103 protein-coding genes and 1 pseudogene (1 of these 104 cut by a window edge) are annotated in these 113,787 nt (G+C 71.2%); 34 read left to right on the top strand and 70 right to left on the bottom strand.

Going from position 1 to position 113,787, the window contains the following annotated elements; genetic code table 11:
* The 3 genes from ACZ7OY_RS26075 to sigE form a co-directional block, all read right to left on the bottom strand.
* Nucleotides 1-458, bottom strand: partial view of a S1C family serine protease gene (locus ACZ7OY_RS26075; RefSeq protein ID WP_471913604.1) — the 5' portion only. The gene continues 1,687 nt to the left of window position 1, outside the view; 458 of the gene's 2,145 nt are visible here — the first part of the coding sequence; it begins with the start codon at nt 456-458; its stop codon lies off the left edge, out of view.
* Nucleotides 459-612: 154 nt separating this feature from the next.
* Nucleotides 613-1,593: an anti-sigma factor family protein gene (locus tag ACZ7OY_RS26070; protein ID WP_471913603.1), complete on the bottom strand. Its 981-nt coding sequence runs from the start codon at nt 1,591-1,593 to the stop codon at nt 613-615.
* The gene (sigE, locus tag ACZ7OY_RS26065; protein ID WP_351606865.1) at nt 1,590-2,291 is read right to left on the bottom strand and encodes an RNA polymerase sigma factor SigE; all 702 of its coding nucleotides are present in this window, start codon (nt 2,289-2,291) and stop codon (nt 1,590-1,592) included. Before sigE ends, ACZ7OY_RS26070 begins: the two co-directional genes overlap by 4 nt.
* Before the next feature lie 295 nt (nt 2,292-2,586).
* Here sigE and ACZ7OY_RS26060 point away from each other — a divergent pair, with 295 nt between their 5' ends.
* Nucleotides 2,587-3,237, top strand: coding sequence for an O-methyltransferase (locus ACZ7OY_RS26060; RefSeq protein WP_351606868.1), 651 nt, complete (start codon nt 2,587-2,589; stop codon nt 3,235-3,237).
* A gap of 163 nt (nt 3,238-3,400) precedes the next feature.
* Here the strand turns inward: ACZ7OY_RS26060 and ACZ7OY_RS26055 are convergent, their stop codons facing one another.
* A complete protein-coding gene (locus ACZ7OY_RS26055) occupies nt 3,401-3,568 on the bottom strand; it encodes a DUF3117 domain-containing protein (protein WP_351606872.1) in 168 nt (55 codons plus the stop codon).
* A 381-nt stretch (nt 3,569-3,949) separates the two neighbouring features.
* Here ACZ7OY_RS26055 and chcB point away from each other — a divergent pair, with 381 nt between their 5' ends.
* Complete coding sequence (gene chcB / locus ACZ7OY_RS26050; RefSeq protein ID WP_471913602.1) at nt 3,950-4,753, top strand: 2-cyclohexenylcarbonyl CoA isomerase; 804 nt, start codon at nt 3,950-3,952, stop codon at nt 4,751-4,753.
* Between the two features lie 234 nt (nt 4,754-4,987).
* Here chcB and ACZ7OY_RS26045 read toward each other — a convergent pair whose 3' ends face one another.
* On the bottom strand, nt 4,988-5,566 hold the full coding sequence (locus ACZ7OY_RS26045; RefSeq protein ID WP_471913601.1) for a DNA-3-methyladenine glycosylase I: 579 nt from the start codon (nt 5,564-5,566) through the stop codon (nt 4,988-4,990).
* A complete protein-coding gene (locus ACZ7OY_RS26040; protein ID WP_471913749.1) occupies nt 5,563-5,910 on the bottom strand; it encodes a DivIVA domain-containing protein in 348 nt (115 codons plus the stop codon). The genes ACZ7OY_RS26045 and ACZ7OY_RS26040 overlap by 4 nt, the downstream gene beginning before the upstream one ends.
* 131 nt (nt 5,911-6,041) lie before the next feature.
* Between ACZ7OY_RS26040 and folP the strand changes: the two genes are divergently transcribed.
* On the top strand, nt 6,042-6,902 hold the full coding sequence (folP, locus tag ACZ7OY_RS26035; RefSeq protein WP_471913600.1) for a dihydropteroate synthase: 861 nt from the start codon (nt 6,042-6,044) through the stop codon (nt 6,900-6,902).
* Between the two features lie 172 nt (nt 6,903-7,074).
* On the opposite strand, the gene ACZ7OY_RS26030 is transcribed toward folP, so the two are convergent.
* Together ACZ7OY_RS26030 and dapE are read right to left on the bottom strand one after the other, a co-directional pair.
* Nucleotides 7,075-7,836 carry an LOG family protein gene (locus ACZ7OY_RS26030; protein WP_351606884.1) on the bottom strand — a complete coding sequence of 254 codons (762 nt, stop codon included), beginning with the start codon at nt 7,834-7,836 and terminating at the stop codon, nt 7,075-7,077.
* Between the two features lie 137 nt (nt 7,837-7,973).
* Nucleotides 7,974-9,053: a succinyl-diaminopimelate desuccinylase gene (gene dapE, locus ACZ7OY_RS26025; protein WP_471913599.1), complete on the bottom strand. Its 1,080-nt coding sequence runs from the start codon at nt 9,051-9,053 to the stop codon at nt 7,974-7,976.
* 84 nt (nt 9,054-9,137) lie between these two features.
* On the opposite strand from dapE, the gene ACZ7OY_RS26020 reads away from it, so the two are divergent.
* Both ACZ7OY_RS26020 and ACZ7OY_RS26015 read left to right on the top strand, forming a co-directional pair.
* A complete protein-coding gene (locus ACZ7OY_RS26020; protein WP_471913598.1) occupies nt 9,138-10,154 on the top strand; it encodes a VldE C-terminal domain-containing protein in 1,017 nt (338 codons plus the stop codon).
* 356 nt (nt 10,155-10,510) lie between these two features.
* A complete protein-coding gene (locus ACZ7OY_RS26015; RefSeq protein ID WP_471913597.1) occupies nt 10,511-10,948 on the top strand; it encodes an ATP-binding protein in 438 nt (145 codons plus the stop codon).
* Nucleotides 10,949-11,056: 108 nt separating this feature from the next.
* On the opposite strand, the gene ACZ7OY_RS26010 is transcribed toward ACZ7OY_RS26015, so the two are convergent.
* The gene (locus tag ACZ7OY_RS26010; RefSeq protein WP_471913596.1) at nt 11,057-12,154 is read right to left on the bottom strand and encodes a bifunctional succinyldiaminopimelate transaminase/glutamate-prephenate aminotransferase; all 1,098 of its coding nucleotides are present in this window, start codon (nt 12,152-12,154) and stop codon (nt 11,057-11,059) included.
* 133 nt (nt 12,155-12,287) lie between these two features.
* A complete protein-coding gene (gene fdxA, locus ACZ7OY_RS26005; protein ID WP_007495984.1) occupies nt 12,288-12,608 on the bottom strand; it encodes a ferredoxin in 321 nt (106 codons plus the stop codon).
* A 141-nt stretch (nt 12,609-12,749) separates the two neighbouring features.
* Here fdxA and ACZ7OY_RS26000 point away from each other — a divergent pair, with 141 nt between their 5' ends.
* Nucleotides 12,750-13,814, top strand: coding sequence for a GNAT family N-acetyltransferase (locus ACZ7OY_RS26000; protein ID WP_471913595.1), 1,065 nt, complete (start codon nt 12,750-12,752; stop codon nt 13,812-13,814).
* A gap of 17 nt (nt 13,815-13,831) precedes the next feature.
* A complete protein-coding gene (locus tag ACZ7OY_RS25995) occupies nt 13,832-14,683 on the top strand; it encodes a transglutaminase-like and tetratricopeptide repeat-containing protein (protein WP_471913594.1) in 852 nt (283 codons plus the stop codon).
* A 62-nt stretch (nt 14,684-14,745) separates the two neighbouring features.
* Here the strand turns inward: ACZ7OY_RS25995 and ACZ7OY_RS25990 are convergent, their stop codons facing one another.
* The 8 genes from ACZ7OY_RS25990 to ACZ7OY_RS25955 form a co-directional block, all read right to left on the bottom strand.
* Nucleotides 14,746-15,360: a response regulator transcription factor gene (locus ACZ7OY_RS25990; RefSeq protein WP_351618393.1), complete on the bottom strand. Its 615-nt coding sequence runs from the start codon at nt 15,358-15,360 to the stop codon at nt 14,746-14,748.
* Nucleotides 15,357-16,547, bottom strand: coding sequence for a sensor histidine kinase (locus tag ACZ7OY_RS25985; protein ID WP_471913593.1), 1,191 nt, complete (start codon nt 16,545-16,547; stop codon nt 15,357-15,359). Before ACZ7OY_RS25985 ends, ACZ7OY_RS25990 begins: the two co-directional genes overlap by 4 nt.
* Nucleotides 16,544-17,284 carry an ABC transporter permease gene (locus ACZ7OY_RS25980; protein ID WP_471913592.1) on the bottom strand — a complete coding sequence of 247 codons (741 nt, stop codon included), beginning with the start codon at nt 17,282-17,284 and terminating at the stop codon, nt 16,544-16,546. Before ACZ7OY_RS25980 ends, ACZ7OY_RS25985 begins: the two co-directional genes overlap by 4 nt.
* The gene (locus tag ACZ7OY_RS25975) at nt 17,281-18,207 is read right to left on the bottom strand and encodes an ABC transporter ATP-binding protein (RefSeq protein ID WP_471913591.1); all 927 of its coding nucleotides are present in this window, start codon (nt 18,205-18,207) and stop codon (nt 17,281-17,283) included. The genes ACZ7OY_RS25980 and ACZ7OY_RS25975 overlap by 4 nt, the downstream gene beginning before the upstream one ends.
* 129 nt (nt 18,208-18,336) lie before the next feature.
* Entirely contained in the window at nt 18,337-20,670 is a 2,334-nt protein-coding gene (locus ACZ7OY_RS25970) for a peptidoglycan binding domain-containing protein (protein ID WP_471913590.1), read from the bottom strand.
* A 192-nt stretch (nt 20,671-20,862) separates the two neighbouring features.
* On the bottom strand, nt 20,863-21,273 hold the full coding sequence (locus ACZ7OY_RS25965; RefSeq protein WP_471913589.1) for a DUF6113 family protein: 411 nt from the start codon (nt 21,271-21,273) through the stop codon (nt 20,863-20,865).
* On the bottom strand, nt 21,270-22,133 hold the full coding sequence (mshB, locus tag ACZ7OY_RS25960; protein ID WP_471913588.1) for an N-acetyl-1-D-myo-inositol-2-amino-2-deoxy-alpha-D-glucopyranoside deacetylase: 864 nt from the start codon (nt 22,131-22,133) through the stop codon (nt 21,270-21,272). Before mshB ends, ACZ7OY_RS25965 begins: the two co-directional genes overlap by 4 nt.
* 737 nt (nt 22,134-22,870) lie before the next feature.
* Nucleotides 22,871-23,065 (bottom strand): hypothetical protein, encoded by a 195-nt coding sequence (locus tag ACZ7OY_RS25955; protein ID WP_162468695.1) that lies wholly within the window; start codon nt 23,063-23,065, stop codon nt 22,871-22,873.
* Between the two features lie 173 nt (nt 23,066-23,238).
* On the opposite strand from ACZ7OY_RS25955, the gene ACZ7OY_RS25950 reads away from it, so the two are divergent.
* The gene (locus ACZ7OY_RS25950) at nt 23,239-25,356 is read left to right on the top strand and encodes a S9 family peptidase (protein ID WP_471913587.1); all 2,118 of its coding nucleotides are present in this window, start codon (nt 23,239-23,241) and stop codon (nt 25,354-25,356) included.
* A gap of 243 nt (nt 25,357-25,599) precedes the next feature.
* Here the strand turns inward: ACZ7OY_RS25950 and ACZ7OY_RS25945 are convergent, their stop codons facing one another.
* The 12 genes from ACZ7OY_RS25945 to ACZ7OY_RS25890 form a co-directional block, all read right to left on the bottom strand.
* Nucleotides 25,600-26,661 (bottom strand): ABC transporter ATP-binding protein, encoded by a 1,062-nt coding sequence (locus ACZ7OY_RS25945; protein WP_471913586.1) that lies wholly within the window; start codon nt 26,659-26,661, stop codon nt 25,600-25,602.
* Entirely contained in the window at nt 26,654-27,667 is a 1,014-nt protein-coding gene (locus ACZ7OY_RS25940) for an ABC transporter ATP-binding protein (protein WP_471913585.1), read from the bottom strand. The genes ACZ7OY_RS25945 and ACZ7OY_RS25940 overlap by 8 nt, the downstream gene beginning before the upstream one ends.
* 7 nt (nt 27,668-27,674) lie before the next feature.
* Entirely contained in the window at nt 27,675-28,661 is a 987-nt protein-coding gene (locus ACZ7OY_RS25935; RefSeq protein WP_471913584.1) for an ABC transporter permease, read from the bottom strand.
* Nucleotides 28,654-29,577: an ABC transporter permease gene (locus ACZ7OY_RS25930; protein ID WP_450661605.1), complete on the bottom strand. Its 924-nt coding sequence runs from the start codon at nt 29,575-29,577 to the stop codon at nt 28,654-28,656. The genes ACZ7OY_RS25935 and ACZ7OY_RS25930 overlap by 8 nt, the downstream gene beginning before the upstream one ends.
* Nucleotides 29,578-29,583: 6 nt before the next feature.
* Nucleotides 29,584-31,218 (bottom strand): peptide ABC transporter substrate-binding protein, encoded by a 1,635-nt coding sequence (locus tag ACZ7OY_RS25925; protein ID WP_471913583.1) that lies wholly within the window; start codon nt 31,216-31,218, stop codon nt 29,584-29,586.
* 215 nt (nt 31,219-31,433) lie between these two features.
* A complete protein-coding gene (locus ACZ7OY_RS25920; RefSeq protein WP_471913582.1) occupies nt 31,434-32,555 on the bottom strand; it encodes an ABC transporter ATP-binding protein in 1,122 nt (373 codons plus the stop codon).
* Nucleotides 32,556-32,568: 13 nt separating this feature from the next.
* Nucleotides 32,569-33,630, bottom strand: a complete 1,062-nt coding sequence (locus tag ACZ7OY_RS25915; protein ID WP_471913581.1) for an ABC transporter ATP-binding protein — start codon at nt 33,628-33,630, stop codon at nt 32,569-32,571.
* 15 nt (nt 33,631-33,645) lie between these two features.
* Nucleotides 33,646-34,623, bottom strand: a complete 978-nt coding sequence (locus ACZ7OY_RS25910; RefSeq protein WP_471913580.1) for an ABC transporter permease — start codon at nt 34,621-34,623, stop codon at nt 33,646-33,648.
* 98 nt (nt 34,624-34,721) lie between these two features.
* Nucleotides 34,722-36,527, bottom strand: a complete 1,806-nt coding sequence (locus ACZ7OY_RS25905) for an ABC transporter substrate-binding protein (RefSeq protein WP_471913579.1) — start codon at nt 36,525-36,527, stop codon at nt 34,722-34,724.
* 102 nt (nt 36,528-36,629) lie between these two features.
* Nucleotides 36,630-37,652, bottom strand: a complete 1,023-nt coding sequence (locus ACZ7OY_RS25900) for an ABC transporter permease (RefSeq protein ID WP_471913578.1) — start codon at nt 37,650-37,652, stop codon at nt 36,630-36,632.
* A 528-nt stretch (nt 37,653-38,180) separates the two neighbouring features.
* Nucleotides 38,181-40,088: a translational GTPase TypA gene (typA, locus tag ACZ7OY_RS25895; RefSeq protein WP_471913577.1), complete on the bottom strand. Its 1,908-nt coding sequence runs from the start codon at nt 40,086-40,088 to the stop codon at nt 38,181-38,183.
* Between the two features lie 241 nt (nt 40,089-40,329).
* On the bottom strand, nt 40,330-42,588 hold the full coding sequence (locus ACZ7OY_RS25890; RefSeq protein WP_471913576.1) for an ABC transporter family substrate-binding protein: 2,259 nt from the start codon (nt 42,586-42,588) through the stop codon (nt 40,330-40,332).
* A 343-nt stretch (nt 42,589-42,931) separates the two neighbouring features.
* Between ACZ7OY_RS25890 and ACZ7OY_RS25885 the strand changes: the two genes are divergently transcribed.
* The 4 genes from ACZ7OY_RS25885 (at nt 42,932) to ACZ7OY_RS25870 (ending at nt 46,898) form a co-directional block, all read left to right on the top strand.
* On the top strand, nt 42,932-43,219 hold the full coding sequence (locus ACZ7OY_RS25885; protein WP_351604375.1) for a hypothetical protein: 288 nt from the start codon (nt 42,932-42,934) through the stop codon (nt 43,217-43,219).
* An 89-nt stretch (nt 43,220-43,308) separates the two neighbouring features.
* The gene (locus tag ACZ7OY_RS25880; protein ID WP_152892983.1) at nt 43,309-44,130 is read left to right on the top strand and encodes a hypothetical protein; all 822 of its coding nucleotides are present in this window, start codon (nt 43,309-43,311) and stop codon (nt 44,128-44,130) included.
* Between the two features lie 51 nt (nt 44,131-44,181).
* Nucleotides 44,182-46,128: a fumarate reductase/succinate dehydrogenase flavoprotein subunit gene (locus tag ACZ7OY_RS25875; protein ID WP_471913575.1), complete on the top strand. Its 1,947-nt coding sequence runs from the start codon at nt 44,182-44,184 to the stop codon at nt 46,126-46,128.
* Nucleotides 46,125-46,898, top strand: coding sequence for a succinate dehydrogenase/fumarate reductase iron-sulfur subunit (locus ACZ7OY_RS25870; RefSeq protein ID WP_471913574.1), 774 nt, complete (start codon nt 46,125-46,127; stop codon nt 46,896-46,898). The genes ACZ7OY_RS25875 and ACZ7OY_RS25870 overlap by 4 nt, the downstream gene beginning before the upstream one ends.
* Here ACZ7OY_RS25870 and ACZ7OY_RS25865 read toward each other — a convergent pair.
* Together ACZ7OY_RS25865 and ACZ7OY_RS25860 are read right to left on the bottom strand one after the other, a co-directional pair.
* Nucleotides 46,876-47,190, bottom strand: coding sequence for a hypothetical protein (locus ACZ7OY_RS25865; protein ID WP_471913573.1), 315 nt, complete (start codon nt 47,188-47,190; stop codon nt 46,876-46,878). The two genes, ACZ7OY_RS25870 and ACZ7OY_RS25865, sit on opposite strands and share 23 nt — an antisense overlap.
* Before the next feature lie 42 nt (nt 47,191-47,232).
* Nucleotides 47,233-48,684: a glycoside hydrolase family 18 protein gene (locus ACZ7OY_RS25860; RefSeq protein WP_471913572.1), complete on the bottom strand. Its 1,452-nt coding sequence runs from the start codon at nt 48,682-48,684 to the stop codon at nt 47,233-47,235.
* 211 nt (nt 48,685-48,895) lie between these two features.
* On the opposite strand from ACZ7OY_RS25860, the gene ACZ7OY_RS25855 reads away from it, so the two are divergent.
* Nucleotides 48,896-50,518 carry a hypothetical protein gene (locus tag ACZ7OY_RS25855; RefSeq protein ID WP_471913571.1) on the top strand — a complete coding sequence of 541 codons (1,623 nt, stop codon included), beginning with the start codon at nt 48,896-48,898 and terminating at the stop codon, nt 50,516-50,518.
* A 241-nt stretch (nt 50,519-50,759) separates the two neighbouring features.
* On the opposite strand, the gene ACZ7OY_RS25850 is transcribed toward ACZ7OY_RS25855, so the two are convergent.
* The 8 genes from ACZ7OY_RS25850 to ychF form a co-directional block, all read right to left on the bottom strand.
* Nucleotides 50,760-53,372: a SpoIIE family protein phosphatase gene (locus ACZ7OY_RS25850; RefSeq protein ID WP_471913570.1), complete on the bottom strand. Its 2,613-nt coding sequence runs from the start codon at nt 53,370-53,372 to the stop codon at nt 50,760-50,762.
* 300 nt (nt 53,373-53,672) lie between these two features.
* Entirely contained in the window at nt 53,673-54,131 is a 459-nt protein-coding gene (locus ACZ7OY_RS25845) for an ATP-binding protein (protein ID WP_471913569.1), read from the bottom strand.
* A 66-nt stretch (nt 54,132-54,197) separates the two neighbouring features.
* Nucleotides 54,198-54,608, bottom strand: a complete 411-nt coding sequence (locus tag ACZ7OY_RS25840) for a (deoxy)nucleoside triphosphate pyrophosphohydrolase (RefSeq protein ID WP_471913568.1) — start codon at nt 54,606-54,608, stop codon at nt 54,198-54,200.
* Nucleotides 54,609-54,643: 35 nt separating this feature from the next.
* The gene (locus ACZ7OY_RS25835; RefSeq protein WP_152892976.1) at nt 54,644-54,838 is read right to left on the bottom strand and encodes an SPOR domain-containing protein; all 195 of its coding nucleotides are present in this window, start codon (nt 54,836-54,838) and stop codon (nt 54,644-54,646) included.
* 298 nt (nt 54,839-55,136) lie between these two features.
* Nucleotides 55,137-55,889, bottom strand: a complete 753-nt coding sequence (locus ACZ7OY_RS25830) for a GntR family transcriptional regulator (RefSeq protein ID WP_471913567.1) — start codon at nt 55,887-55,889, stop codon at nt 55,137-55,139.
* 147 nt (nt 55,890-56,036) lie between these two features.
* Complete coding sequence (locus ACZ7OY_RS25825; RefSeq protein WP_471913566.1) at nt 56,037-57,257, bottom strand: DUF4190 domain-containing protein; 1,221 nt, start codon at nt 57,255-57,257, stop codon at nt 56,037-56,039.
* 655 nt (nt 57,258-57,912) lie between these two features.
* Nucleotides 57,913-59,331 (bottom strand): ATP-binding protein, encoded by a 1,419-nt coding sequence (locus tag ACZ7OY_RS25820; RefSeq protein WP_471913565.1) that lies wholly within the window; start codon nt 59,329-59,331, stop codon nt 57,913-57,915.
* Nucleotides 59,332-59,625: 294 nt separating this feature from the next.
* A complete protein-coding gene (gene ychF, locus ACZ7OY_RS25815) occupies nt 59,626-60,714 on the bottom strand; it encodes a redox-regulated ATPase YchF (RefSeq protein ID WP_471913564.1) in 1,089 nt (362 codons plus the stop codon).
* Between the two features lie 393 nt (nt 60,715-61,107).
* Between ychF and ACZ7OY_RS25810 the strand changes: the two genes are divergently transcribed.
* Entirely contained in the window at nt 61,108-61,557 is a 450-nt protein-coding gene (locus ACZ7OY_RS25810) for a DUF6542 domain-containing protein (protein ID WP_471913563.1), read from the top strand.
* A 543-nt stretch (nt 61,558-62,100) separates the two neighbouring features.
* On the opposite strand, the gene ACZ7OY_RS25805 is transcribed toward ACZ7OY_RS25810, so the two are convergent.
* Nucleotides 62,101-63,879 (bottom strand): trypsin-like serine protease, encoded by a 1,779-nt coding sequence (locus ACZ7OY_RS25805; RefSeq protein ID WP_471913562.1) that lies wholly within the window; start codon nt 63,877-63,879, stop codon nt 62,101-62,103.
* A gap of 426 nt (nt 63,880-64,305) precedes the next feature.
* On the opposite strand from ACZ7OY_RS25805, the pseudogene ACZ7OY_RS25800 reads away from it, so the two are divergent.
* A pseudogene (locus ACZ7OY_RS25800) lies at nt 64,306-64,413 on the top strand (IS5/IS1182 family transposase); the annotation flags it as partial.
* 15 nt (nt 64,414-64,428) lie between these two features.
* Here ACZ7OY_RS25800 and ppgK read toward each other — a convergent pair.
* On the bottom strand, nt 64,429-65,175 hold the full coding sequence (gene ppgK / locus ACZ7OY_RS25795) for a polyphosphate--glucose phosphotransferase (protein WP_471913561.1): 747 nt from the start codon (nt 65,173-65,175) through the stop codon (nt 64,429-64,431).
* Between the two features lie 29 nt (nt 65,176-65,204).
* Nucleotides 65,205-66,230, bottom strand: a complete 1,026-nt coding sequence (locus ACZ7OY_RS25790; protein WP_471913560.1) for a 4-hydroxy-3-methylbut-2-enyl diphosphate reductase — start codon at nt 66,228-66,230, stop codon at nt 65,205-65,207.
* Nucleotides 66,231-66,410: 180 nt separating this feature from the next.
* Between ACZ7OY_RS25790 and xseA the strand changes: the two genes are divergently transcribed.
* From xseA to ACZ7OY_RS25775, 3 genes are all read left to right on the top strand, one after another.
* Nucleotides 66,411-67,625: an exodeoxyribonuclease VII large subunit gene (xseA, locus tag ACZ7OY_RS25785; protein ID WP_471913559.1), complete on the top strand. Its 1,215-nt coding sequence runs from the start codon at nt 66,411-66,413 to the stop codon at nt 67,623-67,625.
* A 4-nt stretch (nt 67,626-67,629) separates the two neighbouring features.
* Nucleotides 67,630-67,866 (top strand): exodeoxyribonuclease VII small subunit, encoded by a 237-nt coding sequence (locus ACZ7OY_RS25780; RefSeq protein ID WP_351604337.1) that lies wholly within the window; start codon nt 67,630-67,632, stop codon nt 67,864-67,866.
* 197 nt (nt 67,867-68,063) lie between these two features.
* Nucleotides 68,064-68,654 (top strand): malonic semialdehyde reductase, encoded by a 591-nt coding sequence (locus ACZ7OY_RS25775; protein ID WP_471913558.1) that lies wholly within the window; start codon nt 68,064-68,066, stop codon nt 68,652-68,654.
* 107 nt (nt 68,655-68,761) lie between these two features.
* On the opposite strand, the gene ACZ7OY_RS25770 is transcribed toward ACZ7OY_RS25775, so the two are convergent.
* Both ACZ7OY_RS25770 and ACZ7OY_RS25765 read right to left on the bottom strand, forming a co-directional pair.
* Complete coding sequence (locus tag ACZ7OY_RS25770) at nt 68,762-70,030, bottom strand: IS30 family transposase (protein WP_471913557.1); 1,269 nt, start codon at nt 70,028-70,030, stop codon at nt 68,762-68,764.
* 149 nt (nt 70,031-70,179) lie between these two features.
* Entirely contained in the window at nt 70,180-70,704 is a 525-nt protein-coding gene (locus tag ACZ7OY_RS25765) for a DUF4245 domain-containing protein (protein WP_471913556.1), read from the bottom strand.
* Between the two features lie 126 nt (nt 70,705-70,830).
* On the opposite strand from ACZ7OY_RS25765, the gene glpX reads away from it, so the two are divergent.
* Complete coding sequence (gene glpX / locus ACZ7OY_RS25760) at nt 70,831-71,865, top strand: class II fructose-bisphosphatase (protein WP_471913555.1); 1,035 nt, start codon at nt 70,831-70,833, stop codon at nt 71,863-71,865.
* A 247-nt stretch (nt 71,866-72,112) separates the two neighbouring features.
* Here the strand turns inward: glpX and ACZ7OY_RS25755 are convergent, their stop codons facing one another.
* Both ACZ7OY_RS25755 and ACZ7OY_RS25750 read right to left on the bottom strand, forming a co-directional pair.
* A complete protein-coding gene (locus ACZ7OY_RS25755; RefSeq protein WP_162469284.1) occupies nt 72,113-72,487 on the bottom strand; it encodes a WhiB family transcriptional regulator in 375 nt (124 codons plus the stop codon).
* A gap of 176 nt (nt 72,488-72,663) precedes the next feature.
* Nucleotides 72,664-73,365 (bottom strand): DUF1707 SHOCT-like domain-containing protein, encoded by a 702-nt coding sequence (locus tag ACZ7OY_RS25750; RefSeq protein WP_471913554.1) that lies wholly within the window; start codon nt 73,363-73,365, stop codon nt 72,664-72,666.
* 144 nt (nt 73,366-73,509) lie between these two features.
* Here ACZ7OY_RS25750 and ACZ7OY_RS25745 point away from each other — a divergent pair, with 144 nt between their 5' ends.
* From ACZ7OY_RS25745 to ACZ7OY_RS25730, 4 genes are all read left to right on the top strand, one after another.
* Nucleotides 73,510-75,177 (top strand): fumarate hydratase, encoded by a 1,668-nt coding sequence (locus ACZ7OY_RS25745; RefSeq protein WP_471913553.1) that lies wholly within the window; start codon nt 73,510-73,512, stop codon nt 75,175-75,177.
* A 218-nt stretch (nt 75,178-75,395) separates the two neighbouring features.
* Nucleotides 75,396-76,781: a class II fumarate hydratase gene (locus ACZ7OY_RS25740; protein WP_471913552.1), complete on the top strand. Its 1,386-nt coding sequence runs from the start codon at nt 75,396-75,398 to the stop codon at nt 76,779-76,781.
* Between the two features lie 83 nt (nt 76,782-76,864).
* Nucleotides 76,865-77,557, top strand: a complete 693-nt coding sequence (fomD, locus tag ACZ7OY_RS25735) for a cytidylyl-2-hydroxypropylphosphonate hydrolase (protein WP_471913551.1) — start codon at nt 76,865-76,867, stop codon at nt 77,555-77,557.
* A 349-nt stretch (nt 77,558-77,906) separates the two neighbouring features.
* A complete protein-coding gene (locus ACZ7OY_RS25730) occupies nt 77,907-80,024 on the top strand; it encodes a SpoIIE family protein phosphatase (RefSeq protein WP_471913550.1) in 2,118 nt (705 codons plus the stop codon).
* A gap of 77 nt (nt 80,025-80,101) precedes the next feature.
* Here the strand turns inward: ACZ7OY_RS25730 and ACZ7OY_RS25725 are convergent, their stop codons facing one another.
* Nucleotides 80,102-82,441 (bottom strand): transglycosylase domain-containing protein, encoded by a 2,340-nt coding sequence (locus ACZ7OY_RS25725; protein ID WP_471913549.1) that lies wholly within the window; start codon nt 82,439-82,441, stop codon nt 80,102-80,104.
* Nucleotides 82,442-82,687: 246 nt separating this feature from the next.
* Here ACZ7OY_RS25725 and ACZ7OY_RS25720 point away from each other — a divergent pair, with 246 nt between their 5' ends.
* From ACZ7OY_RS25720 to ACZ7OY_RS25700, 5 genes are all read left to right on the top strand, one after another.
* Complete coding sequence (locus tag ACZ7OY_RS25720) at nt 82,688-83,623, top strand: SPFH domain-containing protein (RefSeq protein ID WP_471913548.1); 936 nt, start codon at nt 82,688-82,690, stop codon at nt 83,621-83,623.
* Nucleotides 83,569-83,925 carry a type II toxin-antitoxin system antitoxin gene (locus ACZ7OY_RS25715; RefSeq protein WP_471913547.1) on the top strand — a complete coding sequence of 119 codons (357 nt, stop codon included), beginning with the start codon at nt 83,569-83,571 and terminating at the stop codon, nt 83,923-83,925. The genes ACZ7OY_RS25720 and ACZ7OY_RS25715 overlap by 55 nt, the downstream gene beginning before the upstream one ends.
* Nucleotides 83,926-84,070: 145 nt before the next feature.
* Complete coding sequence (locus ACZ7OY_RS25710) at nt 84,071-84,595, top strand: PadR family transcriptional regulator (protein ID WP_384727897.1); 525 nt, start codon at nt 84,071-84,073, stop codon at nt 84,593-84,595.
* Entirely contained in the window at nt 84,592-85,281 is a 690-nt protein-coding gene (locus ACZ7OY_RS25705; protein WP_351604455.1) for an ABC transporter ATP-binding protein, read from the top strand. The genes ACZ7OY_RS25710 and ACZ7OY_RS25705 overlap by 4 nt, the downstream gene beginning before the upstream one ends.
* Complete coding sequence (locus tag ACZ7OY_RS25700) at nt 85,278-87,653, top strand: ABC transporter permease (RefSeq protein ID WP_471913546.1); 2,376 nt, start codon at nt 85,278-85,280, stop codon at nt 87,651-87,653. Before ACZ7OY_RS25705 ends, ACZ7OY_RS25700 begins: the two co-directional genes overlap by 4 nt.
* 51 nt (nt 87,654-87,704) lie before the next feature.
* On the opposite strand, the gene ACZ7OY_RS25695 is transcribed toward ACZ7OY_RS25700, so the two are convergent.
* From ACZ7OY_RS25695 to ACZ7OY_RS25680, 4 genes are all read right to left on the bottom strand, one after another.
* Nucleotides 87,705-88,133: a hypothetical protein gene (locus ACZ7OY_RS25695; RefSeq protein ID WP_471913545.1), complete on the bottom strand. Its 429-nt coding sequence runs from the start codon at nt 88,131-88,133 to the stop codon at nt 87,705-87,707.
* 4 nt (nt 88,134-88,137) lie between these two features.
* Nucleotides 88,138-88,533: a roadblock/LC7 domain-containing protein gene (locus ACZ7OY_RS25690; RefSeq protein ID WP_202919887.1), complete on the bottom strand. Its 396-nt coding sequence runs from the start codon at nt 88,531-88,533 to the stop codon at nt 88,138-88,140.
* 13 nt (nt 88,534-88,546) lie between these two features.
* Nucleotides 88,547-89,455, bottom strand: a complete 909-nt coding sequence (locus ACZ7OY_RS25685) for a MarR family transcriptional regulator (RefSeq protein WP_471913544.1) — start codon at nt 89,453-89,455, stop codon at nt 88,547-88,549.
* Nucleotides 89,456-89,634: 179 nt separating this feature from the next.
* Nucleotides 89,635-90,585 (bottom strand): LysR substrate-binding domain-containing protein, encoded by a 951-nt coding sequence (locus ACZ7OY_RS25680; protein WP_471913543.1) that lies wholly within the window; start codon nt 90,583-90,585, stop codon nt 89,635-89,637.
* 139 nt (nt 90,586-90,724) lie between these two features.
* Here ACZ7OY_RS25680 and ACZ7OY_RS25675 point away from each other — a divergent pair, with 139 nt between their 5' ends.
* Nucleotides 90,725-91,279, top strand: a complete 555-nt coding sequence (locus tag ACZ7OY_RS25675; RefSeq protein ID WP_471913542.1) for a peroxiredoxin — start codon at nt 90,725-90,727, stop codon at nt 91,277-91,279.
* A gap of 3 nt (nt 91,280-91,282) precedes the next feature.
* Nucleotides 91,283-91,816, top strand: coding sequence for an alkyl hydroperoxide reductase (locus ACZ7OY_RS25670; protein ID WP_471913541.1), 534 nt, complete (start codon nt 91,283-91,285; stop codon nt 91,814-91,816).
* A gap of 68 nt (nt 91,817-91,884) precedes the next feature.
* Here the strand turns inward: ACZ7OY_RS25670 and ACZ7OY_RS25665 are convergent, their stop codons facing one another.
* From ACZ7OY_RS25665 to ACZ7OY_RS25650, 4 genes are all read right to left on the bottom strand, one after another.
* Nucleotides 91,885-93,270, bottom strand: coding sequence for an AI-2E family transporter (locus tag ACZ7OY_RS25665; protein WP_471913540.1), 1,386 nt, complete (start codon nt 93,268-93,270; stop codon nt 91,885-91,887).
* A 134-nt stretch (nt 93,271-93,404) separates the two neighbouring features.
* Nucleotides 93,405-94,094 (bottom strand): aggregation-promoting factor C-terminal-like domain-containing protein, encoded by a 690-nt coding sequence (locus ACZ7OY_RS25660; RefSeq protein ID WP_471913539.1) that lies wholly within the window; start codon nt 94,092-94,094, stop codon nt 93,405-93,407.
* Nucleotides 94,095-94,544: 450 nt separating this feature from the next.
* The gene (locus tag ACZ7OY_RS25655) at nt 94,545-95,870 is read right to left on the bottom strand and encodes a PhoH family protein (RefSeq protein ID WP_351604435.1); all 1,326 of its coding nucleotides are present in this window, start codon (nt 95,868-95,870) and stop codon (nt 94,545-94,547) included.
* Between the two features lie 478 nt (nt 95,871-96,348).
* On the bottom strand, nt 96,349-97,122 hold the full coding sequence (locus ACZ7OY_RS25650; protein ID WP_471913538.1) for an isoprenyl transferase: 774 nt from the start codon (nt 97,120-97,122) through the stop codon (nt 96,349-96,351).
* 913 nt (nt 97,123-98,035) lie between these two features.
* On the opposite strand from ACZ7OY_RS25650, the gene ACZ7OY_RS25645 reads away from it, so the two are divergent.
* From ACZ7OY_RS25645 to ACZ7OY_RS25635, 3 genes are all read left to right on the top strand, one after another.
* Nucleotides 98,036-98,431, top strand: a complete 396-nt coding sequence (locus ACZ7OY_RS25645) for a DUF192 domain-containing protein (protein WP_471913537.1) — start codon at nt 98,036-98,038, stop codon at nt 98,429-98,431.
* A 200-nt stretch (nt 98,432-98,631) separates the two neighbouring features.
* Nucleotides 98,632-99,105, top strand: coding sequence for a carboxymuconolactone decarboxylase family protein (locus ACZ7OY_RS25640; protein ID WP_471913536.1), 474 nt, complete (start codon nt 98,632-98,634; stop codon nt 99,103-99,105).
* Between the two features lie 32 nt (nt 99,106-99,137).
* Nucleotides 99,138-100,061, top strand: coding sequence for an RNA polymerase sigma-70 factor (locus ACZ7OY_RS25635; RefSeq protein WP_471913535.1), 924 nt, complete (start codon nt 99,138-99,140; stop codon nt 100,059-100,061).
* On the opposite strand, the gene ACZ7OY_RS25630 is transcribed toward ACZ7OY_RS25635, so the two are convergent.
* The 14 genes from ACZ7OY_RS25630 to ACZ7OY_RS25565 form a co-directional block, all read right to left on the bottom strand.
* Nucleotides 100,062-100,673 carry an OmpA family protein gene (locus ACZ7OY_RS25630; RefSeq protein WP_471913534.1) on the bottom strand — a complete coding sequence of 204 codons (612 nt, stop codon included), beginning with the start codon at nt 100,671-100,673 and terminating at the stop codon, nt 100,062-100,064.
* An 8-nt stretch (nt 100,674-100,681) separates the two neighbouring features.
* Entirely contained in the window at nt 100,682-101,263 is a 582-nt protein-coding gene (locus tag ACZ7OY_RS25625) for a hypothetical protein (protein WP_471913533.1), read from the bottom strand.
* A 31-nt stretch (nt 101,264-101,294) separates the two neighbouring features.
* Nucleotides 101,295-101,894 carry a pilus assembly protein TadG-related protein gene (locus ACZ7OY_RS25620; RefSeq protein ID WP_471913532.1) on the bottom strand — a complete coding sequence of 200 codons (600 nt, stop codon included), beginning with the start codon at nt 101,892-101,894 and terminating at the stop codon, nt 101,295-101,297.
* The gene (locus ACZ7OY_RS25615) at nt 101,894-102,079 is read right to left on the bottom strand and encodes a hypothetical protein (protein WP_454395561.1); all 186 of its coding nucleotides are present in this window, start codon (nt 102,077-102,079) and stop codon (nt 101,894-101,896) included. The genes ACZ7OY_RS25620 and ACZ7OY_RS25615 overlap by 1 nt, the downstream gene beginning before the upstream one ends.
* Nucleotides 102,080-102,189: 110 nt before the next feature.
* A complete protein-coding gene (locus tag ACZ7OY_RS25610; protein WP_471913531.1) occupies nt 102,190-102,942 on the bottom strand; it encodes a response regulator in 753 nt (250 codons plus the stop codon).
* The gene (locus ACZ7OY_RS25605; RefSeq protein ID WP_471913748.1) at nt 102,939-104,141 is read right to left on the bottom strand and encodes a sensor histidine kinase; all 1,203 of its coding nucleotides are present in this window, start codon (nt 104,139-104,141) and stop codon (nt 102,939-102,941) included. The genes ACZ7OY_RS25610 and ACZ7OY_RS25605 overlap by 4 nt, the downstream gene beginning before the upstream one ends.
* 168 nt (nt 104,142-104,309) lie before the next feature.
* Complete coding sequence (locus ACZ7OY_RS25600) at nt 104,310-105,197, bottom strand: DUF5936 domain-containing protein (RefSeq protein ID WP_471913747.1); 888 nt, start codon at nt 105,195-105,197, stop codon at nt 104,310-104,312.
* 92 nt (nt 105,198-105,289) lie between these two features.
* Nucleotides 105,290-106,234 (bottom strand): type II secretion system F family protein, encoded by a 945-nt coding sequence (locus ACZ7OY_RS25595; RefSeq protein ID WP_471913530.1) that lies wholly within the window; start codon nt 106,232-106,234, stop codon nt 105,290-105,292.
* A gap of 24 nt (nt 106,235-106,258) precedes the next feature.
* On the bottom strand, nt 106,259-107,596 hold the full coding sequence (locus ACZ7OY_RS25590; protein ID WP_471913529.1) for a CpaF family protein: 1,338 nt from the start codon (nt 107,594-107,596) through the stop codon (nt 106,259-106,261).
* Between the two features lie 104 nt (nt 107,597-107,700).
* Complete coding sequence (locus tag ACZ7OY_RS25585; protein ID WP_384727867.1) at nt 107,701-108,063, bottom strand: TadE/TadG family type IV pilus assembly protein; 363 nt, start codon at nt 108,061-108,063, stop codon at nt 107,701-107,703.
* Nucleotide 108,064: 1 nt separating this feature from the next.
* Nucleotides 108,065-108,463 carry a TadE family protein gene (locus ACZ7OY_RS25580; protein ID WP_351604408.1) on the bottom strand — a complete coding sequence of 133 codons (399 nt, stop codon included), beginning with the start codon at nt 108,461-108,463 and terminating at the stop codon, nt 108,065-108,067.
* Complete coding sequence (locus tag ACZ7OY_RS25575) at nt 108,460-109,716, bottom strand: AAA family ATPase (RefSeq protein WP_471913528.1); 1,257 nt, start codon at nt 109,714-109,716, stop codon at nt 108,460-108,462. Before ACZ7OY_RS25575 ends, ACZ7OY_RS25580 begins: the two co-directional genes overlap by 4 nt.
* 9 nt (nt 109,717-109,725) lie before the next feature.
* Nucleotides 109,726-110,433, bottom strand: a complete 708-nt coding sequence (cpaB, locus tag ACZ7OY_RS25570) for a Flp pilus assembly protein CpaB (RefSeq protein WP_471913527.1) — start codon at nt 110,431-110,433, stop codon at nt 109,726-109,728.
* Between the two features lie 202 nt (nt 110,434-110,635).
* Entirely contained in the window at nt 110,636-111,445 is an 810-nt protein-coding gene (locus ACZ7OY_RS25565) for a hypothetical protein (RefSeq protein WP_471913746.1), read from the bottom strand.
* Between the two features lie 438 nt (nt 111,446-111,883).
* Here ACZ7OY_RS25565 and ACZ7OY_RS25560 point away from each other — a divergent pair, with 438 nt between their 5' ends.
* Entirely contained in the window at nt 111,884-113,626 is a 1,743-nt protein-coding gene (locus tag ACZ7OY_RS25560; RefSeq protein WP_471913526.1) for a chitinase, read from the top strand.
* Nucleotides 113,627-113,787 lie beyond the last annotated feature (161 nt).

Here is a 113,787-nt window from a genome sequence, read left to right as displayed (position 1 = left end):
CCGTAGGGCGGGGTGCTGTAGGGATCGGGATCGTGCAACGGCTTGGACCGCTCGAAGACGGGCGTGGCGGGCGATGCGGGCTCGGAAGCGGCGGCCGGTGCGGAGGCGCCCGTCATGGACTCGACCTCGGCCGACGGCGTGCCCTCGGCCTCGGGGCCGCCGGGCGGCGTGCTCCCGGCCCCGGCGCCGGGCACGGGCACGGACTCGGCTCCGTCGGACGGCGTGCCCTCGGTGCCGGGTGCAGAGGCGGGAGTGGGGGTCGGCGGGGGCTCGGGGGGCTGTGCCGACGGAGTGGGGGGCGGTGTCGGCGCCGGGCGTTCCAGGACGAAGTCGCCCTCGTGCGGATCGCCGTCGGCGGTGTCGGCGCCGTGCTGCGGCCCCGCCGCCCCCGGCGCGGAGCCGTCCTGCGGCCGCGGCCGGTTCCACCACTTCGCCTTCGTGGGCTGCCCCTCGTCCATGCTCTCCCCACAGCCGGCCGCGGCACGGCGCGTCGGCAGCCGCGGCACGTCGAATCCCACCCCGCGCCCGGCTGCGTGCCGTGGGCGCGGCCCACCTGGATTCAACCAGGTTCGCAGGCCGCCGCGCAGCGGCCGGGGCCTGCGGGACGGCTGGTCAGCGGGTCGACGCGGAGGCGGAAGGGGTCGCGGACGGGGTGGGGACGGGTGCGGCGAGCAGACCGGGGGCGGTGACCTCGGGGGCCGAGGACCACGCGGTGAGCGCGATCGGCGTGGCCGCGGTGAGCGGACGTATCAACGGGGACATGGCGGCGACGCCGGCCACCACCGGGGCGGTGAGCGTGTGCACGACGTCCTCGCCCGCGCCGGGCAGCAGCGGCGCCGCCGACCCGGTCGGGGCGAGCGGGGTCTGCCCGGAGGCTCCCGTCCGGCCCTGCCCGATGAGCGGCCCGTACCCGCGGCGCCGCTGGCCCTCGGTGATGCCCGCGGACGACGTGCCCGGGGTGCGCGCCGGAGTGACGTTGCTGCCGTTGCCGGAGCCGCCGCGGGCCTCCGCGGCCGTGCCGCTCGGCGTGCCGGTGGTGACCCCGCCGAGCGCCACCGCGGCGAGCGACACCGCACCGGCGGCGACGAACGCGAACCGCAGCCCGCGCGAGGCGGACCGCTCGGCCTCGCCACGGCCCACCGGATGGATACGGAAGCCGCGGTCCGGGGAGGCGGGCGGCAGCACGGAACCGTGATCGCCGGAGGGGACGAAGTCGAAGTCGAACGGGTCCTCGCGCCGGACGCCGAAGACCCCGGCCCGGCCGGCGAAGCCTCCGGAGGCACGGCCGGCGAAGCCCCCGAAGCCGCCCCCGCCGAGCGGTGCGGGACCGTCTCCCGGGTCGCCGCCGGGGAGTCCCTGGAGCCGGGCCAGGAAGCTCTCGGAGGGCGGCGGCGGGGCCACCTCCGCGAAGACGTTCTTCAGCCGGCGCTGGGCGTCGACCTCGGTCTTGCACTTCGGGCAGGTCGCCACGTGCGCCAGTACGCGCTCGCGCGCGTCATGACCGAGCTCTCCGTCCACCAGGGCGGAGAGTCGGTCTCCCAGATGCTGCTCGGCCAGGAGCCCTTCGGCCGGGATGGGTCGTGATCCACTCACGCGGTCGCGCCCCCTCCCCCCAGAGCGGGCACCCGGGCCACGAAGGAACGGCGCTCGGCACGTGCCTGGGGCGAGCGGTGCGCCAGTGCCTTGCGCAGTTGGGAGCGGCCACGGTGGATCCGCGAGCGGACCGTGCCGAGCTTGACGCCGAGGGTCGCGGCGATCTCCTCGTACGACAGTCCTTCGATGTCGCACAGGACGACCGCGGCGCGGAACTCGGGCGCGAGGGTGTCGAGGGCCTGCTGGACGTCCGCGTCGAAGTGCGCGTCGTTGAAGACCTGCTGCGGGGACGGCTCGCGGCTGGGCAGCCGCTCCGCCGCGTCCTCGCCGAGGGCGTCGAAGCGGATGCGCTGCTTGCGGCGGACCATGTCCAGGAAGAGGTTCGTGGTGATGCGGTGCAGCCAGCCCTCGAACGTGCCCGGCGAGTACGTGGACAGCGAGCGGAAGACGCGGACGAAGACCTCCTGGGTGAGGTCCTCGGCGTCGTGCTGGTTGCCGGTCAGACGGTAGGCGAGCCGGTACACCCGGCCGCTGTGCATGCTGACGATCTCGTCCCAGGTGGGCGGAGTCCATGCCTGCCCGTCCGCGTCGGTGGAGAAAGTCGCGGTCTGGGTCGTGTCAGCGGCATGGCTGGGGTCAGCAGCGGTGTCGTTCACGGATTTCGGCCCGCCCGACGATCCGAGGAAGCGCCTCAGCACTCCCCCCCGATCCACAGGCTCAGCCGCACCTCCCCTGTCGGCTCTGGTGGTGTCCAGTGGAGCCCCTACCATAGCCACCTCGCCCGTTAGCTCCGGATAAGCGGTTTTACAAGAATTTGATCTCTGCTGCCACGGCTCATGCGGCTGCGTCAGCACTTGCCCTTCGACCTGCTCGTCGCTCGGCCCGTCGTCGTGATCCAACCGTGTCCCCCCGCCCGTCTGCGCCACCCCTATAAACGCCCGGTCCCATCAGCGGGTTCCCGGCGGCAACGGATACAGTCACGCCCAGGCAACCATGGGACAGGAGAGGGTCATCACCGGCAACCGGCAGACGAGCTGGGCGTTCGCCGACGCCTATGTCGCCGAGGACGAAGCACTGCGCTGGGCCCGTGACCGGGCCCGCGACGCGGGGCTGCGCTCGGTGTCGCCCGGCACGGGCGCGGCGCTGCGGTTGCTGGCGGCCTCGGTGGACGCGAAGGCGGTCGCGGAGATCGGCACCGGGACGGGTGTGTCGGGCATCCACCTGCTGCACGGCATGCGGCCGGACGGCGTGCTGACCACCGTGGATCCCGAACCGGAGCACCAGCAGTTCGCCCGGCACGCCTTCCGCGCGTCGGGCTTCGCCAGCAACCGGGCCCGTTTCATCCCCGGCCGCGCGCTGGACGTCCTGCCCAGGCTGGCGGACGCCGGCTACGACCTCGTCTTCTGCGACGGCGACCGGCTGGAGTTCCTCGACTACCTAGCTGAATCGTTGCGCCTGTTGCGCCCCGGGGGACTGGTCGTCTTCGAGGGTGTGTTCGCCAACGGCCGCACGGTCGACTCCGGCCCGCAGCCCACGGAGGTCATACGGATCCGGGAGCTGCTGCGCGGAGTGCGCGACATCCCGGAACTGGTGCCGTCGCTGCTCCCCGTGGGCGACGGCCTGCTGTGCGCGGTCAAGCGCTGACGCGCCCCCGCCCCACCGCACCCCCGCCCCACCGCACGGCCGCGGCACCCGTCGGCCCGGTCCGCCGACGGCACACTTGCCGGCCCTCAGCCCGCCGACAACGAAGCCGCCCCGGCACCACAGGGGCACCGGGGCGGCTGAAAGAGTACGGTCGCTTTCGCGCTCAGCCGACGACCTTCTTGAGGGCGTCACCCAGCGCGTAGGCTTCGTCAGGGGTCAGCTCGACGACGAGTCGACCGCCGCCTTCGAGCGGAACGCGCATGACAATGCCCCGCCCCTCCTTGGTCACCTCGAGCGGGCCATCACCCGTCCGCGGCTTCATGGCCGCCATGCTCGTTCCCCTTCCTGAAACCAGCTCATCGTCAAAGCCGACGGCCCCTGGGAGGGCACGCGCAATCCAGCGTGGGACGCACGACACCGGCATCGAACACATTGCTTCCAGGCCATTATCCCGCATCTCAGGACCCGATGACCAACATCAGTCGGCATCGCTTGGGCAACGCGCGCGAGCAAAACCACCCAATTCGGCGATGTGACTGCGATACTGCTCCGCTGCACGGACGCCGTGCGGCCGGAATCCTGTCGGAATTCTTTGACGCAGGTCACACGGACGCTCCGGTGCGTGGCCGGTGATCTCCGCCATGCTGTCCTTCGGACACCCGACGTACCGGCCGGTACGTCCTCACAGCCACACATCCGGAGGGGTTCCGCCATGGCCGACACCGTGCTCTACGAGGTGAGCGACGGGCTCGCGACGATCACCCTGAACCGCCCCGAGGCGATGAACGCGCTGAACATCGAGACCAAGGTCGCCCTTCGCGACGCGGTCCAGGCGGCGGCCTCGGACGGCGCCGTGCGGGCCGTGCTGCTGACCGCGGCCGGCGACCGGGCCTTCTGCGTGGGCCAGGACCTGAAGGAGCACATCGGGCTGCTGGCCGCCGACCGGGAGACCGGCTCGGACCGGACCATGAGCACGGTCCGGGAGCACTACAACCCGATCGCGCGGGCCCTGGCCGGGGCGCCGAAGCCCGTGGTCGCCGCGGTGAACGGGGTCGCGGCCGGGGCCGGCTTCGGCTTCGCGCTGGCCGCGGACTACCGGATCGTGGCGGACACGGCCGCGTTCAACACCTCGTTCGCGGGCGTCGCCCTCACCGCGGACTCGGGCATCTCGTGGACCCTGCCGCGGGTGGTCGGGCCGGGCCGCGCCGCCGACCTGCTGCTCTTCCCGCGCACCGTCAAGGCGCAGGAGGCGTACGAGCTGGGGATCGCGAACCGGATCGTGCCGGCGGCCGAACTGCGCGCCGAGGCCGAGAAGGTGGCGCGGGCGCTGGCCGAGGGACCGACGGTGGCCTACGCGGCGCTCAAGGAGGCCGTCGCCTACGGGCTGACGCACTCGCTGGACGAGACCCTGGAGAAGGAGGACGAGCTCCAGGCCCGGGCCGGGTCCTCGGAGGACCACGCCATCGCGGTCCGGGCGTTCGTCGACAAGGAGAAGCCGAAGTACCTGGGCCGCTGAGCCCGCCCGAGGCCGGGCCCGCCCGACTCCGGGCCGACTCGGCATCGAGCCCGCCCGACTCCGGGCCGGCTCGGCTCCGGGCCGGCTCGGCATCGGGCCCTGCCGGCTCCGGGCCGACTCGGCATCGGGCCCTCCCGGCTCCGGGCCGACTCGGCACCGGAAGGTGGGCGCGCCCGGCTTCGACAGGCGGGCGCAGCCTCGACAGGCGGGCGCGGCACCGGCAGGCGGACGCGGTCAGCCGCGGCGTGCGGTGCAGTCCGCCAGATGGTCGTCGACCAGTCCGCACGCCTGCATGAGCGCGTACGCCGTCGTCGGGCCGACGAAGCGCAGCCCGCGCTTCTTCAGGGCCTTCGACAGGGCCGTCGACTCCGGGGTGACCGCCGGGACGTCCGCGAGGCTCTGCGGGGCCGGGCGGGCGGCCCGGTCGGGGGCGTGCGACCAGATCAGCTCGTCCAGCTCGCCGGGGGCCCAGTCGGCCAGGACGCGCGCGTTGGCGATCGTGGCGTCGACCTTGGCGCGGTTGCGGATGATGCCGGCGTCGGCGAGGAGGCGTTCGCGGTCGGTGTCGGTGAAGGCCGCGACCTTGGCGATCACGAACCCGTCGAAGGCGGCCCGGAACCCCGCGCGGCGGCGCAGGATGGTGATCCAGGACAGACCGGACTGGAAGGCCTCCAGGCTGATCCGTTCGAAGAGCTCGTCGTCGCCGTGGACCGGGCGGCCCCACTCCTCGTCGTGGTAGGCCACGTAGTCGGGGGTGGACAGGGCCCAGGGACAGCGCAGCAGACCGTCCGGGCCCGCGACCGCGCCACTCACCGGTGGTCCCCCTCGGCGGGCTTGTCCATGGAGACCCGAGGGGCGGCCTGGGCGCCCGCCAGCGCGGACTCCAGGTCGGCGATCCGCGCGTCGCGCTCGGCGAGTTCGGCGCCGAGCCGGTTGAGGACGTCGTCCACGTCGGCCATGCGGTAGCCGCGGGCGGACAGCGGGAAGCGCAGGCTGTCGATGTCGTCCCGGTTGACCGGGCGCTGTGGAGGCAGCGGGTCGTGCAGCCGCTCGGGCGCGGCCTCCGGCAGCGGGCCGGTGCCCTCGCCGCCGCCCACCACGGCCAGGGTCACCGCGGCGACCACCACGGCGAGCGCGACCACCAGGAACAAGAACATAACCATCGCTGGGTCCCCATGCTCGGTGTGCTCGGTGTCGAAAGTGTCAGGGTCCGATCGTGCCATGCGAATCTGACGGCTAGGGTCGCAGGCGGCCGAAGACCAGGACGTACTAGGAGAGGTCACAGGGGATGCTCAGGCTGGGCAGGCGTGAATTCGACGCGCACGAGCCGGTGATCATGGCGATCGTGAACCGGACCCCGGACTCCTTCTACGACCAGGGGGCGACCTTCCGGGACGAGCCGGCCCTCGCGCGCGTGGAGCAGGCCGTGGCGGACGGCGCGGCGATCATCGACATCGGCGGGGTGAAGGCCGGGCCGGGCGAGGAGGTGACGGCCGAGGAGGAGGCGCGGCGGACCGTCGGCTTCGTGGCCGAGGTGCGACGGCGCTTCCCGGACGTCGTCATCAGCGTGGACACCTGGCGGGCCGAGGTCGGGGAGGCGGTCTGCGCGGCGGGCGCGGATCTGCTGAACGACGCGTGGGGCGGGGTGGACCCGGGCCTCGCGGAGGTCGCCGCGCGGTACGGCGCGGGGCTGGTGTGCACGCACGCGGGCGGCGCGCAGCCGCGGACCCGGCCGCACCGGGTGACGTACGACGACGTCATGGCCGACATCCTGCAGGTGACGGTGGGGCTGGCCGAGCGGGCGGTGGCGCTGGGGGTGCCGCGGGAGTCCGTACTGATCGATCCGGGTCACGACTTCGGGAAGAACACCCGGCACAGCCTCGAAGCCACCCGGCGGCTCGGGGAGATGGTCGCGACGGGGTGGCCGGTGCTGGTGTCGCTGTCCAACAAGGACTTCGTCGGGGAGACGCTGGACAAGCCGGTGAAGGAACGGGTGCTGGGCACGCTGGCGACGACGGCCGTGTCGGCGTGGCTGGGCGCGCAGGTGTACCGGGTGCACGAGGTGGCCGAGACCCGGCAGGTGCTGGACATGGTGGCGTCGATCGCGGGCCGGCGGGAGCCGGCGGTGGCCCGGCGCGGTCTGGCCTGACCGAATCCGGCCCGTCCCCGGCAGGCCGTCGGGCTCGGGCGGACGGTCAAACCCTCCGAGCGGCCGTGCCCCGGCGGGCGTCCATGCCCCGGCGGACGTCCCTGCCCCGGCGGGCGGTCGAGCCTGCGCCGGGGCATGCCGGACGTGGGTCCGGGGTCAGTGGCGTCCGGGGTCAGTGGCGTCCGGCCTCCTTGGAGACCAGCGCGACCGCCTCGTCCACGTCGTCCGTGACATGGAAGAGGTGCAGGTCCTGCTCGGACGCCTTGCCCTGGGCGATCAGGGTGTGCTTGAGCCAGTCGACCAGGCCGCCCCAGTAGCTGCTGCCGAAGAGGACGATGGGGAAGCGGGTGACCTTCTGGGTCTGGACGAGGGTCAGGGCCTCGAAGAGCTCGTCCAGGGTGCCGAGGCCGCCGGGCAGGACGACGAAGCCCTGCGCGTACTTCACGAACATCATCTTGCGGACGAAGAAGTAACGGAAGTTCAGGCCGATGTCGACGTAGGGGTTGAGCCCCTCCTCGAACGGCAGCTCGATGCCGAGGCCGACCGAGACACCGCCCGCCTCGGAGGCGCCCTTGTTCGCCGCCTCCATGGCGCCGGGGCCGCCGCCGGTGATGACCGCGAAGCCAGCCTCCACCAGGCCGCGGCCCAGCTGGACGCCCGCGTCGTACTCCAGGCTGTTGCGGGGTGTGCGGGCCGAGCCGAACACGCTGATCGCGGGCGGGAGTTCGGCGAGCGTGCCGAAGCCCTCGATGAACTCCGACTGGATGCGCAGCACCCGCCACGGGTCGGTGTGGACCCAGTCCGAGGGGCCGCCCGCGTCGAGGAGCCGCTGGTCCGTCGTGCTCGCCGTCACCTGGCTGCGCCTTCGGAGGACGGGTCCCAGGCGTTGTTCCTCCGGTGGCTGCTTCTTGCCCTCGGGGTTCCCGGTAGCCATGTGCGCTCCCTCCGCGGTCGGAACATCCCCCGCTCCGGCACGACCGGAGGCGGGGGACAGGTCTTTCGGCCTCAGCCTAGATCTACGCGGGTTACGTACGGGGGACGTCGGCATGTCCTGCGTGGAGCGAGGGGCCCTCAGTCCGTCAGCCAGGCGCGCAGCCGCTCCTCGCCCGCCAGGATCTTTCCGGTTTCAACCCGTTCGTCCCGCTTGTGTGCCAAGTGCGGGTTTCCGGGGCCGTAGTTCACCGCGGGGATGCCGAGCGCCGAGAAGCGGGAGACGTCCGTCCAGCCGTACTTGGGCTGCGGGGTGCCGCCCACCGCCTCGATGAAGGCCGCCGCGGCCGGGTGGGACAGGCCGGGCAGCGCGGCGCCGCTGTGGTCGTCGATCACGAACTCCGCCACCCCGCAGTCCGCGAACACCTCGCGGACGTGGGCGACGGCCTCCTCCTCGCTGCGGTCGGGCGCGTAGCGGAAGTTGACCGTGACGACGCACTCGTCGGGGATGACGTTCCCGGCCACTCCGCCCGAGATGCCCACCGCGTTCAGGCCCTCCCGGTACTCCAGGCCGTCGATCACCGGCCGGCGCGGCTCGTAGTCGGCGAGGCGGGCCAGGATCGGGGCGGCCGCGTGGATCGCGTTGGACCCCATCCAGCCGCGTGCCGAGTGGGCGCGCTCGCCGGTCGTCCTCAGCAGCACCCGCAGGGTGCCCTGGCAGCCGCCCTCCACCTGGCCGTCGGAGGGCTCCAGGAGCACCGCGAAGTCGCCCTCCAGCCACTGCGGACGGTTCTCCGCGATGTGCTTGAGGCCGTTGAGCTCGGCGGCGACCTCCTCGTTGTCGTAGAAGACGAAGGTCAGGTCGCGGTTCGGGGACGGGACCGTGGCGGCGATGCGCAGCTGGACCGCGACCCCGGACTTCATGTCGCAGGTGCCGCACCCCCACAGCACGCCGTCCTCGTCGAGGCGGGAGGGGACGTTCCCGGCGATCGGCACGGTGTCGATGTGGCCCGCCAGCACGACCCGCTCCGGACGCCCCAGGAAGGTACGGGCGATCACGTTGTTCCCGTACCGCTCCACCGTCAGGTGCGGCAGGGTGCGCAGCGTGGTCTCGATCGCGTCCGCGAGGGGCTTCTCGGTGCCGCTCTCGGACCTGAAGTCGACCAGCTGCGCGGTGAGCCGGGCGGCATCCGACGTGAGGTCAAGTGGGGTATCGGCCATGGCGCCGACCCTAGCGCGCCGGGGCCTCGGCCCACTGTCCACACCCGCCGCGGCGGCCTCGGGGGCCTCCGCTACCTTGTACGAGTGCCAGAGCCGTCCCCCACCTCCCCCAAGCGCCGCGGCCGCCTCCTCCGTTTCGGAGCGGCCGTCGTGGTCCTGTGCGCGGTCGCCGGTTATCTCGCGGTCCAGTACCTCACCGGAGGCCCAGGCGGCCCCGGCTGCCGGGTCGTCTCGGGCAAGGGCGACCCCGCGGTCTACGAGTTCACTCCCGAACAGGCGGTCAACGCGGCGACGATCTCCGCGGTCGGCACCGACCGCGGGCTGCCCGAGCGAGCCGTGACCATCGCGCTCGCGACGGCGCTCCAGGAGTCGGGGCTGCGCAACATCGAGCACGGCGACCGTGACTCGCTGGGCCTGTTCCAGCAGCGGCCGTCGCAGGGGTGGGGCACCGAGCAGCAGATCATGGACCCGACGTACGCGGCGGGCGTCTTCTACGAGCACCTGGTCAAGGTCTCCGACTACACGGAACTCCCGCTCACCGTTGCCGCGCAGCGGGTGCAGCGCAGCGGCTACCCGGAGGCGTACGCCAAGCACGAGCCGGACGCCGCGCTGCTCGCCGCCGCCCTCACCGGGCGCACGGCGGCGACCCTGACCTGCGACGGCCGCCAGACGGCCGGGACCGCCGCCACGGCCGCGGGGCCGAGCGCGGTCCGCACGGCGCTGGTACGGGACTTCGGGCGCGAGGCCCTGCAGGAGGCCGGCGCGGAGGTGGACGGCAAGAGCCGCCGCGGCAAGGCCACGACGGCGCCCGTGCCCGAGGTGAGCGCCGCGGCCGACGGGCGGACCGTGACGGTGCCCGTGCCGGGCGGGACGGGCGAGGCGGCGGGGCGCAGCACCGACGAGCGCGGCTGGCAGATCGCGCACTGGGCGGTGGCCAACGCCTCCGCGCTGCACATCTCGCGCATCTCCTACGCCGGCCGGGAGTGGACCGCCGGGACGACCGACAGCCGGTGGCGCACGGCCAGGACGCCGGACTCCGGCACGACGGAGACGGAGCAGGCGGCCGGGGGCTCGATCCGGATCGTCACCGCACCCCGGTAGCGGGCGGCAGGCGGCGGACGGGGGCACCGAGCAGCAGTACGGGGCTTCACCCGCGCGGGTTGCGTGGGGCGGCCGGGGACGGACGGGGGCGCGGGTCCGCGCGCCGGCCCGTCCCGGTACGCCGAACCCCTTGTGGCCCAAGGGCCTTGCGGTTCAGCCGAGTTGCAGACCGCGCGACCTTTGCCCGATTTTATCCGTACCTGATAATGCGATGCATTGCGAATTCTTTGCGCGGGACGTCCGCAACCTTCGCGGGCTTCGAGCGGTAGTCAGGGGGACCGAGCCCGGACGATCAATCCCGGTCAACTAACGGGTCCGGTCGGACACTTCCCTGTTCTCTCCCTCGAAGGAGCATCATGTCCCTGCCTCTGACCCGCCGGATCGCCCGTGTCGCGCTGCTGGTCGCAGCGGGAGCGGCTGCCGGGGTCGGCGCGGCCGGCTCCGCGAGTGCGGCCGCCGAACTGCCTGCCACCCCGAACCTCGGCGGGCTGACCTCCCTGGACGGCGCCAACGTCGGCAGCACGCTCGACAGCGCGGCGCACAACGTCACCGCGTTCACGAACGAGACCGACGGCAAGGCCGCCAGGAAGACGACGCCGGCCGCGGGCAGGACCGCCGGCAAGGCCGCGAAGAAGGCGGCGCCCGCGGCACGCAAGAGCGCGGGAGCCGGCGGGGGCATCCTCGGGCAGGCGGCGTCGGCGGCCACGAAGGGCGGGCTGCCGACGGACTCCCTCACCAAGGGCGGGCTGCCGACGCAGACGCTGCCGCTGAAGGGGCTGCCGCTGGGCGGCTGAGCCGCATCTGCACGGCGACGGGGTCCAGGGGAAACCCGGACCCCGTCGCCGTTCCATGTCTGCGCGCCGTGCCGAGGGCCCCGGACAGCTGCCGGGGCGCGGCGGCGGTCAGCGTGCCAGTCGCTCCACCGCGGCCCGGACCCGCTCGTCCGTCGCCGTGAGCGCCACCCGGACGAACTTCTCGCCCGCGGTGCCGTAGAAGTCCCCGGGGGCGACCAGGATGCCGAGGTCGGCCAGCCGGGACACGGTGGTCCAGCAGGACTCGTCCCGGGTGGCCCACAGGTACAGGCTGGCCTCGCTGTGCTCGATCCGGAAGCCGTTGCCCAGCAGCGCGTCACGCAGCAGCGTGCGCCGGGACGCGTACCGTTCGCGCTGCTCACGGACGTGGACGTCGTCGCCGAGCGCCGCCACCACGGCCGCCTGCGTCGGGGCCGACGTCATCATGCCGCCGTGCTTGCGGATCTCCAGCAGGGGGCCGAGGACGGCCGGGTCGCCGGCCAGGAAGGCCGCGCGGTAGCCGGCCAGGTTGGACCGCTTGGACAGCGAGTGGACCGAGACGATGCCCTCGTACGAGCCGCCGTTGACGTCCGGGTGCAGGACCGAGACCGGCTCGGCCTCCCAGCCCAGCTCGATGTAGCACTCGTCGGAGAAGACCAGGACGCCGTGCTCGCGGGCCCAGGCGACGATCCGGGTGAGCTCCGCCTTGTCCAGCACGCGGCCGGTCGGGTTGGACGGCGAGTTCAGCCAGAGCAGCTTCAGCCCGGCCGGGTCCAGGTCGGTCGGGTCGTCGTAGACCTCGTGGTCCGCGCGGGCCAGGCGGGCACCGACCTCGTACGTCGGGTAGGCCAGACGCGGGTACGCCACCCGGTCGCCCGGGCCCAGGCCCAGCTGGGTGGGGAGCCAGGCGACCAGTTCCTTGGAGCCGACGATCGGCAGGACGTGCCGGTGGGTGACCCCACGGGCGCCCAGCCGGCGCTCCAGCCAGCCCGTGAGCGCGTCCCGCAGCTCGGGGGTGCCCCAGACCGTCGGATAGCCCGGGGAGTCCGCGGCGGCGATCAGGGCCTTCTGGATCAGCTCGGGGACCGGGTCGACCGGGGTGCCGACGGACAGGTCGACGATGCCGTCCGGATGCGCGGCGGCCGTCTTCTTGTACGGCTCCAGCTTGTCCCAGGGGAAGACGGGCAGACGATCGGAGACTGCGGACACGGGATCTCGCTCACTTTCTCGGACGCACGGCCCCCGCGTACGGCAAACGCCTCGGCCCCGTACGGCGTGATCGGCGGTGATCAGGCCGTACGGAACCGAGGCGGCACGGTGCTGCGGGCCGCTTGCTGCGGTGTTACTCGGCCTGCGGCGGCAGCGCGGCGACGAAGGGGTGGTCGCGCTCGATCAGGCCCAGCTTGCTGGCGCCGCCGGGGGAGCCGAGCTCGTCGAAGAACTCGACGTTCGCCTTGTAGTAGTCCTTCCACTCCTCCGGAGTGTCGTCCTCGTAGAAGATCGCCTCGACCGGGCAGACCGGCTCACAGGCACCACAGTCGACGCATTCGTCCGGGTGGATGTACAAGGACCGCTGGCCCTCGTAGATGCAGTCGACCGGGCACTCCTCGATGCACGCCTTGTCCTTCACGTCGACACAAGGCTGCGCGATGACGTAGGTCACGCTGTCGTTCCTCCTCGATAGGGCGCTGGCGGGCCTCCTACAGGCTCCGCCGCCTGGCGCGCGGGAGCGCGGCGTCGTCGATGCCCGCCCCTAGTATCTCCGTTCTTGGGCATGATCCGAACAGGAGGGGTGGAACGACCTGTGGAAATCTCGGCCGCCGGTCGTGTGGAGGTCCGCATCACCGCCGCTGACGTGGGCAAACGCGTCTCCGTGCGACGGTTGACCGACCCCGGCGACACCGGAGGGAAATTCACCGACACGGTCGGCGTTCTCACATCATGGGACGACACCGTGCTCGTGATCACACGGCGGGACGGCGAAATCGTACGGATCGCGCAGTCCGCGCTGGTCGCGGGGAAGGTGGTGCCCGCGGCACCGGCCCGGCGGCGCGGCCCGGCCGCGTCCTACGAGGAGCTGGCCGGGGTCACCGCCCGCGCCTGGCGGCCGCTGGAGAGCGCGCGGCTGGGCGGATGGGAGCTGCGGGCCGCCGCCGGGTTCACCCGGCGCGCGAATTCGGTGCTGCCGCTCGGCGACCCGGGCCTCCCGCTCGACGAGGCGCTCACCGAGGTACGACGCTGGTACGAGGAGCGCGGCCTGCCCGCGTACGTCCAGACCGCGACCGGCGCCGAGGGCACGCAGGAACTGCTGTGCGCGGAGCTGGAGCGGCGCGGGTGGGTGCGCGAGGTGAGCGCCGAGGTCTGGACCGGGGCGCTCGCGCCGCTCGCCGACCTGGGCGAGCCGTCCGGGGTGGTGCTGTCCCGGGCGGCCGGTGAGGCGTGGCTGGCGCGCTATCAGCGCAAGGGAGTGAGCGACGTGGCCCTGACGGTGCTGGAAGGGCGGTCCCCCCGTTCGGGTGACGCCGAGAGCGGGGCAGGGCCCTCGGTGTGGTTCGCGACCGTGCCCGGCGAACGGGCGGAGGAGCCGCCGGCCGCGATCGGGCGGTGCGTCGTGGACGGGCGGTGGGCCGGGTTCGCCGCCGTCGAGGTCGACCCGGCGCTGCGGCGGCGCGGGCTGGCCACCGCCGTGATGACCGCGCTGGCCCGGCGGGCCCTCGACGAGGGCGCCTCCGCCGCCTGGCTCCAGGTGGAGACGGACAACGCCGGTGCGCGGGCGCTGTACGAGCGGCTGGGCTTCGCCGCGCACCACGCCTATCACCACTACCGGGCGCCGGCCGGGTCCGACGACGGCCGGTACGGATCACCGTGAGCGGGCACGAGCCTGCCATGCGCCATCCACTGCCCCCACCGCCCGAACGCTCGGCCGCACTGCGTCTGCGGTTCGCCGAGGAGGCCCGCTGCGAGAGGCCCGACCTGTCGGCGCTGTGTCTGCTGCTGGCCGCGGTGGCCGACGGCACGCTCGACGAGGCGGGCGCGGACGCGGCGCAGATGGAGCTGGACCGGCTGGCGGGACAGCTGCCGTTCCGTCCGGGCGAGCCCGCGGCCTGGGCCCGTGCGCTGCGTTCGGTGCTCGGGGAGCGCTGCGGGTTCCGCGGTTCGCCGGCCGACTACCAGTGGCTGGGTTCGTCCTTGCTGCACGAGGTGCTGCGCCGGCGGCGCGGGCTGCCCATCCTGCTGTCCGTGGTGTGGATGGAGGTCGCGCGCCGGGCGGGCGCGCCGGTGTACGGGGTCGCGCTGCCGGGGCACTTCGTCGTCGGGTTCGGGCCGCAGGACGAACAGGTGCTGGCGGACCCGTTCGACGGGGGACGGCTGCTCAGCGGGGCCGACGCCGAGCTGCTCGTCGTGGGGGCCACGGGGGCGCGGCTGACACCGTCGATGCTGACCCCCGCGGACCCGCTGGAGGTGATGACGCGGATCCTGAACAACGTCCGGGCGTGGGCCTCGGCCCGGCCCGAGCGGTCGGACGTGGCGCTGTGGGCGGTCGAGCTGGCGCTGCTGCTGCCCGCGCATCCGGCGCGGCTGCGGTACGAGCGGGCGCAGATCCTGGTGCAGCGGGGGGACTTCGTGGCCGGGGCCGCGGAGATGGAGGTGTACGCGGACCTGGTGGACGTGGTGGACGCGCCCCTGGCGGAGAAGGTGCGGGGGCAGGCCACGGCGGCCCGTGCCCGCCTGAACTGATCCCCCGGCTTCCACCCCTCCCCGGGACCCCACGGACGGACGGCACCGGGCGCGGCCGGCCGCTAGAGCCAGCCCTTCTCCCGTGCCGTCCGTACCGCCTCGGCCCGGTTGCGTACCGCTAACTTCTGGATCGCCGTGGAGAGGTAGTTGCGGACCGTGCCCTGGGACAGGTGCAGGAGCTTGGCCAGTTCCGCGTTGGTGGAGCCGTCGGCCGCGGCGCGCAGGACCTCGCGTTCGCGGTCGGTGAGGGGGTTGGCGCCCTCGGCCAGCGCGGCGGCCGCGAGGGTGGGGTCGATGACCCGCTCGCCGGCCAGCACCTTGCGCACGGCCTCGGCGAGCTGGGCGGCGGGGGCGTCCTTGACCAGGAAGGCGTCGGCGCCGGACTCCATGGCGCTGCGCAGGTATCCGGGGCGGCCGAAGGTGGTGAGGACGACCAGCTTCACCCGGGGCAGTTCCCGGTGCAGCAGGGCCGCCGCCTCTATGCCCGTCGCGCCCGGCATCTCGATGTCGAGGAGCGCCACGTCCACGTCGTGCTCGCGGGCCGCCGCCAGGACCTCGTCCCCGCGCGCCACCTGGACGACGACCTCGATGTCGTCCTCCAGACCGAGCAGCGCGGCCAGCGCCTCGCGGACCATCGACTGGTCCTCGGCCAGCAGGACCTTGATCGTGTGGCTCATGCCCCGGATCCTATGTCCGGCAGGGGCCCTGCCGGGACGCGGGCGACCAGACGGAAGCCGCGCTTGAGGGGACCCGCCTCCAGGGTGCCGCCCGCCTTCTCCAGCCGCTCGGTCAGACCCGTCAGGCCGTTGCCGGGACCCTTCCCGGAGCCGCCCTGGCCGTCGTCCTCGACGGAGAGTTCGAGGACGGGGCCGTCGAGGGTCTGGCGCCGCAGCAGCTCCACCCTGCAGCGCCGGGCACCGCTGTGCCGTACGACGTTGGTGACCGCCTCGCGCAGCGCCCAGGCGAGGGCGGACTCGCTCTCCTCCGGGAGGCCGCCGAAGTCGGGGTCCACGGGCAGGTCGGCGGTGACGTTGGCGGCCGTCAGGGCGACCCGGGTGCCGGCGAGCTCGTCGGCGAGGCGGGCCCTGCGGTAGCCGGTGACGGCCTCGCGTACGTCGACCAGGGCCTGGCGGCTGACCTGTTCGATGTCGGCGATCTGCTGGGCCGCCTTGTCGGGGTGGCCGGGGAGCATCCGGCCGGCCAGCTCGCTCTTCAGCGTGATCAGCGAGAGCGAGTGGCCCAGCAGGTCGTGCAGGTCGCGGGCCAGGCGCAGCCGCTCCTCGTTGGCGGCGAGCTGGGCGACGGTGGCGCGGGCCTGGCGCAACTCGATGGTCGTACGGACCAGTTGGCCGACGCCGGTCATCGCGAACCCGATGAGCACGACCAGCAGGACCAGGTCCAGCGCGTCCTGCTCGCCGGCCCGCAGCCCGACGAGCAGCATCGCCACGGCGGTCAGCGGGATCGTGCGGTAGGCCAGGCGCAGCGGCAGCGACGCGCCGCAGGCGACGGAGACGTACACGAAGAGTCCGAGCCACTCCTTGCCGAAGGCCAGGCACAGCAAGACGGCGAGAACGGCGAGGGTGCCGACCAGGACACCGACCGTCCGGGGGGTGTACGAGCGGCGGCCCATCTGCCGGAAGACCAGCACCAGGTAGACCGCGACGAACACGGAGAGGCCCAGCCAGCCGGCCACCGCCCCGCCGGTGGAGTGGCCGCCGGAGACCAGGTCCTCCACCGGCGAGCCGAGGAAGACCAGCCAGACCACGATCCACAGGGTCTTGATCAGTACCTCGCGCCGGGTGCGGGGCGGCCAGCCGATGCGCACCAGCCGCCCGTCACGGGCCTCTTCCGGGTTGCTGCTCACGCCTTCAGCGTGTCCTTCCGGTACAGCCAGGCCGCACCGCCCGCGAACAGGACGAAGAAGACGGCGAGGATGGCGACGTCCTGGGCGTGCGGGGCCTGGCTCTGTTCGATCGCCTGTCCCAGGGCAGCGTACGCGTGCGTGGGCAGCCACTTGGCGATGTCCTGCAACCACTGCGGGAACGTGGTCGACGGCATCCACAGACCGCCGAGCATCGACAGACCGAAGTAGGTGATCATCGTGATCGGGCGGACCGCGTCCCCGCTGGCGAGATAGCCGATGGCGACCCCGAGGGCGGCGAAGACCAGGCTGCCGGCCCAGATGGCGCCGGTGAGGGCGAGCCACTGCCAGGCGTCCAGGCGTACGTTCTTGGCGACCGCGGCGACCACGAACACGATGACGATGGACGGCAGGCTCACCACGGCCGCGCTGGCCGTCTTGGCGAGGACGTAGCCGCGGCCCGGCAGGGTGGTCAGCCGCAGCTGCCGTACCCAGCCGCTCTCGCGCTCCTTGGCGATGCGCTCGCTGTTGCCCATCAGGACGGCGGTCAGGGCGCCGAAGGAGGCCATGGAGACCATCATGTACGTCGGGATGGTCAGGCCGGTGCCGTCGACCTTGGTGGTGGCGTCGGCGTTGCCCGCGATCAGCAGGAACAGGGCCGACGGGTAGATCACCGAGAAGAACAGGAACTTGCGGTTGCGCAGGGCGCGGACCAGTTCCAGCTTGATGAGGGCGTTCACGACTGCTTGGCCTCCTCGGCGGCGGTGATGGCGACGAAGGCCTGCTCGAGCCCGAGCCCGGCGACTTCGAGGTTGCGGGGGTAGACGCCGAGCCCGTACAGGGCGTGGACGGTGGCGTCCGCGTCGGTGGACTGGATGCGGACGGTCTGGCCCGATATGTCGACGGAGGTGAGGAAGGGCAGTCCGCGCAGGGCCGCCGTGTCGATCTCGCCCTCCAGGTCGAAGGAGACCCGGCGAGCGCCCGCCTTCGCCTTGATCTCGGCGGCGGTGCCGTCGGCGAGCAGCCGGCCCCGGTGCAGCACGAGCACGCGGTCGGCGATGGCGTCGGCCTCTTCGAGGTAGTGCGTGGCGAACAGGACGGTGCGGCCCTGGTCGGCCTGTTCGCGCATGGTGGCCCAGAAGGCCTGGCGGGCGGAGACGTCCATGCCGGTGGTCGGCTCGTCCAGGACGATCAGGTCGCTGTCGCCCGCGGTGGCGAGCGCGAACCTGACCCGCTGGGCCTGGCCGCCGGAGAGCTTGTTGACCTTGCGGTCGGCGATCTGCGCGACGCCGGCGCGGGCCAGCACGTCGCTCGCCTTGTACGGCTTCGGGTGCAGGGCGCAGGCCAGGGCGACCAGTTCGCCGACCGTCACCTCGTCCATCAGGCCGCCGCTCTGGAGCATCGCGCCCACGTGTCCGGCGACTATGGCCTCGCGGGGGCTGGTGCCGAACACCCGCACCGAGCCGCTGTCGGCGTGCTTGAGGCCGAGCAGCAGGTCCAGGGTGGTGGACTTGCCGGCTCCGTTGGGTCCGAGCAGGGCAACGGTCTCCCCCGGGTGCAGGCTGAGCGACAGGCCGTCCACGGCCCGTACGTCCCCGTAGCTCTTGCTCACCTGATCGAACGCGACCACCTCGGTGGTGGTTGCCTTCACTGTCGTCGTCATGGGCACATCCTGACGGCGGCGGCCGTCGGTCCGGCAGTGTCGGCGGTCCCGACTGCCGCATGACAGATGTCATGCCCACGAGATGACGGCCCGGGAGCCGCCCTGACCGGACGGCTCCCGGGACCTGCCCTAGCTGGGGTCCGTCTCGATGACGGCGACCCGGTTCGTGGTGCTGACCAGGGCCGGGCGCAGGGCGCTGATCACGTCCTGCACCGTGACGGCCGTCTTCTGGCCGGTGCCGCGGGTGATGAGCACACCGTCGAAGGTGTGGCCGTAGAGCTCCTTGAGCGCGGCCTCGTCGTAACTCTCGACGAGCTTGCCGTCGACCGCCTTCACCTCCAGGAACTTCCACAGGGACTTCTGCGGGCTGAAGGGGATCGAGTGCGCGGCGTCCGTCTGCACGGTGACCTTGCCGGACATCGCGGGCTCGGCGAACTTCTTCATCATCCGGTCGACCTCGGCGTCCGAGACCGTCGGCTGCCGGGTGGTGGTCGGGACCGGCACGGTGCCGGCCGCGCCGGTCTCCACCAGGGTGCGGTAGGCCTGCTGGACCGCGGTCTTCGACCCGGCGACGTCGATGCCCTTGCCCGGCTTGCCGTAGACGGCCACGGCCTTGCCCGACTGGAACCTGATCGTGCCGTCGTTGGAGCCCGCGCCGCCCGCGGCGCTCTCCAGGGCGGCCTGGAGCTTCTCCTCGTCGACGGGCATGGCCGGCTCGATCTCGCGCTGTCCGCCGAAGAGCGACCCGATCACGGAGACCGGGTTGTAGTCGCTCTGGGCGGCCGCGGCGACCGTGGCCTGCTCGTCGAACTGGAGCCCGGCCTGATCCGGCTTCAGCGTGACGGTGGTTCCGCCGACCGACAGCTTCAGCGGCTGGCCCACCCGCTTGCCGAAGGCGTCGTCGAGCTTCTTGACGGCCTCGTCACGGGTGCCGCCGCCGATGTCGACGCCGAGCACGGTGGTGCCCTTGGGCACGTCGGAGTGGTTCATCAGCAGGCCCGCGCCATAGGCGCCGACCAGGACGACGACCGCGAGGCCGCCGAGCAGGACCAGCTTGCTGCGGCCCTTCTTCTTGCGGGACGCGGGCGCGGGCGCGTTCTGCGCGACCGGCGCGGGCAGCTTCGGGCCCGTACGCGCCGGCGGCCCGTCGAAGCGGGGGCCCGGTCCGGGGGGCGTGACGGGAATGCCGCTGGTGACGGTGTCCCCGGAGACCTTGTCCCGGGGGCCGCCGTAGCCGCCGGGGCCCGGACCGGGGGCCGGCTTCTGCGGGGTGAGGATCGCGGTGTCGTCGCTCAGTCCGCCGGCGCCGGGACCGGCCGCGCCGTGCGGACGGGGGCCGCCGGACGGGCCCGGGTCGGTGAAGGACTCTCCGCTGAACGACTTGGGCGCGCCGGGACGACCGGGGGCACCGGGGCGGCCGGGGGCACCGGCACGGTCGGCGACACCGGGACGAGCGGGACCGCCGGGGCCGCCGGGCGCACCGGGACCGCCGGCGGCACCAGGACCGCCGGGCGCACCGGGCGCGCCGGACGCGCCGGGCACGCGACGGACGCCGAGACCACCGGGGGGACGCGAACCGCCGGGCGCACCGGGTGCCGAGCCGACCGGGGGCACCAGCGGGCCGTCACCGGTGACAGGGCCGCCGGTGGGGCCGGAGGGGCCCTGGGCGCCGCCCTGGCCGCCGGGGCCGCTCGGAGGGCCGCCGTGGCCGCTCTGGCCGTTCTCCGTGAAGTACGGCAGGTCGTCGCGGCGCGGCTCGCCGGACCCGGAGCGGGCACCGCCGCCCAGCGGGCCCGCCGCCAGCGCCTCGGTCACGTCGAAGGAACCGGTGCCGCCGCCGTGGCCGGGCGCGACCGGGCCGCCGGTGGCGCCGGGCAGTCCGGCGCCGTTCGTACCGCCGGGGCGGGAGCCGCCGGGGACGCTCGCGGAGCCGGTGCCGCCGGGACGGCCGACACCCGGCCGCGCACCCGTGGCAGGGCCGGGACCGGCGGCGGGGGCACCACCTGCGGGCGCGGGGGCGACGCCCGCCGCGGAACCGCCGGGCATGCCCGCACCGTTGGTGGAGCCGCTCTTGGCCGCGCCGCCCCTGCGGGGGGCGAACCAGTCGCTCGTCTTCTCCTCGGCCGGGGCCTCGGGCTCGGCAGGCGGCTCGACGGCTGCGGCGGACGGGGCGGCGTCCGGCTGTACGTGGGTGCCGGTGTCGTCGCCCGGGACGCTCTCGGTGTCCGCGACGGGCGTGCGGACGACGACCGGCGGAATCGGCCGCGACCCGGGGATGTTGATCCGGATGCGGGTCGTCAGCGTGGTCTCGGTCTTGCGCTCCTCCGGCTGGGCGGCCGGACGGCCCGCGCCTGCGCCGGCGTCGGAAACCATGGGGGTCCCGTACGGCGGCGTGCCCGAAGGGTATGCGGCTCCGCCGCGCCCGTCGGGCCCGGAGGACGGAGTGTCAGTTTCACGACTCAAGGCAGGTTCTCCCGGTTGACTCCGCCGCCCGCACAACCTCATGTGGGGGTTCCCTCTGCTCGAACGGGGTCGAGTGCTCGGGGAAGGCTCGGCGGCGCGCACCACCATACTGTCCGCTTCCGGCCTGTATCCCGCGACCGCCGGGGAAAACCACACGGCACGTACACGTGCGCCGTACGGCGAAGTGGTACGTCACTTGCCAAGTCGGACGGACTCGGCCCCCGATCGCCGCCCCCAGCCGAGGGTGGCGCAGATCACAGCGAGGGCCATGCCGCCCAGCAGGAAGAGGTAGGAGCCGCCTCCCGCGCCGAACAGGAAGTCCCCTTCGGGGCGGGTGGCGGTGAGGAAGATGACGGTGACCATCCACCCCGCGGCGGACGCGACGGCCCCGCCACGGCTGCCCGTCACGCGCGCCCCGCCGAGGAAGAGCCCGGCCGCGCCGGCGAGCGCGAGCAGGAGCCCGCCCGGGAACCAGCCGGACTGCACCAGGGCCCCGGCCATCGCGACCACCACGCCGAGCAGGAAGAGCCCCAGACAGGCCAGGACACGTCCGGCGGAAGGCCGTTGCAGCGGCTGGGCGAGCATCGAACCGTTTTGCGTCATGACGTCTCCTCTGCCCCGGCGAACAGGTCGGACACCCGTCCGGCCCCGGTAACGCCGCCCGCCAGCTCGTAGTACTCGGTGGTGAAGAGCGGCTGCGCGAGCTCGTTGGAGAGCGCGAAGGACGCCTCGTCGGGGGCCACCTCGATCTGGGTGGCGTGTGCGCGCATCGCGGCGGCCTTGGCGGCCGCGTACGCGGTGCCGTCGATCTCGACGGTGATCCGCTCCTCGGCCACCACGCCCGGCACGTCGTCGACCGCGGCGGTCTCGGTGAAGGGCAGGCCGGGCAGCTCGGCGCGCAGCCGGCCGAAGGCCTCCTCGGCGACGGGACGCGGCATGCGGTTGAAGTAGACCCTGGGGATCGGCCGTCCGGCGCCGGCGGCCAGCTCCGCGGCGCGCACGGCGACGCGGTGGGCCTGGATGTGGTCGGGGTGGCCGTAGCCGCCGTCGGCGTCATAGGTGACGAGGACCTGGGGGCGCACCTCCAGGATCACGTCGAGGAGGTGGGCGGCGGCCTCGTCGACGTCCGCCTGCCAGAAGCAGGCCGGGGCGTCGTTGTCGGGCAGGCCCATCATCCCGGAGTCCCGGTAGCGGCCGGGGCCGCCGAGCTGACGGAAGTCCTTCACGCCGAGCTCGCTCATCGCGGCCCCGAGTTCGCCCAGCCGGTGTGCGCCCAGCGCGTCACCGCTCAGGTGTGCGAGCTCGGGCGGGATGACCTCGCCGAGCTCGCCCAGGGTGCAGGTGACCAGGGTCACCCGGGCGCCCTCGGCCGCGTACCTGGCCATGGTCGCGCCGTTGTTGATCGACTCGTCGTCCGGGTGCGCGTGCACCAGCAGCAGACTCCGGGCGGGCTGTTCCGTCATGCGCCCACCCTACGAGGCCCCTCCCCCCGCCCGCCCGCCTCCCCGGCAGCGGTCGGCCCTCGCCGATCCGGTCCTCGCCGGACGCCCGGCCCGCCCGGCCCGCCCAGAAGCCCAGACAGGTGATCCGGACGATGCAGACGCGCTCGCTGCGCACGACGATCTGGTACCTGGGCATGCCACCGGTGACGGTCATCTCGTGGCCTCGCGGAACGACCCCGTCATGGCCTGACCGTGGACGTGAAGAGCTTCCGCCGCCCTGACCGGTTCGTCCGCCTTGCTCTCCACGGGGGCGAGAAAGTCCACGGCGGCGAGAAAGTCCGCGGGAGCGGCCCCGGGCGGCCTCTTCGGCGCCGAAGGCGTACTCCTCCTGGGGTCGGTGAGCGGAAGGAGCGATCGCCGCCGAGCAGGTTGTTGCGCTGCGACCAGGGCAGGCAACGTCCCCAGGATCCGGCTCAGTTGGCGCTGTTCACCCGCGTGAGTGAGACACGCTGCGGGCAGCGGAGGTGGAATTCGGTGGCCGGCCCCGCCTCCGGCTCTCGCCCGAGGCCTGGGCCGGCTTGGGGCCTGCCCGGCGGATCATGCCGCGGACGCGGGGTCCGGCACGCCCATCCGGGCCGATACGGCACCGCAGCTTTCCTGCGACTCGATCCGCCGGACAGGCCCTGTTGCCGTACGCGTCCGAGGGCCGACGGACCGCTCCGGTCGGCAGCCCACCGGAGCCCGCACACCCGCGCACATCAGAACTTGAGGCTGCCGATCATGCTGGCGACGCTCGTGGTCAGATCGCTGATCGTGGGCGCCACCGTCGACGAGGCCAGGTAGAACCCGAGGAGCATGCACACGACCGCGTGCCCGCCCTTCAGGCCCGACTTCTTGATCAGCAGGAAGACGACGATCGCCAGCAGCACTACCGCCGAGATCGAGAGTGCCACGGCGGCTCACCTCCAAGGACCGGGGACGTGGGGGCATAGCAGGGGAACTTGTAAATCCGTACAGCAGCCAGCGGGTTCATACCCACACAGCGCTAGTGATCATAACTATCCGTGCGCGCGCATCCGTCGGCGCACTGCCGCACAAGGGGGCGCATGGCCAATATGGTCAAGGCATGACGACCGAGCCTGATTCCTTTCCCCGTCGGCACGCGCGCACCCAGCGTTTCACGCTCGGCGCGCCGCGTTCCTACACCGTGGCTCCCGACGGCGCGCGGGTCGTGTTCCTGCGCTCCGGCTCCGGCACCGACCGGGCCAACTCCCTCTGGGTACTGGACGTTCCGGAGGGGCGCGAGCGCGTGGTCGCCGATCCCCGGGCCCTGCTGGGCGGGGCCTCGGAGAACCTCTCGGCCGAGGAGCGGGCGCGCCGCGAGCGCAGCCGCGAGGGCGGCGCCGGCATCGTCGGCTACGCCACCGACGAGGCCGTGGAGCTGGCCTCGTTCGCTCTGTCCGGGCGGTTGTTCACGGCCGAGCTGCGGGCCGGTACGGCACGTGAACTCCCCGTCCCGGGGCCGGTGATCGATCCCCGGCCCGCCCCCGACGGACGGCACGTCGCCTACGTCCACGAGGGCGCCCTGCGCGTAGTGGACGCCGAGGGCGCGGGGGACCGGGCGCTCGCCGAGCCCGATTCGGCCTCGATTTCCTACGGGCTGGCCGAATTCGTCGCGGCCGAGGAGATGTCCCGTTCGCGCGGCTTCTGGTGGGCGCCGGAGTCGGACCGGCTCCTGGTCGCGCGGGTGGACGACACGCCGGTGCGGCGGTGGTGGATCTCCGACCCCGCGCATCCTGAACGTGACCCACAACACGTCCCGTACCCGGCGGCCGGCACCCCCAACGCGGAGGTGCGGCTGCTGATCATCGACCTCAACGGAAGCCGCACGGAGGTCTCCTGGGACCGGGCGCGCTATCCGTACCTGGCGCGAGTGCACTGGTCAGCGGCGGGTGCACCCCTGCTTCTCGTGCAGGCGCGGGACCAGCGCAGCCAGCTGTTCCTGGCCGTGGACCCGGACACGGGGGCGACCCGGATGGTGCACGCGGATGAAGATCGGATTTGGCTGGATCTTTTCGCCGGCGTGCCCTGCTGGAGCCCGTCGGGAAAGCTGATCCGGATCGCGGACGAGGGCGGCGCGCGGGTCCTCACGGTCGGCGAACGGCCGCTGACCGGACCGCAGTTGCACGTGCGGGCGGTGCTCGACGTCGCCGACGAGGACGTCCTGGTCGCGGCCTCGGCCGGGGAGGGCGCGGCGGCGCCCGAGACCGGTGAGGTGCATGTGTATCGAGTCAACGAGCGGGGCTTGGAGCGCGTCTCGCAGGTGCCCGGCGTGCATACGGCGGTACGCGCCGGAGGCGTGACCGTACTGGCCTCCGCCACGCCGGACCGGCCGGGGACGGAGGTGCAGGTGCTGCGTGGCGGAAAGCGGACGGCGACTGTCCGGTCGTACGCCGAAGATCCTGGTATGTCCCCGCGCGTGACACTGACCGAAGGGGGCGCACGGAGAATTCCGTGCGCCGTGCTTATGCCTACGGACTACCCCGGTGACACTCCCCTGCCGGTCCTGATGGACCCCTACGGCGGCCCGCACGGCCAGCGGGTGGTCGCCGCGCACAACGCGCATCTGACCTCGCAGTGGTTCGCCGACCAGGGGTTCGCGGTCGTCGTCGCGGACGGGCGGGGCACCCCGGGGCGCTCGCCGGGCTGGGAGAAGGCGGTCCACCGGGACTTCACGGTGTCACTGGACGACCAGGTCGAAGCGCTCCAGGACCTCGCGAAGTCGTACCCGCTCGACCTGTCCAGGGTGGCGATCCGCGGCTGGTCGTTCGGCGGCTATCTGGCGGCGCTGGCCGTGCTGCGCCGCCCGGACGTCTTCCACGCGGGGATCGCCGGCGCCCCGGTCACCGACTGGCGCCTGTACGACACCCACTACACCGAGCGCTACCTGGGCACCCCGGACGCGGATGCGGACGCGTACGCGCGCAGCGGTCTGGTCACGGACGAGGGCCTGTCCGCCGCCGACGGGCCGCACCGCCCGCTGATGATCGTGCACGGGCTGGCCGACGACAACGTGGTGGCCGCCCACACCCTGCGGCTGTCCTCGGCCCTGCTGGCCGCCGGCCGTCCGCACGAGGTGCTGCCGCTGTCCGGCGTCACCCACATGACCCCGCAGGAGACGGTCGCCGAGAACCTGCTCCTGCTCCAGGTGGACTTCCTCCGCCGCGCCCTGAATCCGGCCTGAGCGACAACACCCTCCGGTGCACCGCGACCGTCGATCGAGAAACCACGACGAGGCACCGGCCACGTCCGCGAGAGCGGCGCCGAAGTAGGCGCAAAATACAGCAGCGGGCCGGGAGACATGGCGCTCCCGGCCCGCTTACGGCACCCGCACGGCCGTACGCTGTTCAGACTGACGCGTCCGTATATCGGAATCGCGTCGGCCAAGTTGCCTGCGTGTTAACGCACTTGGTGTGGGTTCGGCACGTTATGACACATCACCACCATGATCGTCCGAGGCTCCCTCGGGCGGTACGACCTGCTTCTCCTCGGCGAAGTGGCAGGCCGAATCGTGTGCCTGCGGACCGCTCGCCTGCCGGAACTCTGCGGGCACGGCCAGCACCGGCACCTCCAGCGCACAGCGTTCCTGGGCCTTCCAGCAACGGGTGCGGAAACGGCAGCCGGAGGGGATGTTCGTCGGGGACGGCACGTCACCCGCCAGGATGATCCGTTCGCGGTGCTCGCGGGCCTCCGGGTCGGGGACCGGGACGGCGGACAGCAGGGCCTGGGTGTAGGGGTGGGTGGGGTGGTCGTAGATCTCCGCGTCCCTGCCGATCTCCACGATCCGCCCGAGGTACATCACGCCGACCCGGTCCGAGATGTGCCGGACGATGGACAGGTCGTGCGCGATGAAGAGGTAGGAGAGCTCGAACTCGTCCTGGAGACGCGCCATCAGGTTGATGACCTGTGCCTGCACCGACACGTCCAGCGCGGACACCGGCTCGTCGGCGACGATCACCTCGGGGCGCAGCGCCAGCCCCCGCGCGATGCCGATGCGCTGGCGCTGACCGCCGGAGAACTGGTGGGGGTAGCGGTTGATGTACTCGGGGTTGAGACCGACCACGTCCAGCAGTTCCTGGACCCTGCGGCGCCGGTCGCCCTTGGGCGCCACCTCGGGGTGGATGTCGTACGGCTCCCCGATGATGTCGCCGACGGTCATCCGGGGGTTGAGCGAGGTGTAGGGGTCCTGGAAGACCATCTGGATGTTGCGCCGTACGGCCTTCAGCGCCTTCCCGGACAGCCGGGTGATGTCCTCGCCCTTGTACCGGATCTCGCCGGCCGTCGGCTTCTCCAGGTTGACCAGCAGCTTGGCGACCGTCGACTTGCCGCAGCCGGACTCCCCCACGATGCCGAGGGTCTCGCCGCGCAGCAGGGCGAAGTCGACGCCGTCGACGGCCTTCACGGCGCCGATCTGCTTCTTGAACAGGATGCCCTGGGTGAGCGGGTAGTGCTTGAAGAGGCCGCTGACCTCCAGGATCGGCTCAGCCATGGAGGCACTCCCGCCAGAAGTGGCAGGCGCTCACGCGCTCCGCGCCGGGCTCGGCCACCACGTGTTCGGGCTCCCCGTGCGCGGACACCTCGTACAGCGGCGGGACGTCGATGCGGCACACCTCCCGGGCCATCGGGCAGCGCGGGTTGAAGGCGCAGCCCGGCGGGATGTCCATGAGGTTGGGCGGCAGTCCCTTGATCGCATAGAGCTCCTGGCCCTTCTGGTCCAGGCGCGGGATGGAGTCCAGCAGGCCCCGGGTGTAGGGGTGGGCGGGCGCCTTGTAGATGTCGTACACGGGCGCCTGCTCCACGATCCGTCCGGCGTACATCACCGCGATCCGGTCGGCCACGTCCGCGACCACACCCAGGTCGTGGGTGATCAGGATCAGCCCCATGTCGTACTCGCGCTGCAACTCGGCGAGCAGATCCATGACCTGGGCCTGGACGGTGACGTCGAGGGCGGTGGTGGGTTCGTCGGCGATGATCAGAGCCGGTTCCAGGGCCAGCGCCATCGCGATCATGATGCGCTGGCGCATGCCTCCGGAGAACTGGTGGGGGTACTGCTTCACGCGCTCCCTGGCGGCGGGGATGCGGACGTGGTCCATGAGCTCCACGGCCTTGGCCCGGGCGTCCTTGCGGCTCATCCCGCGGTGCACGATGAACATCTCGCCGAGCTGGTCGCCGACGGAGAGCACGGGGTTCAGGGACGACAGCGCGTCCTGGAAGATCATCGCCATCCCGGCGCCCCGGACCTTGCGCCGCTCCTCCTCCTTCAGGGTCAGCAGGTCCCGGTCCTGGAAGATGATCTCGCCGCCGGTGATCCGCCCCGGCGGCATGTCGAGGATGCCCATGATCGCCTGCGCGGTGACGGACTTCCCGGAGCCGGACTCGCCGAGCACGGCGAGCGTCTCGCCCGCGTCGACGCCGTAGCTGACCCCGTTGACGGCCTTGGCGACACCGTCCCTGGTCCGGAACTCCACGTGCAGGTCGCGTACTTCGAGCAGCATGTCGCCGTCACCTCAGCTTCGGGTCGAGGGCGTCGCGCACCGCGTCGCCGAGCATGATGAAGGCCAGGACGGTCACCGCCAGGGCGCCGGAGGGCCACAGCAGCGCGTGCGGGGCGTTGCGGATGTACGGGGAGGCGGCCGAGATGTCGATCCCCCAGGACACGCTGGGCGGCTTCAGACCGACGCCGAGGTACGACAGGGTCGCCTCCAGCGAGATGTAGGTGCCGAGCGCGATGGTCGCCACGACGATCACCGGCGCCACCGCGTTCGGGGTGATGTGCCGCAGCAGCAGCCGGGAGTTGGAGGCGCCCAGCGCGCGGGCGGCCTGGACGTAGTCGTTCTGTTTGGCGGTGATGACGGAGCCGCGGGCGATCCGGGAGATCTGCGGCCAGCCCAGCAGCACCATGAAGCCGATCACCGGCCAGACGGTGTTGCTGGTGACCACGGACAGCAGGACCAGACCGCCGAGGACGACCGGGATGGCGAAGAAGACGTCGGTGATCCGGGACAGGATCGAGTCCCAGAACCCGCCGAAGAAGCCCGCGAAGCCGCCCAGGATGCTGCCGAGGATCGCGACCCCGAGCGTGGCGAGGACACCGACCGTGACGGACGTACGGGCGCCGTAGACGGTGCGGGTGTAGACGTTGCAGCCCTGACCGTCGTACCCGAACGGGGCGCCCGGCTGGGAGCCCTGCTGGGCCTTGGAGAGGTTGCACTTCAGCGGGGAGCCGGAGGCGATCGCCGAGGGCCACAGGGAGATGAAGACCAGGAAGAGGATGACCAGCGCGGAGACGATGAAGACGGGGTTGCGGCGCAGGTCCCGCCAGGCGTCGGACCACAGCGAGCGGGGCTTGCCGGCCGGCCCCGTGCCCAGGGGGCCGCCGGGCGTCTTCTCCAGGGTCTCGGCCTCGCTGGCGGCGAGGTCCATGGCCCCGCCCATGCCGGTCGGGGCGATGACGCCCTCGGGTGCGCCGGTGCCCTGGTGGTCAGACATAGCGGATCCTCGGGTCGAGTACGGCGTACAGCAGGTCGACGAGCAGGTTGGCGACCAGGAAGACGATCACCAGGACGGTCACGAAGCCGACCACGGTCTGGGTGTTCTGGCGCAGGATGCCCTGGTAGAGCTGATAGCCGACGCCGTGGATGTTGAAGATCCGCTCGGTGACGATCGCGCCGCCCATCAGGGCACCGATGTCGGTGCCGATGAAGGTGACCACCGGGATGAGGGAGTTGCGCAGCAGGTGCCGGGTGACGACCCGGTGCCGGGGCAGGCCCTTGGCGACCGCCGTACGGACGTAGTCGGAGCGCTTGTTCTCGGCGATGGAGGTACGGGTCAGCCGGGTGACGTAGGCCAGGGACACGGAGGCCAGCACCAGGCCCGGCACGATCAGCTCGCCGAAGGTGGCGTCGGGCGAGACCGACGGTTTGATCCAGCCCCACTTGACGCCCAGCAGCAGCTGGAGCAGCAGACCGGTGACGAAGGTGGGGACGGAGATCACGACGAGGGTCAGCAGGAGCACCCCGGTGTCGACGGGCGAGCCCCGGCGCAGGCCCGTGACGACACCGAGGGCGATGCCGACGATGATCTCGAAGAGGATCGCGACGATCGTCAGGCGGATGGTGACCGGGAAGGCGCTCGCCATCAGCTCGGTGACGGGCTGGCCGTTGAACGCCGTACCGAAGTCGCCGGTGAAGACGTTCCCCATGTAGGTCACGTACTGCTGCCAGACCGGCTTGTCGAGGCCGAAATCCCGCTTCAGCTGGGCGGCCGTGGCGGGGTCGCACTGCCGCTCGCCGCACAGGCCCGCGATGGGGTCGCCCATCACGTTGACCATGAGGAAGATCAGCAGAGTGGCGCCGATGAACACCGGGATCATCTGGAGCAGGCGCCGGACGACGTAGCGTCCCACGGCGGATCAGCCGACCTTGATCTCGTTGTACACGGGGACGGAGAACGGGTTGAGTTTGACGTTGGACAACCGCTCCGAGTAGCCCGCGCTGCCGTTCTGGTACCACAGCGGGATGGCCGCCATGTTGTCCCGGACGACCTTCTCGGCGTCCTGGAAGATGCTGATCGCCTTGGTGCCGTCGGTCTCGGCGTTGGCCTGGTCGACGAGCTTGTCGAAGTCCTTGTTGGACCAGTGGCCGTCGTTGGAGGAGGCGTTGGTGTAGTACAGCGGCTGGAGGAAGTTCTGGATCAGCGGGTAGTCCATCTGCCAGCCGGCCCGGAAGGGGCCGCTCATCTTCTTGTCGCCGATCTGGCTGCGGAAGTCGGCGAAGGTGCCGACCGGGTTGCCGACGCAGGCCTTGTCGTTGCCGAGGGCGTTGTTGATGGAGTTGCAGACGGCGTCGATCCACTGCTTGTGCGAGCCGGTGTCCGCGTTGTAGGTGATCTTGACCTGGCCGCCCGGCAGCCCGCCGCCCTCCTGGATCAGCTTCTTCGCCTCGGTCGGGTTGTAGTCGCAGGCGTCCCCGCACAGGCCGTCCTGGAAGCCGCCGGCCTTGCCCAGCACGGGTGAGGTCCAGTCGCTGGCCGGGGTGCGGGTCTTCTGGAAGATGGTGTCGGTGATCTGGGCGCGGTTGATCGCCATGGACAGGCCCTTGCGGACCTTCTCCGAGCCGCTCTTGTTCCAGGCACTGACGTAGTACGGGAAGGCGAGGGTCTGGATGATGCCGGCGGGGGTGTTGATGTACCGGCCGGACAGGTCGTTCTTGACGTTCTTCAGCTGGGCCGCGGGCACGTCGTCGACCAGGTCGAGGTTGCCGGCCAGCAGATCGGTGTAGGCGGTGTTGTTGTCGGTGTAGACCTTCAGGGTGACCCCGTCGTTCTGGGCCTTGTCGTCACCGGGGTAGCCGCCCCACTTCTTCAGCACCATCTGGGAGCCCTTGGTGTAGGAGTCGATGGTGTACGGGCCGTTACCGACCGGCTTGCTGATCCAGCCCGCGTGGTCGCTGAAGAACGCCTTCGGCAGCGGGGCGTAGGCCACGTAGCCGAGGGTGTCGGGGAAGGTGGAGAACTTCTGGCTGAGCTTGACGGTGAAGGTCTTGTCGTCGACCACCTTCAGACCGGAGAGGGTCTGGGCGGTCTGCTGGCTCCCGTCCTCCGGGTGGACCTTGTCGTAGCCGTCGATGTAGCCGAAGAAGTACGCGTTCTTCTGGTTGTTCTTCAGGCTCGCGCCGTAGTTCCAGGCGTCCACGAAGGAGGACGCGGTGACGGCCTCCCCGTTGCTGAACTTCCAGCCGGGCTTGAGCGTGATCGTGAAGTTCTGGGAGTCCGGGGTGTCGATCTTCTCGGCGAGCATGTCCTCGGCCGCGCCGGTCTCGGGGTTGTACCGCTTCAGCCCTCGGAAGATCATGTCGAGGACCTTGCCGCCCTGGACCTCGTTGGTGTTGGCGGGCTCCAGCGGGTTCTGCGGGTCGCCCCAGGAGGAACTGAACACCCCGCCGGACGTACCGCCGCCACCACCGCCTCCGCCGCCTCCGCAGGCCGTCGCCGTGAGCGCTGCCGCCGCCGCGCATGCGGCCCACTTGGCGTGCGTGGCTCCACGCATGGAGTGCCTCCTCAAGGTCGCGCATCACTGCGCTGTGCCGGCAGCGCCGCAGCGCTGATCCTTTACCGGCCAATATCACCTCAAACGGCGCACAACGCACATGCACTTCACCCGTTCCGGGGAGGGCAGGCGCTGCCGGACGGCCGCCGGAGACACGCGACCGGGGCGGGGCGTGAAAGCCCCGCCCCGGTCGGCGGTCCGTTTTCCTGCATGGGTCAGCCCTGGTCGGCCGACCCCTCCAGCGCCTGGAGCGCCGGGTCGAGGATGACGTCCTCGTCCCGGGCCTCCGTGGTCGGCTCCTCCGGGAAGTGGCAGGCCGTCAGGTGGCCGGCCCGGTTGCCGGAGATCTGGAGCAGCGGGGGCTCCTCGGTGGCGCACTTGTCCTGCGCCTTCCAGCAGCGGGTGCGGAAGCGGCAGCCGGACGGCGGGTGGATCGGGGACGGGACGTCGCCGGAGAGCCGGATCCGCTCGCGGGGCTCCGCGTCGTCGTCCATCTCGACCTCGGGCACCGCCGAGAGCAGGGCGTGCGTGTACGGGTGCCGGGGCCGGTTGTAGATCGCGTCCCGGTCGCCGACCTCGACCACCTTGCCGAGGTACATGACCGCGACACGCTGCGAGAAGTGCCGGACGACGGCGAGGTCGTGCGCGATGAACAGGAAGGCGATGCCCAGCTCGTCCTGGACCTTCTTGAGCAGGTTCACCACCTGCGCCTGGATCGACACGTCCAGCGCGGAGACCGGCTCGTCCGCCACGATCAGCTTCGGGTTCAGGGCGAGCGCGCGGGCCACGCCGATGCGCTGGCGCTGACCGCCGGAGAACTCGTGCGGGAAGCGGTTGTAGTGCTCGGGGTTGAGGCCGACGAGCTCCAGGAGCTCACGGACCCGCTTCTCCCGGCCGCCCTCGGGCTCGATCCCGTTGACCTCCATCGGCGACTTGATGATCGTGCCGACGGTTTGCCGCGGGTTCAGCGAGGAGTACGGGTCCTGGAAGATCATCTGGATCTCGGACCGCACCGGCGCCATCTCCCGGCGCGAGGCGTGGGTGATGTCCCGGCCGGCGTACGTGATCTTGCCGGCGGAGGGCTCAAGCAGACGGGTGATGAGCCGGCCGGTGGTCGACTTGCCGCAGCCCGACTCGCCGACCAGGCCCACGCTCTCGCCGACGCCGACCGTCAGGTCGACGCCGTCGACGGCCTGCACGGCGCCGACCTTCCGCTTGATCGGGAAGCCGCCGTAGATCGGGAAGTGCATGGTCAGGCCCTGCACCTCCAGCAACGGCTCGGCGGGCGTGACGTCGGCGGGGCCCTGCTGTGCCGGGAGGGTGAGGTTGTCGCTCATGTCTCGGTTCTCCCTAGCGCAGCCGGGGCTGGATCTTGTCGATGAAGATGGTCTGCTTCTGCTCCGCCGTCAGGTGGCAGGCGGCCGCGCGCCCGTCGCCCAGCGGCGGACGGGTGTCGGTGCAGAGGGTGCCGGGCACCTCGTCGCGGAACGCGCACCGCGGGTGGAAGGGGCAGCCGGTCGGCGGGTTGAGCAGCGAGGGCGGCGAGCCGGGGATCGGCGTGAGCGCCTCGTTGACGTCACTGTCCAGCCGCGGCATGGAGCTGAGCAGGCCCCAGGTGTAGGGGTGCCTGGGCTCTCGCATGACCTCGCGCACGCTGCCGCGCTCGATGGCCCGGCCCGCGTACATCACCAGCAGGTCGTCGGCCATGGTGGAGATGACGCCGAGGTCGTGCGTGATGAAGATGATCGCGGAGCCGAACTCCTGCTGGAGGTCCTTGAGCAGGTCCAGGATCTGGGCCTGCACGGTGACGTCCAGCGCGGTGGTCGGCTCGTCGGCGATCAGCAGGTCGGGGTCGCACATCAGCGCCATGGCGATCATCGCGCGCTGGCGCATACCGCCGGAGAACTGGTGCGGGAAGTCGTCGAAGCGCACCTTGGGCTGCGGGATGCCGACCTTCTCCAGCATCTGCACGGCCCGGTCCTTGGCCTCCTTCTTGGAGGCGCCGGTGTGCTTCATGTACGGCTCGGACAGCTGCCGGCCCACCGTGTAGAACGGCGACAGCGCGGTCAGCGGGTCCTGGAAGATCATCGCCATCTTGTTGCCGCGGAGCCGCTCCAGCTCCCTCTCCGAGGCGGTGACGAGTTCCTTGCCGTCGAGGACGATCTCGCCCTCGACGGTGGTGGACCGCGGGCTGTGCAGCCCCAGGATCGTCAGGTTGGTGACGGACTTGCCGGAGCCGGACTCGCCGACGATGCCCAGGGTCTTGCCGCGCTCGACGTCGAAGGACAGCCCGTCGACCGCCTTGACGATGCCGTCCTCGGTGGAGAACTGCACCTTCAGATCACGCACCGACAGGAAGCTCTCCGGGCCGGTGGGGGCCGGGGCGTCCTCGGTCTTGGTCAGTGTGGTCACGGTGGTTCGTTCTTCCTAGGAGAGCCGGACGCGCGGGTCGATGTAGGCGTACGCGATGTCGGTGAGGATGTTGAAGATCAGGATGAAGAAGGCACCGAACAGCATGACGCCCATGGTCAGCGGCAGGTCCTTGTGGGACGCGCCGTCCACGGCGAGGCGGCCGATCCCCTGGAGGGAGAAGGTGATCTCCGTGACGACGGCGCCGCCCAGCATGCTGCTGATGTCGATGCCGAGCACGGTGACGATCGGGATGAGCGCGCCGCGCCACGCGTAGCGGAAGAACACGTACTTGCTGGACATGCCCTTGGCGCGGGCGGTGCGGACGTGCTCCTCGGCCATCTGCTCGATCATCGACGAGCGCGCCATACGCGTGTACTGCGCGGTGAAGATGGTGGCCATCACCAGGGTGGGCAGCAGCATGCCGGTGAACCACTTGACCGGGTCGTCGGTGAAGGGGTGGTACGAGGGGTTTTCCATCCAGCCCGTGCTGTAGACGAAGATGATCAGCACGATCGGGCCGAGGAAGTAGATCTGGAACGAGCTGAGCACCATCGACGCGCCCGTGGCGATCTTGTCGACCATGGATCCGCGCTTGTAGGCGGCGAGCATGCCCGCGCCGACACCGATGACGAGGAAGACGACGGCACCGCCCGCGGTCAGCGTCAGGGTGGTCGGGAAGCGGTCCATGATCGTGGACCACACCGGGTCGCCCGAGTAGAACGACACGCCGAGACACGGAGCGTTGCAGTGTCCGGTCGGGAAGTCGCGGCCCATCACGATGCCGGACATGAAGTGCCAGAACTGCTGCGCGAGGGGCTGGTCCAGGCCCAGCGCCTCACGGATGTCGTGCAGTCTCTGGGGAGAGCAGTCCTTGCCACAGGCCAGAGAGGCATAGTCGGAGGGTGCGGCGACGAACAGGAAGAACGTGACGGCGCCGAGAAGGAACAGCGTGACGACGGCACCGACCGAGCGCCGGAAGATGAACTGAAGCATGGCGGGGAGGCTGCTCTCTGCGGAGACGGTGGAGGGTTTCGCGGAAGTGCGGGGGCGCGCTCCGCCTGGTGCGCGCCCCCGCGATCAGCCGTAGGGGGTTACGACTTCACGTAGATACGGTTGATGTCGAGAAGGCTGGACACCGAGCCGTAGCGGGCACCACCGATGTTCGAGCCGGAGAGCTGGAACTGCTTGGTGTACCAGAGCGGGGCAGCCGGCAGGACCTTCTCCAGCAGGTAGTGCTGGGCTTCCTTCCAGGTCTTCGCGGCCTCGACCGGGTCCTGGGACAGAGCGGTCTGGATGAGCTCCTTGACCTTCGGGTCCCTGACGTGCGCGTAGTTCGGCGAACCGTCGGTGACCTGAGCCGGGTCGTAGACCGGCGTGATCACGGTGCCGGGCGACGGCCAGTCCTGGCCCCAACCGGTGATGTACATGTCGTACGGGTTGGCGACCTTGCCGATCTGCTCGTAGTAGCTCGCGGAGTCGACCTCCTTGGAGACCACGTCGAAGCCGACCTTGGTCAGGGCGTCCTCGATGGCGACCTTGCGCTTCTGACCGGGCTCGCTGTTGGAGTAGGCGAAGACGAGCTTCTTCTCGGCGGCCGGGAGAGCCTTCACCATCTCCGTGGCCTTCGCGATGTTGCCCTGCGGCGCCTTCAGACGGCCGTACGGGTCGTACGACGCCTCGTAGCCCGGCAGGGTCGGGGCGAAGTAGTTCGGCGCCACGTCGCCGCCGTAGGCACCGCCCTCACCGGCGATGAGCGACTTGGAGTTGACCGCGTAGGTGATGGCCTGGCGGACCTTGATGTCCTTGACCCGGTCCAGGTTGAAGGACAGCTGCATCACGTAGGGCTGGTAGCCCTTGACCGTGCGCTTGTTGACCGCCGGGTTGCCGATGACGTCCTGGATCTGGGTGGACTCGACGCCGGCGGTGAGCTGGATGGCGTTCTTGTCCTCGCCCTGGTCGGCGATCAGACGCTTGGTCTGGGTCGTCTCGGTGATGCCGAAGGTGAAGTTGAAGCTGTCCGGGTACTGGTGACGCACGGAGTCGGTCTTCGGGTCCCAGTTGGTGTTCTTGGTGAGCACCAGGGACTTGCCGGCCTTGTACGAGGCGATCTTGTACGGGCCGGTGGCGACCGGAGCCTTGTCGTAGGACTCCTTGGTGTCCGTCTTCGTCGGGACGATGGCGTAGCCCGCCATGGCCAGCGTCTGCGGCAGGTCGGGGCGCGCGGTGTCGAAGTGGAAGATGACGGTCTTGGCGTCCGGGGTGTCCAGGACCGAGGCAGGCAGGTGCTTGCCGTCGAAGCCGCCGCCGGGCAGCATCTTGCGGTAGTCGGAGGCGTACTTCTGGCCCGCGAGCCAGGTCTGGAGGTAGGGCGGGCCGTCGAAGATGAACTTCGCGAACTGGCGCTCGACGGTGTGGCGGACGTCCGCGGACGTGATCGCCGTGCCGTTGGCGTCCTTGATGCCGTCCTTCAGGGTGAAGGTCCAGGTCTTGCCGCCGTCGGAGGACTTGCCCGAGTCGGTGGCGAGGTCACCCGCGACCGAGACGTTGCCCTTGCCGTCCTCCTGGAACTGCGTCAGGCGACGGAAGAGGAGGTTGGCGACCTGGCCGGCGTCGGAGACGTAGATCTGGCCCGGGTCGAGGTGGGAGAGACCCGCCTCCTGGTAGACCTGGACGGTGCCACCGCTCTTGGCGCCGGGGACCTCGGCGGCGGGGCCGGTGGAGCCGGCCGCGTCGATGTAGGTGACCGGCTTCGACTGAACCGACGCTTCCTTCTGGTCCTTCTTGGAGTCGGCCCCGGACTTGCTGCCCTTGTTCTCCGAGCATCCGGTGAGCGCGAGGGAACCGGCCGCGATGGCGACCACGATGGCGCGCGCTCTGCGCGAAGTGAACGACTTCATGTTGGCGTAAGCACCTACCTGTCGGTTGTTATCCATGAGTACTGCCTGACGCGGCTGGTAGGCCGACGCGGGGGCGGCAGTCACCCCCCACCAATGGACGAGCTACCGCCCGGACTTGGGGTCGAAGGCGTCCCGGACCGAGTCTCCGAGGAGGTTGAAGGCCAGGACGAAGATCACCAGTGCCATACCCGGGAAGAAGATGAACGCCGGGTCCTGCTGGGCGTACTGAGAGCCCGCCGCGAACAGTCGTCCCCAGTCCGGGGTCGGCTCGACGAAGCCGACTCCGGCGAAGGAGAGGAAGGCAATGGTGAGAATGGTGCTGGGCAGCTGGTACGTGAACTGCACCAGGATGGGCGTCACCACGTTCGGCAGGATCTCCTTGCGGACGATCCGGCCCGGCGAGGCGCCGGAGACCTTGGCGGCCTCGACGAACTCACGCTCACGCAGAGACAGTACGGTCGAACGCACCAGGCGCGCCATACCCATCCAGCCCAGCAGCCACAGCACGATCAGCATCGCCAGCGCGCGGAAGTAAGTGGGGGTCTCCTCACGCGGGTCGACGAAGAACGCGGTGACCACAGGCATGAACGCGATGAAGAACAGCTGCTGCGGGAAGGACAGGAAGAAGTCCGTCACGCGGCCGATCCAGTAGTCGGTCCGTCCGCCGAAGTAGCCGCCGATCAGGCCGATCACGATACCCGTGACCATCAGCAGGACGGTGACGCCGACAGCCATGAACAGCGAGGTCCGCATGCCGTACACCAGCATGGCGAACACGTCGCGCCCGTACTGCGGCTCGACTCCGAACCAGTGCGTCCCGGAGAGTCCGCCGAACCAGCCCAGCGGAAGGCCGAACTCGTCCAGGACGGGAGTGTCGTTGTAGGTCGGGTCCTGGCCGTACAGCGTGTACGGGTCGGTCCCGCTCAGCTTGGTGAGCACCGGCGCCAGCAGGGCGACGACGAAGTAGAAAATCACTACCAACGCACAGATGACGCCGGTACGGTCACGCTTGAAGCGCTGCCACATCAACTGGCCGGGGGAACGACCCTCGAGCTTCTGCTCACCCTTGTCGGCCCCGGGCTTCGACTCGTCGAGCTCCGGGTCCAAGGCGACTGGACTGGTCATGTGTGTCTTTCCCCCGGGGGGTTGGAGAGCTGAGCGCAGCACAGATACCGGCAGGTTCTGTGGTTTGGGGGAACTTTCGCCAAGGAGTTCAACGCGCGTCAAGGGAAGAAGACGTAGGGATCTCCCTATCGTCAATATTTTGAGCAAAAATTGCGACGATCGACACCTGTGCGCGCTTGACACGTGAGACGGCGATCTGCCATTTCGGACATATGAGACCTTATTTTTGTTTACATGTCCGAAACTTGACAGCTGAATCTCCGATAACCGAACACAGGGCACACGGCATCACAATGCACTCCTATCGCGCCCTGCACACTTCCCCCACACTTCCCTCACGAAATCCACGAGCGGCCGCAGGACGGCCGGTCGGGACGGGTGCCGGGCAGAATCCGGCCGGCCCGGCCGGAGCCCGCACACGGCCCCGTACACGCCCCTGTACACCCCTGCACACGCCCCCGTACACGCCGAAGGCCCGGCCCTCCGACGTGCGGAGGGCCGGGCCTTCGAGGCGTTTGCCGGGGTGCGTCAGCCGTGCTTGGCGCGGCTCGCGGTGCGGGCACGGTCGCGCTGGTCGAGGACGACCTTGCGGATGCGGACCGCCTCCGGGGTCACCTCGACGCACTCGTCGTCACGGCAGAACTCCAGCGACTGCTCCAGGGAGAGCTTGCGCGGCGGAACGATCGCCTCGAACGAGTCGGCCGACGACGACCGCATGTTCGTGAGCTTCTTCTCCTTGGTGATGTTCACGTCCATGTCGTCGGAGCGGGAGTTCTCACCGACGATCATGCCCTCGTACACCTCGGTGCCCGGGTCCGTGAACAGCACGCCGCGCTCCTGGAGATTCGTCATCGCGAACGCGGTGACGGCGCCGGCGCGGTCGGCGACCAGGGAGCCGTTGTTGCGGGTCGTCAGCACACCGAACCAGGGCTCGTGGCCCTCGTGGATGGAGTGCCCGATACCCGTGCCGCGGGTCTGCGTCAGGAACTCGGTACGGAAGCCGATCAGACCGCGGGAGGGCACCACGAACTCCATACGCACCCAGCCGGAGCCGTGGTTGGACATGTTGTCCATCCGGCCCTTGCGGACACCCATGAGCTGGGTGACGGCGCCCATGTGCTCCTCGGGCACGTCGATCGTCATGCGCTCGACCGGCTCGTAGGTCTTGCCGTCGACGTCCTTGGTGACCACCTGGGGCTTGCCGATGGTCAGCTCGAAGCCCTCGCGGCGCATCTGCTCGACCAGGATGGCGAGCGCCAGCTCACCACGGCCCTGGACCTCCCAGGCGTCCGGACGCTCGGTGTCGAGCACACGGAGGGAGACGTTACCGATCAGCTCGCGGTCGAGGCGGTCCTTGACCTGGCGGGCGGTGACCTTGCGGTCCTTGACGGCCGCCTTCGCGTCCGCGCCCTTGCCGGTGCCGCCCCGGCCGACCAGCGGCGAGGTGTTGGTACCGATGGTCATCGAGATCGCGGGCTCGTCCACCGTGATCAGCGGCAGCGGGATCGGGTTCTCGGTGTCGGCGAGGGTCTCGCCGATCATGATGTCCGAGATACCGGCGACGGCGCAGATGTCGCCCGGGCCGGCCACCTCGGCGGGCTTACGGGTGAGCGCCTCGGTCATCAGCAGCTCGGTGATGCGGACGTTGGACATGGCGCCGTCGCGCTTGATCCACGTGACGGTCTGGCCCTTGCGCAGCTCGCCCTGCTCGACGCGCAGCAGCGCGATACGGCCGAGGAAGTTGTCGGCGTCCAGGTTGGTGACGTGCGCCTGGAGCGGGGCCGCCTCGTCGTACTCCGGAGCCGGGACGTGGGAGAGGATCGTGGAGAAGAACGGCTCCAGGTTCTCGCTGTCGGCCGGGACGGTGCCGTCCTCCGGCTTGGTCAGCGAGGCGACGCCGTCACGCGCACACGCGTAGACGATCGGGAACTCGATCTGGTCCTCGTCCGCGTCCAGGTCGAGGAAGAGGTCGTAGGTCTCGTTGACGACCTCGTCGATGCGCGAGTCCGGGCGGTCCGTCTTGTTGATGCACAGGATGACGGGCAGGCGCTGCTGGAGCGCCTTGCGGAGCACGAACCGGGTCTGCGGCAGCGGGCCCTCGGAGGCGTCGACGAGCAGCACCACCGCGTCCACCATCGACAGACCGCGCTCGACCTCGCCACCGAAGTCGGCGTGGCCCGGGGTGTCGATGATGTTGATGGTGATGACGTCGCCGCCATCCTTGGGGTGGTACTTGACGGCCGTGTTCTTGGCGAGGATCGTGATGCCCTTCTCACGCTCCAGGTCGTTCGAGTCCATCATGCGATCGTCGAGCGACTCTGCGGCGTGCGCCGCGAAGGCACCGGCCTGCTTCAGCATTGCGTCGACCAGAGTCGTCTTGCCGTGGTCGACGTGGGCGACGATGGCGACGTTGCGGATGTCGTGGCGCGTTGCCATGGTGTGGCGTACTCCCGGAGTGGTGAGGACGGCCTGCGCGTACGTCAGTGTTACGCGGGCCCTGCCGGGCTTGACATGCCACGGCCTCACCCCATGGTACGGGGCTGTGGCGGTTGGGGCGCGCCAGGGCATATCCGCCCAGCTCAGACCCACATTCCTCGGGCCTGGAACGGCCCGAACGGCCCGGATGGACCACCCGGGCCGTTCGTCGGAGGACCGCGCCGGTCGCCGAAGGGCCGCGCTAGTCGCCGGAGGGGCTCGCCGACGGGCGGGTCACGCCCTTCTTCAGGAAGCCCATGTCCTCGTAGACCGGGGTCTGGAATCCGAAGGCGCCCGCGTTGACGAGGTCCTTGCGCACCGCGGTGAGCTGGGGGCGCTGGTACAGCGGGATGGATCCGGCCGCCGCCCAGATCCGCGCGTCCGCCTTGCGGATCAGTGAGCGTTCCTCGTCCTGGTCCAGGGTCGCGATCGCCTGGTCGAAGAGCTGGTCCACCTGGTCGGTGCCGACCCGTGTGTAGTTCTGCTCGACGCTCAGGGAGCCGTCCGCGGCCGGCACCGGCTTGGCGTAGATGGGGCGGGCGTCGGTGGCGGGGAAGGCGCTGGCCGGCCAGGAGTACAGGGCCAGGTCGTACTCGCCGGAGGCGATGTGGTCCTTGAAGTAGCTCTCGTCGGCGACCTTGGACACCTCGGTGCGGATGCCGACCCGCTCCAGCATGCGGGAGATGTGATCGGCGACGTTCCACAGCGGCTCCGAGCCCGCTCCGGACGGGAGCACGAAGCGGAGCGTGAGCGGCTTGCCGTCCTTGGCCAGCGCCCCCGCCAGGGCACCCGCCGGGGCGGCGGTGCCCTTGGGGGCGTACGCGCCCGGCGCGCCGCCCCGGCGCAGATGGTTGTCGGTGTACTGCTTGCCGTCCTGCGCGAGCGGCCGGGGCCCCGCGTCGCCCGTGTCGCGCTCCTCGTCCCGCCCGGCCACGCGGTGCGGCTTGTTGTCCTCGCCGACGATGTACGCGCCCTCGCTGCCGCCCGTGGACTCGGGCTCGGGCTTCTTGCTCTCGGCCCTCTTCCCTTCGGGCTTCTTCCCCTCGCTCTTCTGCCCCTCGGGCTTCTTCCCCTCGGCCCCGGCCGCCTTCTCGGCCGGCTGCGGCTTGAGCGGGCCGCCGGGCACCCAGCCCGCGTCCGCGAGCAGCGCCTGCGCCTCCTCGGTGTCCTGGCCGCCGAGCGCGCCGCTGCTGTCGGCGTAGGCGTCCTGGCCCGAGAGGGCGAGGTGGCTGCCGACCGGGACGACGGGCAGGCCCAGCGGCTTGAGGACGAGCTTCGCCAGCTCCTGCCGGTCGATGGCACGGGCGACGGCCCGGCGCACCCGCTCGTCGGCGAGGGGGCCGCCGGCGCCGTTGAGGGCGAGCTGGGTGTAGGCCGGTTCCAGGGACTTGCGGATCTCGATCTCGCCGAGCGCGTCCTGCTGGACCCGCCACCGGGCCATCGCCCTGGTCAGCTTCCGGCGGGCGTGCAGCTCGCGGTCGGCGGCCGCCTGGTCGGAGCCGTGCAGCAGCGCCCAGGAGCGCAGCGCCTTGGCCGCGGTCCGGCCGGCCGCCGGGCCCTGGAACGGGCTGTCGGCGCCCGTCTGCGAGGCGAGCGTGATGCGCCGTACGTCGTCGGGGACGATGTCGGCCAGGTCGAGCACGCCGGTGGCCAGGGCGGCGGCGCGCTCGTCGCGCGGTACGGCGGCCAGCACGATCTCGGACAGCTTGGCGGGGTGACCCCACCAGCGCGGATTGCGGACCAGGGTGACCCTGGCGTTCTTGTGGTCGACCTGCTGGACGGCGAACGGCCCGGCGGTGACGCTCAGCTTGCGCCGGGCCCCGTCGTTGAAGGCGTCCGGCGTGCCCATGACGTCCTTGGGGTACAGCGGCGCGAACAGCGACTGCCAGTCGGCGTACGGCCGGGCGAAGGTGACCCGGACCTCCAGGTCGTTGTCGCCGCGCTCGATCTTCTCGATGCGGTCGTAGCCGGCGTTGCGCGCGGTCCAGTACGCGCTGTCCTTGCCGGACAGGGCGCGCCACTGGGCGGCGAAGTCGGCGGCGCCGATCTCCCGGCCGTCGCTCCACACGGCCTGCTGGTTCAGCCGGTACAGCACGACCTGTTTGGGCTCGGTCTCGACGACCTTGGCGGACTCCAGGAAGTCCGGGTTGCGCTGCGGGTGCCCGCTGGCGTCCAGCCGGAACATCGACGGCAGGACGGCCTGGGCGACCCGGGTGGTGGTGGCGTCCGCGTCCGACTGGAAGGCGTTGAGCGTCTCCGGCACGGTGTCCACGGCCCAGTGCAGGGTGCCGCCGTCGGCGACCAGGGGGCGCGCGGCCGCCGCGATGTCCTGTCCGGCCAGCGGCCTGCTGACCTCTTCCTCTGAGCTGCACGCGGCGAGCAGGGGCACCGCGAGCGCGCCCGCGGTGAGGAAGGCGACCGAGCGCATGACAGCGCGCGGTCCGAGGCTGTCGTAGGACATCTCTGGGTACCTCCGGGGAGCCGCTCCCACCCGTGGCACAAGTGGGGTTTGATCACATCTGGCGGTATTTTGGAGTTGATCAGATCTATGGACCCACTGAAGAGGAAAGGGTTCAGCGGTCCGGGGCGACACGGCGGCGGCGGCTCGGAACCCCACCCGTGCGGCGCAACCGTGCGAACCCCGGCAATTACGGAGCGCAAAGCGCATCCGGGTGTGCGCAGGAGGCGCGCAATCCGCCAATCGCTGCACACGCCTTCACACCGGCAGGTGTGACGCGCAACACTCGCAGGCGCATGAACGTCACCACCCAAGGCCACCCGGCCCCTGGAAGTGAGGTCACGTCATGTCCGTGCACGACGACCTGATATCGGTCCAGCGCAGCCTCGACGATCTGTCGCGGTCGGTGGGCCGCCTGGAACGACAGCTCGGCACCGGCGGGCTGGAGATGCGCCGCGTCCGCGCGGACACCGACCATCTGCGCGAGAGCGTCGAGCTGCTGCGCACGTCGGCGGCGCAGCCCGTCCCCCGCGCGCCGGAGCTGGTCACCATCTCCGACACGCCCTACGACATCACCCTGTGGACGGACACGGACGACGAGGGCCTCGGCGCCCGCGACCGGCACGCCCCCTGACCCGGGGCGCCCCGCGCACAGGCACGCCCCCTGAACCGGCGCGTCCCCCGACCGGACCCGCCCCCCGAACCCGACCGGGAGTCCTCAAGTTGGCCACTGGTACGGAACCTCATCCGAACAGCGGCGGCGTCCGGTCCGCGACGCGCGCCGCGATCGACGCCCCGCACCTGCGGACCGACCGGTGGTGGCTGGCCCCGGCCACCACCGCCGCCGGGCTGCTCGCGTTCATCGTGTACTCGACCTGGCGGGCCTTCTCGAACGCCCACTACTACGCGGCACCGTACGTCTCGCCGTTCTACTCGCCGTGCCTGGCGGAGAACTGCCGGACCATGCACGCGGGTCCCAACGCCGACCTGTTCGGCAGCTGGTGGGCCCTCTCCCCGGCGATCATCATCCTGATCTTCCCGCTGGGCTTCCGGCTGACCTGCTACTACTACCGCAAGGCGTACTACCGCAGCTTCTGGGCCTCGCCGCCGGCCTGCGCGGTCGCCGAGCCGCACCGCACGTACACCGGTGAGAGCCGCTTCCCGCTGATCCTCCAGAACATCCACCGGTACTTCTTCTACGCCGCGATCGTCGTGGCCGGGATCCTGACCTACGACACCGTGCTCTCCTTCCGCGACGAGCACTACCGCTGGGGCCACATGGGCCTGGGCACCCTGGTCTTCCTGGTCAACATCACGCTGATCTGGGCGTACACCGTCTCCTGCCACTCCTGTCGGCACATCGTCGGGGGCAAGCTCAAGCACTTCTCCCGGCATCCGGTGCGCTACCGGATGTGGCAGTTCGTCGGGCGGCTCAACGCACGTCACATGCTGCTGGCGTGGTCGTCGCTGGTGAGCGTGGCGCTCGCCGACTTCTACGTGTACCTCGTCGCGTCCGGGGTCTTCGACGACCCCCGCTTCTTCTGACGTTCCGCGCTTCTACCGATCCGCGCTTCTACTAACGAGTGGGGCCTATTGATGTCCGTGGTCGACCGGCAGGAGTGGGACGTCATCGTGGTCGGGGCCGGCGGCGCCGGTCTGCGCGCCGCGATCGAGGCGCGTGAGCGCGGCGCCCGCACGGCCGTCATCTGCAAGTCGCTGTTCGGCAAGGCGCACACGGTGATGGCCGAGGGCGGTATCGCCGCGGCGATGGCCAACGCCAACGAGCACGACAACTGGCAGGTCCACTTCCGCGACACCATGCGTGGCGGCAAGTTCCTCAACCAGTGGCGGATGGCCGAACTGCACGCGCGCGAGGCGCCGGACCGGGTGTGGGAGCTGGAGACCTGGGGCGCGCTGTTCGACCGTACGAAGGACGGCCGGATCTCGCAGCGCAACTTCGGCGGCCACGAGTACCCGCGCCTGGCCCACGTCGGCGACCGTACGGGTCTCGAGCTGATCCGCACGCTCCAGCAGAAGATCGTCGCCCTCCAGCAGGAGGACCACCGCGAGACGGGCGACTACGAGAGCCGTCTCAAGGTCTACCAGGAGTGCACGGTCACCCGGGTCCTGAAGGACGCCGGGGGCCGGGTCTGCGGGGTGTTCGCCTACGAGCGCGAGTCGGGCCGCTTCTTCGTCCTCCAGGCCCCCTCGGTGGTGATCGCGACCGGCGGGATCGGCAAGTCGTTCAAGGTGACGTCGAACTCGTGGGAGTACACCGGCGACGGGCACGCGCTGGCCCTGCTGGCCGGGGCGCCGCTGCTGAACATGGAGTTCGTTCAGTTCCACCCGACCGGCATGGTCTGGCCGCCGTCGGTGAAGGGCATCCTCGTCACGGAGTCGGTGCGCGGCGACGGCGGGGTGCTCAGGAACTCCGAGGGCAAGCGGTTCATGTTCGACTACATCCCCGACGTCTTCAAGGAGAAGTACGCCCAGTCCGAGGAGGAGGGCGACCGCTGGTACGAGGACCCGGACCACAACCGGCGTCCGCCCGAGCTGCTCCCCCGCGACGAGGTCGCCCGCGCCATCAACTCCGAGGTGAAGGCGGGCCGCGGCTCCCCGCACGGCGGGGTGTTCCTGGACGTGTCGACGCGGATGCCCGCCGAGGTGATCCGGCGCCGGCTGCCCTCGATGTACCACCAGTTCAAGGAGCTGGCCGACGTCGACATCACGGCCGAGGCGATGGAGGTCGGACCCACCTGTCACTACGTGATGGGCGGCATCGCGGTCGACTCGGACACGGCCGCGGCCCGCGGGGTGCCGGGGCTGTACGCGGCCGGTGAGGTCGCGGGCGGGATGCACGGCTCCAACCGGCTCGGCGGCAACTCCCTTTCCGACCTGCTGGTGTTCGGACGTCGGGCGGGCCTGCACGCCGCCGAGCACGCGGCCGGTCTCGGCGACGGGCGGCCGGCGGTGGACGAGGCCGAGGTCGACCGGGCGGCGGCGGAGGCGCTGCGGCCGTTCTCGGCGGAGGGACAGGCGCCGGGCGAGCGGGAGGGTCATCCGCCGGAGAACCCGTACACCCTGCACCAGGAACTCCAGCAGACGATGAACGACCTGGTCGGCATCATCCGCCGCGAGGCCGAGATGGAGCAGGCCCTGGAGAAACTGGCCGAGCTGCGGGTACGGGCCCGGCGGGCCGGGGTCGAGGGCCACCGGCAGTTCAACCCCGGCTGGCACCTCGCCCTGGACCTGCGGAACATGCTGCTGGTCAGCGAGTGCGTGGCGCGGGCCGCGCTGGAGCGCACCGAGTCGCGCGGCGGGCACACCCGCGAGGACCATCCGACGATGGACCGCAGGTGGCGCCGCGCCAACCTGGTCTGCCGGCTGGCCGACCCGGACGGGGAGCCGGCGGCACCCGACCCGGGCGGCGGGCAGATCTCCCTCTCTCGCGAGAACACCGATCCCATCCGACCGGACCTGCTCGCCCTCTTCGACAAGGAGGAGCTGGTCAAGTACCTCGCCGAAGAGGAGCTCTACGAGTGAGCAGCTACGAGGCCCGCTTCAAAGTGTGGCGCGGGGACGCCGAGGGCGGCGGTCTGGAGGACTTCGGGGTCGAGGTGCACGACGGCGAGGTCGTCCTCGACATCATCCACCGGCTCCAGGCCACCCAGGCCCCCGACCTCGCCGTCCGCTGGAACTGCAAGGCGGGCAAGTGTGGTTCGTGCTCGGCGGAGATCAACGGCCGTCCCCGGCTGATGTGCATGACCCGCATGTCGGTGTTCACCCGGGACGAGACGATCACCGTCACCCCGCTGCGCGCCTTCCCGGTGGTCCGCGACCTGGTGACGGACGTCGGCTTCAACTACACCAAGGCCAGGGAGGTTCCGGCCTTCGTGCCGCCGGCCGGGCTCGGCCCCGGCGAGTACCGGATGCGGCAGGAGGACGTGGACCGCTCGCAGGAGTTCCGCAAGTGCATCGAGTGCTTCCTGTGCCAGGACACCTGCCATGTCGTGCGCGACCACGAGGAGAACAAGCCGGCCTTCGCCGGGCCGCGCTTCCTGATGCGGGTCGCGGAGCTGGACATGCACCCGCTGGACGCGGCGGCCGAGACCGGCCTGGACCGCAGCCGTACGGCCCAGGACGAACACGGCCTCGGCTACTGCAACATCACCAAGTGCTGTACGGAGGTGTGCCCCGAGGGCATCAAGATCACGGACAACGCGCTGATCCCGCTGAAGGAACGGGCGGTCGACCGCAAGTACGACCCGCTGGTGTGGCTGGGGTCGAAGATCAGGAGGCGTTCTCCGGAGTGACGGCGCCGGGGGTGCGGCCGGGGCGCTGGGCGAGCCACTGCACGCCCAGGCTCCCCATCCACATGAACCAGCCGACGAGCGGGAGCGTGTCGAACTTCGCGGGCAGCACGCCGAGGAACATCCACAGGGACATCCCGGTCGCTCCGATCAGTTGGCCGTACCCCCACAGCTTGGGCCGCAGGACACGGTGCCGGCCGATCGGCACCACCCAGCCGGTCGTGACGGCCGCGATGCCGAACCCCGCCGTCGCCGCCACGACCAGCACCGCCAGGACGACCAGAATCATGTGCATGGCAGTCATCGTCCCACGAGGGCCCGGGCGCACGCCAGGTGGTCATCGCGGATCTGCCCAGCCCTCGCGGTAGCCCGTCCAGTCGTCCTCCGTCGCCGCGAAGTCCACGTACAGGGCGACGCCGAAGTTCGCGCGGTCGCGGTCGGTGCGGGACAGGCCGAGACGTACCCCGCGGACCGCGGCGGGGACGGTCTCGGCGTGTGCCCAGTGCCCGAACCGGTTCTCGTGGAAGAACGGCAGCCCCATCAGCAGGTCGGTGGTGGGCGGGGTGACCTCCAGGGCGAGGGCGGTCTGCTGGGCGACATAGCCGCCGTAGGTGCTCGGCAGCGGCTGCATGGTGTCGTACGACATCACGGCGATCTGGTCGACCCGGCGCGCGACCTGCCCGAAGAACTCCTGCGACCACCACTTCGGGTGCCCGGCGACGGTTCCCCAGAAGGAGTGGAACCCGGGGAGCGGGTCGATCTGGTGCGAGGCGACGGAGAGAGGGACACCGGCGGCCGCGGTGACCGTGTGCAGGGAGTCGAGGAGGGCGAGGTAGTGGCCGTCGCCCGAGTGCAGGGGCTCCAGGTCGAAATGGACGCCGTCGAAGCCCGCGGCGAGGACCTCGCGGGTGGAGCGGACGACCGCCGCGCGGGTCGCGGCGCGCTCCAGGTGCATGCCGTCCGGCTCCTCGGTGGCCAGCTTGTCGCCCAGCCAGGCCTGCACCCGGACGCCCGGCAGCTCGCGGTGCACGGCCGATATCAGCCAACCCGCTTGCGCGTACGCAGATTTGGGCAGCGTCCCGTCGTGCTCCAGCGGGCCCGCGTGGACGTAGAGATCCCGGATGCCGCTGCCGTCGAGACGGTGGGCCAGGGCCGTGATGTCGGCGTCGCGCTTGCGCCCGTCGACCCAGGCGTGACCGAGCCAGATCGCGTCCCGGCCCCGGGTGTACGTGCCGTCGGCGGGGTCGCCCGCGTAGTTCACCCGCAGGGCGGTCTCGGCGGCGAGCAGTGGCAGCAGCAGGGCCAGGACAAGGCCGAGGGCGACCCGCCTCGCCCGGCGCGCGAGCCGACGGGAGCGGCCACGGGCGGAGTCGGGGGCTTCGGGGGTGGGGGCTTCGGGGGTGGGGGCTTCGGGGTCTGCGTCCGGGGCCGGGTCCGGGGCTGCCTTGGCGTCCGGGGCTGCGTCGGCCTCCGGGGCCGGGTCCGGGTTCGCGGCTACGCCCGGGTCCGGGGCCGGGGTCCGGGCTGCCTCCGCGTCCGGATGCGGGGCTGCGCCCTGACGCTGGGCCGCGCCCGGGGCCGCGTCCTTGTCCGGGGCTGGGGTCGGGTTCGCGGCTGCGCCCGGGTCTGCGTCCGGGGCCGGGGTCCGGGCTGCCTCCGCGTCCGGATGCGGGGCTGCGCCCTGACGCTGGGCCGCGCCCGGGGCCGCGTCCTTGTCCGGGGCTGGGGTCGGGTTCGCGGCCGGCTTCGTGTTCGCGTCCGGGTCCGTGTCCGTGTCTGCGTGGTCCATCCCATGTCCCCCTCGTGTCTCGGCCCGCCCCTGGCGCCCCGTCCCGGACGCACACCGCTCGCGTGCCCGCATGGGCGGCCATACGCTCCCAAATGTGACGTCATCCTTGTTCCGGGGCCGGCCACGGCGTGCGACCTCGCACATACCCGTGCAGGTGGCACATGCCGCGCTGGGCGGGGTCCTCGGGCTCGTGTGGCTGGTGTTGCCAGGGATGACGACGCAGCACGACCCGCCGGTTGCGATCACCGGCCCTCGGCCCACCTGCACCCCGGTCGCGGCCCAGGCGGCACAGGCGTCCGCCATCGATCTCGTACTGCCGCTCGCGGCGGTGGGCGCGGCCGGCGTGATCGCGGGCTACGGCTACGTACGGCGCACCCGGCGGGCCCGGACCCGGACGACCCCCGCCGGACCTTCCACCGCGCCCGCCGTCGAACCCCTGGCCGAACTGGACCGGCGGACGCAGGCCTTGCTGGTCGAGGCGGACGACTGCATACGCACCAGCCGGGAGGAACTCGCCTGCGCGGTGGCCCTGTCCGGGACCGGGCCCGCGGCGCCGTACGCGCGGGCGGTGCGGGAGGCGGAGGCCGAACTGGCTGCCGCCTTCGCGATGCGGCAGCGCTACGACGAGGGCGTACCGGCGGAGGAGGCGGCCCGGCGGCACACGCTCGCGGGCATCGACGGCCGGTGCGCGGAGGCGGGGCGGCGGCTGGACGCGGAGGCGGCGGGATTCGACCGGCTGCGCGGTCCTGAGTTCGGTGCCGGCGCGGCGCTGGAGGCGGCGGAGGCGCGGTTCCGGCAGCTGGCCGGCCGGACCGGGGCGGCGCAGGCGATCCTCGCCGAGCTGACCGCCCGGTACGGGCCCGCGGCGAGCGCCGGGGTCACGGGGTACGTCGAACAGGCCAAGGACCGGCTGGTGTTCGCCACCTCCCGGCTCAACCGGGCCCGCCAGACCGCCGATCGCGGCGAGCCCGGCCGGGCCGCCCTGCATCTGCGGGCCGCCGAGGGCGGGGTGGCCCAGGCGGCGGTGTTCGTGGACGAGGTGCACCGCCTCGCCACGGCGCTGACGACGGCCTCGCGGTGGCTTCCGGCCGCGCTCACCGGGGCGGAGGCCCAGCTCGCGAGGGTGCGGGCGGCCGGTCCCGCGGCACGGCCCGCGGTGCCATCGGGCGAGCTGCGGTCACGGCTGCTGCACGCGGACGCGGTGCTGGACTCCGTACGCCAGGAGGTGACCGCACCGCGTCCGCACGATCCGCTGGGCCTGCTGCGCCGGGTCGTCCGGGCGACCGCGCCGCTGGACACCGGGCAGGGCGGGGTACTGGCGGCCGCCGCGTCGCTCGTCGCCCGGTCCGACGTCGCGGGCGCGGGCGGGTTCGTCGCGACGCACCGGGGGGTGGTGGGCGCCGAGGCCCGTACCCGGCTGGCGGCGGCGGAACGCTGCCTGGCCTGGATGGACGGCCGGGCAGACGGCCGCGTCCCGCAGGACGGTGCGGCGGGCGCCCGGGGAGAGGACCCGGCGGCGGTCCCGGCGGACATCCCGGCCGATGTCCCCGTCGGCGTCCCGGCGGACGGGTCGGCGGACGTCTCGGTGAGTGTCCCGGCGGACGTCCTGACGGATGTCCTGGCCTGCGGCGACCTGGCCACGCAGGCCCGCGAGCTGGCCGAGCTGGACGTACGCACGCACGGCAACCCGCACGACGGGCCCACCGCCCACGAGAGCGGTCTCGCCGGGGCGGTGCTCGGCGGCCTGCTGTCGCCCGGCGCCGCGCAGGACGGCACGCCCCCGAGCTTCGGCGGCCCCCGCACCCGTGACCGCAGGGGACCGGCGCCCACCTGACCGCGGGGAACCGGCCGGGACGCCCGTGCGCCGGCCTGCGCCGCCCGCACGACCGCCCCTGGACGCCGGGAACGCCCGTACGGCCGACCGCGGACGCCCGTGTCCCCGTACGCGGCCGACCGAGGACGCCCGTACAACTCGCACAGCCCGTACAGCCCGACCGAGGATGCCCGGAACGCCCGTACGGCTGCCCAAGGACGCCCGGAACGCCGTACGCGGTCGTACGCCGTCGCCGTACGGCTCAGAACAGGCTGAGCAAGGCCTCCGCCGGATCCATGAGGCCCGTCTCGCCGTCCGGGAGGGGGAGTTCGAACCACACCGTCTTGCCCCGGGGGGTGCGGCGCGAGCCCCAGGCGGCGGAGAGCAGGCCGACGAGCTGGAGGCCGCGGCCGCCCTCGTCGGTGTCGCGGGCGCGCCTGCGCCGGGGCTGGACCAGGCCGGCGTCCCAGACCTCGCACACCAGGGTGCGGTCGAGGAGCAGGCGCAGCCGGATCTCGCCCTCGCCGTAGCGCAGCGCGTTGGTGACCAGCTCGCTGACGAGGAGTTCCGTGGTGTCCACCAGGGGCTCCAGGTCCCAGCTGAGCAGCTGGCCGCGCGCGTACTCGCGGGCGCGGCCGACGCTGCGCGGTTCGCGCGGCAGCGTCCAGTCGCCGACGGACTCGGTGGGCAGTCCCTGGACGCGGGCCATCAGTAGCGCGATGTCGTCCTCGCCGTGGTGGGTGTCGAGGGTCCGCAGGACGTGGTCGCAGACGTCCTCCAGCGGGCGCGTCGGGTCGGTCAGCGCGCCCACGAACGCCTGGAGGCCCTCGTCGAGGGGGTGGTCGCGGGATTCGACCAGACCGTCGGTGTAGAGCGCCAGCAGGGCGCCCTCGGGCAGTTCGACCTCCACCTCCTCGAAGGGCTCGCCGCCGACGCCGAGCGGCATCCCGGGCGGCACGTCGAGCATCAGCGCGGCCTCGCCCGGTTCGACGAGGACGGGGGGCAGATGACCGGCGTTGGCGAAGGTGCAGCGGCGGGTGACGGAGTCGTAGACCGCGTAGACGCAGGTCGCGAGGTACACCTCGGAGAGGTCGGCCTCGCGGGGGCGGCGGGCGGCCCGGGTGGCCTGCTGGACCCCGCCGGGGGTGCCGAGTCCGCGGGCGATCTCGTCCAACGCCGAGAGCACCTCGGCGGGTTCGAGGTCGAGGAGGGCCAGGGTCCGTACGGCGGTGCGCAGTTCGCCCATGGCCACCGCCGCGCGCAGCCCGCGGCCCATCACGTCGCCGACCACCAGGGCCGTGCGGTGGCCCGGGAGTTCGATGACGTCGAACCAGTCGCCGCCGACCTCGCTGGGGCGGCCGGTGGAGGCGTTGCCGGGCAGATAGCGGCAGGCGATGTCGAGGCCGGAGGCGACCGGGTCGCCGGGCGGCAGCAGGGACCGCTGCAGGATCAGCGCCCGCTCGTGCTCGCGGCGGTACAGGCGGGCGTTGTCGATACAGACGGCGGCCCGTGCCGCCAGCTCCACCGCCAGGTCCCGGTCCCGGTCGCCGAACGGCTCGCTGCCCTTCGTCCGGGCGAACTGCGCCAGTCCCACGACCGTGTCGTGGGCGACCATCGGGACGGCGAGCGTGGACTGCACCAGGCCGCCGTCCTCGCCCGGGATGTGTACGGGGCGGGCGGTGCGCAGGGCGTCCGCGTACGGGGAGTTGAAGGGGTAGTGGTGGACCGCGCCGACGGCGACGGGCCGGTCGGCGCCCGCGTAGGGCACGTCGGACACGGCGCTGGCGAAGGCGACGCGGCGCAGTTCGGCGCTGCCGTCGGCGAGGCCGGGCGGGGTCTCGTCGCCGGCCAGCAGGCCCTGGTAGAGGTCGACGGTGGCGAGGTCGCAGAACCCCGGTACGACGACGTCGAGGAGTTCGCGGGCGGTGGTCTCCAGGTCGAGGGAGTTGCCGATCCGGGCGCCGGCCTCGTTGAGCAGGGCGAGGTTGCGGCGGGCGGCGGCGGCCTCGCGGGCGGCGGCGCGGCGGGAGGTGATGTCGGTGCCGAGCCAGGCGATGCCGATCGGGCGGCCGCTGCCGCTGTGTACGCGGTAGAGGTTGATGGACCAGTGCCGGCGTTCCTCGGAGCCCGGTACGAAGCCCGTGACGTGCATGTCCGTGATGGAGTCGCCGGTCTCCAGGACGCGCCGCAGGGTCGCGGAGACCCGGTCGGCCTCGCCGCGCGGCAGGTAGTCGTGGACGCCCTGGCCGCGGTGGTCGTCGGGGCTGCCGCCGAAGATGGAGGCGAACCGCTGGTTGGCGCGGCGCACCCGCAGGTCGGCGTCGATCAGCAGGAAGCCGAACGGAGATTGGCCGAATATCGCCTGCGAGGCGGCGAGGTCGGTCTCGATGCTGCGCAGGGTGCGGACGTCGACGACGATACAGACGGCGGCCTTGTCACCCTCCGTGGTCCGGGTCGGCATGACATAGACCTCGGCGAGCCCCTCCTCGCCGCGCTCTCCGGCCGGGGCGTCCGGCATCCGGAAGGGGACCACCCCGGTCCACTCCCGGCCGTCGAGGATCTCGGCCATCTTGCGCTGACCGCGCTCGCGCAGGTCGGGGTCGACGAAGGCCTGGATGGGATCCATGCCCACGGCGCGCTCGGCCGGGATACCGAAGATCTCCTCGGCTCGCAGGCTCCACTGGTCCACGAAGCCGTCGGGACCGATGGAGAAGGACGCGACCCGGATGTAGTCGTACATCGAGCCGGGCGGACTGATCTGCCACAGGGGATCGCCGGACGGCACCTCCGCGTGGGCAGCGGTGCCCGAGGCATCCGCCCTCGCTCCGCCCGACGGGTCCTCGGACTCCGTCGCCTTCGCTGGTATCTCGCTCACGCGAACCGTCCCCTCCAGCTCACCGCGCCCGGCACCGGTCACCGGGGGCGGCTGCCCGCAGTATCCAGCACTACGGTGCCGCACGACACGGTGTTCACGATCACAGCACGGTCCAGGTTCTTTTCGGACCTGTCCGTGACAACACTTCCAGTCTTCTAACCAGCGAACACGCCGTCGAACCACGTCCGCGGGGGATCATCGTCGACCTGAATCGGCCAGTCGACAGTACGAGGGCGCGCGTACAGACGACTTCGGGGGACATACGCTCCGAAACCGCTCGAAGGACCTGGTTTCAATGCCTCAGTCCGGCACCGCGAGCTCGAACCACACGATCTTGCCCGCGGACCCGGGGCGGGTGCCCCAGCGGCGCGAGGAGGACGCGACCAGTTGCAGGCCACGGCCGCTCTCGTCCTCCGGGCGGGCGGCGCGCTCGCGGGGCGGGTCGGGCAGCGGGTCGGAGACCTCCACCAGCACTCCGCGCTGCCGGGAGGGGCGCACGACACGGACTCCGATCGGACCGGTCGCATGGCGCAGGGAGTTGGTCACGAGTTCGCTGACCAGCAGGGCCGCCATGTCACTGACGGATTCGAGTTCCCAGCCCCGCAGCCGCTCCCGGACCACCGTGCGCGCGGCGCGGGCTGCGCCGGGGTCTGCGGGAAAGGTCCATTCGGTGCAGTCGCCTTCGGTGTCGATCACGCCGATCACTTCCCGGGCAAGCGGATCGCCCCATGTCCGGTTTCGAGGGGTTAATGAGCACATACCCGGCATTCGGTGCGCGATACCGCGCTCAGGGGCGCACTGTGGCACAAACGGCGTACGGGAAGCTCAGAGCGCGTCCGCGTCCAGGCGCGCGAGCGTCTCCCGCACGGCGGGCACATCCTGCTCCAGCCAGTCCACGTCCCAGATCTCGGCGGGGGTGAGCCAGCGCAGCTCGTCGTGGTCCTGGAGGGGCTTCGGGGCGGCGGAGCCGACGCGCAGCCGCGCGGTCCACACGCACAGGACGTACGGCGGCCTCAGCGGCCACCGGCCCGGTACGCGCTCGACGGCCTCGGCCTCGACACCGAGTTCCTCGCGCAGCTCGCGCACGAGAGCCGCCTCGGGCGTCTCGCCCGGCTCGACCTTGCCGCCGGGCAGCTCCCAGCGTCCGGCCAGTTCGGGGGGCGCGCTGCGGCGCGCGGCGAGCAGGCGGCCGTCGTCGAGCAGGGCGGCTCCGACCACCACGATCCGTTCCGTCATGGGCCGGAGCCTACGGGAGCGGGGTGGCGGGCAGGTCAGTTGCGGGTGGCGTCGTCGTGCTGCCCGATCCGCTCGACCCAGTACAGCTGCTTGTGTCCGCGGTGGTCGAGACTGTCCGCGATCTTCTGTGCCTCGGCGCGGGTCGCGTACCTCCCCACGCGATAGCGATTGCCGTTGTCGTCCTGCCGTATGACGAGCCAGGGAAGAGCGATCGTGCCGCCGTCGTTCATCGCACCCCTCCCGCCCGCGCTTCGCCCCGCGCCCCGCCTTCTAACGAAACCGCAATCCGCATATGCCCGAGCCTACGCCTAACCTTCACGCAGCGAATACGGCTTTTCACAAAGAGGTACGCAACCGGCCAGCCCCCAGGGGCGCACACCATCGGACACGCCCTGCGCACGGTGCACGGCAGCCCGTCGGCCGCATACCGAAGACACCCGGGGCGACCTGCGAGAACGACCGGAAAACAGCAGCCCCCGGACGGGCTCGACCGAGCGCCGTCCGGGGGCGGTGGACAGGGGTTGTGCGCTACTTCACGGGAAGGTGGTACGCGACCCGGTAGCGGTCCGCCGGGACGACCACGTCGGCCGTCTCCACCGGGCGTCCCGAGGCGTAGTACGTGCGCTGGACGACGAGGACGACATGGCCGGGGACCCCGCCCAGCGCGAGGAGTTCCTCCGCGAGGCCGGGGCGGGCGCCGACCTCCTCGGTGACGTTGTCCACGATGACGTCGATGGCACGCATCCGCTCGACCACGCCCATACCGCCGAGCGGCCCCTCCTCGGGCAGCATCACCGGCGTGCGTCCGGTCACGGCGAGCGGCTCCCAGGAGGTGGAGAGCATCATCACCTCGCCGGCCTCCCGGAACACGTATCGCGTGCACATCACGCGGTCGCCGGGCTTGATGCCGAGCCGTTCGGCGACCGCGCCGCTCGCCTCCGTCTGCGCGCTGCTGGACTCCCAGGTGCCGCGGGTGTCCGCGTCGGCCTGCTCCTGGCGGAAGGGGGTCGCGCCGCCGGTCGGGCGGAACCCGGAGCGGGCGATCCGGCGCGGCACGGGCCGCTCGCGCACATACGTCCCCGACCCGGAGCGGCCCTCGACGAGCCCCTCGGCCATCAGCACCTTGCGCGCCTCCAGGGCGACGGTGTCCGAGACGCCGTACTCCTCGCGGATTCTGGCCTGGGAGGGCAGCCGGGTGTGCGGTGGCAGCGAACCGTCGACGATCTTCTTGCGGAGATCACCCGCGACGCGCAGATACGCCGGCTGCTCACCGAATGTCACTGGCCGCTCCCATCAGGTTGTACAGACAGCAACAGCCTGGCAACCGTGGGTCGTCTCGTGCAAGCAAAGGCCAGAGAATCACTCGATGTGATTACTTGCGGTTGTGGAGGGCTTTACGCAGGCGCTTTCTCCCCACTCCGGCCGCGCTCACACATCGAGGTTCTCGCCGCGCCCGCCGTCGCCCGCGCCGTCGCCGTAGTCGTCGTACGACGGCGGGGTGGTGGCCAGCCCCAGAGCCTCGCGCGCGGTGACCGTGGCGGCGTCGTCGATGAACTCGTACCCGCTGTCGTAGTGCGCGTAGAACGTGTCCGCGTCGTCGGCCGCGGCGGCCTTCGCCCACTCCTTGCGGGCGGCCTCCACGTCCTTCACCAGTGCGGCCACGGGCCGCTCGGCGGCGGCCGGCCACTCGTGCGCGCGCAGCGCCGCGGCCTGCGCCGCGAGCCCGTCCTCGACGTCGCCCGCCCAGTCCGTGTTGACCTTCAGATCCTGCTCGGGGTAGTCCAGGGGCTCCTGCGCGAGCGCGGCGTCCAGCGCGTGGCCCGCCTTCAGGAAGGCCTCCTGGTCCGCGTCGAGCATCGAGGCGTCGTTGCGCAGCGAGCCGGTCAGCGTGGCGTCCTCGTCCGTGTTGCCGAAGAAGCAGGTGATCTCGCGGTCTCCGACGTCCCAGGACTCCTCGGTCGGGGTGAAGTAGTACACGTCGACGTCCTCGGGAACGGCCCAGGGGTCCATCGCATAACGGTCCAGGAGCGTGTAGCACCTGTCGTCGGCGATGTCCGTGACATGGGTCTCGCCGGGGTAGGAGTCGTCCGGGTAGTCGGCACCCTTGCGCAGGTCGAACACGGCGAACGCCTCGCCGTCGTGCTCGCCCTCGCAGGGGACCACGTCGACGTCATAGGTGTAGCCGTCCTGGGCGCCCGGCGCGTCGAAGCACTCGCCGACGCTGACCGGCACGCTCACGCTGTTCTGGGCGCCCTCCTTGAACCCCTCCCAGACGTCGTGCGCCGCGCCCGTGGTGAGCACCAGCGCCCACAGCACGAGCCCGACCGACGACATCACCGTCCCGCCGATCGCCAGCCCCTTGCCGCGCTCGCCGCGCCGCTTGATCTGCACCAGCGCGATGATCCCCAGCACCAGTCCCGCCGCGGGCAGGAAGCACAGGACGCCGAGGACCAGGGAGGCGATGGCCAGGCCGTTGACGGGCGCGGGCCGGTTGAACGGGCTGTAGCCCTGCCCCCAGGTCTGGTACGGAGGCTGCCCGTAGACCCCGTACTGCGGCGGGTACGGAACGGGCGGCGGCGCCTGGTAGGGACCCTGCGGCTGCTGGGGCTGCCGGGGGTCGTGGGTCCCCGGGGGCGGAGGTATGGACACGGTTACCGTGCTCCTGGTTCTGACGGGACGGCGGGCGGCGGGGCGACGTGGGGGCGGCGGCCGCGGATTCCCGGCTTCCCGGCTACGGAAGTGATGAGAACTGACGTACGACCTGGGCGCATGGTAAGCGCGCCGCGGCCAAGGCCATAACGCCGGTCCGGCAGATGGGTCCGTCGCAGCAGACACCCCGGCCGGCGCCCTGCGCGCCTCGGCCCGCCCGGACACCGGGCGGGCGGCACGGCCGTGCGCCGAGCCCGGCTGCTGGCGCCCGGCGTGCGGCAGCGCGGACGCACCGGCCTGACCACCAGTCAGACCCGTAACTGTCGGGCCCCCGCGCCCGGCTCCGCTCGCACCGGCCGGCCCCTTCCCGTCGCACACCGCCGCACACCGCCGCCCGCGCCACGGGCCAGTTGATCCGGCCACGGCCGCGACCGGCCCGGAACGCCGGCATTCCGCGCGGCGGGGATCAACCGATCTGACGGAGTTTCTTCCGGAAGGACCGAAGAACTCGCCGTCGACAGCCCGCTGTTCGGAATATCCGCCGGTCCGGGCCGTCTCCGGATTTCGCGCCGGCGAAACAGGCCGGAACGGCCGAAGAGGCGCCTCGCCCGTCCGGGCGGGGCGCCTCCCCCGTGCCTCGCCTGCGGTCCGCCGCTCACAGCGGCCAAGCGGTCAGCAGATCACCGGGGCCGTAGGTTGCATCGAGGCCCGGAGATTCGACGCCGCTGCGCGAGACCGCCACGACCGGAACGGGTTCGTCGGTGAGGGCGGCCCGGTGCCGATGGAGGGCTGCCAGGTCGTGCCGGTCGAAGGGTGACTGCTCCAGCCACTTGATGGAGCCGAGGAAGAGCAGCTCCTTGGCAACGGGGGCACGGTCCGCACCGACGATGTCGATCTCGACGTCGTTGGTGCGGGTCCAGTAGCCGCCCACTGCGGGGGCTGCGGGGAGCTGATCGTCGGGCAGTGTCCGGGCGAGCGCCTCACGGATGAGCGGCTCGACCGCCCGGCCGCGCCAGCTGGTCCAGCTGTCCCGGATCCGCGCCAAGGTCAGATCGCCCCGCCCCCGCTCGATCTCCTCCATGGAGGGGCCGAGCAGGTGCAGCCAGAACCGCAGGTAGGGATCTGCCACCCGGTAACGGCGATCCTTCGACGGACGCAGCGATACGGGCAGCTCCGCGGCGACGATCCGCTTGTCCGTGAGCAGCTCCAGCGCTCGTTGCAGCGGCGTGGCCCCGATTCCGCCGGCTGCACGAGCGATGTTGGTGAAGGTCCGCTCACCACTGCCGATGGCCGCCAGCACCGTACGCGCCTGAGCCTGTGGGGGAAATTCGGCAGCCAGCGAGCGTTCGGCCGACACCAGCAGGGCCGAGACCGGGTCGCTCAGCGCCTCGTCGAGGAAGTCCCACAGCCCCGCGCCCCGCGGCCACTCCGCGCAGATCAGCGGCAGCCCGCCGGTGACCAGCGCGGCGTCGAAGGCTTCCGCCGGATCCAGCCCGAGCATCCGCCCCACCTCGGCAGGGTTCAGCGGTCCCAGCACCATCTCCCGGCCGCGCTGGTGGAAGGGGCGTCCATAGCTGTTCAGGGCCTCCATCATCGACAGATCGGAACCGATGAGGACCAGCAGCACCGGCTTGGTCTCCAGCACCCGGTCCCAGGCCCGTTGCAGCATCCCCTCGAAGGCGCCGTCGGCGTCCATCAGGTACGGCACCTCGTCGATGACCAGCACGCTCGCTCGGTCGGCGGGCAGCGCCGCAGCCAGCACATCGAACGCGGCGTCCCAGCTCTCCGGCCGTGCGGCGGCCACCAGCCCCGCCAACGGCAGCGTCGACGCCTGGGCGTCCCGGGCCAACCGGGCCAGATCGTCCCTGGGGGACGCGCCGGTCGCCGCGTAGAACAGGAACGGGGCTCCGGAGCGCTCCGCAAACCGCTCGACCAATCGCGACTTGCCGACCCGGCGCCGCCCACGCAACATCACGCACCGACCGGGCCGCTCTCCACCGGCCCCTGCCGCGACCCTCCGCAGCTCTCGCTCCAATGTCGCCAGCTCCTGCCGACGGCCCACGAAGTCCACCACGCCGACCGACCCCCAATCATGACACTAACGTCAACGTTAGCAACATTGACGTTAGTAAGCGCCTTGGCCGGCCGTCGCTCAGGGTCACGCATCGTGCAATCGCCGGCTCGGGGGCCAGAGCGGGGAGGGGGAGTTCGAGGAGACCGACCCCGAGGGCCGCACCGCTTGGACGAAGGGTCGCAGCATCCGGCCACCATCCCCGCACGGGGAAAGACAAGGGGCCCGACTCCAGCGAGTCGAACCCCTCCTGAACTGCATGTTTGCCGGTTCAGTGATGTGGCGGCATTCCTCCCGCTACACGTTGAAGCGGAACTCCACCACGTCGCCGTCCTGCATGACGTACTCCTTGCCCTCCATGCGGGCCTTGCCCTTGGCGCGGGCCTCGGCGACCGAGCCCGTCTCGACCAGGTCCTCGAAGGAGATGACCTCGGCCTTGATGAAGCCCTTCTGGAAGTCGGTGTGGATCACACCGGCGGCCTCGGGAGCCGTCGCGCCCTTCTTGATCGTCCAGGCGCGGGACTCCTTGGGGCCTGCCGTGAGGTAGGTCTGAAGGCCGAGGGTGTTGAAGCCGACGCGGGCGAGGGTGGCCAGGCCCGGCTCCTCGGCGCCGACCGACTCCAGGAGCTCCATGGCGTCCGCCTCGTCGAGCTCGGCGAGGTCCTGCTCCAGCTTGGCGTTGAGGAAGATCGCCTCGGCGGGGGCGACCAGGGCGCGCTGCTCGGCCTTGAAGTCCTCGTCGACCAGCTCGTCCTCGTCGACGTTGAAGACGTAGAGGAACGGCTTGGTGGTGAGCAGGTGCAGGTCGTGCAGCAGCTCCTCCTTGCCGGAGCCCTGGGCGATGCCCACGGAGAACAGGGTGTCGCCCTTCTCCAGGATCTCCTTGGCCGCCTCGACCGCCGCGACCTTCGGCGCGATGTCCTTCTTGATCCGCGACTCCTTCTGGAGGCGCGGCAGGACCTTCTCGATGGTCTGGAGGTCGGCGAGGATCAGCTCGGTGTTGATCGTCTCGATGTCGTCCTTGGGCGAGACCTTGCCGTCGACGTGGACGACGTTCTCGTCCTTGAAGGCACGGATGACCTGGCAGATCGCGTCCGACTCGCGGATGTTCGCGAGGAACTTGTTGCCCAGGCCCTCGCCCTCGGAGGCGCCGCGCACGATGCCCGCGATGTCGACGAAGTCGACGGTGGCCGGCAGGACGCGCTGCGAGGAGAAGATCTCGGCCAACTTCGTGAGCCGGGCGTCCGGGACGCCGACGACACCCACGTTGGGCTCGATCGTGGCGAACGGGTAGTTGGCCGCCAGCACGTCGTTCTTGGTCAGGGCGTTGAACAGGGTCGACTTGCCGACATTCGGCAGACCGACGATTCCGATCGTGAGCGACACGTTGCGACTTCCCGTTACGTGAGAGGGGTGGGGACAAGGGGGCCGATCCACCAGTCTACGGCGTGCCGAGCCCCGTACCGGCGTCGTGTCGAACGCTTGGCCAAGGCAGGCCCACCGGCGTGTCTGAGGAGTCGTTCGACACATAAACCGACCTAAGTTGGTCCAGTGGAGCAACCCAGGACGCGCCCCCAGCAGCACGGACCACGACGCGGCACACCCCCGCCGCTGCCCCCACAGGGCAGACGCGGCGGTGCGGGCGCGGCGCGGCCCGCCCGGCCGTCCTCCGCTCCCGTACCCCCGTCCGGCCGTCCCGCGTCCTCGTCCCGGCCCACGCCGTCCGCCCGCCCGGCTCGGGTGAACGCTCCCGCGGGCGGGCCCGTGCAGCGCCGCCAGGTGACGTTACGACGGCCCGCTCCCCCGGTCGCCCGGACCGCCGCCGGGCAGGCGTCCGGACCGCGGCTGACCGGGCTGGGCGGCGGGCTGTTCTGCGGGGCGGTGATGGTCCTGCTCGGCTGGCTCGACCTGCTGCTGTTCGACGGGGCGCCGACGGTGTACGGGGTGCTGTTCCTGCCGGTGTGCGCGCTGACCGCGCTGTGGGTGCGCCGGGGGGACCTGCTGACCGCGCCGGTCGTGGTGCCGATCGCCTTCACGGCGGGGGCGCTGTCGATGGCCGACGGCGACGGCGGGCTCGGCAGCCGGCTGATGGGAATGATCACGGTGCTCGCCACCCAGGCCGGGTGGCTGTACGGCGGAACGCTCGTCGCCGCGCTGATCGCGATCGTACGGCGGGTCCGTGCGCGGAACCGGCGCCGACGGTCCCCGGCGAGCCCGGCGCCGCGGTGAACCCGGCGGCCGGGGACCCACGGCCACGGCGTCCCGGCGGCCATGGACCCACGGCCACGGGGTCCCACTGCCACGAGGTCCCGGCGACCCGGGACCCCGCGCCACGCAGCCCCGGGGTCCCCGCGCCTGCGGCATGATCCGCCGGACAGGCCCTGCCTGCCGCGGCACCAGTAGGGCTTCATCCGCGAGCGCTATCCGGCGGAGTGGGGTCCGGCCGTCATGGTCTGGGACGCCAAAAACGCGGAACGCATCGTCCAGGAGCGGGAGTTCGTCGTCTTCACCCAGGACCCGGACCCGATGCTCGTGCCGGGCGGCCGGGAGGACATGTGCTCCTCGGTTCGTCGGTGCGCGGTCGGATACCCCCGGGGGTCGGGATCAGGCCTGGTGCCGTCCGTCGTACGGGCCCGTACCGCTCCATCGTCACCCCGTCCGTCAGACGGGGAAACCGGGGAAAGGGTTGCACAACGGACCGTGCCCGCCCTGGTGACAGGACGGGCACGGCGGGTGACCGGTGGAGCGGGTGCACCCCGCTCACCTGCGGGGTCAGCCGAGGAGGTCGTACTGCTGGAATCCGGTGCCGAGGGAGACCCTTGGGGCGAAGCTCGCAGTTGTGTTGGCGCCGGTGCCCTTGTACAGGTACAGCGTGCCGCCGGGCGTGCGGGCCAGCAGGTCGGCCTTGCCGTCGCTGTTGAGGTCGCCGACCGTCACGAGCGCGTTGTACGTCGTGCTGGTCCAGGTGGCGACCTTCAGCGCGGGCTGCCAGAGGGCCGTGGAGGCCACGCCCTTGCTGCGGTACAGGTACACGGCGCCGGTGCTCTTGTTGCGGGCGAGCAGGTCGGCGTTGCCGTCGCCGTTGAAGTCGCCGTGGCCGCGCACGAGGTTGAAGTTGTTGAAGCCGACGCCGACCTTGAGGGGGGCGGCGAAGCCTCCGTTGCCCTTGCCCGCGTACAGCCACAGCGCGCCCGTGGAGTCCACGGCCAGCAGGTCGGGCAGGTAGTCGCCGGTCATGTCGCCGGGGGCGACGATGTTCAGGCGGGTCTTCCAGTTGTCGCCGATCAGCTTGCTCGCCCACGAGTCGGTGGCGGGCACGTAGTGCTCCCAGAAGATGTCGCCGTCGGAGGACCGGCGCACGATCAGGTCCTGGTAGCCGTCCCGGTCGAGGTCCGTCTGGAGGATGAGGTTGTAGCCGTTCCAGTTGCCCCAGGACCTGCGGGCGGCCAGCGAGGTGCCCTTGGAGTCGATCTCGTAGGCGGTCTTGGTGGAGGCGTTGCGCACGAACAGGTCGGCGAGGTGGTCACCGTTGAGGTTGGTGTCCTCCACGCGCGGGTAGGCGGCGCCCACGTAGGACGAGACCTTGGTGAAGACGCTGTACGCGCCGCTCGCGACGCAGTCCTCGACGCCCCAGGAGACGACGCCCACGATCCGGCCCTTGACGATCAACGGGCCGCCGGAGTCGCCGTTGCAGGCGGAGGTGGTGCCCTCGTCGCTGCCGGTGGCGGGGTTGCCCGCGCACACCATGTGGCCCTTGACGAAGTCCGCGCCGTAGGCGCCCGCGCAGGTGGTGTCCGACTGGATCGGCAGGGTCGCCGTCTTCAGCACGTCGGAGATGTCATGCGTGGTGGAGCTGGTGCGGCCCCAGCCGAACAGCGTGGCCGGGGTGCCGGCGGCGTACGACGCGGTGTCGGTGGCCGTCGTCATCCGGATCGGCGTGGCCTTGATCGGGTTGGGCAGCGTCAGCACGGCGATGTCGTTGTTGATCGTCGCCGGGCTGTACGACGGGTGGTTCCACTGCCGCCAGACGCCGCTGTACGACCCACCGTGCAGGTCGGTGATCTGGCCGTTGCTGTCGACGGTGGGCAGCTGCGCGGTGCCGGTGATGACGATGCCGTGCGCGTACCAGCTGTAGTTCTTGTTGTACTCGTCGCGGACGCAGTGCGCGGCGGTGAGGATCTTCGTCGGGGCCACGACCACGCCGCCGCAGAAGAAGCCGATGTCGTCGGCGGTGGTGGTGGTGCCGCGGTCGTCGCCGTACCACAGCTGCGCCATCCACGGCGCGCTCGTGATGGACGTCGTGGTGCCGCCGATGATCTTCGGGTCGACGGTGCTGGTGCGGGTGCTCCCGCTCAGCGCCTCCTTGCCGGTGTGCCCCGGGGTTTCGTCACCGGCGACGGCGATCGTGAGCCGCTTCTCCAGCTCGGCCTGGGACGGTGCGCTGACCGTCGGCTTCGGCGGGGTCTCGGCCGCCTGCGCGGACGACGTCAGCAGGACGCCTGCGACGGCTGCGGCGATGCCGGCCGCGGCCACGGGCAGGGCGATCCGCACACGGCGTCTGTGACGCCGTCCCCCGGACGTGGGTGTACCCACAAGTCCCCCCTCGGGAAGTGATGTTCTGGGTTACGCAGTCGAACGGGCGTCCGAAGAGCGTGATCGTACCGTGGACGTGCACATGCAGAAGGGCCGCCCCCTCGGAAAGGGGGCGGCCCGTACGACGTCGGCGGGGACTGGAGCGTGTCTGTTTGATGGGTTGGTCAGTTGATCGGATGTGTCTGTCCGGTCAGTGATCACTGATGCGATGTGGGACCGTCGGCTGCCATGACACGATCCACTCAGGAAAGCCAACCGGTAGCGTCACGAAATAGGTCACTGGAGAGCCCGTTACGGGGAAACTCGTACGGCGGGTTCGGAGGGGGGCCGTGCGGAAAAGGGCCTGCACATGGCAGGTACCTCGTCGCGCGGCCTACCCAACCCAACCGCCTCGAACAGTGGCGCGGCCTGGCCACGCGATGCGACAAACTCGCTATCGCCCACCAGGCCGCACTCCACCTGGCCGCCATCCTCATCCGGACACGGCGCTGACCAAAGAGACAGAACCTAGCCCTCCTTGAAGGCCCGCATCGCCGCTCCCACGATTCCCGCGTTGTTCTGGAGCTGGGCCGGGACGATCTCGGCCTTGATGCCCTCGATGAAGGGGAGGAACTTCTCCGACTTGCGGCTGACGCCGCCGCCGATGATGAACAGTTCGGGCGAGAAGAGCATCTCGACATGGGCGAGGTACTTCGTGACCCGGCGCGACCAGTGCTCCCAGGTCAGCTCGCCGTCCTCCTTGGCCTTGCTGGAGGCGCGCTTCTCCGCGTCGTGACCGCCCAGTTCGAGGTGGCCCAGCTCGGTGTTGGGGACGAGCGTCCCGTCGACGAAGAGGGCACTGCCGATCCCGGTGCCGAAGGTCAGCAGGATGACCGTGCCCCGGCGGCCCCGGCCGGCGCCGAACTCCATCTCGGCGACGCCCGCCGCGTCCGCGTCGTTGACCACGGTGACCGGCAGACCGCCCAGCCGTTCGCTGAACAACGCGCGCGCGTCCAGGTCGACCCAGCTCTTGTCGACGTTGGCCGCCGTACGGATGGTGGACCCGCCGGTGACCACGCCCGGGAAGGTGAGTCCGACCGGTCCGGTCCAGCCGAAGTGGTCGACGACCTGCTTCACCCCGTCGGCGACTCCGTCCGGAGTCGCCGGGTGCGGGGTGAGCACTTTGCACCGCTCCTGGGCGAGGTCGCCCATGTCCAGGTCCACGGGAGCGCCCTTGATCCCGGATCCACCGATGTCCACGCCGAAGATCTGCATGGCCCTACGTTACGACGTAGGGCTGATGGTCACTCCCCGGAGTCGGTGACCGTGCCGGACCCGCCGCGCTCGGCGACCAGTGCCGCCGCCTCCTCGCGCAGATCGCGGCGGAGCTCCTTGGGCAGCGAGAAGGTGATGGACTCCTCGGCCGCCTTGACCAGCTCGACGTCCGCGTAGCCGCGCTCGGACAGCCAGGCCAGGACCTCCTCGACCAGCACCTCGGGCACCGACGCGCCCGAGGTGACGCCGACCGTGCTCACGCCGTCCAGCCAGGCCTCGTCGATCTCGCTCGCGAAGTCCACCAGATGCGCGGCGCGCGCGCCGGCGAGCTTGGCGACCTCGACGAGCCGGACGGAGTTGGAGGAGTTGCGCGAGCCGACCACGATCACGAGGTCCGCCTCGGCGCCCATCTGCTTCACGGCCAGCTGACGGTTCTGCGTGGCGTAGCAGATGTCGTCGCTGGGCGGCGAGATGAGCTGCGGGAACTTCTCCTTCAGCGCGTCGACGGTCTCCATGGTCTCGTCGACGGAGAGAGTGGTCTGCGAGAGCCAGACGACCCGGGACGGGTCACGGACCTCGACCTTGGCGACGTCGGCGGGACCGTCGACGAGCTGGATGTGGTCGGGAGCCTCGCCGGAGGTGCCGATGACCTCCTCGTGACCCTCGTGCCCGATCAGCAGGATGTCGAAGTCCTCGTCGGCGAAGCGGACGGCTTCCTTGTGGACCTTGGTGACCAGCGGGCAGGTCGCGTCGATGGTGGCGAGACGGCCGCGCGCGGCCTCCTCGTGGACGACGGGGGCGACGCCGTGCGCGGAGAACATGACGATGTTCCCCTCGGGCACCTCCTCCGTCCGCTCGACGAAGATCGCGCCCTTCCGCTCCAGGGTCTGCACGACGTACTTGTTGTGCACGATCTCGTGCCGGACGTAGATCGGGGCCCCGTACTGTTCGAGGGCCTTCTCGACGGCGATCACGGCGCGGTCCACACCCGCGCAGTAGCCACGGGGGGCGGCGAGCAGGACACGGCGGCCAGGCGAAGCAGTCATGGGACCCATCGTAAGGCCGCGTCCGAGGGGCACGGATCGCCCGCCCCCGGTCCGCCCGGTGCGGCCGGCGGCGGGCCGGACGGCCGGTCGCACCCGCCTCGTCCGCCGGCCGCAGGACGTGGCCGATCCCGGTGCCGACTCGGCCTGGGCCGGGCCGCATTGTCGGTACCGGCCGTTACGCTCGGGCGCATGGCTGTGAACACGTCCGCGGACGCCCCGATGCCCGTCGGCGAGGTCTCGCGGCTCATCGGGGGATGGATCGACCGGCTCGGCGCGGTGTGGGTCGAGGGGCAGATCACCCAGCTGTCGAGGCGCCCGGGTGCGGGGGTGGTGTTCCTGACGCTGCGCGACCCGTCGTACGACATCTCCGTCAGCGTCACCTGCTACCGGCAGGTGTTCGACGCGGTCTCCGATGTCGTGGGCGAGGGCGCCCGGGTCGTCGTCCTCGCCAAGCCCGAGTGGTACGCGCCGCGCGGGCAGCTGTCGCTGCGGGCGGCGGAGATCCGGCCCGTGGGCGTCGGCGAGCTGCTGGCCCGGCTGGAGCAGCTGAAGAAGTCGCTGACGGCGGAGGGGCTGTTCGCGCCCGAGCGGAAGAAGGCGCTGCCGTTCCTGCCGCAGCTCGTCGGGCTGGTCTGCGGCCGCGCCTCGGCGGCGGAGCGCGATGTGCTGGAGAACGCCCGGCACCGCTGGCCCGCCGTCCGCTTCGAGGTGCGCAACGTCCCCGTGCAGGGGGTGCATGCCGTCCCGCAGGTCGTGCAGGCGGTGAAGGAGCTCGACGCGCTCGACGAGGTGGACGTGATCATCGTCGCGCGCGGCGGCGGCAGTGTGGAGGACCTGCTGCCGTTCTCCGACGAGCAGTTGGTCCGCGCGGTCGCCGCCTGCCGCACGCCGGTGGTGTCCGCGATCGGGCACGAGCCCGACACCCCGCTCCTCGACTACGTGGCCGATCTGCGGGCCTCGACGCCGACGGACGCGGCGAAGAAGGTCGTACCGGACGTCGGCGAGGAGTACGAGCGGGTGCGGATGCTGCGCGACCGGGCGCGGCGGTGCGTGCAGGGGCTGGTCGACCGGGAGGAGCGCGGTCTCGCCCATGCGCTGGCCCGGCCCTCGATGGAGGACCCGCACCGGATGGTCGACGAGCGGGAGGACCAGGTGGCGTCCCTGCTCGGCCGGGCCCGGCGGACCCTCGGTCATCTCCTCGACCGGGCGGATTCCGAACTGGGCCACACCCACGCGCGCGTGGTGGCCCTCTCCCCCGCGGCGACGCTGAAGCGTGGCTACGCCGTGCTCCAGCAAGCGGACGGGCATGTCGTCCGGGACCCGGGCGAGGTGGCGCCGCAGGAGGCGCTGCGGGCGCGGGTCGCCGAGGGCGAGTTCAACGTACGAGTCGATGTCCAGGAGTGAGTGAATGACCGGCAGGGTGGACGAGGCGCTCGGGTACGAGCAGGCCCGTGACGAGCTGATCGAGGTCGTGCGGCGGCTGGAGGCGGGCGGCACGACGCTGGAGGAGTCGCTAGCGCTCTGGGAGCGGGGCGAGGAGCTGGCCAAGGTGTGCCGGCGGTGGCTGGAGGGCGCGCGGGCGCGGCTGGACGCGGCGCTCGCCGAGGAGGCGGAGGACGCAGAGGCCGAGGGCTCGGCGGGGTAGCCGCTCGGCGCGGCGCGGCGGCCCGGGCGAGGGGCGCCTTCGGCGAGGTGATCGCGGGCAGGCGCCCTCGGCGAGAGGGCGGCTGTGAAGCGGATCACCACACTCCACGTTTGGTTGAACTTTGAACTTCACCTCGCTTATGGTCGGTGCAGTCAGCCGGTCCTGCAGGGCCGGACGCACATCCCGAGAAGGTTCAGATGTCTCTCGTTCTCGACCCCGCCGCTCAGGACCTGCTGTTCCGCGAGGCCCGTACCGCGAACACCTTCACCGACGAGCCGGTGACCGACGAGCAGGTCCAGGCGATCTACGACCTGGTCAAGTTCGGCCCGACCTCCATGAACCAGTCGCCGCTGCGCGTCACCCTGGTCCGCTCGGCCGAGGCCCGCGAGCGCCTGCTGCAGCACATGGCCGACGGCAACAAGCAGAAGACCGCCGCCGCCCCGCTGGTCGCGATCCTCTCCGCCGACAACGAGTTCCACGAGGAGCTGCCCCAGCTCTTCCCGCACTTCCCCCAGGCCAAGGACGCCTTCTTCGGCGCCCGCGAGGTGCGTGAGCCCAGCGCCGCGCTCAACGCCGCCCTCCAGGCCGCCTACTTCATCATCGGCGTCCGCGCCGCCGGTCTGGCCGCCGGCCCGATGACCGGTCTGGACTTCGAGGGCGTCCGCAAGGAGTTCCTCGACGACGACCACACCCCGCTGATGGTGGTCAACATCGGCAAGCCGGGCCCCGACGCCTGGTTCCCGCGCTCCCCGCGCCTGGCCTACGACGAGGTCATCACCACCGTCTGAGACGGTTCCGGAGCTCCGGGGCACCCTCCGGGGCGCCCCCGGACCTCCAGGCATGACGAAGGCCCCCGGCACGTGGCAGATTCCAGGGGTCGTCGCAACACAGGTGATCAACTGGCTGTGGCCAGGAGCTTAGCGAGGCGCTCGGCTGGGGTTTCCCAGCCGAGCGTTTTGCGTGGCCGGCTGTTCAGCTCGGCGGCGACGGCCGCCAGGTCGTCGGGGGTGTGGGCAGTCAGGTCGGTGCCCTTGGGGAAGTACTGCCGCAGCAGGCCGTTGGTGTTTTCGTTCGAGCCACGCTGCCAGGGGCTGGCCGGGTCGCAGAAGTAGACCGGGATGCCGGTGACGACGGTGAATGCCCGGTGGGCGGACAGCTCCGAGCCCTGGTCCCAGGTCAGGGACTGCCAGAGGTGGCGCGGGAGGGCCTGGACGGTCGTGGCGAGCGCGTTGCGGGTCGCGAGGCCGCTGTGGCCGTCCGGAAGGTGGACGAGCATCAGGTAGCGGGTGGAGCGTTCGACGAGAGTGCCGATGGCGGACTTGCCGCTCTTGCCGATGATGAGGTCGCCCTCCCAGTGGCCCGGGACGGCCCGGTCGGCCGCTTCGGCGGGCCTCTCGCTGATCATGATCATGTTCTTGATCGGCCGGTTGATCCGTCGGTCGGCGTGACGGTTCGGGCGCCGCATGGCCCTGCCGGTCCGCAGTGCGCGGGTCAGCTCGCGACGGAGTTCTCCGCGGCCTTGGACGTAAAGCGCCTGGTAGATCGTCTCGTGGACCACATGCATCTCCGGACGGTCGGGGAAGCGGGTCCGCAGAGCCTGGCAGATCTGCTCCGGGCTCCACCGCATCGTCAGGTGGTCCTGGATGAAGTCCCTCAGCTCATGGCACTGGCCGATCTTGCCGACCTTGGGGCGAGCCCGCCGACCCTCGGCACGGCGGTGGGCGTGGAAAGGCCGGTATGAGAAACCGCCCTTGGGCATGGAGCGCCGGTTGCGGCGTATCTCCCGGCTGACGGTCGACGGGCTGCGGCCCAACTCGGTGGCGATCTGCCGGATCGACGCCTTTTCCCGCAGCCGGTCCGCGATGTGAACGCGTTCCTCCTCGCGCAGGTAGCGCGACGCGCGTGAAGCCGGCTCCCCCTGGTCAGTCGTCCCTTCGGGCTGCTGCCCGGAAGGCGGATAGATCGGGGGAACCGGCTTCAATCCCTTGCCTGGCGAGTGGTGTCCGTTACGCCACTTCTTGCCGGTCCGCAGGTTGATGCCGACGATGCGGGCCGCTTCCCGGGTGCTGTACCCCTGCTCCATGAGCTGGAAGTATGCGGCCCGCTCAGCGACCAACTTGCGAGGCCCCCGCGACTTGCGGTCCTGCCGAATCTCGAAGTCCACTGCAACCCCTGAGCTGGGGTGTTGCAACGACCACTAGAACGGAAGCGTCGCCGGGGGCTTCGTCATGTCTGCGTACGCCTCGGAAGGCGGCCGGCACTCACGCCCTCTTCGGACGCCAGGCACTCACGCCCTCTTCGGACGCCAGGCACTCACGCCGTCTTCAGCGCCTCGGCCATCTTCACCAGCCGGTCGAAGGACGCCGTGCCCGCCACGACCGTCGTGGAGCCGTCGGCGCCCTCCAGCACGAGGGCGTCGTAGCGGCCCCCGGTGTAACGGGTCCAGGTACGGCCGCCGATCTCGTCGGTCACCTTCGTCGCCCTGGCGCCCTGGCTCGCCTCCTCGACGAACTCGGCGCGCTTCTGAGTCGACTGCTCGACGGCCACGTACTCCCCGTCGGGGTCCTGGAAGCCGAGGTGCCAGGCGTCGGACTCGTCGCCGCGGAAGCGCACGGAGGTCGCCTTCCAGCTCTCCGGCAGGCCTTCGGGCGCGGCCACCGGGTACGACGCCGCACGCCGAGCCGTCAGCAGCTCGACGCGGTAGTCGACCCGCTTGATGTCGGGAGCGTGATCGTCGTGCGGGACGAAGATGTAGATGACACCTGCCGCGACCATGATCAGGCCCAGGGAAAGAATCATGTCCCGGACCGTCTTCTGCTTGCCGTTCGAACCTGCCACGCCCCTATCGTCGCAGGTACCCGGTGCGCTCATCCGTGGGGGGCCCTGCTCATTTTGTCAGTCTGGCGATAGAGTCGGGGCCAACACCCTCATCCGGCCGTCGCCGTATCAGAAAGGTGCGCTCCGATGACCGAGAATCATCAGCTGCCCTCCGAACTCGAGGTTCCCTCCGAGGCCCCCGACCGCAACCTCGCCCTGGAACTCGTCCGGGTGACCGAAGCCGCGGCGATGGCCGCGGGCCGCTGGGTCGGGCGCGGCGACAAGAACGGCGCCGACGGTGCCGCGGTGCGCGCCATGCGCACGCTCGTCTCCACCGTGTCGATGAACGGTGTCGTCGTCATCGGTGAGGGCGAGAAGGACGAAGCCCCGATGCTCTTCAACGGGGAGCGGGTCGGCGACGGCACCGGCCCGGAGTGCGACATTGCCGTCGACCCGATCGACGGCACCACGCTGACCGCCAAGGGCATGCCGAACGCGATCGCGGTGCTCGCCGCCGCCGACCGCGGTTCGATGTTCGACCCGTCCGCCGTCTTCTACATGGACAAGCTGGTCACGGGCCCCGAGGCCGCCGACTTCGTCGACATCGACGCGCCCGTGTCCGTGAACATCCGCCGGGTCGCCAAGGCCAAGCGCTCCTCGCCCGAGGACGTCACCGTCGTCATCCTCGACCGGCCGCGGCACGACGGCCTCATCAAGGAGATCCGGGAGACCGGCGCCCGCATCAAGCTGATCTCCGACGGCGATGTCGCCGGCTCGATCCTGGCGCTGCGCGAGGGCACCGGCGTCGACCTGCTGCTCGGCGTGGGCGGCACCCCCGAGGGCATCATCTCGGCCTGCGCGGTGAAGTGCCTGGGCGGCACCATCCAGGGCAAGCTCTGGCCGAAGGACGACGTGGAGCGTCAGCGGGCGATCGACGCCGGGCACGACCTCGACCGCGTGCTGACCACGGACGACCTGGTCTCCGGCGAGAACGTCTTCTTCGTCGCCACCGGCATCACCGACGGCGAGCTGCTGCGCGGGGTGCGCTACCGGTCCGAGACCGCCACGACCGACTCGATCGTGATGCGCTCCAAGTCCGGCACGGTCCGCCGGATCGACTCCGAGCACCGGCTGAGCAAGCTGCGTGCGTACAGCGCGATCGACTTCGACCGCGCCAAGTAGCCACCACCCGGCGGCCGCAACCGGCGGCCGCACTCATACGTGAAGGGGGCGCCCCCGGTGCGGAGGGAGCGCCCCCTTCACGTACGAACGATCCACTGGCCCGCAGGACACGCAGGACGCGCACACCGGCGCGGATCGCGGCCCCACGGACGCCGACCGGTCCCGCCCGGGCGACCCGGAAGCACCCGGAAGCACCCGGCAGACGGACAGCGGGATCCAGGGGCGGCAGGACGGCAGGATCCAGGGGTCAGCCCGCGGCCGCTATGCGGTTCGCCGCGCGCGCCTTCTTCAGTTCGAGCTCGCGGCGGCGGCGCCGGGCCAGCACCACACGGCGCTCGGCGGCGGTGAGGCCGCCCCAGACGCCGTACGGCTCGGGCTGGAGCAGCGCGTGCTCGCGGCACTCGACCATCACCGGACAGCGCGCGCAGACCCGCTTGGCCGCCTCCTCGCGGGAGAGCCGGGCGGCGGTGGGTTCCTTGGACGGTGCGAAGAACAGGCCGGCCTCGTCGCGCCGGCACACCGCCTCGGTGTGCCAGGGCGCGTCCTGATCCCTGTCCCGCACCGGCACCCGCTGGGCCGGTACGGCAGCTACCTGCAGGGACGAATGCGGCGGTTGCTGCACGGGTCTACTCCTGACGACGGCTTCGCGAGCGAGAGACGATGCAGCAAGGCCTACCCGCTGTACGCGCGCCTATGCACTCGGTTCCGAACCGCAGGTTTCCGGGGGCGCGTCGACGCCCGCGGAACACCGGCCGCACCCGGCCCCGGCCGCCGCGGGGACCCCGGAATTCACGACCGTCAACGGTCCAGGTGCTTGCGCAAACTCTTGTCGACCTTGCGCTGGACCCGGTCGAGGATGTCCCCGACGAGTCTGCCGCGCTTGGGCTTGCCCTCGATGTTGCCCAGTACGGCCCAGCCGTCGAGATAGACGACGGGCGCGTCCGGGTCGACGGCGTCCAGCGTGTCCACCTCGAAGTTGCCCAGCACGCCACCGCCGGTGCCCCGCAGCGAGACGTTCTCCGGGACCCTGACCTCGACGTTGCCGAAGACCGAGAGCGCCTTGATGACGACCTGCTGGTACTCGAAGAGCGCCTCGCTGAGGTCGATCTCGACGCTGCCGAAGATCGCGTACGCGTGGATACGGCGTCCGGCGCGCCAGCGGCCCTTGCGGACGGCGCTGCTGAAGACCGCGACCACGTTCTCGTCGGGGTCGGCCGGGATGGCGCCCGCGGCCGGGCGGCCGGGAGCGGCGGCGTAGGCCGGGGCGGCCCGGTGGTGGGCGGCGGGCAGGTCCCGGATGAAGACCTCCAGCTCACCGACTGTCTTGGCGGCGAGCACGCCCTCGACCCGCTCGGCGTGCTCCTCCGCGGTCAGCCGGCCCTCGGCCATGGCGTCGCGCAGGATGTCGGCGATGCGGTCACGGTCGGCGTCCGAGGCACGCAGTTCGGTGCCCCGGGGCTCGGCGGCGGGGCGCGTCCCGGTCTGCTTCTGAAGGTCCACGGAACCAGACTAGCGAAACACGATAGATCGCGACACCCCCGAAGTGAGCCTTACCTCACAGGCCCTGCGCGGACGCCAGGTTCTACGCTGGTGGACGCTGCCAATGGAGGCCAGCCGCTGTCTGTCGAGTGAGGAATGGGCGAGATGCCTGAGTTCGCGTACACCGATCTGCTCCCCATGGGAGAGGACACCACCCCCTACCGGCTGGTGACCTCCGAGGGTGTGTCCACCTTCGAGGCCGACGGGCGGACGTTCCTCAAGGTGGAGCCCGAGGCGCTGCGCAAGCTCGCCGAGGAGGCGATCCACGACATCCAGCACTATCTGCGCCCGGCCCACCTCGCCCAGCTGCGCCGCATCATCGACGACCCGGAGGCCTCGGCCAACGACAAGTTCGTCGCCCTGGACCTGCTGAAGAACGCGAACATCGCGGCCGCGGGCGTGCTGCCCATGTGCCAGGACACCGGCACGGCGATCGTCATGGGCAAGCGCGGGCAGAACGTGCTCACCGAGGGCGGCGACGAGGCCGCCCTCTCCCGTGGCATCTACGACGCGTACAAGAACCTGAACCTGCGCTACTCGCAGATGGCCCCGCTGACCATGTGGGACGAGAAGAACACCGGCTCCAACCTGCCGGCGCAGATCGAGCTGTACGCCACCGACGGCGGCGCCTACAAGTTCCTGTTCATGGCCAAGGGCGGCGGCTCGGCCAACAAGTCGTTCCTCTACCAGGAGACGAAGGCGGTCCTCAACGAGGGCTCCATGATGAAGTTCCTGGAGGAGAAGATCCGTTCGCTGGGTACGGCCGCCTGCCCGCCGTACCACCTGGCGATCGTGGTCGGCGGCACCAGCGCCGAGTACGCGCTGAAGACCGCGAAGTACGCCTCCGCGCACTACCTGGACGAGATCCCGGCCGAGGGCTCCGAGCTCGGCCACGGCTTCCGGGACAAGGAGCTGGAGGAGAAGGTCTTCGAGCTGACCCAGAAGATCGGCATCGGCGCGCAGTTCGGCGGCAAGTACTTCTGCCACGACGTGCGCGTGGTGCGGCTGCCCCGGCACGGCGCGTCCTGCCCGATCGCCATCGCCGTCTCCTGCTCGGCCGACCGCCAGGCCGTCGCGAAGATCACCGCCGAGGGCGTCTTCCTGGAGCAGCTGGAGACCGACCCGGCGCGCTTCCTGCCGGAGACCACGGACGAGCACCTCGACGAGGCCGGCGACGTCGTCCGGATCGACCTGAACCAGCCGATGGACGACATCCTCGCCGAGCTGACGAAGTACCCGGTCAAGACCCGTCTCTCGCTCTCCGGCCCGCTGGTCGTGGCCCGTGACATCGCGCACGCCAAGATCAAGGAACGCCTCGACGCGGGCGAGGAGATGCCGCAGTACCTGAAGGACCACCCGGTCTACTACGCGGGCCCGGCGAAGACCCCCGAGGGCTACGCCTCCGGCTCCTTCGGCCCGACCACGGCCGGCCGCATGGACTCCTACGTGGAGCAGTTCCAGGCGGCGGGCGGCTCCAAGGTGATGCTGGCCAAGGGCAACCGCAGCAAGCAGGTCACCGACGCCTGTGGCGCGCACGGCGGTTTCTACCTCGGCTCCATCGGCGGACCCGCCGCCCGTCTCGCCCAGGACTGCATCAAGAAGGTCGAGGTCGTCGAGTACGAGGAGCTCGGCATGGAGGCCGTCTGGAAGATCGAGGTCGAGGACTTCCCGGCGTTCGTCGTCGTCGACGACAAGGGCAACGACTTCTTCCAGGATCCCGCTCCGGCTCCGACGTTCACGTCGATCCCCGTGCGCGGACCCGGGCTGGCGTAGCGCCTCTGGCGCGGCGGGGGGAATCTCGCCCCCGCCGCCCTTACCCGTCCCGTCCCGTTCCCCAGGGGCTGCGCCCCTTCGCCCCCCTGGGGCTGCGCCCCAGACCCCGCTTCGGCCTGGACCGCCTCGTCCTCGAACGCCGGAGGGGCTGAAAACGCCGGACGTGCCGAGTGGCGCGGGCAGGGAACATCCCCGCCCGTCGCGGTGCTGTCCCGAACATGAACGACTACCGCATCGAGCACGACTCCATGGGCGAGGTCCGGGTGCCCGCGCACGCCAAGTGGCGGGCCCAGACGCAGCGGGCCGTGGAGAACTTTCCGGTCTCCGGACAGCGGATCGAGCGGGCGCACATCGAGGCGCTCGCGCGGATCAAGGGGGCGGCCGCGAAGGTCAACGCCGAGCTGGGGGTGCTCGGCCAGGACGTGGCCGACGCGATCCAGGAGGCCGCCGCCGAGGTCGCCGCGGGCACCTGGGACGAGCACTTCCCGGTGGACGTGTTCCAGACGGGTTCGGGTACCTCGTCGAACATGAACGCCAACGAGGTGATCGCGACGCTGGCGAGCGAGCGGCTCGGCCGGAACGTGCATCCCAACGACCACGTCAACGCCTCGCAGTCGTCCAACGACGTCTTCCCGTCGTCGATCCACATCGCCGCCACCGCCGCCGTCACCCGTGAGCTGATCCCGGCCCTGGAGCATCTGGCCGCCGCGCTGGGCCGCAAGGCCGAGGAGTTCGCCGACGTGGTGAAGTCGGGGCGGACGCATCTGATGGACGCCACGCCCGTGACACTGGGGCAGGAGTTCGGCGGGTACGCGGCCCAGGTGCGGTACGGCGTCGAACGGCTCACCGCCTCCCTCCCCCGACTCGCCGAACTGCCGCTGGGCGGCACCGCCGTCGGCACCGGGATCAACACCCCGCCCGGGTTCTCCGCCGCGGTCATCGCGGAGGTGGCCGCCGCGACGGGGCTGCCGTTCACCGAGGCGCGCGACCACTTCGAGGCGCAGGGCGCCCGGGACTCGATCGTGGAGACCAGCGGGCAGCTCAGGACCGTGGCGGTCTCCCTGACCAAGATCGCGAACGATCTGCGGTGGATGGCCTCCGGGCCGCGGACCGGCCTCGCCGAGATCTCGCTGCCCGACCTCCAGCCGGGCTCCTCGATCATGCCCGGCAAGGTCAATCCGGTGATCCCGGAAGCCGTGCTGATGGTCGCGGCGCAGGTGGCCGGGAACGACACCACCGTCGCCGTCGCCGGGGCCGCGGGCAACTTCGAGCTCAATGTGATGCTGCCGGTGATCGCCAGGAACGTGCTGGAGTCGATCCGGCTGCTCGCCCGGGTGTCGCGGCTGCTCGCCGACCGGACCGTGGACGGGATCGTCGCCCACCGGGAACGCGCCCTGGAGTACGCCGAGTCCTCCCCGTCCGTGGTCACGCCCCTGAACAAGTACATCGGGTACGAGGAGGCGGCGAAGGTGGCCAAGAAGGCGCTGGCGCAGCGGCGGACGATCCGGCAGGTCGTGCTGGAGGACGGGTACGTGGAGCGCGGCGACCTCACGCTGGAGCAGCTCGACGAGGCTCTGGATGTCCTGCGTATGACGCGCCCGTGACGGTTGGCGAATCGCGACCTCCGCGGGTGTGAACCATTTCCGGTCCCGCAGCGTCGTATGCCCCTGACACCTAATATCTGTGCATGGCAGACGGTGAAGTGGTGAGACGCATGAGGACGGGCGGTTCGGCGGGTTTCTGGGCGCCCGGGAGTCAGATCCTGTGGCGCTACCGGGAGAACGGCGGCAAGCGCTTCCATATCGCGCGGCCCGTCACCGTGGCCCGGGACGACGAGGAGGTGCTCGCGGTGTGGATGGCGCCGGGCACCGAGTGCATGCGGCCCGTGCTCGCCGACGGCACCCCGGTGCACGTCGAGCCGCTGGAGTCGCGTTACACCAAGCCGCGGGTGGCCCGCAGCGGCCGGTGGCTGGGCACGGGGGTGCTGAAGCTGGCCCGGCCCGGTGAGCCGTGGTCGGTGTGGCTGTTCTGGGAACCGGGCTGGGAGTTCAAGAACTGGTACGTGAACCTTGAGGAACCGCTGGCCCGTTGGGAGGGCGGCGTCGACTCCGAGGATCACTTTCTGGACATCTCCGTGCACCCGGACCGCAGTTGGCACTGGCGCGACGAGGACGAGTTCGCGCAGGCCCAGCGGGACGGGCTGATGGACCCCGACCTCGCCGAACGGGTGCGGGCGGCGGGGCGGGACGCGGTGGAGGTGATCCGGGCCTGGGGTGCGCCGTACAGCCAGGGCTGGCAGCACTGGCGCCCGGATCCGTCCTGGGCCGTACCGTTGCTGCCGGAGGACTGGGACCGTACGCCCGCGCACGTGTCCTCATGAGACCCTTGATATGCCCCCGGGCACGAAACGTAGGATCGTCCTCCGCAAGGGCGCACAGCGGCAACTCCCGGAGCAGGCACCGAGCCTGACCGAACGTCACCGAGGGGCGGCAGGACGTGAGCGAGGGGTACGAGGGCAACACCGGTCCGGGCTGCGCCCGGGGCCGGCTCGGCACGGGCAGAGCCGCCGGCCGTGCCGGTTCGGGGTTCGCCCGCATCGCCTGTGGCACGGCAACAACCTCTGGTCACGCGGCAATTCCGTTCCTGGGGCAGGTATTCCGGGTATCGGGTTTTCTGCGGGACGAACTGCGCGCGCGGCGCGCAGCCCCGGACGGACGGATTCGACACGCGTGACGGAGCAGCCCACCTCCTACGAACGCCCGCAGCCGGGCGTCGACCCCACGGACCCCCGCGGGGCGCTCCTGCGTGCCCCGGCACCGGCCCGCACCCCCGGTGGCGCCGCCTTAACGCCCCAGTCCGCCCCGTCGGCCCAGTCCGACCGGGGCGCCCAGGCGCGGTCCGGCGAGACGCCGGGGGCGGCGGCGCCGTGCGGCAAGGACCAGTCCGGCGGCGACCCCGAGCACTCCCAGCCCGCCGTCGCGGAGACCGGTACCCACCGGCCGCGCCCCGCGCCCGAGGCCATCCCGGCCCAGCCGGGCGGCGCCGCCCCTTCGACCGACGGGCGGGACGCCGGGCGGGGGCAGGAGCGGCGCACCGGGCAGGGTCTGACGCCCGGCAAGCCCACGCCGATGCGGCGGGACGGGGACCGGCTGCGCTTCGTCGGGGCCGCGACCCGGCGGATCGCCCGGGGCCTGGACCTGGACGAGATCGTGATGGGGCTGTGCCGGGCCACCGTGCCCACCTTCAGCGACGCCATCCTGGTGTATCTGCGCGACCCGCTGCCGGTCGGCGACGAGCGGCCCACGGGTCCCGTCGTGCTGCGGCTGCGGCGCACCGACCGGATCCCGGAGGAGCGCGACACCGAGAACGGGTTCGCCTCGGCGCCCCAGCCGGAGCAGCCGCCGGAGCTCACCGAGCTGTCGGCCGTCACCGCCGAGCTGTGCGAGGTGCGGCCCGGCGGCGCGCTCGCCGAGGTGCTGCGCGGGGTGCGACCGGTGTTCGCCGACACCCCGGCCGCCCGGGCCGCGCTGCCGGAACTCCTCGGTGACGGCGGGGAACTGGTCGTGCCCAGCGGTCAGCGGGCGATCCTGGCGCCGTTGCGCGGCCGGCGCCGGGTGATCGGGGCCGCGGTGTTCCTGCGCCGCCCCGAGCGCATCGCCTTCGAGGCGGACGACCTGCTGGTCGCCGCCCAGCTCGCCACGCACAGCGCGCTCGGCATCGACAAGGCGGTGCTGTACGGGCGGGAGGCGTACATCGCCGACGAGCTCCAGCGCACCATGCTGCCGGAGACGCTGCCGCGCCCCACGGGTGTGCGGCTGGCGTCGCGTTATCTGCCCGCCGCGGAGACCGCGCGGGTCGGCGGCGACTGGTACGACGCGATCCCGCTGCCGGGCAGCCGGGTGGCGCTGGTCGTCGGTGACGTGATGGGGCACTCCATGACGTCGGCGGCCATCATGGGCCAGCTGCGCACGACCGCGCAGACCCTCGCCGGTCTGGACCTGCCGCCGCAGGAGGTGCTGCACCACCTCGACGAGCAGGCGCAGCGGCTGGGCACCGACCGTATGGCGACCTGTCTGTACGCCGTCTACGACCCGGTCTCGCACCGGATCACCATCGCCAACGCCGGGCATCCGCCGCCGGTGCTGCTGCACCTGGGCGGCCGGGCGGAGGTGCTGCGGGTGCCCGCGGGCGCGCCCATCGGGGTCGGCGGTGTCGACTTCGAGGCGGTGGAACTGGACGCCCCGGCCGGGGCGACGCTGCTGCTGTACACCGACGGGCTGGTGGAGTCGCGGCTGCGGGACGTGTGGACCGGCATAGAGCAGCTGCGCGAGAAGCTGGCCGCGACCGCGCAGCTCACCGGCCCCGATCACCCGCCGCCGCTGGAGGCGCTGTGCGACGAGGTGCTCGACATGCTCGGTCCCGGCGACCGGGACGACGACATCGCGCTGCTCGCCGCCCGATTCGACGGGATCGCGCCGAGCGATGTGGCGTACTGGTTCCTGGAGCCGGAGGACGCGGCTCCCGGCCGGGCCCGCCGGCTCGCCCGGCGCGCGCTGTCGCGCTGGGGCATGGAGGAGCTCACCGACTCCGTGGAGCTGCTGGTCAGCGAGGTGGTGACCAATGCGGTGCGCTATGCGTCGCGGCCGGTCACGCTGCGGCTGCTGCGTACCGATGTGCTGCGCTGCGAGGTCGGCGACGACGTGCCGCAGTTGCCGCGGCTGCGGCAGGCGCGGCACACGGACGAGGGCGGCCGCGGGCTGTATCTGGTGAACAAGCTGGCCAGACGGTGGGGTGCGACCCGGCTGAGCACGGGCAAGGTGGTCTGGTTCGAACTGAACCGGGGCTGAGGCCGACGCCCGTACACAGCTGACCCGGACACAGATGAGAGGGGCGCCCGCGGATCGCGGGCGCCCCTCTCATACGGTCACTGTCCGCTCAGGCCGAGCGGGTCGTCGATGCTGTCCGTCGGTGTCTCGGTCGGCGTCTCCGTCGGTGTCTCGGTCGGCGTCTGCGTCGGCGTCTGGGTGGGCGTCTGCGTCGGCTTCTGGGTCGTCGGGGTCTGCGAGGGCGCCTCGGTCGTCGGGGACTCGGAGGGGGACTCCGTCACCGACTGCGAGGGGGTCGGGGAGAGGGTCGGCTGTACCGCCGCGCCCTGATCGGTCTCCAGGTCGAACTGGGTGACCTTGGACTGCACCCCGAAGGTGTACGCGGCCCATATCTGCGCCGGGTATCCGCCACCGTTGACCCGGCCGACGCCCGGGAGGAGTCCGGTCGCGCCGGTCAGGGGCACCTGGGCGCCGTTCTTGGCGCTCTCGCCGAACAGACCGACCGAGGTGACCAGGCTCGGCGTGTAGCCGGTGAACCAGGCCGACTTGTTGTTGTCGGAGGTACCCGTCTTGCCCGCGACCTTCTGCCCGTTGCGGTTGGGGTTGTCGCGCACCGACTTCTTGGCCGTTCCGTCGTCGACCACGCCGGTCAGCACCGAGGTGACGGTGTCGGCGGCCTCGCGGCTGATGACCTCTTCGCCGATCGGGTCCGGCATGGTGACCGTGCGGGAGATGTGCTGGACGGACTTGATCAGGGCCGGGGTGACCTTCTTGCCGTGGTTGTCGAGGGTGGCGTAGACGCCGGCCATCTGGAGCGGGCTGGCCCCCATGGTGCCCAGGGTCTGCGCGGGCACCGCCTTCAGCTTCTTGGTGTCCATGCCCAGGTCGTCGGCGACCTTGAGCACCTTGTCCATGCCCACGTCGACGCCGAGCTGGGCGAAGGCGGAGTTGACCGACTGGTTCATCGCCGTCTGCACGGTGATGGGCCCGTAGTCCTGGTCGTCCTCGTTCTCCGGGGCGAAGCCGATGTCGCTGCCCTTGACGGGCCGCTTGCTGGTGCCGTCGTAGATCGTGTTCGTGCTGATCGCCTGGCCGTCCTGCGTCCTGGCGCCCTCGTCCAGGGCGGCCGCGAGGATGACCGGCTTGAAGGTGGAGGCGGGCTGGTAGTCCACCCGGGTCGCGTTGTTGTAGTAGTGCTTGTAGTAGTCGACGCCGCCGTACATCGCGACGACCGCGCCGGTCTTCGGGTCGACCGAGACGGCGCCGGCCTGGACATCGGCGTCGACCTTGCGCTTCTTGCCGTCGAGCTTGCTGGTCAGCTGCTCCTTGACGGCCTTCTCCAGCGCCGCCTGCTTCTTCTTGCTGATGTTCAGCGTGATGGTCCAGCCGCCGCGGCCGACCATGTCCTCCGCCTGCTTGGCGTTCTCGGCGACGCCCTGCTCGACGAGCTGCTTCTCCAGGGCGCTGTTGGCCGCCTTGACCAGGTAGCCCTTCTGGCCGCCGAGACCGGGGGCGGGCTTGGAGTTCAGAATCTTCGGGAACGTCATGGCGTCGCGGTCGGACTTCTTCAGCCAGCCCTCCTCGACCATGTTGTCGAGGACGTAGTTCCAGCGCTGGGTGACGAGCCGCTTGCCGGTATCGCTGGCGACCTCCCAGTCGTACTGGCTGGGCGCCTGGAGCAGCGCGGCGAGGTACGCGCCCTGCTCGACCTTGAGCTTGTCGGCGTCGACGCGGAAGTAGGCCTGGGCGGCGGCCTGGATGCCGTAGGCGTTGCGGCCGTAGTAGCTGGTGTTGATGTAGCCGGCGAGGATGTAGTCCTTGGACTTCTCGCGGTCCAGCTTCAGCGAGATGACCAGCTCGTTCAGCTTGCGCGTGACGGTCTGGTCCTGGGTCAGGTAGTAGTTCTTGACGTACTGCTGGGTGATCGTCGAACCGCCCTGCGCGCCCTTGCCGGAGAGCGTGTTGAGCAGACCGCGCGCGGTGCCCTTGAGGTCGACGCCGGAGTCCTTGTAGAAGGACTTGTTCTCGGCGGCGACGAAGGCCATCCGGACGTCCTTGGGCACGTGGTCGAGGCCGACGACCTCCCGGTTGACCTCGCCGTCACGGGTCATGACGGAGCCGTCGCTGTACTTGTAGACGTTGCTCTCCTGCTTGGCGGCGGCGTTCCCCTCGGGGATGTCGATCATCATGTAGAGCGCGATGAAGCCGCCGATGCCGAGCAGGCACAGGCCCAGGAAGGTGCCGAGGATCTTCTTCCAGGTGAACATCCTGCGTATGAAGCTCTTCTTCGCGGGCTTGGCGCCCCGGCGGGCCGCCGCGCGGCCGTGACCGACGACGACCGGTCCCTCGTCGTGTGCCGCCTGGGGCGAGCGGTCCCTGGGGGGCGCAGCGCGGCGGCCGCCCCGTTGCCGCGCTCGTCTCTCGTCCGCTCGTCCCATGAGTCCGCTCGCTCCGCTTCGTCTCGGCTGTCACACCAGTGCCTGGGGGTACAGGTCAGCTCAGAAAGCTAACACCGCTCTCTATGACAAAGGGCTGCCGATCCGGCCTTTTACGGACGTGACAATCAGCACCCCGCCTCAAGGGAACCGACGTTCGGAAGGGCTCAAGGGTTGCCATGACGAGATTAAGTGATATCACTTAGCTAGATAGAAGCTAGCGAACGTCCAGGAAACGGGGGACCAGTCATGTCCGCACTCGACCCGTCGGCCACCGCCGACATGCCGGAGATGCCGGCGCCGCAGGTACGGGAGTTCACCGCGCACAGCATCGGCGGCGGCCTCGCGCTGCTGCTCGGACTGCTCGGACTGGGGGCGGCGGCCGCGCTGGTCGCGGTCGGGTCGTCGGTGAGCGAGGGCGGCGCCGCGGCCGCGCTGGTCGCCACCGGCATCCTGGTCGGCCTCTGCGCGTTCCTCGCGATGTGCGGGCTGAACACGGTGGCGCCGGGCGAGGCCCGGGTGGTCCAGCTGTTCGGCCGCTACCGCGGGACGATCCGCGAGGACGGACTGCGCTGGGTGAACCCCTTCACCTCGCGCACCAAGATCTCGACGCGGGTGCGCAACCACGAGACCGCCGTCCTGAAGGTCAACGACGCCTACGGCAACCCGATCGAGCTGGCGGCCGTGGTGGTCTGGAAGGTCAAGGACACCGCGCAGGCCACCTTCGAGGTGGACAACTACCTGGAGTTCGTCTCCACCCAGACCGAGGCGGCCGTGCGGCACATCGCCATCGAGTACCCGTACGACGCCCATGACGAGGGCGGGCTCTCGCTGCGCGGCAACGCCGAGGAAATCACCGAGAAGCTCGCCGCCGAGCTGCACGCGCGCGTGGCGGCCGCGGGCGTGCAGATCATCGAGTCCCGCTTCACGCATCTCGCCTACGCTCCGGAGATCGCCTCCGCGATGCTCCAGCGGCAGCAGGCCGGTGCGGTCGTCGCGGCCCGGCGGCAGATCGTGGACGGCGCGGTGGGCATGGTCGAGGCGGCCCTCGCCCGGATCGCCGAGCAGGACATCGTGGAGCTGGACGAGGAGCGGAAGGCGGCGATGGTGTCGAACCTGATGGTCGTGCTGTGCGGAGACCGGGCGCCGCAGCCGGTCCTGAACACCGGGACCCTCTACCAGTGACGGATCCCTCCGGGGGACCGTCCCCCCAGCGTCGGCCGCAGCAGCGCAAGCAGGTGCTGCTGCGGCTCGACCCGTCGGTGTACGAGGCGCTGGCCCGGTGGGCCGGGGACGAGCTGCGCTCGGCGAACGCCCAGATCGAGTTCCTGCTGCGCAGGGCGCTGGCGGAGGCCGGACGCCTGCCCGGCGAGGCGGGCCCGATCGCCCGCCGCGGCCGCCCGCCCCGCGACGCCGCTCCCGGCCCCCGGCCCGAACCGGGCGACACCGGCCCGGACGCCCCCGGCCCAAGGCCCCCGGCCGGCTGAGCAGCCGCGCTCGTGTGGCAGAACCGTGACAATCGGCTGCCACCTGCGCACTCCGGCCCGTCCGGGGGCATCCGCACCCCCGTCCCCGCGCTCAGCGCCGGCCGCGTATACACACGACGTATACACGGTGTGTAGAGTCATCGGCATGTCCATCGGTCACACCCTTCTAGGGCTCCTGGAGTCCGGGCCACGCCACGGTTACGACCTCAAGCGGGCCTTCGACGAGAAGTTCGGTCACGACCGGCCGCTGCACTACGGCCAGGTCTACTCGACGATGTCCCGCCTGCTGAAGAACGGACTCGTCGAAGTCGACGGGATCGAGGCGGGCGGCGGCCCCGAGCGCAAGCGCTACGCCATCACCGACGCCGGGATCACCGACGTGGAGCGCTGGCTCGCGACGCCGGAGAAGCCCGAGCTCTACCTCCAGTCGACGCTCTACACGAAGATCGTCCTCGCGCTGCTCACCCGCCGCGACGCCGCCGACATCCTCGACGCCCAGCGATCCGAGCACCTGCGCAGCATGCGCATCCTCACCGACCGCAAGCGCAAGGGCGACCTCGCCGACCAGCTCATCTGCGACCACGCGCTGTTCCACCTGGAGGCCGACCTGCGCTGGCTCGAACTGACCGCCGCCCGCCTGGACCGGCTCGCCGAGGCGGTGACCGCATGACCGCCCCCGCCGGCTCCCTGCTGACCGCCCAGGACCTGCGCAAGACCTACGGACCCACGGTCGCCCTCGACGGCGCCGGGTTCTCCATCCACCCCGGCGAGGTCGTCGCGGTGATGGGGCCCTCGGGATCCGGCAAGTCGACACTGCTGCACTGTCTCGCCGGGATCGTCACGCCCGACTCCGGGTCGATCCTGTACGACGGCCAGGAGATGGCGACCATGAGCGACACCCGGCGCAGCGCGCTGCGCCGCTCGGAGTTCGGGTTCGTCTTCCAGTTCGGCCGGCTCGTGCCCGAGCTGACCTGCGTCGAGAACGTCGCCCTGCCGCTGCGGCTGAACGGCACCTCCCGCAAGGCGGCCGAGAAGGCCGCCCTGGGCTGGATGGAGCGGCTGGAGGTGGACGACCTCGCGGCCAAGCGGCCCGGCGAGATCTCCGGCGGCCAGGGACAGCGGGTCGCCGTGGCGCGCTCCCTGGTCACCGGCCCCCGGGTGGTCTTCGCCGACGAGCCCACCGGCGCCCTGGACTCCCTCAACGGCGAGCGGGTGATGGAGCTGCTCACCGACGCGGCCCGCACCTCGGGCGCCGCCGTCGTGCTGGTCACGCACGAGGCCCGGGTGGCCGCCTACTCCGACCGCGAGATCGTCGTACGCGACGGCAGGTCCCGGGACATGGAGCGGGCCGTATGAGCGTGCAGCGGGGGAACCTGCGCGCTCCGGGCGGGTCGCGGGCCTGGGGCCGGTCCCGGGATCTGGCCATGGGGGTCCGGTTCGCCTTCACCGGCGGGCGCGAGGGCTGGGTGCGGACCCTGCTCACCGCGGTCGGCGTGGGTCTGGGGGTGGCGCTGCTGCTGCTCACCACCGCCCTGCCGAACGCGCTGAGCGTGCGGCACGAGCGCGAGCAGGCGCGGCGGGACTACACGTACGACTACAACCCGAAGCCCGCGGCCGACGGCACGCTGGTGATCGCGGACATCGACTCCACCTACCGCGGCGAGGACGTACGCGGCCGGCTGATGCAGCCCGAGGGGTCCCGGGCGCCGCTGCCGCCGGGGCTGCGGGCGTTCCCGGCGCCGGGCGAGATGGTGGTCTCCCCCGCGCTGAAGGAACTGCTCTCCTCCGACGACGGCCGGCTGCTGCGCGAGCGGCTGCCGTACCGGATCACCGGGACCATCACGGAGAGCGGGCTCATCGGCGCGCACGAGCTCGCCTACTACGCGGGCGCCGACGGCCTCGCCGCGCGGATCGACCCGCCGAACGTGGCCCGGATCAGCGCCTTCGGCGAGCCCCATCCGTTCGCCGAGTCGGGCACCGACCCGGTGCTGCTCCTGCTGGTCCTGGTCATGTTCGTGGTGCTGCTGATGCCGGTCGCCGTGTTCATCGCCACCGCCGTGCGCTTCGGCGGCGAGCGGCGCGACCAGCGGCTCGCGGCGCTGCGGCTGATCGGCTCGGACGGCCGGATGGTGCGGCGGATCGCGGCCGGCGAGGCGCTCGCGGGCGCGCTCCTCGGACTGGTCCTGGGTGCCGCCTTCTTCCTGGTCGGACGTCAGATCGCGGGCAACGCCCAGGTGTTCCGGGTCAGTGTGTTCCCGAGCTATCTGAACCCCTCCCCCGCGCTCGCCGTGCTGGTCGCCGTCGCCGTCCCGGCGGCCGCCGTGCTGGTCACGCTGTTCGCGCTGCGCGGGGTGGTCATCGAGCCGCTCGGCGTGGTGCGCACGGCCCGGCCCCCGCGGCGCCGGCTGTGGTGGCGGCTGCTGCTGCCGGCCGGCGGGCTGGCGCTGCTCTACCCGATGTTCGGCCAGGGCGGCTCGAACGGGGACTTCAACCAGTACCTGGTCACCGGCGGTGTGCTGCTGCTGCTCGTCGGGATCACCGCCCTGCTGCCCTGGGCCGTCGAGGCGGTCGTCGCCCGGCTGAACTCGGGCGGGGTCGCCTGGCAACTGGCGGTTCGCAGGCTCCAGTTGAGCAGCGGCACGGCGGCCCGCATGGTCAACGGCATCGCCGTGGCGGTGGCCGGCGCGATCGCGTTGCAGATGCTGTTCACCGGGGTGGAGGCGGACTACACCAAGGCGACCGGCCAGGACGTGACCCGGGCGCAGATGTCGGTGAACGTGCCGGCCGGGATCCCGGCGGCGCGCGTGGTGAAGGACATGACCGCCACCCGCGGGGTGCGCAAGGCCGTCGCGCTGTCCGAGGGGACCATCGGCGAGCGGCGGATGTCCGCCGAGCTGAACGCCCAGGTGACCGTGGGCGACTGCGCGGCCCTGCGCGAGGTGGCGGCGCTGCCGTCGTGCCGTGAGGGCGACGTCTTCGTACTGAGCGGCGCCGACTACGACGACAGCACACGGCAACTGGCCAAGTCCGGCACGCTGTTCCTCGACCCTGCCGACGGCGCCGAGGACAAGGACAGCGTCACCGTCGCCTGGCCGGTGCCGCAGGGGCTGAAGCAGGCGCAGTCGCGCCCCGACCCGACCGGTGTGAAGCGCGGCGGGTTCCTGTTCACGCCGTCGGCGCTGCCCGCGGAGAGCGCGGCGGGCATCCGTGGGCAGGTCTATCTCGGCCTCGACCCGAGTGTCCGCGACGCGCAGGAGTACGTGCGCAACACGGCCGCCCGGATCGATCCGCTGCTGGACCCGACGACCTGGTCGTCCACCGTGCAGTCCGGGCAGTACCGCTCCATCCGCACCGGCCTGTCCGTGGGCGCCGCCTGTGTGCTGGCGCTGATCGGCGCGAGTCTGCTGGTCTCCCAGCTGGAGCAGTTGCGCGAGCGCAGGAAGCTGCTGTCGGCGCTGGTCGCCTTCGGCACCCGGCGGCGCACGCTCGGCCTGTCGGTGCTGTGGCAGACGGCGATACCGATCACGCTCGGTCTGCTGCTGGCCATGACGGTGGGCCTGGCGCTGGGCGCGGTGCTGCTGCGGATGACGGCGACCGCGGTGCGGATCGACTGGGCGAGCGTCCTGGCGATGACCGGCTTCGGCGCCACGGTCGTCCTGGTGGTGACCCTGTTCAGCCTGCCGCCGCTGCTGCGGCTGATGCGGCCGGACGGATTGCGCACGGAGTAACCGGGCAGTGCCGGTCGCGGGCCCCTCCGGTCGGAGGGGCCCGCGGCGTGCTCAGAGGCTGTACTCCCGCACCACCCGGCGGACCTGGGCGAACAGCATGCCCACGTTCACCGACTTGCGGCAGACCACCACGGCGACGACGTCCTGCTGCTCGTTCATCCGGATGAACAGGTGGGTGAGGTTCTCGCTGTTGACCAGGATCTCCTGGAAGAAGTGGTTGTCGCTGGCGATGCCGCGACGCTCCTTGAAGACGTCCTCGATCATCACGACGGTACGGCCCTGGAACAGGTCGAGGGTCGCTCCCGCCAGCAGGTCGAGCACCTCCGGCGGATGATTGTCGACGGTCTCGTACGACAGCAGCATCCCGGTGGACATGTCGACCGCGCCGGCCGCGACGCAGTCGGGGGCATCGGTACGCAGAGACTTGACCAGGCCCATCACCTGGTCGGAGAAACCTGGGGACATTCGCTTCGTCGCCATCCCTTCACACTCCCTCGGGGGCTTTGCTGTCCTGCGCGGTGAGGATCGAGCCGATCCTGCTCAGGGCCGGCTGGGTCGCCATGTGCAGGCGGTCCACGTCCATGCCCTCGTCGCCGAGTACGACCATCAGCGCGGTGTCGCCGACGGCGTAGAAGGCGGCACAGCCGTGGCTGCCGTACGTCACCGTCCGGTGCAGGGCACCCCGGTCGGTGGCGTCGGCGGTACGGCGGGCGAGTCCCAGCCCCGCCGCCGCGAGGGCGGCCAGGCCCTCCGGATCGATGGAGTCGGCGGTGTCCGCCGCGATGAGCAGTCCGTCGGCGGCGGCCACCGCGGTGTCGGTGATGCCGGCCACCTGCTCGCGCAGGCCGCGCATTTCCTGCGCGAGGGCCTTGTGGTCCATATATGCAACTCCCCTAATTCCGATCGCATCTGTTCTTCTTTTTCATGTGGGGGGACAGGGCGTTCATTTCGCGGTGGGCTTTCCTGCGGGGCAGCTCGGTGGGTCGCGGGGCCGACTCGGGTCGCGGCGGCGGTTCGGGCGGCGGGGGCGCCTCCCTGGGGTGGACGCCCTGGAAGTCGGGCGGCAGCCGGACCGGGATCGGCGAGGGCGTGTCGGCGCACTCCAGCAGCCCTTCGCCGAGCATCCGGGCGAGTTCGACCGTGACGGTGTAGACCCCGCGTCCGGTACGGAAGGCCAGGTCGCGGGCGGTGCGCCGGCCGTCGGCGTGGACGAGCAGCTCGCTCTGCAACTCGCTCAGCCGCACTCCGGCGCGGGAGAGCAGGGCGGGCACGGGCCGTTCCCGGTCGGGCCGTACCGGGTACGGCAGCGCGACGAGGGCGGCCAGTTTGCGGGTCGCGTCCTGGAGCAGCCGGGCCGATGCCTCGCCCACGGCGATCGGGGCGACGGGCGGCTCGGCCCCCTCGGCGGGTTCGCAGTCGTCGACCCGGCCGGCCACGATCGCGAACGTCGCGTCCTGCAGGGCCATCATGCAGACCACCCTGAGCTGGGCGGCTCCGGCGTACCCGTGGGCGATCAGCCCGCCGGCCGGCCAGCGCGAGCCGCCGGACTCCCGCATCAGCTCGTCCCACTGCTCGCCGCTGACCCGGCCGGAGCGCAGCAGCAGGGCGCCGGGGCCCGGGGCGCCGGGGCTCTCGACCGAGACGACCAGTCCGTTGCGCAGGTGAAAGCTGCCCCCGGGTGATCCCGCCACCCGCAGTTCCCCGGTGAACCATTCCCGCCCGCAGTCCATCAGCGAGCGCGACAACAGGTCGTAGCCGACCCGGCCGAGAGAATCCCGAGTGCCCTCACGAATGCCCGACATCACTCCCCTTGGGATTTCGCACATACGGCTGACGCATAACGCTGAGGGGGTATGTGTATCAGCGCGGGGGCGTATTCCGGAGGGGGGTCTTCTTACCTGTCGCCAGGTGATGAAAGTTGACGCGCCCGGTCACTCAAGGAGATTTGTTCGGCGCGCATTTGAACGATTGGTTGAGGTTTTCAGACGCTCTGGTCGAGCACCCGCACCGGCAGCGGACGCAGCGCCTCCCGCAGCGCGGCCGCCAGTTCCTGGTACTCGGCACCGCGCGCGGCCCCGGTCCGCATGGCGAGCGCGATCCGGCGGGTCGGGGCGGGATCGGCGAAGAAGCCGGTGAGGAGTTCGCTGCTGCGGGTCGTCTCCACCTTGACGGCGGTGCGCGGCAGCAGGGTGCAGCCGAGACCGCCGGCGACGAGCTGGACCAGGGTGGACAGACCGGCGGCGGTCGTGGTCACCGGCGCGTCCTCGCGGCCGGCCTCGCGGCAGATGTCCAGGGCCTGGTCGCGCAGGCAGTGGCCCTCGTCCAGGAGCAGCAGGTTCAGCTCCCTGAGCGCCTCGCGCGGGATCTCCGTCCGGCCGCCGAGCCGGTGGCCGAGGGGGGTGACGAGCACGAAGTCCTCGTCGAACAGCGGGATCTCGACCGTGCCGGGCACCCCGAGGGGCACCGCGAGCAGCAGCAGGTCGAGCCGGCCGGTGGCCAGGCCGTCGAGGAGGTTCGCGGTCTGCTCCTCGTGGACCTGGAGGTCGAGCAGCGGATAGCGGTCGTGGACCAGGCGCAGGACGGTGGGCAGGAGGTAGGGCGCGACGGTGGGGATGACCCCCAGGCGCAGTACGCCGGTGAAGGGGGCGCGTACCGCCTCCGCCTCCTCCAGCAGGGCGCCGACCTCCTCCAGTACGGCCTTCGCGCGTACGGCGAGCCGCGCGCCCGCGGGCGAGAGCAGCACCTTGCGGGTCGTACGCTCCAGCAGCGTCACGCCCAGCGTCTCCTCCAGCGCGGAGACGGCGCCGGAGAGCGCGGGCTGGCTCATGCCGATCGCCGCGGCCGCGTCACGGAAGTGCAGATGCTCGGCGACGGCGGCGAAGGCGCGCAGCTGGGCGAGGCTGGGCTGGCGTCGCTTGCTTCCCGTACTCATGGTCACTAATAACCACCTCCGATCAACACCACCGAGTGTAGCTATTTCCCTAATCAATGCAGCCTGTGCCACCATCGAAACGATCCAACCCATGAGAAACGCCCCCACAAGGGGTTGTTCTTCGCTGCAAGGAGAGCCCGTGCTCACTGTCGGTGACAAGTTCCCCCAGTTCGAACTGACTGCCTGCGTCTCGCTGGAGAAGGGCAAGGAGTTCGAGACGATCGACCACAAGACCTACGAGGGCAAGTGGAAGATCGTCTTCGCGTGGCCCAAGGACTTCACCTTCGTGTGCCCGACCGAGATCGCGGCCTTCGGCAAGCTGAACGACGAGTTCGCCGACCGTGACGCCCAGATCCTCGGCTTCTCCGGTGACTCCGAGTTCGTGCACCACGCCTGGCGCAAGGACCACGACGACCTGCGTGACCTGCCGTTCCCGATGATGGCCGACTCCAAGCACGAGCTGATGCGCGACCTGGGCATCGAGGGCGAGGACGGCTTCGCCAAGCGCGCCGTCTTCATCGTCGACCAGAACAACGAGATCCAGTTCTCCATGGTGACCGCCGGTTCCGTCGGCCGGAACCCCAAGGAGGTCCTGCGGGTCCTGGACGCGCTCCAGACGGACGAGCTCTGCCCGTGCAACTGGACCAAGGGCGAAGAGACGCTGGACGCGGGCGCGCTGCTGGCCGGTGAGTGACGGATGTCCCTCGACTCCCTGAAGGCCCTGGTCCCGGACTACGCCAAGGACCTGAAGCTCAACCTGGGTTCGGTCATCGGCAACTCCGACCTGCCGGCCCAGCAGCTGTGGGGCACGGTGCTGGCGACCGCGATCGCCTCGCGATCGCCGATCGTGCTGCGCGAGCTGGCGCCCGAGGCCAAGGCGAACCTGTCGCCCGAGGCGTACACGGCAGCCAAGGCCGCCGCCGCGGTGATGGCGATGAACAACGTCTTCTACCGCACCCGGCACCTGCTGTCGGACCACGAGTACGGCACCCTGCGCGCGGGTCTGCGGATGAACGTCATCGGCAACCCGGGCGTCGACAAGGTCGACTTCGAGCTGTGGTCCTTCGCGGTCTCCGCGATCAACGGCTGCGGCATGTGCCTCGACTCGCACGAGCAGGTGCTGCGCAAGGCCGGCGTCGACCGTGAGGTCGTCCAGGAGGCCTTCAAGATCGCCTCGGTGATCCAGGCGGTCGGCGTCACGCTGGACGCGGAGGCGGTGCTGGCGGAGTAACTCCGCCCGCGTCACGCTCCCGGGCCCCGTTCACCCTCGCGGTGGGCGGGGCCCTTCCCGTCGTCCTCTCAGGGCTGCTCCGGCGGGACCACCGGCGGGTCCACCGGGGCCGCGTCCAGCACCGTCGCGCCCCGCGGCACGGGGGACGTCCGCAGGGCCGGGCCCTGGGCGTACGAACGCAGGTAGCCGACCACCGTGTTGGTCACCGCCACCAGCGGCACCGCGACCACCGCACCGCCGATGCCCGCGATCATGCCGCCCGCGGCGACCGACAGGACCACCGCCAGCGGGTGCACCCGCACCGCGCGGCCCAGGATGAACGGCTGGAGGACGTGACCCTCGATCTGCTGCACCGCGAGGACCACGGCCAGGGTCATGACGGCCGTGAAGACACCCTGGGTGACCAGCGCGACGAGGACCGCCAGCGCGCCCGAGGCCACCGCGCCGACCAGCGGGATGAAGGAGAAGAGAAAGATGAACACGGCCAGCGGCACGGCCATCGGGACGTCGAGGAAGTAGATGCCCAGGCCGATGAAGATGGCGTCGATCAGGGCGACGATCACCGTGCCGCGGACGTAGGCCGTGAGGGTGCGCCAGGCGCGCGGTCCGGCCCCGGCGACACCCGGACGGGCGGCCGCGGGAACCAGCTTCAGCGACCACTCCCAGATGCGCCGGCCGTCGTAGAGCAGGAAGAGCGTCGAGAAGACGGTCAGCAGGATGCCGGTCAGCGCCTCGACCACGACCGTGACGCCCTCGAGGCCCGCCGAGGTGATCTGGTCGGTGTTCGCGCCGATCGCCTCGCGCAGGTTCTTGGCGATCTGGTTGATCTGTTTGTCCGTGACGTGGAAGGGGCTGTTCAGCAGCCACTTGCGCAGTTCGTCGATGCCGTCCTGGACCTGGTTGGAGAGGTCGTCGATGTTCTCCATGACCTGCCAGGTCACGAACCACCCGATCAGCCCCATGACCACGAAGCCGAGGACGGCCGTGAGCGCGGTGGCCGGGCCGCGCGGCACGCCGAACAGCCGCAGCCGTGCCACCGTCGGCTGGAGCAGGGCGGTGATGAGCAGCGCCGCCACGAAGGCGAGCACCACGAGCTGCACGGCGCTGATGACCCGCATCAGCACCCAGACGGTGCCCGCCAGGACCAGCAGCCGCCAGCCCGCCTCGGAGGCCACCCGTACGGCCCAGGGGACCGCCTGTGCGGGGTCCGGGCGGACGGCGACGGCGGGGAGCTCGTAGTGCACGGGCTCCGCACCGGCCGGTGCGGCCGCGGGTACGCCGGCCGGGGACGGCGCGGAGGCCGGGGACGGCGCGGGGGGCGGGGACGGCGGCGCGGGCGGCGGCGCGAGGTCCGCGTGCTCCCGCTCGACCTCGGCGCGGCGCTCGTCGAGGCGCTCGCCCATCTCGGTCAGCCTCGCGCCGATCCGGCTGAGCCACCCTGGCACTCGCGACATGATCCGCCCTCTTCCCCCGTCTCTCCCCACCACTCCCCCTGGAGTCGTTGCGTCCGACCGTACAGGGCGAAGCCCCTCCCCCAAGGACGGGGAGGGGCTTCGTGAGGTTGAGCGGCGGCGGAGCCGGAACCGGTCTAGTACCAGCTGTTCGCCTGCCAGAACGACCAGGCCTCGCACGGGCTGCCGTAGCGGCCGTTCATGTAGCTGAGGCCCCACTTGATCTGGGTGGCCGGGTTGGTCTGCCAGTCGGCGCCCGCGGAGGAGTACTTGGAGGCGGGCAGTGCCTGGAAGAGGCCGTAGGCGCCGGAGGAGGCGTTGACCGCGTGGTAGTTCCAGCTGGACTCGTGGTCCACGATGTTGCTGAAGCACTGGAACTGGGCGCTCGGCACCATCTGGCGCGCCATCGCCTGGATCTGCGCGACCGAGTAGGAGCTCTGCACGGCGAAGGTGGAGGCGTCGCGCACCGCGCTGCGGCTCGCCGCTTCCTTCTCCTCGGCGCGCTTCTTGGCCGCCTCCTCGGCGGCCTCCTTCTTCGCGACCGCGGTCTCGGCGGCAGCCTTGCGGGCGGCCTCCTCGGCGTCCTTCTTGGCGCTCGCGTCGGCGGCGATGGCCTGGGCGTCAGCCTGCTGCGTCAGGGACGCGGTCTGCACCTGGGCCTGCTGACCCGCGGGGATGTCCGCGAGGAGCAGCGTCGAGTCGCTTGCCGTCGCCTCTGCGTCGTTGGGCTGCGCGACGCTGCCCGAGGCAACACCGACAACGCTTCCGACGGCGGTGACCGCGGTGGCCGAGGCCACTGCGAATCCCCGGACCGAGATCCGGCTCACACGGTTTTCCTTCCAGCATCGCCCGCTTCGGTGACCCTGGCGGACGCAATCGTGCCCTGGTCGCTGGCCTCCCAACTGCGCGGTCACGGGAGGCACTGGCCCGGCGGGAACTCCCTGCGCGGGAGTGCCACGTGAAGAGCGGGCGGCATACGACGACGCTATGGAGTTGGACTGGTACCTCTGTCGTGCCGTACCGCCCTCACCGAAGTGCAGGAGTACGTCCAGGGGTACACGTGTGTCGCATGCGGGGCCTGACAGGAGTGAGACTCTGCCGTAACACGACGACGCAAGGCAATTCTGAGTTGCGTGTGAAAGCTCACATCTCGTTTGGCCCAGGGGATTTCACGAAACACCCACGCACGAAGGCGCCGCCCGACTAGGCTCATCGCCTTCGTCGAGCGGCGCCGAATTCACACAACGGGCCCCGGTGGGCAACCGTTCCATGAATTGTCAGAGCTGGACGTCCTCCAGCATTTCGGTCACAAGCGCAGCGATCTGGGACCTTTCGGACCTGGTCAGCGTCATGTGGGCGAACAGCGGATGCCCCTTCAGCTTCTCCACGACGGCGACCACGCCGTCGTAGCGACCGACCCGCAGATTGTCCCGCTGTGCCACGTCATGGGTCAGAACGACGCGCGAATTCGCGCCGATCCGGGACAGAACGGTCAGCAGGACGTTCCGTTCCAGCGACTGCGCCTCGTCCACGATCACGAACGCGTCGTGCAGCGAGCGGCCGCGGATGTGGGTGAGCGGGAGGACCTCCAGCATCCCGCGGGCGGTGACCTCCTCGATGACGTCCCGGCTGGTGACCGCGGAGAGGGTGTCGAAGACCGCCTGGGCCCAGGGGCTCATCTTCTCGGCCTCGGAGCCGGGCAGGTAGCCCAGTTCCTGCCCGCCCACCGCGTACAGCGGACGGAAGACCATGACCTTCTTGTGCTGGCGGCGCTCCAGGACCGCCTCCAGACCCGCGCACAGCGCCAGCGCCGACTTGCCGGTGCCGGCCCGGCCGCCCATCGACACGATCCCGATGTCCGGGTCGAGGAGCAGGTCGAGCGCGATCCGCTGCTCGGCGCTGCGCCCCTTGATGCCGAACGCCTCGCGGTCCCCGCGCACCAGACGGATGTTGCCCTCGGGGGACACCCGGCCGAGCGCCTTGCCGCGCTCCGACTGGATGGTCAGGCCGGTGTGCACCGGGAGGTCCGAGGCCTCCGGCACATACACGTGTCCTTCCTCGAAGAGGATGTCCACCTGCTCGCCGGACAGCGTCAGTTCGGACATTCCGGTCCAGCCGGAGGAGTCCGTGATGGCGAGCTCGGCGCGGTACTCCTCGGCGAGGAGGCCCACGGACGACGCCTTGATCCGCAGCGGCAGGTCCTTCGACACGACGGTGACGTCGAACCCCTCGGCCTGGAGATTCCGGGCCACCGCGAGGATGCGGGAGTCGTTGTCCCCCAGGCGGTAGCCGGAAGGCAGCACGCTGGGGTCCGAGTGGTTGAGCTCGACACGGACGGTACCGCCGAGATCCCCGATCGGAATGGGGGAGTCGAGACGGCCGTACCGGACCCGGTAGTCGTCGAGCAGGCGCAGCGCCTGCCGGGCGAAGTAGCCGAGTTCGGGATGGTGCCGCTTGGCCTCCAGTTCCGTGACCACGACGATCGGGAGCACGACCTCGTGCTCGTCGAAGCGGGTCAAGGCGTTCGGGTCGGCCAGCAGGACGCTGGTGTCGAGAACATAGGTGCGCCGGTCTGGCGTGCGGCGCTTTGTGCTGGTCACCACGGAAGGACGTACCCCCTCGGATGAGGTCGGGGAGCGACGAGAAGGAGCTGGACCGGTTGACGGCGCCGATGCACGGCGGGCCGAGAACCGGCCCTCCGCGGCTGCGTCCGTGCGGTGAGCACACGGTCGGGCTGGTGCAAAGGGCCTCCCGGGCGGACGGCCCCGAGCCGTCCGCTGAGATGCGGTACCCGTGGTTCGGGCACCGACCTGCTTGGCTTATGCCCTCCACGATGCACGCTCATGCCACGGCATATGACGGCGCGCCGATGAACTCCGTGTGACGTCCGCGTCTACGCGTGACGTCCGCGTCTGACGGGATCCCCGGGATCCCGTGAACTCCTCCGCCGTGTTCCGACGGACTTCGCCCGGATCCGACCGCCAACCGGCCTGATCCGACAGGGATCCGACCGGATCCCGCGGGATCCGGTCGGAGTGGTGCGTGCTGTGCGGTGCGGGGGTGTTGCGGGTCCGGGTCCGCTCAGCCGCCGAAGCGCCGGTGACGGGCCGCGTAGTCGCGCAGGGCGCGCAGGAAGTCGACCTTGCGGAAGGCCGGCCAGAAGACCTCACAGAAGTAGTACTCCGCATGGGCCGTCTGCCACAGCATGAATCCGGACAGCCGCTGCTCGCCGCTGGTGCGGATCACGAGGTCGGGGTCGGGCTGGTCGCCGGTGTAGAGGTGGCGGCCGATCATGTCGACGTCGACGGACTCGGCGAGGTCCTCCATCGACACGCCCTTGTCGTGGGCGTCGTGGAGCATCGCGCGGACGGCGTCGGCGATCTCCTGGCGGCCGCCGTAACCGATGGCGACGTTGACCAGTATCCCGTCGACGTGGGCGGTGTTCTCCTCCGCCTCCTTCAGCACGGTCTGCATGCCGGACGGCAGCAGGTCGGCGGTGCCGACGTGGTGCACGCGCCAGCGGCCGTCGGCGGCCAGGGACCGGACCACGTCCTCGATGATGTCGAGAAGCGGGACCAGTTCCTCCTTGGGGCGGTCGAAGTTGTCCGTCGACAACAGCCAGAGGGTGACGACCTCGACGTCCGTCTCGGTGCACCAGCCGAGGAACTCCTCGATCTTGTCCGCACCGGCCCGGTGGCCCTGGGCGGCGGTGGAGCCCGCGGCCTTCGCCCAACGTCGGTTGCCGTCGACGATCACGCCGATGTGCTTGGGCACCTGAGCGTGGTCCAGGTGGCCTTCCACCCGGCGTGCGTACAGCCTCACCAGCAGGCCGCGCAGCCTGTCGCGCAGGTTCACGTGATTGTCAGCCCCTCCATACGGTGGCGGTCCCCGCGGGCGAAGCCTAACGGCTGCACGGCCGGGGCGGGATTCGGGGGTGTGGATCGCTGGGGGCGCACGGGGTCGGGCGCGCGGGGGAAGCGGGCGCTGTGCGCGGGCCAAAGAAAACGGGCCGGTCCGTGGGGGGGGAGACGGACCGGCCCGAGGGGGGGCTTCCACCATAACCCTTCGTAAGTGATGCTGCGTGCATCGGCGTGCCACAACTACTCTCCGGAGTCGGACGGCGACGCCTCGATGGTGCCGGAAGGCGGCATTCAGGGGGTTCGCGTGGCCGAAACGGGCTGGCCCGCCTGGCGTTTCGCCTGAGACGCGCGGAAACACGGAGGGATCCGGTGGACTCTGCGCGCCCCGGGAGCCCCGGGCGTGTCACGGGTCGCGTCCCCCCGACGGGCGACCCCGTCCGGTGACCCGGATTGACGGCTGAGCGGCCCGGCCGGGACCGGCGCGGTACCGCGCAGTCCCCTCCACCGCGCGGTACCGCCGCGCAGCTTTGCTGGCGCGAATTGCCCGCCCTGAATTTACGTGAGGTCGAGGGGGGAAACCAGCCACTCCGATAACGATGTGAAAACCCTGTGCGGATCCAGGGGAGTTCTGCCCCGAAGAAGGCGACTTGACCGATTGGCAGGGCCGTCCGGGTGAGTCGTGGCGGCTCGCGCGGGCCCGGGACGTACGCATGGTGCCTGCCCGGCCGGCCGACGGCCGACGTTTCCCGGCCACTTCCGGCCGGCACCTTCCACGCGCCCCTCGTGCGCGCCCCCGACGCGCCTGCTCGGCGCGTCCCGCGACGAAGGGCCCTTCGGTCCGGCCGCCCGCTCCCGCGGGAGTTCGCCGCGGACGGTTCCCCCGGGCCGCGGCGGGGGAGGTGACCGGCATGGGACGGCGCTGGCGGGACGGACGGGGAGAACTGAGGGTGCGCGGGCGGCGGCCGGAGGACGAGGACCCGGTCACCGTGCCGCTGGAGATCGCCACGTCCTATCGCGCCCGGACGAAGGGGCTGCTCGGCCGCGACCGCGTCGACGGGGCGATCCTGCTGTCCCCCGCGAGCGGCGTGCACACCTTCCGCATGCGCATCCCCATCGACGTCGCCTATCTCGACCGCCGGCTCGACGTCATCGCCGTACGCACCATGAACCCCGGCCGCCTGGGCCTGCCCCGGCTCCGCTCCCGGCACGTCCTGGAGGCGGAGGCCGGGGCCATGGCGGGCTGGGGAGTGAAGCCGGGCGTACGGATAGGGATCGAGGCTCCCCCGCGTCAACCTCCGAGGTAGGCCGTCGTCGTGGCGCGCGGCAGCACCGCCCGCACACGCGTCCCGCCGGCCGGTCCGCGGGCCGCGTCGAAACCCCGGTCGCCCTCACGGGCCCTGACCACACAGGCCAGCTGACCGACCGCGTCCGTCCGCCCTGTCACAGGAACACGGGCTGCCTCGTCTCGGGGGTGAGATCACCGACGAGCACGGAGGAGCACACCATGGACGCGCGACTGAACTACTTCGCCAGCCCGACCGCGGGCAAGGCCCTCAAGTACCTCATGTCGGCCGGGAAGACGTTGAAGGAGTCGCCTCTGCCGGCCGTCACACAGGAGCTGGTGGCGCTGCGGGTGAGCCAGATCAACGGGTGTGCGGCCTGCGTGGACATGCACACCAAGGAGGCCGCGGCCGCCGGCGAGACGGCGGTGCGGCTCGCCCTGGTGGGGGTGTGGCCGGAGGCGACGGTCTTCACCGAGGCCGAGCGGGCCGCGCTGGCGCTGGCGGAACAGGGGACCCGGGTCGCGGACGCGGCCGACGGCGTCAGTGACGAGGTCTGGGCCCGCGCCGCGGACCACTACGACCAGGAGCAGCTCACCGCTCTGGTCGTCCTGGTCTCTTTCATGAACATGGTGAACCGACTGAACATCGTCACCCGGCAGCCCGCCGGCGACTACAAGGTCGGCGAGTTCCACTGACGACGGGCCGAGAACTGCGAGGGGACGAGCAGGTGGACAAGACCGAGGAGTTCGAGAGGCTGCGGCCGCTGCTGTTCTCGATCGCGTACCGGATTCTGGGCAGCGTGAGCGAGGCGGAGGACGCGGTGCAGGAGAGCTGGCTGCGCTTCGACGCCTCGACGACGCGGCCCGTGTCGACCAAGGCGTTCCTGTCGGCCACGGTGACCCGGATCGCCATCGACGTGCTGCGCTCCGCCCGGGTGCGCCGGGAGGAGTACGTCGGCCCCTGGCTCCCCGAACCGCTGCTCAGCGATCCGTACCAGGACCCGGCGCGTGCGGCCGAACTGGCCGACTCCGTGTCGATGGCCGCGCTGCTGCTCCTGGAACGGCTCAGCCCGCTGGAGCGGTCGGCGTTCGTGCTGCGGGAGGTCTTCGCCTTCGGCTACGACGACATCGCCACAGCGGTCGGCCGCTCGGAGGCGGCGTGCAGGCAACTGGTGGTGCGAGCGCGTCGGCACATGCAGGCCGGGCGCCCCCGGTTCGAGGCGGACCGGCGGGAGCGGCAGGAACTGGCGAGCCGGTTCTTCGAGGCGTTGTCGCAGGGTGATGTGGACGGGTTGCAGCGCCTGCTGGCGGCCGACGTCCAGCTGGTCGGGGACGGCGGCGGCAAGGCCCCGCAGCTGGCCAGGGCCGTCGGCGGCGCCGACAACGTGAGCCGCCTGCTCGCCACCGTCTACCCACTCATGATCCGGATCGACATCACGTTCGACCAGCACGAGGTCAACGGACAGCCGGGCGCGGTCTTCCGCGACCGGGACGGCAAGGTGCTCCACGCCCTCGTCCTCGACGTCCTCGACGGACGGATCCAGACCGTCCGCTCGGTCATCAATCCCGACAAGCTCGGCCACCTGGGCCCGGTCGCCGACGCCTGGGCCATCAACCAGGAGGTGAAGCAGCAGCGCTGGCGGACGCGGTGATCAGCTCTCCGAGCGCGGGAACGACACCTCCACCCTTCGGTTCTTCTTGCGGCCTTCCTCCGTCGCGTTCGACGAGATCGGGAACTGCTCGCCGTAGCCGCGCACCTCGAACGTGACGTTCGGGTCGTTCAGGTCCTGGGAGAGGACGTCCTGCACGGCGTTGGCGCGCTGCTTCGAAAGGACGTCGCCGTGCGCCGAGCTGCCGAGGTTGTCGGTGAAGCCGAAGACGCGGACGTTCGTCGCGTTCTGCTTCTTGATCTCCTCGGCGATCGCGGCGATCCGCGCCTTCGCGTCGGCGCCGAGTTTCGCGCTGTCCTTGCCGAACAGGACCTCCGCCTGGAGCGCGAACTTCACGGACGCGTTGGTGTCCTCCCGGCGCTCGTCCCCGGACTGGTCCTCCACGACCGACTTGATGTCCAGGACCTTGGGGCCGGCGAGCGTGGCGCCCTCGGGGAGCTTGAGATCGGGATCGTTCGGGTCGACCTCGACGGGGGCGGAGGCGGTGGCCTCGGTGCCCGGGGGGACGCTGGGCGCGTCGTCGGCTTGGGCGGCGGTGGCCGCGCAGAGGTTCGCGGCGAGCAGGGCGGTGAGGGCGAGGGCGAGGCGGGTCATGGTCCACCTCACCCGGAGATCTTGATCGTGCCGCTGGGGAAGGTGGGCAGCTGGAAGGTGACCTCGGTCGTGCTCGTCGGCGGAGACGGGAACTGCATGAAAACGGGGATGGTTTGCCCTGGTTTAATGCTGGAAAGTCCACTCGTCGTCAGAGGACGCCCCTCCGTGTCGCGCAGCACGTAGTACCGCTTCTTTCCCGCCGAGTCCACAAGGGTGGCGCCACCGAGCGATGTGCCGTGCCGAAGGATCTCAGTCTCGTCGCCGCGCAATGCGGACGGAATCAGGAGCGACTTCGCTCCGTCGTTCTTCAGGTTTCCGTTCACGGTGAGGAACCCACCAGAATCACGCTCTGCGGAGGTGATTTGAAGGAGCAGTCCGTCTTCCCCCTTCAGCTCGGCCAAGGGTGTGTCCGACTGCCCTTCCTGAGTACTCGGATTGGACCCGTCGTCCTTGGAGACCGATGCCGAGGCCTCGGGCTTCTTGTCGTCGTCGCCACCCCCGCCACAGCCGGCCACGCCGAGGGCCAGGCCGGCCACCACGGTCAACGCAACCACCCCGCTGCGGGCCTTAGCCGTGAACCGAATGCTCATCGCTCTGCTTCCTTCACTCGTCATTCGCATGTCAGTCGGCCAGATGGACGTCGAAGAGATCTTCGGGCTGCGGGAGGGTCGCGGTGTCGTGCGGGTCCAGGTCCCAGTCGCGGTCCTTGCAGATGAGCTGCGGCAGTACAGCATCATCGGCGGCGCCCGCACCCGGAAGCGTGAACTTGCAGAGCGGATCGATTACAGCGGTGGCGGATGCCTTCGCGTACGTGTTCTCCGTACCGGGAACGACGGAGTCTCCGACCGACTTGTCGGTCTGGACTCCGACCGTGTAACCGAGCAGCCCGTCGGGGCCACAGTCGGTCACATGGGCGTCGTTCTGTCCGGCCAGCTGATAGGCCCGCCAGCACGACGGGGTGACGGCGGCCCGGCCGTCGAAGATGTCCTGCCACTTGGTCGGGTCGCTCAGGTCCGTCAGCCACTGCCCGGCGAGCTGATCCCGGGTGTCCTGGGCCGCTGCGAGGGCCGCTGCGTCGGCCGCCGTCTGGGCGCCGTTCCGGTTCGCCGCCGCCTGGCCGACCGCGAGGTAGGCCAACGCAAGAAAGAGCAGGCCCGCCACCACCGTGATGTAGATGGGGAAGGCCTGCCCTGCGTCACCGCCGTACCTGCGCAGCGGCATCAGGTGATTTCGGCGATCTTCGCCTTGATCGCATCGAAAATCGCCGTACCAATGTCCGTACCCGTAATGGCCAGCACGATCGCCACCACCACCGCGATGATGCCCAGATACTCCACCGCGGTCTGGCCCCGGTCGCCGGCCCGGCGCCGCATCGCTTCGGCCGTTGTGTTCTTCCAGCCGTTCATGGTGTGCCCCTCCAGGTGTCGCGTCGCCGGGACGGTAGTGCGGAACGCGTATGTCGGTGAAGGGCCCACGGGCCCAGCGGTGGGCCCAGTTCCGCCCCCGTCCGGTCATCTCAGGACACCCCCAGCCATTTGGCGACCGCCTCCGAGCGACTCGTGCTGTGGAGCTTGGCGAAGATCCGGTTGATGTGGTTCTTGACCGTCTTCTCGCTGATGAAGCACGCGGCGGCGATCTGCTGATTGGTCAGGCCGGACGCGATGAGGTCCATGATCTCCGCCTCCCTCGTGCTGAGTTGGGACGATGACACCGACAACGACGACTTTCTCACACTCGGTTGCACTTGCGAAAGGTTTTGTGGAGAAGCTGTACGGGGCAATGGTCGAATCGATGTTGCGTCGTGTGCAGTCGCATCCGATTCCCGCAGTTGAGCCAGCAGCGCGTCCGCCGCGGTGGCCGTGAGACGGGCCCTGCCGTCCCTGATGTCCCGCACCGCGGAGACCAGTTCGTCCACCGTGAACTCACCGTGGACCAGATAGCCGCCCGCCCCTCTGCGCAGGGCCTCCCGGACGGTCTCCGCCTCCCCGGTGTACGTCAGCATCAGCACCGGAGCGATCCGGACCAGGTAGGGCAGCGCCGCGATGCCGTCCACGCCGGGCATCCGGACGTCGAGCAGGACGACGTCGGGGCGGTGGCGGTCGGCCGCCACGCAGGCCTCGTGGCCGTCGGCCGCCTCGGCGACGACCGCGATGTCCTCGCGGCCGGTCAGCAGCGCGGTCAGGCCCGCGCGGACCACGGGGTTGTCGTCCGCCACGACGACCCTCAGCGGGTCCGTGGAAACTCGGGTCGGCCGGTCGTCCGTCGTCACGAGGCCTCCTCTCGGGCCGAGGCGGCCGCCAGGCGCAGTTCCAGGCTGACCTCGGTGCCCCGGGTGTGGCCGGCGCGGCCGATGTGGATGCGGGCGCCGACCGCGGCGGCGCGTTCGACCATGCCGAGCAGGCCGAAGTGGCCTTCGCTGCGCAGCCGTTCGAGGGTGGTGCCGGGCGGCAGGCCGCGGCCGTCGTCGTAGACGCTGATGCGCAGCAGGTCGCCGTGGACGCCCGCGCGGACGTCGACGTGGGTGGGCGCCGCGTGGCGGTGGGCGTTCTCCATGGCCTCGGCGGCGATGGTGAGGAGCTGGCGGGCCACGGCCGGGGGCAGCTCGGGCGGCGCCGCCACCGGCTCGCCGGTGGGGTGGTAGGTGGCCGGGAGGCCGGTGCGGTTGCTGAAGTCGCTGGTCCGGGTGGCCAGTTCGTGCAGGACGTCGGTGGCGTCGGGGTCGGTGCGGCCTCTCAGGTCGGTGAGGAGTTCGCGGGACTCGGTGGCGGCGCGGCGGGCCGAGCGGGCCACCAGTTCGGCCTGCTGCCGTATCCGTGCGGGGTCCGTGTCCTCCGCGCCGGCGGTGACGGCCAGGGCCTCCGCCGCGAGCGCCACCCCGTGCAGGGTCTTGGCCACCGAGTCGTGCATCTCGCGGGCCAGCCGGGCCCGTTCGGCGGCCACCGCCTCCGTCACGGCGAGCCGGGACTGCACCGCGCTCAGGGCGTGGGTGGCGGCGCCGAAGCGGAGCAGCAGGCCCCGCAGGGTCGAACCGAGGGCGCCGGTGACGACGCAGAGTCCGGGCAGCAGCAGGGATTCGGCGAGGCTCGCTCCCGGGTTCTTCGTGGATGCGTGGACCAGCAGGAGGATCAGCGACTGGAGGGAGGCGAAGCAGGCCGCGCCCCGCCAGCTGTAGACGATGCCGGCCAGCAGGGGGGTGCAGACGCTGACGTAGGCCAGGGTCGTGTCCGGGCCCGCGGAGATCAGGAGCAGGGAGCCGAAGAGGGTGTCCACGGCCAGCAGGGTGGGGTGCCGCAGGAGGAGCGGACCGAAACGCTCCCAGTCGCGGAAGAGGACGTAGTTCGTCATGAAGGTGACGACGACGGCCGCTCCGACCAGTCGGGCGCCGAGACCGGGATGGGCGTTGAGGAGGGCCGAGGGGGTGGCCAGGGCGATCATGGCCAGGCGGAAGCCGAAGACCTGCCGGCACATCGCCTGGAGGGCGTTGACCTGGATGGGGATCGCCGGGGGTGCGGCCTCCCGTGCCCCCCTCCCCCACGGACGCGCGCCCCACCGCCTCACGGGCGCCCCCGTACGCGCCGGCCGGGTCTTCGTCCGCCGGGCCCGCTGCCACGTCGCCATCACCGTCACCCGCCCCGCCTACTTCCCCGTGATGGAGCCGAAGTCCGTGCCCGAGCCCAGCAGCAGGCCCGCGCCGAGCAGGAGCATGGTGGCCGGGACCATGAACGTGGTGATCACCAGCGTGGCCCGCGGTACCGCGCGCGCGGCCTTGCGGCGGGCGTTCTGGGCGTCCGTACGGCGCATGTCCTTGGCGATGGCGACCAGCGTGTCGACGATGGGCGCGCCCAGTTCCTCGCCCTGCTGGAGTGCCGTCACGAACATGGCGACCTGCTCGGAGTCGTTGCGGCGGCGCAGTTCCGCGAAGGCCTGGCGGCGGCTCATGCCGAGGTCCATCTGGCGCAGGGTGATGCGGATCTCGTCCGCCCACGGGCCCTCGTACCGGGTCGACACGCGGTCCAGGGCCTGCCGGAAGCCGAGGCCCGCGCCGACCACGACCGCGAGGACGTCCAGGAAGTCGGGCAGCGTCCGTTCGATGACGTCCCTGCGCACCCGGATCGCCGCCCAGATGCCGACCTCGGTCCAGAACGCGCCGAAGGCCAGCAGCAGCAGCGCCATCAGGTACTGGCCGCGCAGGAAGAACACCAGGGCCCCGAAGCCGCCCAGCGCGCCGTAGACCGCGCGGCGGGCCGCGTAGCGGTTGATGGTCAGACCGCCCGGGTTGCCCGCCAGGTCGATCCTGCGGCGGTAGCGGGCCACCAGCGTGGGGCCCATCAGCCGCAGTACGGCGGGGGCGTACCGCATACCGAGCCGGTCGACGAGCGAGTCGACCGCTCCGGTGCGGGTGGCGCCGACCTCCAGGGCCAGCGCGAGGTCGCTGGGCAGTTTGGCGTCCGCGCGGTACATGCGGATGCCCGCGAAGACGCCCCACACACTCAGGCCCATGAGCAGCGCCAGGGCGAGTGCCACCTGGTGTCCGGACACGGGTTGCTCCCTTCTTCGTGCTCAGACTGCTCGGAACTGCTCAGACTGCTCGGAACTGCTCGGACTGCTCGGACTGCTCAGACGTCGATACGGGACATGCGGCGGATGAGGACGAACCCGACCGCGTACAGCGCGAACGCGATGATCACGCAGGCCTGGCCGGTGGCCGAGCCGGTCATGCGGTCCAGGGCGCCGTCCTTGACCCCGTTCATCAGGAACAGGGAGCCGACGCCGAGCACGGGGACGGCGTACGACGTCATGTTGACCTGGGAGAGCTGGGTGCGGATCTCGCGCCGCGTCTCCTTGCGTTCCTCCAGCGTCTCGGTGAGGTTGCGCAGCGCGCCGACCACCTGTCCGCCCGCCCGGTTGGAGAGCACGAGGGTGGTGACCAGGACGACCAGTTCGCGTGACGGAAGCCGGTGGGCGAGCTCGCCCAGGGCGTCGTCGATGGACTGGCCCAGCGCCAACTGGTCCGCCACCTTGCCCAGTTCCTCGCCCGCCGGGGCCTCAAGCTCCTCCGCGGCCATACCGATCGCGGTGCGCAGGGCGAGTCCGGCCTGGGTGGCGTTGGCCAGGATGCGGGCGAGTTCGGGGAGCTGGTTGATGAACTTCTCGATGCGTTTCTGGCGTTGCCAGTTCAGGAACTGCAGGGCGGCCCAGATGCCGAGGAGTCCGGCGATCGGGCCGAAGAAGGGGGCCAGGGAGGCCTGGCCGACCAGGAAGAGGCCGATCGCCGCCGCCGTCATGTAGACGAGGAACTCTCCGGGGGTGACATCCAGGCCGGTCGCGGCCAGTTTCAGTTCGAGTCTGCGGCCCGCCTTGGTGCCGCGGAGGCGGCGGTCGAGGGTGCGGAAGCGGCGCCTGCGTCCGGTGGCCGGAAGCTCGCCGGAGTGCGAGAGGCGTTCGACGAGTGCCGCCCGCTGGGCCCGGCCGGAGGCGTGGACACGAAGACCGACGACGGCGAGGAGGCAGGCCAGGAGGGTGACGCCGGTGGTGAGGGTGATGCGCGTCTGGAGATCCATGGGTGGGGTCCGTTCTCTCCGTCTCTACCGGGCTTCCCGGATGGCCAGTTGTTCGGTCGTACGGGCGACGCCGAAGGCCTGTGGGAGGGGCTGGCTCGCCATGTAGAGGCGGTCGGCGGTGCGGCGGGGCAGCGGGAAGTACTGGAAGGCGCCGTGGACCCGGCCGTCCGCGCTCATCGGCCGGGCGTCGAAGCGGGCGGCGGAGGTGAGCCGGTAGGGCTCGCCTCCGTGGCTGTCCAGGAGCGCGATCTCGGTGATCCGGCGGGCACCGTCGGCGAACCGGGTGAGCTGGATGATGACGTCGACGGCGCTGTTGATCTGGTCGTGCAGCGCGACGAAGGGGACCTCGACGTCCGACATGGAGGCGAGGGTCTGGAGCCGGGTCAGGGCGTCCTCCGCGCTGTTGGCGTGGACGGTGGCCAGGGAACCGTCGTGCCCGGTCGACATCGCCTGGAGCATGTCGAGCGACTCGCCGCCGCGGACCTCGCCCACGACGATCCGGTCGGGCCGCATGCGCAGGGAGTTGCGGACCAGGTCGCGGATGGTCACCTGGCCGTTGCCCTCGACGTTCGGGGGCCGCGACTCCAGCCGGATGACGTGTGCCTGCTGGAGCTGGAGCTCCGCCGAGTCCTCGATGGTGATGATGCGTTCACCGCCGGGGATCAGTCCGGAGAGGGCGTTGAGCAGGGTCGTCTTCCCGGTGCCGGTCGCGCCGGAGACGATGATGTTGAACTTCGCCTGCACCAGCGCGGCGAGCAGGTACAGCATGTGCTCGTCCAGGGAGCCGAAGGAGACCAGTTCCTGGAGCGTGTAGGAGCGCGGGAAGCGGCGGATGGTGAGGATCGGGCCGGTCAGCGAGAGCGGCGGGATGATGACGTTGACGCGCTCGCCGGACGGCAGGCGGGCGTCGACCATCGGGTTGGACTCGTCCACCCGGCGGTTGACGGTGGAGACGATCCGCTCGATGGTCTGCATCAGCTGGTCGGCGGAGGCGAAGCGCATCGGCAGCTGTTCCACCCGCCCGCCCCGCTCCACGAAGATCGCGTCCGGGCCGTTGACCATGATCTCCGTGACCGAGGCGTCCTCCAGGAGCGGCTCCAGGATGCCGAGGCCGAGGGCCTCGTCGACGACCCGGCGGATCAGCTGGGCGCGCTCGGCCGTGGACAGGACCGGGCCCTCGCGGCTGATGATGTGCCCGAGCACCCGCTCCAGGCGCGCCCTGCGTTCGGCCGCGGCCAGCGAGCCCATCTCCGCGAGGTCGATCTCCTCCAGGAGTTTGGCGCGGTAGGAGGCGACCAGGTGGCCGTCCTCGCCCCGGCCGCCGTTCTCCTCGGGGGAGTTGATGCGTGCCCGCAGGCTCATGGTCCGGTGCTCCTCGCTCTCGCGGTCCCTGCGTGGTGATCGGGTCGGTGGTGGCCGGATCAGTGGTGGTCGGATCGGTGGTGGTCCCGTCAGTGGTGGTCCCGTCAGTGGTCCTTGGGCATCGTGGCCGTGCGGCCGGCCCGGCCGAAGTCCCAGCCGGGGACCAGGGAGGGGATGTCGATCTCGGCGGTGACCCGGACGGAGTCGCCCAGGTCGGCGCTCGAACAGCTGGTGCCGTCGGCCAGCCAGTCGCTGACCGCGTCGTGGCAGGCACCCTGGTAGTCCTGGTCCAGCGAGGCGCTGCGCGCACCGGCGCGGGCCGCGGTGCCGGCCTGCTGGGCGGTGTAGGCGACCAGGCCGAGCTGGACCCCGGCCAGGGCGACCAGCAGCAGGATCGGGATGAACCCGAGGTACTCGATGGCGACCTGGCCGCGGTCGCGTGCGCGTGGCCCGACGTCGTACGGCATCTCAGCGCTTCGCCTCCTCCACCGCGCCCGCCTCGCCGTGGACGGTGAACGGGAAGGCGACCACGCCGGGAAAGAGGACGGGCACCTTGAGGGCGACCGAGGACCTCACATAGCCGCCGCCGGTGGTGCAGTTCACCTCGGCGCCCCCCTTCCAGCCGCCCGACAGCTTGTCCAGGCCCGCCTCCCGGCAGGCCGCCTGCCGCTCCCCCGGGCGCGCCGCCGTACCCGCCCGCACCGCCTCGTCCGCAGCATTCCCGGCGAGCGTGAACGTGTATCCCACGAGGACGAACTGCCACAGCAGCACCAGCGTCACGATGATCAGCGGGGTCATGCCGAGGAACTCGACGGTCACCTGCCCGCGGTCGGACCGGCCGGCTGCTGCTGCTCGGATCGCCCTCATCCGCCGCCGCCCCTGCGCCGCCTGAGGCTCACCGCGCCCCGCTCGCCGCCGCGTGACCGCCCGCCGCGGCGGGCGCCCTCGGACGCCTCGACCAGACCCAGTTCACCGGCGAGGGTCCACAGCGCCTGCTTCACCGTGCCCCGGTTGTCCAGGGTGTGGACCCGGCCGGCGTCGACGGCCGCCTGGAGTTCCCTGAAGTTGGCGGGGATCGCGGTGGCGGCGATCGCCGTGCCGGTGATCCGCTGGATCAGCGGGGGCTGGATCTCCGTACCGCGGGTGTGCCGGTTGACGACGACCGTTGTCTCCTCGGCCTTGCGGATCTGGAGGCGGTCCCACATCCGGACCGTGCGTTTGGCCCCCCGTACGGCGATCACGTCGGGGGTGGTGACCAGCAGCGCGGTGTCGGCCATCTCGACGGCGGCGGCGCCGGGGCCGCCGAGCTGGGCGCCGCAGTCGATGACCACGACCTCGTAGCGGGAGCGCAGTGCGCTGACGATCTGGCGGGCGGCGCGGTCAGTGACCTCCTCGCCGCGTTCGCCCTCGCCGGGGGCGAGCAGCAGGGCCACTCCGGTGTCGTGCCGGAAGACCGCGTCGGCCAGCACCCGCGGGGAGATGTCGCTGATGCCGGCGAGGTCGACGACCGAGCGGCGGAACTGCACGTCCAGGAAGGAGGCGATGTCACCGGTCTGGAGGTCCATGTCGACCAGGGCGACGGCCCGGCCCGACGCCTGTGCGGCCAGGGCGAGCTGGACGGCGGTGAGGGTGGTGCCGACCCCGCCCTTCGCCCCGCTCACGGTGACGACCCGGCCGCCCACGCCGGGCAGCACGTCGGCGCCGTGGCCCAGGTGACGCCGTACGCCCACCGACCACTGGGCCACCGCCTGGACCCGGCTGGCGAGCTCCTCGTAGCTCAGCGGCAGGGCGACCAGACCGCGGGCGCCCGAGTCCATGGCGGCGGAGAACAGGCCGGGGCTCGCGTCGGAGCTGACGAGGATGACGCCGACCGCGGGGAAGCGCAGGGCGACCTCGCGGATGAGCTCCAGGGCGGGGACCGGGCCGATGCGTTCGTGGACGACGACGACCTCGGGCAGTTCGTCGACCGACTCGGCGGCCAGCCGGGCGAGGGTGTCGACGAGCTGGGTGGAGTCGACGACCGGGGTGACCGGCTCGGCGTCCGGGAGCTGGTGCAGGAGGGTCGTGATGGACCGGACCGCGTCCGCGTCGCCGACGGCCGGGAGGATCCTCGTGGGCATGGGGGCCTCCTACTTGTCGTTCGCGAGTTCGTAGGTCCGGTCCTTCTCGGGGACCGCGGCGGCGCCGCCCGGCGCGACCAGTGCGAGCCGCACCCGCTGGGCGAAGGACTCGGCGTAGGTGATGCGCTGGGCGTCGAGGGTGGTGAGGGCGAAGGTGATGGGGACGGCGTCGGTGGGCTGCTGGGTGCGGTTGTCGGCGTTCGGCTCCAGGGCGGTGATCTCGCCGACGTCGATGACCTTCGCGTCGGTCACGATGATCTTGGACTGGTCGGGGTCGCCCTGCCGCTCGCCCTTGAAGGTGGCGTACACGTTGACCGTGGAGCCGGGCGTGATCTTGCCGGCGACACCGGTCGCCGCGTCGATCATGATGGCGACCTCCTGCTGCCCGGGACGCAGGGCGGGCCGGTCCACGATCATGTCGCTCTGGAGCAGCGAGCCCTTGCGCAGAGCGGTGACCGCGATCTTGCCGCGGATGCCCGCGAGGTCGGTGACCGCGTTCGGCGACAGCCAGCGCTCGGGCATGCTGACCTTCTTGAACTGGCCGGCGTCGAGGGTGGTGTAGGGCGCTATGTCAGACCGGAGTTCGTACGCCGTGACCTCGGGGCCGACCTTGGACTTCACGTCGCTGATGACGGACAGGACACCGGCGAAGGCGCCCAGGGCGCAGACGGCCGACAGGATCAGGAGAAGAACGCCGCGGCGCTGACGGGAGTTCATGAACCGTGCAACCTCATTGGGGGAATCGGTCGAGCGGGCTACTGGAGTCGGCGGGAGCCGGTCGGTCGGGGCGGGGCGATCCGGGTGGAGCGATCCGGGGTGGCGATCCGGGTGGAGCGGTCCGAGTCGGGCGGGGCTGGGCGGTCGGGGCTCGGCGGAACGGTCGACGGGGTGGAGGTCAGGGCGGTCGGCGGGGCGGGGGTCAGCGGGCCGGGACCGGCAGGTCGGCGGCGGGCGGGGTGGCGGAGCAGAACACGCAGCGGTCGCCGATGACGTCGATGCCGCACCAGTGGCAGGCGCTCTGCCGCACCGAGGTCACCAGCTGGTAGAGCACCGACAGGTCGGGCAGATAGGCGCAGAACTCGACCAGCTTCCCCGTCCCCCACCACTCGGCCGACTCGGCGGGCAGCGCGACCTCGCGCAGCCCCTGGGCGTTCCAGGCCGGGGCGAGGGTGCCGCTGACCCAGTCGGCCGCCAGCTGCCCCCTGGCGACCAGCATCGAGGTGGCGAACTCGGGCCCGGTCAGCATCGCTCCGGGGCCGACCCGGACCAACTGCGCTGCCGGGTGGGCGAGTACGGCGAACTGGCTGCCCGGCATCCAGGATCTGGCGTGCGCCTTCAGATCGACGGGGACGCGGTCGAGTCCCGCGACGGAGCCGAGCAGCGCGCCGGTGTGGAGATAGTGGGTGAGCAGCCGGCCCGCCGAGGCGAGCACGCCGGGACTGAGGTCGCAGGACGCCAGCTGCCTCAGCTGACGGGCCAGGACGGCGATCCCGAGCGGCGGCAGCTCCGGGCTGAACAGGGCGATCCGGTCGCTCTCCAGCAGGGAGCGGACGGTGTGCAGCCGCTCCGACACCGCGGCGGGGGCGGCCCGTGAGCTCAGGACGATCACGTACCCGTGCTGTTCGATCAGCGTCTGCACGTCCGACAGGGCCTGGTCGAGCGGCCGCCGGTCCAGGTCGCGCAGGACGGCGGCGGGCAGGGTCCGCTCGTCCTGGGCCGGCAGCGCCATGTCGGCACCGGTCACGGCAATGGCAGTTGGCACGCGCAGCTCCCCGTCCCTCGCGCCTGGCGGTGCTCCGGTGTTACTGCGGTGCACCGAGGTGACTTCATTGCGTGACTACCCGAGCACTGTAACCACGGGTCTGTGGCCGGAGAACCGCCTTTGGGCAGCCGAGAGAGAACTGTGCTCGCACAAGTCACGGCAAAACGGGGCACGTTGTGCATCGCGTCGGACAACGGCCGCACAGGCGACGGATTTGGTCTGGACCTCTTGACAACCCCAATTGGTCTGGACCAACTTGTACGTGCAGTGGTGGCCATCAACTCCCCCTTTTCCCGCCCCACTTCTCCCCCTCGCATCTGTCTTCTCTCGTTCCCCTTCCCCCTTCTTCTCTCCCCCCATCCCTCCCCCTCTCTTCCCCGATCTCTTCCCCCACCGGAGGCCCCCGTGGACCGCGCACCAGCCCTCCCCAGACCCGCCCGCCCCGGACGCACCCGCTCCGGACGCGCCTTCTCCGGACGCACCGGCTTCTGGGCGGCCATCGCCGCGACCGCCCTGTCCCTGACCTTCGCCGGCGCGGGCCTGGCGTCCGCCGCGGACGTCAACAACGTCAAGAACGCCGGCTTCGAGTCGGGCCTGACCAACTGGACCTGTTCCGCGGGCAGCGGTACGACCGTCTCCTCGCCGGTGCACGGCGGTGCGGCCGCGCTGAAGGCCACGCCCGCCGGGCAGGACTACGCCCAGTGCTCGCAGTCCGTCGCCGTGAAGCCCAACTCGACGTACACGCTGAGCGCCTGGGTCCAGGGGTCGTACACCTACCTCGGGGTGACCGGCACGGGGACGACGGACGTCTCGACGTGGACGCCCAACACCACCTGGACGCAGCTCTCGACCACCTTCACCACCGGCGCCTCGACGACATCGGTGTCGGTCTGGTCGCACGGCTGGTACGGCCAGCCCGCCTACCTCGCCGACGACTTCTCGGTGTTCGGCCCCGACGGCGGCGGTGGCGGCGACCCGGCCCCGACGGTCCCGGCGACCCCCGCGGGCCTCGCGGTGTCCGGCACGACCTCCTCGTCCGTCTCCCTGGCCTGGAACGCCGTGTCGGGCGCGACCGGCTACAACGTGTACCAGGGCGGCTCCAAGGTCCAGTCGGTGAGCGGGACCTCCGCGACCGTCTCGGGGCTCAGCGCCTCCACGGCGTACTCGTTCCAGGTCAGCGCGACCAACTCGGCCGGTGAGTCGGCGAAGTCGTCGGCCGTGACCGGGACGACGACCGCGTCCGGCGGCGGGGGCGGCGGCACCGTGCCGGCGCACGCCGTGACGGGTTACTGGCAGAACTTCAACAACGGCGCGACCGTGCAGAAGCTCTCCGCCGTGCAGTCGCAGTACGACATCATCGCGGTCGCCTTCGCCGACGCCACGAGCACGCCGGGCGCGGTGAGCTTCACGCTCGACTCGGCCGGACTCGGCGGCTACACCGTCGACCAGTTCAAGGCCGACATCAAGGCCAAGCAGGCCGCGGGCAAGAAGGTCATCATCTCCATCGGCGGCCAGAACGGCACCATCTCGGTGAGCGACTCCGCCTCGGCCACGAACTTCGCCAACTCCGTCTACTCCCTGATGCAGACGTACGGCTTCGACGGCGTGGACATCGACCTGGAGAACGGCCTCAACGCGACCTACATGTCCCAGGCGCTGCGGTCCCTGTCCGCGAAGGCGGGCTCGTCCCTGGTCATCACCATGGCCCCGCAGACCATCGACATGCAGTCCACGTCGAACTCCTACTTCCAGACCGCGCTGAACATCAAGGACATCCTCACCGTCGTCAACATGCAGTACTACAACAGCGGTTCGATGCTCGGCTGCGACGGCAAGGTCTACTCGCAGGGCTCGGTCGACTTCCTGACGGCGCTCGCCTGCATCCAGCTCCAGGGCGGCCTCGACGCGTCCCAGGTCGGCCTCGGCCTCCCCGCCTCCACCAGCGGCGCGGGCAGCGGCTACGTCTCCCCGACGATCGTGAACAACGCCCTCGACTGCCTGGCCAGGCTCACCAACTGCGGTTCGTTCAAGCCCTCCAAGGCTTACCCTGCCCTGCGCGGCGCGATGACCTGGTCGACGAACTGGGACGCTTCGGCGGGCAACGCCTGGTCGAACGCGGTGGGTCCGCACGTGCACGCCCTGCCGTAACCGGCGTACACCCGTACCACCTGACCCGAGCCGGGGCGGGGGGGGGGGGGAAAAGGGGGCCCGCCCCCCACACGAAAAAAGGGTGCCCCCCTTTGCGGGGTCCCTCTGGGGGGCAAGGTGCCTTTTTCGGGGTCCCTCCCCCCCCCCATTCCCCAACCCCG

This window comes from Streptomyces sp. NPDC107559, from assembly GCF_055657365.1.
Note: the sequence above shows the minus strand (reverse complement) of the source record. Positions and strands in the feature narration are given on the sequence as shown.

Coding starts and splice junctions, on each gene's coding strand:
- ACZ7OY_RS26060 (WP_351606868.1), top strand. CDS start 2,587: ATGGGACAGGAGAGGGTCATCACCGGCAACCGGCAGACGAGCTGGGCG.
- ACZ7OY_RS26055 (WP_351606872.1), bottom strand. CDS start 3,568: ATGGCGGCCATGAAGCCGCGGACGGGTGATGGCCCGCTCGAGGTGACC.
- chcB (WP_471913602.1), top strand. CDS start 3,950: ATGGCCGACACCGTGCTCTACGAGGTGAGCGACGGGCTCGCGACGATC.
- ACZ7OY_RS26040 (WP_471913749.1), bottom strand. CDS start 5,910: ATGTTCTTGTTCCTGGTGGTCGCGCTCGCCGTGGTGGTCGCCGCGGTG.
- folP (WP_471913600.1), top strand. CDS start 6,042: ATGCTCAGGCTGGGCAGGCGTGAATTCGACGCGCACGAGCCGGTGATC.
- ACZ7OY_RS26030 (WP_351606884.1), bottom strand. CDS start 7,836: ATGGCTACCGGGAACCCCGAGGGCAAGAAGCAGCCACCGGAGGAACAA.
- dapE (WP_471913599.1), bottom strand. CDS start 9,053: ATGGCCGATACCCCACTTGACCTCACGTCGGATGCCGCCCGGCTCACC.
- ACZ7OY_RS26015 (WP_471913597.1), top strand. CDS start 10,511: ATGTCCCTGCCTCTGACCCGCCGGATCGCCCGTGTCGCGCTGCTGGTC.
- ACZ7OY_RS25995 (WP_471913594.1), top strand. CDS start 13,832: ATGCGCCATCCACTGCCCCCACCGCCCGAACGCTCGGCCGCACTGCGT.
- ACZ7OY_RS25990 (WP_351618393.1), bottom strand. CDS start 15,360: ATGAGCCACACGATCAAGGTCCTGCTGGCCGAGGACCAGTCGATGGTC.
- ACZ7OY_RS25975 (WP_471913591.1), bottom strand. CDS start 18,207: ATGACGACGACAGTGAAGGCAACCACCACCGAGGTGGTCGCGTTCGAT.
- ACZ7OY_RS25965 (WP_471913589.1), bottom strand. CDS start 21,273: ATGACGCAAAACGGTTCGATGCTCGCCCAGCCGCTGCAACGGCCTTCC.
- mshB (WP_471913588.1), bottom strand. CDS start 22,133: ATGACGGAACAGCCCGCCCGGAGTCTGCTGCTGGTGCACGCGCACCCG.
- ACZ7OY_RS25950 (WP_471913587.1), top strand. CDS start 23,239: ATGACGACCGAGCCTGATTCCTTTCCCCGTCGGCACGCGCGCACCCAG.
- ACZ7OY_RS25945 (WP_471913586.1), bottom strand. CDS start 26,661: ATGGCTGAGCCGATCCTGGAGGTCAGCGGCCTCTTCAAGCACTACCCG.
- ACZ7OY_RS25940 (WP_471913585.1), bottom strand. CDS start 27,667: ATGCTGCTCGAAGTACGCGACCTGCACGTGGAGTTCCGGACCAGGGAC.
- ACZ7OY_RS25935 (WP_471913584.1), bottom strand. CDS start 28,661: ATGTCTGACCACCAGGGCACCGGCGCACCCGAGGGCGTCATCGCCCCG.
- ACZ7OY_RS25925 (WP_471913583.1), bottom strand. CDS start 31,218: ATGCGTGGAGCCACGCACGCCAAGTGGGCCGCATGCGCGGCGGCGGCA.
- ACZ7OY_RS25920 (WP_471913582.1), bottom strand. CDS start 32,555: ATGAGCGACAACCTCACCCTCCCGGCACAGCAGGGCCCCGCCGACGTC.
- ACZ7OY_RS25910 (WP_471913580.1), bottom strand. CDS start 34,623: ATGCTTCAGTTCATCTTCCGGCGCTCGGTCGGTGCCGTCGTCACGCTG.
- ACZ7OY_RS25905 (WP_471913579.1), bottom strand. CDS start 36,527: ATGAAGTCGTTCACTTCGCGCAGAGCGCGCGCCATCGTGGTCGCCATC.
- ACZ7OY_RS25900 (WP_471913578.1), bottom strand. CDS start 37,652: ATGACCAGTCCAGTCGCCTTGGACCCGGAGCTCGACGAGTCGAAGCCC.
- typA (WP_471913577.1), bottom strand. CDS start 40,088: ATGGCAACGCGCCACGACATCCGCAACGTCGCCATCGTCGCCCACGTC.
- ACZ7OY_RS25890 (WP_471913576.1), bottom strand. CDS start 42,588: ATGTCCTACGACAGCCTCGGACCGCGCGCTGTCATGCGCTCGGTCGCC.
- ACZ7OY_RS25885 (WP_351604375.1), top strand. CDS start 42,932: ATGTCCGTGCACGACGACCTGATATCGGTCCAGCGCAGCCTCGACGAT.
- ACZ7OY_RS25875 (WP_471913575.1), top strand. CDS start 44,182: ATGTCCGTGGTCGACCGGCAGGAGTGGGACGTCATCGTGGTCGGGGCC.
- ACZ7OY_RS25865 (WP_471913573.1), bottom strand. CDS start 47,190: ATGCACATGATTCTGGTCGTCCTGGCGGTGCTGGTCGTGGCGGCGACG.
- ACZ7OY_RS25860 (WP_471913572.1), bottom strand. CDS start 48,684: ATGGACCACGCAGACACGGACACGGACCCGGACGCGAACACGAAGCCG.
- ACZ7OY_RS25855 (WP_471913571.1), top strand. CDS start 48,896: ATGACGACGCAGCACGACCCGCCGGTTGCGATCACCGGCCCTCGGCCC.
- ACZ7OY_RS25845 (WP_471913569.1), bottom strand. CDS start 54,131: ATGTGCTCATTAACCCCTCGAAACCGGACATGGGGCGATCCGCTTGCC.
- ACZ7OY_RS25840 (WP_471913568.1), bottom strand. CDS start 54,608: ATGACGGAACGGATCGTGGTGGTCGGAGCCGCCCTGCTCGACGACGGC.
- ACZ7OY_RS25835 (WP_152892976.1), bottom strand. CDS start 54,838: ATGAACGACGGCGGCACGATCGCTCTTCCCTGGCTCGTCATACGGCAG.
- ppgK (WP_471913561.1), bottom strand. CDS start 65,175: ATGCAGATCTTCGGCGTGGACATCGGTGGATCCGGGATCAAGGGCGCT.
- ACZ7OY_RS25790 (WP_471913560.1), bottom strand. CDS start 66,230: ATGGGTCCCATGACTGCTTCGCCTGGCCGCCGTGTCCTGCTCGCCGCC.
- xseA (WP_471913559.1), top strand. CDS start 66,411: ATGGCTGTGAACACGTCCGCGGACGCCCCGATGCCCGTCGGCGAGGTC.
- ACZ7OY_RS25780 (WP_351604337.1), top strand. CDS start 67,630: ATGACCGGCAGGGTGGACGAGGCGCTCGGGTACGAGCAGGCCCGTGAC.
- ACZ7OY_RS25775 (WP_471913558.1), top strand. CDS start 68,064: ATGTCTCTCGTTCTCGACCCCGCCGCTCAGGACCTGCTGTTCCGCGAG.
- glpX (WP_471913555.1), top strand. CDS start 70,831: ATGACCGAGAATCATCAGCTGCCCTCCGAACTCGAGGTTCCCTCCGAG.
- ACZ7OY_RS25745 (WP_471913553.1), top strand. CDS start 73,510: ATGCCTGAGTTCGCGTACACCGATCTGCTCCCCATGGGAGAGGACACC.
- ACZ7OY_RS25740 (WP_471913552.1), top strand. CDS start 75,396: ATGAACGACTACCGCATCGAGCACGACTCCATGGGCGAGGTCCGGGTG.
- fomD (WP_471913551.1), top strand. CDS start 76,865: ATGGCAGACGGTGAAGTGGTGAGACGCATGAGGACGGGCGGTTCGGCG.
- ACZ7OY_RS25725 (WP_471913549.1), bottom strand. CDS start 82,441: ATGGGACGAGCGGACGAGAGACGAGCGCGGCAACGGGGCGGCCGCCGC.
- ACZ7OY_RS25720 (WP_471913548.1), top strand. CDS start 82,688: ATGTCCGCACTCGACCCGTCGGCCACCGCCGACATGCCGGAGATGCCG.
- ACZ7OY_RS25710 (WP_384727897.1), top strand. CDS start 84,071: ATGTCCATCGGTCACACCCTTCTAGGGCTCCTGGAGTCCGGGCCACGC.
- ACZ7OY_RS25705 (WP_351604455.1), top strand. CDS start 84,592: ATGACCGCCCCCGCCGGCTCCCTGCTGACCGCCCAGGACCTGCGCAAG.
- ACZ7OY_RS25700 (WP_471913546.1), top strand. CDS start 85,278: ATGAGCGTGCAGCGGGGGAACCTGCGCGCTCCGGGCGGGTCGCGGGCC.
- ACZ7OY_RS25695 (WP_471913545.1), bottom strand. CDS start 88,133: ATGGCGACGAAGCGAATGTCCCCAGGTTTCTCCGACCAGGTGATGGGC.
- ACZ7OY_RS25690 (WP_202919887.1), bottom strand. CDS start 88,533: ATGGACCACAAGGCCCTCGCGCAGGAAATGCGCGGCCTGCGCGAGCAG.
- ACZ7OY_RS25685 (WP_471913544.1), bottom strand. CDS start 89,455: ATGTCGGGCATTCGTGAGGGCACTCGGGATTCTCTCGGCCGGGTCGGC.
- ACZ7OY_RS25680 (WP_471913543.1), bottom strand. CDS start 90,585: ATGAGTACGGGAAGCAAGCGACGCCAGCCCAGCCTCGCCCAGCTGCGC.
- ACZ7OY_RS25670 (WP_471913541.1), top strand. CDS start 91,283: ATGTCCCTCGACTCCCTGAAGGCCCTGGTCCCGGACTACGCCAAGGAC.
- ACZ7OY_RS25665 (WP_471913540.1), bottom strand. CDS start 93,270: ATGTCGCGAGTGCCAGGGTGGCTCAGCCGGATCGGCGCGAGGCTGACC.
- ACZ7OY_RS25645 (WP_471913537.1), top strand. CDS start 98,036: ATGGGACGGCGCTGGCGGGACGGACGGGGAGAACTGAGGGTGCGCGGG.
- ACZ7OY_RS25640 (WP_471913536.1), top strand. CDS start 98,632: ATGGACGCGCGACTGAACTACTTCGCCAGCCCGACCGCGGGCAAGGCC.
- ACZ7OY_RS25630 (WP_471913534.1), bottom strand. CDS start 100,673: ATGACCCGCCTCGCCCTCGCCCTCACCGCCCTGCTCGCCGCGAACCTC.
- ACZ7OY_RS25625 (WP_471913533.1), bottom strand. CDS start 101,263: ATGAGCATTCGGTTCACGGCTAAGGCCCGCAGCGGGGTGGTTGCGTTG.
- ACZ7OY_RS25620 (WP_471913532.1), bottom strand. CDS start 101,894: ATGCCGCTGCGCAGGTACGGCGGTGACGCAGGGCAGGCCTTCCCCATC.
- ACZ7OY_RS25615 (WP_454395561.1), bottom strand. CDS start 102,079: ATGAACGGCTGGAAGAACACAACGGCCGAAGCGATGCGGCGCCGGGCC.
- ACZ7OY_RS25605 (WP_471913748.1), bottom strand. CDS start 104,141: ATGTGCCGGCAGGTCTTCGGCTTCCGCCTGGCCATGATCGCCCTGGCC.
- ACZ7OY_RS25595 (WP_471913530.1), bottom strand. CDS start 106,234: ATGGATCTCCAGACGCGCATCACCCTCACCACCGGCGTCACCCTCCTG.
- ACZ7OY_RS25590 (WP_471913529.1), bottom strand. CDS start 107,596: ATGAGCCTGCGGGCACGCATCAACTCCCCCGAGGAGAACGGCGGCCGG.
- ACZ7OY_RS25585 (WP_384727867.1), bottom strand. CDS start 108,063: ATGCCGTACGACGTCGGGCCACGCGCACGCGACCGCGGCCAGGTCGCC.
- ACZ7OY_RS25580 (WP_351604408.1), bottom strand. CDS start 108,463: ATGAGGGCGATCCGAGCAGCAGCAGCCGGCCGGTCCGACCGCGGGCAG.
- ACZ7OY_RS25575 (WP_471913528.1), bottom strand. CDS start 109,716: ATGCCCACGAGGATCCTCCCGGCCGTCGGCGACGCGGACGCGGTCCGG.
- cpaB (WP_471913527.1), bottom strand. CDS start 110,433: ATGAACTCCCGTCAGCGCCGCGGCGTTCTTCTCCTGATCCTGTCGGCC.
- ACZ7OY_RS25565 (WP_471913746.1), bottom strand. CDS start 111,445: ATGGCGCTGCCGGCCCAGGACGAGCGGACCCTGCCCGCCGCCGTCCTG.